Origin of the sequence: Parasphingopyxis sp. CP4 (assembly GCF_013378055.1) — a bacterium.
Classification (GTDB): Bacteria; Pseudomonadota; Alphaproteobacteria; order Sphingomonadales; family Sphingomonadaceae; genus Parasphingopyxis.
This window is the reverse complement of the sequence record NZ_CP051130.1, coordinates 454,814-564,703: the sequence shown is the minus strand read 5'-3', so window position 1 is coordinate 564,703 and position 109,890 is coordinate 454,814. Positions and strand designations below refer to the sequence as shown.

At 58.9% G+C, this 109,890-nt stretch carries 119 protein-coding genes and 1 tRNA gene (1 of these 120 running past the window's edge); 63 read left to right on the top strand and 57 right to left on the bottom strand.

All coding sequences use genetic code 11. The features are described 5' to 3' along the window. Window positions 1-173: 173 nt before the first annotated feature. Complete coding sequence (locus HFP51_RS02810; protein ID WP_176874270.1) at window positions 174-437, bottom strand: hypothetical protein; 264 nt, start codon at window positions 435-437, stop codon at window positions 174-176. Between the two features lie 165 nt (window positions 438-602). Then, window positions 603-950 carry a hypothetical protein gene (locus HFP51_RS02805; RefSeq protein ID WP_176874269.1) on the bottom strand — a complete coding sequence of 116 codons (348 nt, stop codon included), beginning with the start codon at window positions 948-950 and terminating at the stop codon, window positions 603-605. Window positions 951-1,172: 222 nt separating this feature from the next. Between HFP51_RS02805 and serS the strand changes: the two genes are divergently transcribed. The 4 genes from serS to HFP51_RS02785 all read left to right on the top strand — a co-directional run bounded on the left by serS (window position 1,173) and on the right by HFP51_RS02785 (window position 5,387). Further along, window positions 1,173-2,456, top strand: a complete 1,284-nt coding sequence (gene serS / locus HFP51_RS02800; protein ID WP_176874268.1) for a serine--tRNA ligase — start codon at window positions 1,173-1,175, stop codon at window positions 2,454-2,456. Further along, the gene (surE, locus tag HFP51_RS02795) at window positions 2,456-3,220 is read left to right on the top strand and encodes a 5'/3'-nucleotidase SurE (protein ID WP_176874267.1); all 765 of its coding nucleotides are present in this window, start codon (window positions 2,456-2,458) and stop codon (window positions 3,218-3,220) included. Before serS ends, surE begins: the two co-directional genes overlap by 1 nt. Before the next feature lie 77 nt (window positions 3,221-3,297). Beyond that, complete coding sequence (locus HFP51_RS02790) at window positions 3,298-4,347, top strand: M23 family metallopeptidase (RefSeq protein ID WP_255454799.1); 1,050 nt, start codon at window positions 3,298-3,300, stop codon at window positions 4,345-4,347. After that, a complete protein-coding gene (locus HFP51_RS02785; RefSeq protein ID WP_176874266.1) occupies window positions 4,347-5,387 on the top strand; it encodes a TrkA family potassium uptake protein in 1,041 nt (346 codons plus the stop codon). Before HFP51_RS02790 ends, HFP51_RS02785 begins: the two co-directional genes overlap by 1 nt. 6 nt (window positions 5,388-5,393) lie before the next feature. Here the strand turns inward: HFP51_RS02785 and HFP51_RS02780 are convergent, their stop codons facing one another. Further along, on the bottom strand, window positions 5,394-5,798 hold the full coding sequence (locus HFP51_RS02780; RefSeq protein WP_176874265.1) for a DUF1761 domain-containing protein: 405 nt from the start codon (window positions 5,796-5,798) through the stop codon (window positions 5,394-5,396). 136 nt (window positions 5,799-5,934) lie between these two features. On the opposite strand from HFP51_RS02780, the gene rimO reads away from it, so the two are divergent. Then, window positions 5,935-7,272 carry a 30S ribosomal protein S12 methylthiotransferase RimO gene (gene rimO / locus HFP51_RS02775; RefSeq protein ID WP_176874264.1) on the top strand — a complete coding sequence of 446 codons (1,338 nt, stop codon included), beginning with the start codon at window positions 5,935-5,937 and terminating at the stop codon, window positions 7,270-7,272. On the opposite strand, the gene HFP51_RS02770 is transcribed toward rimO, so the two are convergent. Next, a complete protein-coding gene (locus HFP51_RS02770) occupies window positions 7,269-7,850 on the bottom strand; it encodes a hypothetical protein (protein WP_176874263.1) in 582 nt (193 codons plus the stop codon). The two genes, rimO and HFP51_RS02770, sit on opposite strands and share 4 nt — an antisense overlap. A gap of 66 nt (window positions 7,851-7,916) precedes the next feature. Between HFP51_RS02770 and HFP51_RS02765 the strand changes: the two genes are divergently transcribed. From HFP51_RS02765 to HFP51_RS02745, 5 genes are all read left to right on the top strand, one after another. Further along, a complete protein-coding gene (locus HFP51_RS02765; protein ID WP_176874262.1) occupies window positions 7,917-9,314 on the top strand; it encodes a M17 family metallopeptidase in 1,398 nt (465 codons plus the stop codon). 133 nt (window positions 9,315-9,447) lie between these two features. Continuing rightward, entirely contained in the window at window positions 9,448-9,783 is a 336-nt protein-coding gene (locus HFP51_RS02760) for a helix-turn-helix domain-containing protein (protein WP_176874261.1), read from the top strand. A 163-nt stretch (window positions 9,784-9,946) separates the two neighbouring features. Then, entirely contained in the window at window positions 9,947-10,654 is a 708-nt protein-coding gene (locus HFP51_RS02755; RefSeq protein ID WP_176874260.1) for a C40 family peptidase, read from the top strand. Next, window positions 10,651-11,592, top strand: coding sequence for an N-acetyl-gamma-glutamyl-phosphate reductase (gene argC, locus HFP51_RS02750; RefSeq protein ID WP_176874259.1), 942 nt, complete (start codon window positions 10,651-10,653; stop codon window positions 11,590-11,592). Before HFP51_RS02755 ends, argC begins: the two co-directional genes overlap by 4 nt. A gap of 81 nt (window positions 11,593-11,673) precedes the next feature. Beyond that, window positions 11,674-12,114, top strand: coding sequence for a hypothetical protein (locus HFP51_RS02745; protein WP_176874258.1), 441 nt, complete (start codon window positions 11,674-11,676; stop codon window positions 12,112-12,114). Here HFP51_RS02745 and mltG read toward each other — a convergent pair. The 6 genes from mltG to fabD form a co-directional block, all read right to left on the bottom strand. Beyond that, window positions 12,111-13,082: an endolytic transglycosylase MltG gene (mltG, locus tag HFP51_RS02740; RefSeq protein ID WP_176874257.1), complete on the bottom strand. Its 972-nt coding sequence runs from the start codon at window positions 13,080-13,082 to the stop codon at window positions 12,111-12,113. The two genes, HFP51_RS02745 and mltG, sit on opposite strands and share 4 nt — an antisense overlap. Before the next feature lie 6 nt (window positions 13,083-13,088). Continuing rightward, a complete protein-coding gene (gene fabF, locus HFP51_RS02735) occupies window positions 13,089-14,345 on the bottom strand; it encodes a beta-ketoacyl-ACP synthase II (protein WP_176874256.1) in 1,257 nt (418 codons plus the stop codon). 136 nt (window positions 14,346-14,481) lie between these two features. Then, window positions 14,482-14,718 carry an acyl carrier protein gene (locus HFP51_RS02730; RefSeq protein WP_176874255.1) on the bottom strand — a complete coding sequence of 79 codons (237 nt, stop codon included), beginning with the start codon at window positions 14,716-14,718 and terminating at the stop codon, window positions 14,482-14,484. An 81-nt stretch (window positions 14,719-14,799) separates the two neighbouring features. Continuing rightward, on the bottom strand, window positions 14,800-15,537 hold the full coding sequence (fabG, locus tag HFP51_RS02725) for a 3-oxoacyl-ACP reductase FabG (RefSeq protein WP_176874254.1): 738 nt from the start codon (window positions 15,535-15,537) through the stop codon (window positions 14,800-14,802). A gap of 8 nt (window positions 15,538-15,545) precedes the next feature. Then, window positions 15,546-15,827, bottom strand: a complete 282-nt coding sequence (locus HFP51_RS02720) for a hypothetical protein (RefSeq protein WP_176874253.1) — start codon at window positions 15,825-15,827, stop codon at window positions 15,546-15,548. Continuing rightward, window positions 15,824-16,759 (bottom strand): ACP S-malonyltransferase, encoded by a 936-nt coding sequence (gene fabD / locus HFP51_RS02715; protein WP_176874252.1) that lies wholly within the window; start codon window positions 16,757-16,759, stop codon window positions 15,824-15,826. Before fabD ends, HFP51_RS02720 begins: the two co-directional genes overlap by 4 nt. A 94-nt stretch (window positions 16,760-16,853) precedes the next feature. Between fabD and HFP51_RS02710 the strand changes: the two genes are divergently transcribed. The 5 genes from HFP51_RS02710 to HFP51_RS02690 all read left to right on the top strand — a co-directional run bounded on the left by HFP51_RS02710 (window position 16,854) and on the right by HFP51_RS02690 (window position 21,612). Then, window positions 16,854-18,251, top strand: coding sequence for a phosphotransferase family protein (locus HFP51_RS02710; RefSeq protein WP_176874251.1), 1,398 nt, complete (start codon window positions 16,854-16,856; stop codon window positions 18,249-18,251). Continuing rightward, the gene (locus tag HFP51_RS02705; protein WP_176876504.1) at window positions 18,251-19,513 is read left to right on the top strand and encodes an acyl-CoA dehydrogenase family protein; all 1,263 of its coding nucleotides are present in this window, start codon (window positions 18,251-18,253) and stop codon (window positions 19,511-19,513) included. Before HFP51_RS02710 ends, HFP51_RS02705 begins: the two co-directional genes overlap by 1 nt. Window positions 19,514-19,592: 79 nt before the next feature. Further along, window positions 19,593-20,435, top strand: coding sequence for a class I SAM-dependent methyltransferase (locus HFP51_RS02700; RefSeq protein ID WP_176874250.1), 843 nt, complete (start codon window positions 19,593-19,595; stop codon window positions 20,433-20,435). Between the two features lie 91 nt (window positions 20,436-20,526). Further along, window positions 20,527-20,901: a VOC family protein gene (locus tag HFP51_RS02695; RefSeq protein WP_176874249.1), complete on the top strand. Its 375-nt coding sequence runs from the start codon at window positions 20,527-20,529 to the stop codon at window positions 20,899-20,901. A 15-nt stretch (window positions 20,902-20,916) separates the two neighbouring features. Beyond that, the gene (locus HFP51_RS02690) at window positions 20,917-21,612 is read left to right on the top strand and encodes a YafY family protein (protein ID WP_176874248.1); all 696 of its coding nucleotides are present in this window, start codon (window positions 20,917-20,919) and stop codon (window positions 21,610-21,612) included. A 6-nt stretch (window positions 21,613-21,618) separates the two neighbouring features. Here HFP51_RS02690 and HFP51_RS02685 read toward each other — a convergent pair whose 3' ends face one another. Together HFP51_RS02685 and HFP51_RS02680 are read right to left on the bottom strand one after the other, a co-directional pair. Beyond that, complete coding sequence (locus HFP51_RS02685; protein ID WP_176874247.1) at window positions 21,619-23,070, bottom strand: tryptophan 7-halogenase; 1,452 nt, start codon at window positions 23,068-23,070, stop codon at window positions 21,619-21,621. After that, window positions 23,067-24,599, bottom strand: a complete 1,533-nt coding sequence (locus HFP51_RS02680; protein ID WP_176874246.1) for a tryptophan halogenase family protein — start codon at window positions 24,597-24,599, stop codon at window positions 23,067-23,069. The genes HFP51_RS02685 and HFP51_RS02680 overlap by 4 nt, the downstream gene beginning before the upstream one ends. Before the next feature lie 238 nt (window positions 24,600-24,837). Here HFP51_RS02680 and HFP51_RS02675 point away from each other — a divergent pair, with 238 nt between their 5' ends. The 5 genes from HFP51_RS02675 to HFP51_RS02655 all read left to right on the top strand — a co-directional run bounded on the left by HFP51_RS02675 (window position 24,838) and on the right by HFP51_RS02655 (window position 29,874). Continuing rightward, a complete protein-coding gene (locus HFP51_RS02675; RefSeq protein WP_176874245.1) occupies window positions 24,838-25,491 on the top strand; it encodes a hypothetical protein in 654 nt (217 codons plus the stop codon). A 95-nt stretch (window positions 25,492-25,586) separates the two neighbouring features. Next, a complete protein-coding gene (locus HFP51_RS02670) occupies window positions 25,587-26,804 on the top strand; it encodes a glycine C-acetyltransferase (RefSeq protein ID WP_176874244.1) in 1,218 nt (405 codons plus the stop codon). Further along, window positions 26,801-27,835 (top strand): L-threonine 3-dehydrogenase, encoded by a 1,035-nt coding sequence (tdh, locus tag HFP51_RS02665; RefSeq protein WP_176874243.1) that lies wholly within the window; start codon window positions 26,801-26,803, stop codon window positions 27,833-27,835. The genes HFP51_RS02670 and tdh overlap by 4 nt, the downstream gene beginning before the upstream one ends. An 11-nt stretch (window positions 27,836-27,846) precedes the next feature. Beyond that, the gene (locus HFP51_RS02660) at window positions 27,847-29,004 is read left to right on the top strand and encodes a cupin domain-containing protein (protein WP_176874242.1); all 1,158 of its coding nucleotides are present in this window, start codon (window positions 27,847-27,849) and stop codon (window positions 29,002-29,004) included. 87 nt (window positions 29,005-29,091) lie between these two features. Next, complete coding sequence (locus HFP51_RS02655; protein WP_255454792.1) at window positions 29,092-29,874, top strand: DUF2189 domain-containing protein; 783 nt, start codon at window positions 29,092-29,094, stop codon at window positions 29,872-29,874. Window positions 29,875-29,895: 21 nt separating this feature from the next. Here HFP51_RS02655 and HFP51_RS02650 read toward each other — a convergent pair whose 3' ends face one another. The 4 genes from HFP51_RS02650 to HFP51_RS02635 all read right to left on the bottom strand — a co-directional run bounded on the left by HFP51_RS02650 (window position 29,896) and on the right by HFP51_RS02635 (window position 34,070). Beyond that, the gene (locus HFP51_RS02650) at window positions 29,896-31,071 is read right to left on the bottom strand and encodes an NAD(P)/FAD-dependent oxidoreductase (protein ID WP_176874241.1); all 1,176 of its coding nucleotides are present in this window, start codon (window positions 31,069-31,071) and stop codon (window positions 29,896-29,898) included. Between the two features lie 3 nt (window positions 31,072-31,074). Continuing rightward, window positions 31,075-31,629, bottom strand: coding sequence for a pseudouridine synthase (locus tag HFP51_RS02645; RefSeq protein WP_176874240.1), 555 nt, complete (start codon window positions 31,627-31,629; stop codon window positions 31,075-31,077). A gap of 17 nt (window positions 31,630-31,646) precedes the next feature. Then, window positions 31,647-33,164, bottom strand: coding sequence for a serine hydrolase (locus tag HFP51_RS02640; protein WP_176874239.1), 1,518 nt, complete (start codon window positions 33,162-33,164; stop codon window positions 31,647-31,649). A 63-nt stretch (window positions 33,165-33,227) separates the two neighbouring features. Further along, complete coding sequence (locus HFP51_RS02635; protein ID WP_176874238.1) at window positions 33,228-34,070, bottom strand: class II aldolase/adducin family protein; 843 nt, start codon at window positions 34,068-34,070, stop codon at window positions 33,228-33,230. A gap of 115 nt (window positions 34,071-34,185) precedes the next feature. Here HFP51_RS02635 and HFP51_RS02630 point away from each other — a divergent pair, with 115 nt between their 5' ends. The 5 genes from HFP51_RS02630 (at window position 34,186) to HFP51_RS02610 (ending at window position 37,531) form a co-directional block, all read left to right on the top strand. Next, window positions 34,186-35,106, top strand: coding sequence for a glutathione S-transferase family protein (locus HFP51_RS02630; protein WP_176874237.1), 921 nt, complete (start codon window positions 34,186-34,188; stop codon window positions 35,104-35,106). A gap of 79 nt (window positions 35,107-35,185) precedes the next feature. Continuing rightward, window positions 35,186-35,605, top strand: a complete 420-nt coding sequence (locus tag HFP51_RS02625) for a hypothetical protein (RefSeq protein WP_176874236.1) — start codon at window positions 35,186-35,188, stop codon at window positions 35,603-35,605. 73 nt (window positions 35,606-35,678) lie between these two features. Continuing rightward, window positions 35,679-36,827, top strand: a complete 1,149-nt coding sequence (locus tag HFP51_RS02620) for a toll/interleukin-1 receptor domain-containing protein (RefSeq protein ID WP_176874235.1) — start codon at window positions 35,679-35,681, stop codon at window positions 36,825-36,827. A 51-nt stretch (window positions 36,828-36,878) separates the two neighbouring features. Then, window positions 36,879-37,064, top strand: coding sequence for a hypothetical protein (locus HFP51_RS02615; protein WP_176874234.1), 186 nt, complete (start codon window positions 36,879-36,881; stop codon window positions 37,062-37,064). Continuing rightward, window positions 37,061-37,531, top strand: a complete 471-nt coding sequence (locus tag HFP51_RS02610) for a hypothetical protein (RefSeq protein ID WP_176874233.1) — start codon at window positions 37,061-37,063, stop codon at window positions 37,529-37,531. Before HFP51_RS02615 ends, HFP51_RS02610 begins: the two co-directional genes overlap by 4 nt. 73 nt (window positions 37,532-37,604) lie before the next feature. On the opposite strand, the gene HFP51_RS02605 is transcribed toward HFP51_RS02610, so the two are convergent. Beyond that, window positions 37,605-38,414: a hypothetical protein gene (locus HFP51_RS02605; protein ID WP_176874232.1), complete on the bottom strand. Its 810-nt coding sequence runs from the start codon at window positions 38,412-38,414 to the stop codon at window positions 37,605-37,607. A 356-nt stretch (window positions 38,415-38,770) separates the two neighbouring features. Here HFP51_RS02605 and rpsF point away from each other — a divergent pair, with 356 nt between their 5' ends. The 5 genes from rpsF (at window position 38,771) to HFP51_RS02580 (ending at window position 41,954) form a co-directional block, all read left to right on the top strand. Then, window positions 38,771-39,136 (top strand): 30S ribosomal protein S6, encoded by a 366-nt coding sequence (rpsF, locus tag HFP51_RS02600; protein ID WP_176874231.1) that lies wholly within the window; start codon window positions 38,771-38,773, stop codon window positions 39,134-39,136. A 25-nt stretch (window positions 39,137-39,161) separates the two neighbouring features. After that, on the top strand, window positions 39,162-39,386 hold the full coding sequence (gene rpsR / locus HFP51_RS02595; RefSeq protein WP_176874230.1) for a 30S ribosomal protein S18: 225 nt from the start codon (window positions 39,162-39,164) through the stop codon (window positions 39,384-39,386). A gap of 10 nt (window positions 39,387-39,396) precedes the next feature. Next, window positions 39,397-40,137 carry a 50S ribosomal protein L9 gene (gene rplI, locus HFP51_RS02590; RefSeq protein WP_176874229.1) on the top strand — a complete coding sequence of 247 codons (741 nt, stop codon included), beginning with the start codon at window positions 39,397-39,399 and terminating at the stop codon, window positions 40,135-40,137. Between the two features lie 90 nt (window positions 40,138-40,227). Beyond that, on the top strand, window positions 40,228-41,289 hold the full coding sequence (locus tag HFP51_RS02585; protein ID WP_176874228.1) for a hypothetical protein: 1,062 nt from the start codon (window positions 40,228-40,230) through the stop codon (window positions 41,287-41,289). A gap of 2 nt (window positions 41,290-41,291) precedes the next feature. Further along, entirely contained in the window at window positions 41,292-41,954 is a 663-nt protein-coding gene (locus HFP51_RS02580) for a Fe2+-dependent dioxygenase (RefSeq protein ID WP_176874227.1), read from the top strand. Between the two features lie 16 nt (window positions 41,955-41,970). Here HFP51_RS02580 and HFP51_RS02575 read toward each other — a convergent pair whose 3' ends face one another. Continuing rightward, on the bottom strand, window positions 41,971-42,498 hold the full coding sequence (locus HFP51_RS02575; protein WP_176874226.1) for a hypothetical protein: 528 nt from the start codon (window positions 42,496-42,498) through the stop codon (window positions 41,971-41,973). A gap of 17 nt (window positions 42,499-42,515) precedes the next feature. Beyond that, a complete protein-coding gene (gene folE, locus HFP51_RS02570) occupies window positions 42,516-43,145 on the bottom strand; it encodes a GTP cyclohydrolase I FolE (RefSeq protein ID WP_176874225.1) in 630 nt (209 codons plus the stop codon). Between the two features lie 103 nt (window positions 43,146-43,248). On the opposite strand from folE, the gene HFP51_RS02565 reads away from it, so the two are divergent. From HFP51_RS02565 to HFP51_RS02550, 4 genes are all read left to right on the top strand, one after another. Next, entirely contained in the window at window positions 43,249-44,097 is an 849-nt protein-coding gene (locus tag HFP51_RS02565) for a TauD/TfdA family dioxygenase (RefSeq protein WP_176874224.1), read from the top strand. Window positions 44,098-44,503: 406 nt separating this feature from the next. Beyond that, a complete protein-coding gene (locus HFP51_RS02560) occupies window positions 44,504-45,904 on the top strand; it encodes a tetratricopeptide repeat protein (protein WP_176874223.1) in 1,401 nt (466 codons plus the stop codon). A gap of 192 nt (window positions 45,905-46,096) precedes the next feature. Further along, a complete protein-coding gene (locus tag HFP51_RS02555) occupies window positions 46,097-46,582 on the top strand; it encodes a DUF2165 family protein (RefSeq protein WP_176874222.1) in 486 nt (161 codons plus the stop codon). Between the two features lie 113 nt (window positions 46,583-46,695). After that, entirely contained in the window at window positions 46,696-47,928 is a 1,233-nt protein-coding gene (locus tag HFP51_RS02550) for an alpha/beta hydrolase (RefSeq protein ID WP_176874221.1), read from the top strand. A gap of 36 nt (window positions 47,929-47,964) precedes the next feature. On the opposite strand, the gene HFP51_RS02545 is transcribed toward HFP51_RS02550, so the two are convergent. From HFP51_RS02545 to HFP51_RS02525, 5 genes are all read right to left on the bottom strand, one after another. After that, window positions 47,965-48,041: transfer RNA gene (locus HFP51_RS02545), tRNA-Arg, on the bottom strand. A 35-nt stretch (window positions 48,042-48,076) separates the two neighbouring features. Beyond that, window positions 48,077-48,556, bottom strand: a complete 480-nt coding sequence (locus HFP51_RS02540; protein WP_176874220.1) for a DUF1178 family protein — start codon at window positions 48,554-48,556, stop codon at window positions 48,077-48,079. Then, on the bottom strand, window positions 48,553-49,383 hold the full coding sequence (locus HFP51_RS02535) for a carbon-nitrogen hydrolase family protein (RefSeq protein ID WP_176874219.1): 831 nt from the start codon (window positions 49,381-49,383) through the stop codon (window positions 48,553-48,555). Before HFP51_RS02535 ends, HFP51_RS02540 begins: the two co-directional genes overlap by 4 nt. A gap of 9 nt (window positions 49,384-49,392) precedes the next feature. After that, window positions 49,393-49,650, bottom strand: a complete 258-nt coding sequence (gene grxC, locus HFP51_RS02530) for a glutaredoxin 3 (RefSeq protein WP_176876502.1) — start codon at window positions 49,648-49,650, stop codon at window positions 49,393-49,395. 31 nt (window positions 49,651-49,681) lie between these two features. After that, complete coding sequence (locus HFP51_RS02525; RefSeq protein WP_176874218.1) at window positions 49,682-50,431, bottom strand: ComF family protein; 750 nt, start codon at window positions 50,429-50,431, stop codon at window positions 49,682-49,684. Here HFP51_RS02525 and HFP51_RS02520 point away from each other — a divergent pair. After that, the gene (locus HFP51_RS02520; protein WP_176874217.1) at window positions 50,423-51,334 is read left to right on the top strand and encodes a class I SAM-dependent methyltransferase; all 912 of its coding nucleotides are present in this window, start codon (window positions 50,423-50,425) and stop codon (window positions 51,332-51,334) included. The genes HFP51_RS02525 and HFP51_RS02520 overlap by 9 nt on opposite strands. On the opposite strand, the gene HFP51_RS02515 is transcribed toward HFP51_RS02520, so the two are convergent. Continuing rightward, window positions 51,331-51,735, bottom strand: a complete 405-nt coding sequence (locus HFP51_RS02515; RefSeq protein ID WP_176874216.1) for a (deoxy)nucleoside triphosphate pyrophosphohydrolase — start codon at window positions 51,733-51,735, stop codon at window positions 51,331-51,333. The two genes, HFP51_RS02520 and HFP51_RS02515, sit on opposite strands and share 4 nt — an antisense overlap. A 74-nt stretch (window positions 51,736-51,809) precedes the next feature. Here HFP51_RS02515 and HFP51_RS02510 point away from each other — a divergent pair, with 74 nt between their 5' ends. After that, window positions 51,810-51,980: a Flp family type IVb pilin gene (locus HFP51_RS02510; protein ID WP_176874215.1), complete on the top strand. Its 171-nt coding sequence runs from the start codon at window positions 51,810-51,812 to the stop codon at window positions 51,978-51,980. Between the two features lie 165 nt (window positions 51,981-52,145). After that, window positions 52,146-52,307, top strand: a complete 162-nt coding sequence (locus tag HFP51_RS02505) for a Flp family type IVb pilin (protein WP_176874214.1) — start codon at window positions 52,146-52,148, stop codon at window positions 52,305-52,307. Between the two features lie 78 nt (window positions 52,308-52,385). Here the strand turns inward: HFP51_RS02505 and HFP51_RS02500 are convergent, their stop codons facing one another. The 5 genes from HFP51_RS02500 to HFP51_RS02480 all read right to left on the bottom strand — a co-directional run bounded on the left by HFP51_RS02500 (window position 52,386) and on the right by HFP51_RS02480 (window position 57,760). Beyond that, window positions 52,386-53,852, bottom strand: coding sequence for a M48 family metalloprotease (locus HFP51_RS02500; protein WP_176874213.1), 1,467 nt, complete (start codon window positions 53,850-53,852; stop codon window positions 52,386-52,388). Between the two features lie 80 nt (window positions 53,853-53,932). Next, a complete protein-coding gene (locus tag HFP51_RS02495) occupies window positions 53,933-54,877 on the bottom strand; it encodes an acetyl-CoA carboxylase carboxyltransferase subunit alpha (protein WP_176874212.1) in 945 nt (314 codons plus the stop codon). A gap of 10 nt (window positions 54,878-54,887) precedes the next feature. Next, window positions 54,888-55,742 carry a tyrosine-type recombinase/integrase gene (locus tag HFP51_RS02490; RefSeq protein ID WP_176876501.1) on the bottom strand — a complete coding sequence of 285 codons (855 nt, stop codon included), beginning with the start codon at window positions 55,740-55,742 and terminating at the stop codon, window positions 54,888-54,890. Window positions 55,743-55,812: 70 nt separating this feature from the next. Continuing rightward, window positions 55,813-57,642 (bottom strand): hypothetical protein, encoded by a 1,830-nt coding sequence (locus HFP51_RS02485; protein ID WP_176874211.1) that lies wholly within the window; start codon window positions 57,640-57,642, stop codon window positions 55,813-55,815. Further along, window positions 57,623-57,760, bottom strand: coding sequence for a hypothetical protein (locus tag HFP51_RS02480; protein WP_176874210.1), 138 nt, complete (start codon window positions 57,758-57,760; stop codon window positions 57,623-57,625). Before HFP51_RS02480 ends, HFP51_RS02485 begins: the two co-directional genes overlap by 20 nt. Before the next feature lie 117 nt (window positions 57,761-57,877). On the opposite strand from HFP51_RS02480, the gene HFP51_RS02475 reads away from it, so the two are divergent. Beyond that, the gene (locus tag HFP51_RS02475; RefSeq protein ID WP_176874209.1) at window positions 57,878-58,402 is read left to right on the top strand and encodes a shikimate kinase; all 525 of its coding nucleotides are present in this window, start codon (window positions 57,878-57,880) and stop codon (window positions 58,400-58,402) included. Next, a complete protein-coding gene (aroB, locus tag HFP51_RS02470) occupies window positions 58,399-59,499 on the top strand; it encodes a 3-dehydroquinate synthase (RefSeq protein WP_176874208.1) in 1,101 nt (366 codons plus the stop codon). The genes HFP51_RS02475 and aroB overlap by 4 nt, the downstream gene beginning before the upstream one ends. On the opposite strand, the gene HFP51_RS02465 is transcribed toward aroB, so the two are convergent. From HFP51_RS02465 to murC, 5 genes are read right to left on the bottom strand one after another with little or no spacing between them, the layout of a single operon-like run. Beyond that, the gene (locus HFP51_RS02465; RefSeq protein WP_176874207.1) at window positions 59,496-61,307 is read right to left on the bottom strand and encodes a monovalent cation:proton antiporter-2 (CPA2) family protein; all 1,812 of its coding nucleotides are present in this window, start codon (window positions 61,305-61,307) and stop codon (window positions 59,496-59,498) included. The genes aroB and HFP51_RS02465 overlap by 4 nt on opposite strands. Then, a complete protein-coding gene (locus HFP51_RS02460) occupies window positions 61,307-61,738 on the bottom strand; it encodes an iron-sulfur cluster assembly scaffold protein (protein WP_176874206.1) in 432 nt (143 codons plus the stop codon). Before HFP51_RS02460 ends, HFP51_RS02465 begins: the two co-directional genes overlap by 1 nt. A 49-nt stretch (window positions 61,739-61,787) precedes the next feature. Further along, window positions 61,788-62,318, bottom strand: coding sequence for a CvpA family protein (locus HFP51_RS02455; RefSeq protein ID WP_176874205.1), 531 nt, complete (start codon window positions 62,316-62,318; stop codon window positions 61,788-61,790). A gap of 9 nt (window positions 62,319-62,327) precedes the next feature. Beyond that, window positions 62,328-63,701: a DNA repair protein RadA gene (gene radA / locus HFP51_RS02450; protein WP_176874204.1), complete on the bottom strand. Its 1,374-nt coding sequence runs from the start codon at window positions 63,699-63,701 to the stop codon at window positions 62,328-62,330. Between the two features lie 42 nt (window positions 63,702-63,743). Beyond that, window positions 63,744-65,144, bottom strand: a complete 1,401-nt coding sequence (gene murC / locus HFP51_RS02445; protein ID WP_176874203.1) for a UDP-N-acetylmuramate--L-alanine ligase — start codon at window positions 65,142-65,144, stop codon at window positions 63,744-63,746. Window positions 65,145-65,195: 51 nt separating this feature from the next. Here murC and HFP51_RS02440 point away from each other — a divergent pair, with 51 nt between their 5' ends. Together HFP51_RS02440 and HFP51_RS02435 are read left to right on the top strand one after the other, a co-directional pair. Continuing rightward, the gene (locus HFP51_RS02440) at window positions 65,196-66,032 is read left to right on the top strand and encodes an LD-carboxypeptidase (protein WP_176874202.1); all 837 of its coding nucleotides are present in this window, start codon (window positions 65,196-65,198) and stop codon (window positions 66,030-66,032) included. Window positions 66,033-66,141: 109 nt separating this feature from the next. After that, complete coding sequence (locus HFP51_RS02435; protein ID WP_176876500.1) at window positions 66,142-68,445, top strand: patatin-like protein; 2,304 nt, start codon at window positions 66,142-66,144, stop codon at window positions 68,443-68,445. Between the two features lie 8 nt (window positions 68,446-68,453). Here the strand turns inward: HFP51_RS02435 and HFP51_RS02430 are convergent, their stop codons facing one another. Further along, a complete protein-coding gene (locus tag HFP51_RS02430) occupies window positions 68,454-69,329 on the bottom strand; it encodes a GNAT family N-acetyltransferase (protein ID WP_176874201.1) in 876 nt (291 codons plus the stop codon). Further along, window positions 69,326-70,279, bottom strand: coding sequence for a polysaccharide deacetylase (locus HFP51_RS02425; RefSeq protein ID WP_176874200.1), 954 nt, complete (start codon window positions 70,277-70,279; stop codon window positions 69,326-69,328). The genes HFP51_RS02430 and HFP51_RS02425 overlap by 4 nt, the downstream gene beginning before the upstream one ends. Window positions 70,280-70,410: 131 nt before the next feature. Here HFP51_RS02425 and HFP51_RS02420 point away from each other — a divergent pair, with 131 nt between their 5' ends. Genes HFP51_RS02420 through HFP51_RS02410 form a run of 3 tightly spaced genes read left to right on the top strand, consistent with a single transcriptional unit; the run spans window position 70,411 to window position 73,673 of the window. Further along, complete coding sequence (locus HFP51_RS02420) at window positions 70,411-71,511, top strand: GNAT family N-acetyltransferase (protein WP_176874199.1); 1,101 nt, start codon at window positions 70,411-70,413, stop codon at window positions 71,509-71,511. 35 nt (window positions 71,512-71,546) lie between these two features. Next, window positions 71,547-72,569 (top strand): GNAT family N-acetyltransferase, encoded by a 1,023-nt coding sequence (locus HFP51_RS02415; protein WP_176874198.1) that lies wholly within the window; start codon window positions 71,547-71,549, stop codon window positions 72,567-72,569. Then, window positions 72,570-73,673 (top strand): hypothetical protein, encoded by a 1,104-nt coding sequence (locus HFP51_RS02410; RefSeq protein WP_176874197.1) that lies wholly within the window; start codon window positions 72,570-72,572, stop codon window positions 73,671-73,673. It begins immediately after the preceding gene. Here HFP51_RS02410 and uvrC read toward each other — a convergent pair whose 3' ends face one another. The 7 genes from uvrC to HFP51_RS02375 all read right to left on the bottom strand — a co-directional run bounded on the left by uvrC (window position 73,674) and on the right by HFP51_RS02375 (window position 78,619). Beyond that, on the bottom strand, window positions 73,674-75,611 hold the full coding sequence (uvrC, locus tag HFP51_RS02405) for an excinuclease ABC subunit UvrC (RefSeq protein WP_255454781.1): 1,938 nt from the start codon (window positions 75,609-75,611) through the stop codon (window positions 73,674-73,676). A 55-nt stretch (window positions 75,612-75,666) separates the two neighbouring features. Then, complete coding sequence (locus HFP51_RS02400; RefSeq protein WP_176874196.1) at window positions 75,667-76,050, bottom strand: GFA family protein; 384 nt, start codon at window positions 76,048-76,050, stop codon at window positions 75,667-75,669. 43 nt (window positions 76,051-76,093) lie between these two features. Beyond that, window positions 76,094-76,684 (bottom strand): F0F1 ATP synthase subunit B, encoded by a 591-nt coding sequence (locus HFP51_RS02395; RefSeq protein WP_176874195.1) that lies wholly within the window; start codon window positions 76,682-76,684, stop codon window positions 76,094-76,096. Then, window positions 76,677-77,171 (bottom strand): ATPase, encoded by a 495-nt coding sequence (locus tag HFP51_RS02390; RefSeq protein ID WP_176874194.1) that lies wholly within the window; start codon window positions 77,169-77,171, stop codon window positions 76,677-76,679. Before HFP51_RS02390 ends, HFP51_RS02395 begins: the two co-directional genes overlap by 8 nt. A 47-nt stretch (window positions 77,172-77,218) precedes the next feature. Beyond that, window positions 77,219-77,443 (bottom strand): F0F1 ATP synthase subunit C, encoded by a 225-nt coding sequence (locus HFP51_RS02385; protein ID WP_176874193.1) that lies wholly within the window; start codon window positions 77,441-77,443, stop codon window positions 77,219-77,221. A gap of 44 nt (window positions 77,444-77,487) precedes the next feature. Beyond that, window positions 77,488-78,234, bottom strand: a complete 747-nt coding sequence (locus HFP51_RS02380) for a F0F1 ATP synthase subunit A (RefSeq protein WP_176876498.1) — start codon at window positions 78,232-78,234, stop codon at window positions 77,488-77,490. A gap of 67 nt (window positions 78,235-78,301) precedes the next feature. Beyond that, window positions 78,302-78,619 carry an AtpZ/AtpI family protein gene (locus HFP51_RS02375; protein WP_176874192.1) on the bottom strand — a complete coding sequence of 106 codons (318 nt, stop codon included), beginning with the start codon at window positions 78,617-78,619 and terminating at the stop codon, window positions 78,302-78,304. A gap of 179 nt (window positions 78,620-78,798) precedes the next feature. Between HFP51_RS02375 and HFP51_RS02370 the strand changes: the two genes are divergently transcribed. After that, window positions 78,799-79,521: a hypothetical protein gene (locus HFP51_RS02370; protein ID WP_176874191.1), complete on the top strand. Its 723-nt coding sequence runs from the start codon at window positions 78,799-78,801 to the stop codon at window positions 79,519-79,521. A gap of 9 nt (window positions 79,522-79,530) precedes the next feature. Further along, complete coding sequence (locus tag HFP51_RS02365; RefSeq protein ID WP_176874190.1) at window positions 79,531-80,286, top strand: class I SAM-dependent methyltransferase; 756 nt, start codon at window positions 79,531-79,533, stop codon at window positions 80,284-80,286. Between the two features lie 6 nt (window positions 80,287-80,292). Here HFP51_RS02365 and HFP51_RS02360 read toward each other — a convergent pair whose 3' ends face one another. The 3 genes from HFP51_RS02360 to HFP51_RS02350 are packed head-to-tail and all read right to left on the bottom strand — an operon-like array spanning window position 80,293 to window position 84,064. Beyond that, on the bottom strand, window positions 80,293-80,676 hold the full coding sequence (locus tag HFP51_RS02360; RefSeq protein WP_176874189.1) for a YdbL family protein: 384 nt from the start codon (window positions 80,674-80,676) through the stop codon (window positions 80,293-80,295). Continuing rightward, window positions 80,673-80,861, bottom strand: coding sequence for a YnbE family lipoprotein (locus HFP51_RS02355; protein ID WP_176874188.1), 189 nt, complete (start codon window positions 80,859-80,861; stop codon window positions 80,673-80,675). The genes HFP51_RS02360 and HFP51_RS02355 overlap by 4 nt, the downstream gene beginning before the upstream one ends. A gap of 47 nt (window positions 80,862-80,908) precedes the next feature. Then, on the bottom strand, window positions 80,909-84,064 hold the full coding sequence (locus HFP51_RS02350; RefSeq protein ID WP_176874187.1) for a YdbH domain-containing protein: 3,156 nt from the start codon (window positions 84,062-84,064) through the stop codon (window positions 80,909-80,911). 53 nt (window positions 84,065-84,117) lie between these two features. Here HFP51_RS02350 and radC point away from each other — a divergent pair, with 53 nt between their 5' ends. Together radC and HFP51_RS02340 are read left to right on the top strand one after the other, a co-directional pair. After that, entirely contained in the window at window positions 84,118-84,801 is a 684-nt protein-coding gene (gene radC, locus HFP51_RS02345; protein ID WP_176874186.1) for a DNA repair protein RadC, read from the top strand. 1 nt (window position 84,802) lies between these two features. Further along, window positions 84,803-85,801, top strand: a complete 999-nt coding sequence (locus tag HFP51_RS02340) for an NADPH:quinone oxidoreductase family protein (protein ID WP_370462930.1) — start codon at window positions 84,803-84,805, stop codon at window positions 85,799-85,801. Here HFP51_RS02340 and ppk2 read toward each other — a convergent pair whose 3' ends face one another. Next, window positions 85,802-86,800 (bottom strand): polyphosphate kinase 2, encoded by a 999-nt coding sequence (ppk2, locus tag HFP51_RS02335; protein WP_176874185.1) that lies wholly within the window; start codon window positions 86,798-86,800, stop codon window positions 85,802-85,804. Window positions 86,801-87,076: 276 nt separating this feature from the next. Here ppk2 and purB point away from each other — a divergent pair, with 276 nt between their 5' ends. Beyond that, window positions 87,077-88,390 (top strand): adenylosuccinate lyase, encoded by a 1,314-nt coding sequence (gene purB, locus HFP51_RS02330; protein WP_176874184.1) that lies wholly within the window; start codon window positions 87,077-87,079, stop codon window positions 88,388-88,390. Between the two features lie 32 nt (window positions 88,391-88,422). Further along, window positions 88,423-88,833 (top strand): hypothetical protein, encoded by a 411-nt coding sequence (locus HFP51_RS02325; RefSeq protein WP_176874183.1) that lies wholly within the window; start codon window positions 88,423-88,425, stop codon window positions 88,831-88,833. Window positions 88,834-89,106: 273 nt separating this feature from the next. Here HFP51_RS02325 and HFP51_RS02320 read toward each other — a convergent pair whose 3' ends face one another. Genes HFP51_RS02320 through dnaK form a run of 4 tightly spaced genes read right to left on the bottom strand, consistent with a single transcriptional unit; the run spans window position 89,107 to window position 94,448 of the window. After that, a complete protein-coding gene (locus HFP51_RS02320; RefSeq protein WP_176874182.1) occupies window positions 89,107-90,045 on the bottom strand; it encodes an MBL fold metallo-hydrolase in 939 nt (312 codons plus the stop codon). 11 nt (window positions 90,046-90,056) lie between these two features. Next, on the bottom strand, window positions 90,057-91,334 hold the full coding sequence (locus HFP51_RS02315; protein ID WP_176874181.1) for a putative 2OG-Fe(II) oxygenase: 1,278 nt from the start codon (window positions 91,332-91,334) through the stop codon (window positions 90,057-90,059). A 9-nt stretch (window positions 91,335-91,343) separates the two neighbouring features. Next, window positions 91,344-92,474 carry a molecular chaperone DnaJ gene (gene dnaJ / locus HFP51_RS02310; RefSeq protein WP_176874180.1) on the bottom strand — a complete coding sequence of 377 codons (1,131 nt, stop codon included), beginning with the start codon at window positions 92,472-92,474 and terminating at the stop codon, window positions 91,344-91,346. 57 nt (window positions 92,475-92,531) lie between these two features. Beyond that, on the bottom strand, window positions 92,532-94,448 hold the full coding sequence (dnaK, locus tag HFP51_RS02305) for a molecular chaperone DnaK (protein ID WP_176874179.1): 1,917 nt from the start codon (window positions 94,446-94,448) through the stop codon (window positions 92,532-92,534). 155 nt (window positions 94,449-94,603) lie between these two features. On the opposite strand from dnaK, the gene HFP51_RS02300 reads away from it, so the two are divergent. The 5 genes from HFP51_RS02300 (at window position 94,604) to HFP51_RS02280 (ending at window position 98,245) form a co-directional block, all read left to right on the top strand. After that, a complete protein-coding gene (locus tag HFP51_RS02300; RefSeq protein ID WP_255454777.1) occupies window positions 94,604-95,101 on the top strand; it encodes a copper chaperone PCu(A)C in 498 nt (165 codons plus the stop codon). Window positions 95,102-95,245: 144 nt separating this feature from the next. Next, window positions 95,246-96,151, top strand: a complete 906-nt coding sequence (locus HFP51_RS14645; protein ID WP_218135319.1) for a hypothetical protein — start codon at window positions 95,246-95,248, stop codon at window positions 96,149-96,151. 70 nt (window positions 96,152-96,221) lie between these two features. After that, complete coding sequence (locus tag HFP51_RS02290) at window positions 96,222-96,686, top strand: vgr related protein (RefSeq protein ID WP_176874178.1); 465 nt, start codon at window positions 96,222-96,224, stop codon at window positions 96,684-96,686. Between the two features lie 73 nt (window positions 96,687-96,759). Beyond that, window positions 96,760-97,758, top strand: a complete 999-nt coding sequence (locus HFP51_RS02285; protein WP_176874177.1) for a hypothetical protein — start codon at window positions 96,760-96,762, stop codon at window positions 97,756-97,758. A 1-nt stretch (window position 97,759) separates the two neighbouring features. Continuing rightward, a complete protein-coding gene (locus HFP51_RS02280; protein ID WP_176874176.1) occupies window positions 97,760-98,245 on the top strand; it encodes a GNAT family N-acetyltransferase in 486 nt (161 codons plus the stop codon). Here HFP51_RS02280 and grpE read toward each other — a convergent pair. Continuing rightward, window positions 98,242-98,838 carry a nucleotide exchange factor GrpE gene (grpE, locus tag HFP51_RS02275; RefSeq protein ID WP_176874175.1) on the bottom strand — a complete coding sequence of 199 codons (597 nt, stop codon included), beginning with the start codon at window positions 98,836-98,838 and terminating at the stop codon, window positions 98,242-98,244. The genes HFP51_RS02280 and grpE overlap by 4 nt on opposite strands. A 10-nt stretch (window positions 98,839-98,848) precedes the next feature. Continuing rightward, a complete protein-coding gene (hrcA, locus tag HFP51_RS02270; RefSeq protein ID WP_176874174.1) occupies window positions 98,849-99,892 on the bottom strand; it encodes a heat-inducible transcriptional repressor HrcA in 1,044 nt (347 codons plus the stop codon). A gap of 147 nt (window positions 99,893-100,039) precedes the next feature. Between hrcA and HFP51_RS02265 the strand changes: the two genes are divergently transcribed. From HFP51_RS02265 to hemW, 5 genes are all read left to right on the top strand, one after another. Beyond that, window positions 100,040-100,456, top strand: a complete 417-nt coding sequence (locus HFP51_RS02265) for a BlaI/MecI/CopY family transcriptional regulator (protein ID WP_176874173.1) — start codon at window positions 100,040-100,042, stop codon at window positions 100,454-100,456. After that, window positions 100,446-102,416: a M56 family metallopeptidase gene (locus tag HFP51_RS02260; RefSeq protein ID WP_176874172.1), complete on the top strand. Its 1,971-nt coding sequence runs from the start codon at window positions 100,446-100,448 to the stop codon at window positions 102,414-102,416. The genes HFP51_RS02265 and HFP51_RS02260 overlap by 11 nt, the downstream gene beginning before the upstream one ends. 95 nt (window positions 102,417-102,511) lie before the next feature. Next, the gene (gene rph / locus HFP51_RS02255) at window positions 102,512-103,225 is read left to right on the top strand and encodes a ribonuclease PH (RefSeq protein ID WP_176874171.1); all 714 of its coding nucleotides are present in this window, start codon (window positions 102,512-102,514) and stop codon (window positions 103,223-103,225) included. Then, window positions 103,222-103,824 (top strand): RdgB/HAM1 family non-canonical purine NTP pyrophosphatase, encoded by a 603-nt coding sequence (gene rdgB / locus HFP51_RS02250; RefSeq protein WP_176874170.1) that lies wholly within the window; start codon window positions 103,222-103,224, stop codon window positions 103,822-103,824. Before rph ends, rdgB begins: the two co-directional genes overlap by 4 nt. Before the next feature lie 10 nt (window positions 103,825-103,834). After that, on the top strand, window positions 103,835-104,962 hold the full coding sequence (gene hemW / locus HFP51_RS02245; protein ID WP_370462929.1) for a radical SAM family heme chaperone HemW: 1,128 nt from the start codon (window positions 103,835-103,837) through the stop codon (window positions 104,960-104,962). A gap of 258 nt (window positions 104,963-105,220) precedes the next feature. Here the strand turns inward: hemW and HFP51_RS02240 are convergent, their stop codons facing one another. Then, a complete protein-coding gene (locus HFP51_RS02240; protein WP_176874168.1) occupies window positions 105,221-106,396 on the bottom strand; it encodes a penicillin-binding protein activator in 1,176 nt (391 codons plus the stop codon). Window positions 106,397-106,408: 12 nt separating this feature from the next. Between HFP51_RS02240 and rsmI the strand changes: the two genes are divergently transcribed. The 3 genes from rsmI (at window position 106,409) to gshB (ending at window position 108,605) form a co-directional block, all read left to right on the top strand. After that, a complete protein-coding gene (gene rsmI / locus HFP51_RS02235; protein WP_176874167.1) occupies window positions 106,409-107,248 on the top strand; it encodes a 16S rRNA (cytidine(1402)-2'-O)-methyltransferase in 840 nt (279 codons plus the stop codon). Beyond that, a complete protein-coding gene (locus tag HFP51_RS02230) occupies window positions 107,245-107,595 on the top strand; it encodes a YraN family protein (RefSeq protein WP_176874166.1) in 351 nt (116 codons plus the stop codon). The genes rsmI and HFP51_RS02230 overlap by 4 nt, the downstream gene beginning before the upstream one ends. A gap of 65 nt (window positions 107,596-107,660) precedes the next feature. Continuing rightward, window positions 107,661-108,605: a glutathione synthase gene (gene gshB / locus HFP51_RS02225; RefSeq protein ID WP_176874165.1), complete on the top strand. Its 945-nt coding sequence runs from the start codon at window positions 107,661-107,663 to the stop codon at window positions 108,603-108,605. A 15-nt stretch (window positions 108,606-108,620) separates the two neighbouring features. Here gshB and HFP51_RS02220 read toward each other — a convergent pair whose 3' ends face one another. Together HFP51_RS02220 and HFP51_RS02215 are read right to left on the bottom strand one after the other, a co-directional pair. Beyond that, entirely contained in the window at window positions 108,621-109,562 is a 942-nt protein-coding gene (locus HFP51_RS02220; RefSeq protein ID WP_176874164.1) for a tyrosine recombinase XerC, read from the bottom strand. After that, a protein-coding gene (locus tag HFP51_RS02215) for a DUF484 family protein (RefSeq protein ID WP_176874163.1) crosses the window boundary here: on the bottom strand, window positions 109,547-109,890 show its 3' portion. It continues 217 nt past the right edge of the window; the window shows 344 of its 561 coding nt (coding positions 218-561); its start codon lies beyond the right edge, outside the window; its stop codon occupies window positions 109,547-109,549. The genes HFP51_RS02220 and HFP51_RS02215 overlap by 16 nt, the downstream gene beginning before the upstream one ends.

Below are 109,890 nucleotides of genomic sequence, written 5' to 3'. Positions count from 1 at the left end.
AGAATGGCTCTTGCAAAATTATGTGCCTGTACAGCCGGGGGGGCTATCGTAGGCGGTGGTGCGGTCCATGTGTCCGAAGCACCCGCCGGTGGTCCCGCTGAAGTGCGGGTTACTCAACCGCGCGTTGCAGCACGCACTATTGGAAACAGACCGCGTGTTCATCGGAAGACGCGTCAGGTTCGTCCTGTACGGCATACCTGTGCGCCCTCGCCGACCGTGGTTACTGTCACCAACCAGATCGCGACTCCGGCACCGATTATTCCGCCGGCACCCGTCCCAATCATCGGTGAGCTTCCGTCATTCGGTGGCGGTGGGGCTCCTGCCGTAATTGGCGGTGGCGGATTCTTTGGCGGCGGCGGCGGCTTCTTCGGCGGCTTCGCCGGTAGCAGCTCAACCGGCGGCGGCGGCTTCTTCGTCCGCGAAGGCGATATCGTCATCAAAAACGAGAATAACGGCTCAACCTCTTCAGGCGGTTCTTCGAGCTCATCGTCCAGTTCGTCGAGCTCAAGCTCGTCCAGTTCAAGCTCCAGCTCAGGATCTAGCTCTTCGAGCAGCAGCGGCGGTCGCAGCTCGAACGGTGGTCATCCCGGAAGCACCGGCGGCTATGGCAGCTCGGGTGGTTCAGGCGGTTCCGGTGGATCGGGTAGCTCCGGTAGCTCAGGTAGCTCAGGTAGCTCTGGCAGCTCTGGCAGCTCTGGCAGCTCTGGCGGCTCTGGCGGCTCTGGCGGCTCTGGCGGTTCGTCGAGCAGCTCATCCAGTGGTTCGTCAAGTTCCTCGAGCAGCTCGTCTAGCTCTGGCGGCACGTCATCGTCGACGTCTTCGGGGGCAACTGGCGGATCAAGTAGCTTCGGCAGCACTGGCTCGTCTGGCAGCAGCTCCAGTTCCAGTTCGAGCTCAAGTTCCAGTTCGAGCTCGAGTTCCTCGTCTTCCTCCTCGTCGAGTGGCGGCACCTCTTCGACCGGTGGAACCGAAGTGCCTGCTCCGGCAATGCCACTGTTATTTGGGGCCGGTGTGGTTGCTATTGCAGCACGTCGGCGCTGGAAGAAGAAGAAACAGACAGACTAGTTTCTTCTTCCTCCAGCGGGCAGTAAACGGCGCAGTTCCCCCCTTTGAACTGCGCCGTTTTTCAATGAGGGTTGCACGACTAGTGTGCGCCCGCCATAGCCCGCGACATGCATGACCTAAAACAGATACGCGACAATCCCGACGCCTTCGATGCTGCCATGGCGCGTCGCGGGCTCGACCCTGTTGCCGCCGATATTCTGTCGCTTGACGGACGAAACCGTGCATTGCTGACCGAGGTGCAGACGGGCCAGGCACGCCGCAATGAAGCGTCCAAGATGATCGGCCAGGCAAAAGCCCAGGGCGATGAAGACCAGGCGCAGGCCCTAATGGTCGAAGTCGGCGAACTCAAGAAACGCCTGCCCGCACTTGAAGATGAGCAAAGAGAGATTGCTGAGCAGATTGAACAGCAACTTTCCTCCCTGCCGAACATTCCAGCTGACGATGTTCCGGCGGGCAAGAGCGAAGACGATAATGTCGAACTCAGCCGCAACGGCACGCCGCCATCTTTCGATTTCGATATCAAGGATCATGCCGATCTTGGCCCGTCTCTTGGACTGGATTTCGAGACCGGGGCCAAGATTTCCGGTGCGCGATTTACGCTGGTCCGTGGCCCCGTCGCCAAACTGCACCGCGCGCTCGGCCAATTTGGCCTGGACGTGCTGACAAATGACTATGGTTTTGAAGAAGCCTATCCGCCGCTCTTGGTAAACGACGACACTATGTATGGCGCGGACAAGCTACCAAAATTTGCCGATGATCTGTTCCGCACGACCGATGGCCGCTGGCTCATCCCGACTGCAGAAGTCAGCCTCGCCAATATAGTCCGCGGAGACATTCTCGCCGAGTCCGAACTACCGCTCCGATTTGTCGCCCTCACCTCTTGTTTCCGGTCCGAGGCCGGTGCTGCAGGACGTGATACGCGCGGTTATGTCCGGCAGCACCAATTCGAAAAAGTCGAGATGGTATCGATCACGACGCCAGATGCTTCGGAAGACGAGCATAAGCGGATGACCGATTGCGCTGAGAATGTGCTCACGCGGCTCGACCTTCCGTTCCGGCGGATGGATCTTTCTACCGGCGACCTCGGTTTTGGCGCGACCCGGACCTTTGATCTCGAAGTTTGGTTGCCAGGCCAGGATACGTATCGCGAAGTTTCCAGCTGCTCGACTTGTGGGGATTTCCAGGCGCGCCGCATGAATGCGCGCTATCGCCCAGATGGCGAGACCAAGGGCACTCGCTTCGTGCATACGCTGAATGGCTCAGGGCTCGTCGTCGGCCGTATTCTCGTCGCGATCCTGGAAAATTATCAGCAAGCAGACGGATCTGTCATAATTCCAGAAGTCTTACGGCCCTATATGGGTGGTCTCGAACTGCTGGAGCCAGCCCACTGATGCGCATTCTCCTTACCAATGATGACGGTATCAACGCCCCCGGATTTGCGGTTCTAGAAGAAATTGCCGCAACACTCAGCGATGATATCTGGGTCGTCGCGCCCGCCGAAGAGCAATCGGGCGCCGGGCATTCCCTTACTCTGACTGCCCCGTTGCGGGTCCGCGAACATGGCGAACGGCGCTATTCGGTTACGGGCACGCCGACCGATGCTGTGATGATCGGGATCAATCGCGTGATGAAGGATCATCGGCCCGATTTGTTGCTATCCGGCGTCAATCGTGGGGCAAACCTGGCTGAAGACGTTACCTATTCGGGTACCGTATCGGCAGCCATGGAAGGCGCGCTTGCTGGCGTTCCATCTATCGCGTTGAGCCAGACTTACGCACCCGACGCGCGCGGCGATGATGTTCCCTTTCTCGCCGCCCGGGAATGGGGCGGCAAGGTATTGGAAAAACTGAAAGATTACCGCTTTCCGTCGCGCACGCTGATCAATGTCAACTTTCCGGCCCGAACACCGGATGCGGTGCGCGGGATTCGAACGGTCAGCCAGGGCATGCGCGATTATGGCCGATTGCAGATCATCGAGAACCACGATCCGCGCGGTTTTCCCTATTATTGGTTTGGCTTGGGGCCGATGGTTGGCACGGTGGAGCATTCGACGGACCTGGAAGCCATTGAAGACGGCTATATCGCCGTTTCGCCGCTCCATCTCGATATGACCCATCATGAGTCCCTGACGGCCCTTGGCGCCATATTCGACTGATCGATTGGCAAAAACTTGTTCCATTGCGAGGCCGTTTGAGCGCTGGAAAGCCGCAAAATTCATGGTAAGACCGCTTCATGAGCGCGCAAAGCCCATGGATGCTGCCGCCGGTTTTGGCGTTCACTCTACCCGCACTTATGCTTAGCGCCTGTATCCCATCGGCATCCGAGCGGAGAACCAGCGCGCCACCCCCTGCCGCAGCGCCGGTGCCGCCACCGACCCAATTGGCCACTTGGGATGCGCAGACCGTATCACCTGACGCTCGCACGGTATCTGCCACCCAATATGTTGTCCGATCGGGCGATACGCTCAGCGGCATCGCGCGCACCACGGGTGCCAGCGTATCCACAATCGCTCGCGCAAACGGAATCGAGCCGCCCTATCTGATCCGCCCAGGCCAACGCCTCGATATTCCGGCCGGCCGCTACCACGAAGTTCGTCGCGGCGAGACTGGGATCGGGATTGCGCGCAGTTACGGGGTAGACTGGTCCGATGTGGTAACGTTGAACCGATTGGAAGAACCCTACATTCTGCGCGCCGGGCAGCGCATACTTCTACCCGGCGCAAACCGGCCGAACGGCAATACGCGGCAGCTCCGAGCGGCAGCCTTTGACCTTGATATTGACGATATCGTGACCGGCGGCGAACCTGCCTTGGCGGAGAATGAAGCGCCGACTGCACCGGTACGCACCGCAAGTCGCGCCCTGCCCCCCGATGCTGCCGTTCGATCACCGGCAAATTTCGCTGGCCGATTTGGCTGGCCATTGACAGGCCCTATTCTCGCACCATTTGGGGCGGGCGGCGAAGGCGAGCGCAATGATGGCATCAATATTGCCGCGCCGCGGGGCACACCAGTGCTTGCAGCAGCGGACGGGGTTGTGCTCTACGCGGGTGACGAGATCCGGGTCCATGGGGGGCTCGTACTGCTGAATCATGGAAACGGGTGGATCACGGCCTATGCCAATATGGATGACCTCCAGGTTACGCGCGGGCAACGCGTTGAACGGGGCCAGTTTATTGCCCGCACGGGCACCTCTGGGCAGGTCGACCAGCCGCAGCTGCATTTCGAGATCCGTCGCAATCGCCAACCGGTCGACCCGGCCCAGCATCTGCCGGATCTGACCTGATGGTGCAGTTAAACCGTCCGCCCAATGTCGATAGAAACGGCGAACTCCGTCGCAAGAGTGGTTTTTCCCGCTGGGGTTCACTCTGGCTCAGAGGCGCGGTCGTCTTCTTTCTGGTCGGAGTGGCTGTCGCCGTACACTGGTTCGATCGGGCCGGATATGTCGACCACGCGGACGGCAACATCAACTTTGCCGACGCCGTCTATTTCACAATGGTGACGATAACGACCGTTGGTTATGGGGACATCACGCCGGTTACGGATCGAGCGCGATTGTTTGAAGCCATTCTTGTTACACCGATCCGTTTGTTCATCTGGCTGATTTTCCTCGGAACAGCCTATGATTTTCTGCTACAAAAGAGCTGGAGCCGTTGGCGCATGAGCATCATCCAGAAGAATCTTCACAACCATATCGTCGTTGCCGGTTTCGGCATCAGCGGTTCAGAAGCCGTGGACGAGCTGCTTGAACGCGGTATCGACCCATCCGAAATCGTCGTGATCGATCAGGATCATGCCAGGTTGGAAGCCGCTGAAAAGCGCGGATGTAACGTTATGGAAGGCGATGCATCGCGCGATAAAACGCTAAACCAGGTTCGTGTTTCGCGCGCGCGCTCGATGATCGTATCCGCCGGGCGAGACGATACATCGATCCTTGTTGTTCTGACCGCCCGCGCGCTGGCGCCCAAGCTTGCGATCAGCGTACTCGTTCGCGCTTCGGACAATGAACAACTCGCCCGCCAGGCCGGGGCCAGCAACGTCATCAACCCGGTCAGCTTTGCCGGCCTGCTGCTCGCTGGCTCATGCCATGGCCCGCATATTTCGGACTATATGGCTGATCTCGCCTCGGCGACCGGGCGTGTTGCGCTGCGCGAACGCATGGCAACCCACATGGAAGAAGGCCTTCCGCTTGGCGCTATCCAGACCGGCCTTGGCGTGCGCATTTATCGCAACGGCAAGCCTTATGGCTTCTGGGAAGAACAGGCCAAGCAGATCCTTGAAGGCGATCTGATCGTTGAGATTGTTGGCCAACCCGACAATGATTGACGCGCGCTAGAGCAGCGCGTGGACCGTTCCCATCGCGGCATAGAATAGAAGCCAATAGGCCGCATCGATAAAGAACAATGTCCGGCTCTTCTGCGAGAACAGATAATTTGTGCCAATCGCCGGAACCAAAAAGCCGGCAGCAACACCAACTGCAATCAGAATAGTCGTGCTCAGCCCGGCATCAGGGAAATACGTTAGCAGGTGCGCCAGGGTGATCGACGCGATCAGGCTGAACAGGAACGCCGTTCCGTAAATCATGATCATGTTGCCGGATTGAACGTCTTCTTCGGTCAGTCCGACAGCTCCCATCCATTTCTTGCCCATCACTGGGCCATACCAGATTCCGCCGACGACAAAGCCCGCCGCAGCGGCAACGATGATCGCGATCCAGTTTGCTGCATAGAATTCCATTGCTACCCTCCCGTTTCTCTTATGGCGCTAACCTAGCACGAGACAGGCCTTTTGATCGACCATGCGATCCCCACCGCGTCTGTGGCGGACAATTGGGATGACAATCCGCCCCGAAATCCCTATGTCGCGGCGCATCATGGCAACACGCATCCCCTCCCCGCCCAAGGTCGGCATGGTCTCGCTCGGCTGTCCCAAGGCCTTGGTCGATAGCGAGCGTATCCTGACCAAGCTGCGATCCGACGGCTATGGCCTGTCGCCCGACTATGACGATGCGGACGTCGTACTGGTCAACACGTGCGGTTTCCTCGACAGCGCCAAGGAAGAAAGCCTTGAAGCGATTGGTGAGGCCATTGCCGAAAATGGCCGCGTGATCGTCACCGGATGCATGGGGAACGAGGCGGACGTCATCCGCGACCGTTTCCCTGATGTGCTCGCCGTATCGGGCCCCCAGCAATATGAAGAGGTGGTCGGTGCCGTACATGAGGCCGCGCCGATGCCGCCGTCGCCTTATGTCGATCTGGTTCCCGAAACGGGGCTCAAGCTTACGCCGCGCCACTATAGCTATGTGAAGATCTCAGAAGGCTGCAATCATCGCTGCGCCTTCTGCATCATTCCCTCGATCCGCGGCGATCTTGTCAGTCGGCGCCCCGATGCTGTGCTGCGCGAAGCAGAAAAACTGGTTGCAGCTGGGACCAAAGAACTGCTGATCATCAGCCAGGACACGTCCGCCTATGGCGTCGATATCCGCAAGGAAGAGCGGCAATGGAAAGGCCGCACGATCCAGCCCCATATGACGGATCTTGCGCGCGAACTGGGCCAGTTGGGCGCCTGGGTCCGACTCCATTATGTCTACCCCTATCCGCATGTCGATCAGGTCATCCCGTTAATGGCTGATGGTTTGATCACACCCTATCTCGATATTCCCTTCCAGCATGCCAGCCCGCGTATCCTGAAAGCCATGCGCCGCCCGGCGAACGAGGCGAAGGTGCTTGAGCGCGTTGCTGCGTGGCGCGAAATCTGTCCCGACCTCACAATCCGATCGACCTTCATCACCGGGTTCCCTGGCGAGACCGATGAAGATTTCGAATATCTGCTCGAATGGCTCGACGAAGCGCAGTTGGACCGGGTCGGCGCATTCCGCTTTGAACCGGTCGAAGGCGCGCGTGCCAATGCCCTGCCCGATCCGGTGCCTGATGAAGTGACTGAAGAGCGCTACAAGCGCCTGATGGAAAAATGCGCCGAGATTTCAGCAGCAAAACTCCAGGCCAAGATCGGATCAACGCAGAAGGTCATTATTGACCTTGTTGACGAAGATGGCGGGGCGACGGGTCGCTCTCAGGCAGACGCCCCAGAAATCGACGGTGAGGTCCATCTGCGCGACACCCAAGGGCTAGAACCCGGCGACATCATTTCAGCCGTGATCGAAGATGCCGATGCGCATGACCTGTTTGGCGTACCGGTTGGCAATCCCTAACTGATTCCTGCACGGCCCTGATCCTTCCGGCGTGACCGGCGGACCAGCCAGACAATCAGCACGACAATGCCGACGAGGATCAGCAGTAATGTGATCCCAACCCACATGAAGACCGCACCGACATTCTCCATGACCTCGAGATCTGCCGGCGGTTCGTTCGATCCTTCAACACTCCACTGGGTGATCATCGCATCACCGCCCTCCTGAAAGGTTGTGAATCGCGTGGTGGTCCAATGCGTGTCGTCGGTAGTGACCAGTGTGAAAACCTTCTCCGTGCGCGCACCATCGCCCAGGCCGTCGCTATTCATGCTGTAGGAGGTAATGTTCGTCTCGCCGGGCTGCTCGGGAAACAGATTTGCAGCGCCTTCAAAATCGGCTTGGCTATTCTTCCAAAGATCCGGAGTGACAACGGCTTCAAGTCCGTCGCTATTGCCGCTACGGATATCCGCAACGAATTGCTGGGCCATCGCGCGATCCTCTTCCGAGGTCATTGTCTCGATCATTCCCTGCATCGAGCAAGCCGCCAGAAATAGCGCGAACAGAATCGCGATACTGTTTTTGATGTGTAGTGCCGACATGGCTTCCCCCCCAACGTCCCCAAGTCACCTTGGCCTTTTTGCCGTCTTATGGCTAAGGCACGGATTATGACCGATTATGAACCAATGCTCCAGCCCGACAAGGGCCAATCCGCCCAGTTGCTCCATCTCGTCGATACCGACGGTTTTGACGAATGGTACAAAGCCCTTCCCGACCGAGATCGGCAATCCGTAAAAGCGCAGGGTTTCAAGGGGAAAGACGGCCAACTCGCCATTATCACCGGTGAATCTGCCGATGACTGGATGGCCGCTATTGGCGTCTCAGACGCGGAAACCCTGGATAGCTGGTGCCTTGCAAAAGCGGCTGAAAAATTACCGAGCGGCACCTATCGGCTGGATAAAGGCGATCCGGACCAGGCCGCCTTTGGCTGGCTATGCGCCCAATATCGGTTCGAGCGCTACAAGCAGGAACTGGCTGAATCCAGCGGCCCAAAGGTCCTGCTGACGTCCAAACCGGCAACGATTGAAGAGACAATTGCACTGGCCGAGGCCACCGATCTTGTCCGCACGCTGGTCAATATTCCTGCGGGTGATTTGGGGCCGGCCGAGCTTGAAAACGCGGCTACCGAGGCAGCGACGGAGTTTGGCGCCGATCTCACCGTCACCACAGGGGCCGAGTTGGTCGACGGATATCCGATGGTCGACGCCGTGGGGCGCGCCGCATCGGATGACCGTGCACCGCGACTTATCGAACTCGAATGGGGCGACCCCAAACATCCGCGGATCGCTATCGTCGGTAAAGGCGTGTGCTTTGATTCCGGCGGCTTGGATATCAAGAGCGCCGCCGGGATGCGCTGGATGAAGAAGGATATGGGCGGCGCCGCCCATGCGCTGGCGCTGGCCCGGCTCGTTATGAGCCAAGCATTACCGGTCCGCCTGCATCTGCTGATTCCGGCCGTTGAAAACTCGATTGCCGGTAACGCGTTCCGACCAGGCGACATTATTCCCAGTCGCAAGGGGCTGAGCGTTGAGATTGGCAATACCGATGCCGAGGGTCGTTTGATCTTGGGCGATGCGCTCACCAAAGCCTGCGAAGACGAGCCGGAACTGCTGATTGATTTTGCGACGCTTACCGGCGCCGCGCGCGTTGCCCTTGGACCGGATCTCCCCGCCCTGTTCACCGACGACGAGGCGCTCGCTGCCGAGATTTCTACCGTGGGAATGGAGATTGACGATCCGGTTTGGCGGCTGCCGCTCTGGGACGGCTATGACGAATGGATGAAATCGCCAATTGCAGACCTGAGCAACACATCATCAGTAGCGATGGCTGGCGCCTCGACCGCTGCGCTGTTCCTGCGCCGTTTCGTCTCTGGCGATACTGCATGGACGCATCTCGATACATTTGCGTGGCGCAACACGCCCAAGCCTGGCCGCCCCAAGGGTGGTGAGGCACTTGGTCTGCGTGCGCACTGGCAGGTTTTGAAGAACCGCTATTCGGGCAACTAGCGTTGCATTCCCTTTTGGCCATCTAGCAAATCGCCCGACCACGCTCTTTGATCTCGGGCAACCAACCCGCGTCCGACGCGTTGTATCGTTGAAAAACGCCAGCGAATTGGCGTCGAGCAAAGGAGTATCGGCCATGCCAAGCGATGCGCTTGGACATTGGAGGACAGCAATTGTCGATTATGTACGGTCCGGCGAACCTGACCTCACCAATCGGCAAATGGCAATTCTTATGCTCGTTTATGCGTCTTCGGAGCCACATACCGTTCGCGGAATCGCCCAAAAACTGGGGGTTTCGAAGCCTGTGGTTACACGCGCCTTGAATACTCTCTCCGCCCTCGGCTATCTGCGGCGTGAACGTGATGAAAGCGACAGACGCAACATCTTCATCGCGCAAACTTCAGATGGGGCGCGTTTCCTTGAACGGTTCGAAAAAATCATCGGCCCAAACCGGCCAATCGGGAAGTCCTGACGAGGAGTCGCAGCCATCGACAAGGGCTAGCTTTACGCTAGGCACAACCGCGACGGATCTTGATCCGCGCGTCCACGCGATCCGCGGTGACATAGCCGATATCGCTCTCGCAGATCGGATCGCCCTCCCCCATTATGTTGCGCCCGTCATGCGCCAGGTTTGCGTGAGCGTAGCCGATTTGCGCTGCGATCCCGGTGATGAGGCGGAACTTGGATCGCAGCTGCTGTTCGGAGAGCGGTTTGCATGGCTTGATACCGTTGAGGACTGGGCCTGGGGCTATTGTGTACACGATCATTTTGTCGGCTTTGTCCGCAAAGGCGCGCTGACAGCCGTCACCGAACCCACGCACATTGTTTCGACAGTCTCAGCTCCGGTTGCGAACGGCAGCGCCGAAATGCTCCACATGGGAAGCGCGGTGACCGGCGACGTCGCTGGCGATACCCTGCATCTGGCCGATGGAGCCGTCGCGCTTTCGGATGTTCATCCGCTGGGCAGTATTGTTGAAGACCCGGTTGCGATCGCCGAGATGTTCATCGGCGCACCTTATCTGCTTGGCGGGCGCAGTATTGCCGGAATCGATTGTTCGGGATTGGTACAGATTGCCCTCGCCATGGCGGGCCATGCGGTTCAGCGCGACAGCGATATGCAGCAGAACTCCATCGGCGAACCCTTATCGGCTGACGCCGGCCTGGAACGCGGCGATCTTATCTTCTTTCCTGATCATGTCGGCATGATGGTAAACTCGACTGATATCATTCACGCAACGGGCCATGCGGGTTCGGTCGTCACCGAACCGCTCGTCGAAGTGACGGGACGAATAGCAACAGAGCATGACGCACCGGTGCTTGCGCGCCGCAGGATCGCGCGATGACCGTTTCCGTCTTCATCGACGGTGGCCATGGGACGACAGGATTGCAGATCCGCGAACGTCTGGCTGACCGCTCCGAAATTTCGCTTCTGCTACTCGATGACGCACAGCGCAAAGATGCAGCGGCACGGCGTGATGCCTTACACAGCGCCGATATCGCGATCCTGTGCCTGCCGGATGACGCTGCCCGCGAAGCCGTTGCTCTGCTCGAAGGAAGCAATACCCGCGTCATCGACGCCTCCACAGCGCATCGGACCGCGCTTGACTGGACGTTCGGCTTTCCCGAATGGGAGCCCGGTCATGGCGATACAATCGCCACCAGCCACTATGTCGCCAATCCCGGATGCTATGCGCAGACCTTTATTGCCCTCACGCACCCGTTAATCCAGGCCGGGATTCTTGATCGGGACGCGAATGTGACGGTCAATGCTACATCCGGCTATTCGGGCGGTGGCAAGGCGATGATTGCGGAGTTTGAAGGCGATGAACCGGCTACGGCCTTCCGCAACTATGCGCTTACGCTCGCCCATAAGCACCTGCCCGAGATGCAACGGCATAGCGGACTGGCGTCCCAACCGCTTTTCTCGCCCTCTGTTGCCAATATTTATAGCGGCATGCTTGTCGAAATACCGCTGCCCCCCGCTGCATTGCGCGCCGGCACGACAGAAGACGAAATCCGCTCCGTCTTGACCGAGCATTATGCGGTCGGACAGTCGATCTCCGTTTTGAATGCGTCTGAAACAGCGGCGCTGGACGTGGTGACAATAGAGCGCTGCGCCGGGACTGACCGCATGGAAATCATCGTATTCGCCAATCCCCAAGCTGGATACTTTCGCCTCTGTGCCGTGCTCGACAATCTCGGCAAAGGCGCTGCCGGGGCTGCCGTCCAGAATCTCAACCTCATGGCGGGACTGGGTGAGTTTTCCGGCCTCAGGACTTAATCACCGCCTTATCCCCAATTTCATTCACAAATCGCCGAAAATCAGCTACGACTTGGGCATCACTTGGGGATGAGGGTCGCTGTGAATAAGGTATTGCGCAGAAATCCACCGGGCTCGTTCTGGGTCATATCGGTGCTGTTGCTGGTCTGGAACGGCATGGGCGTTGCCGCCTATCTCAGTCAGGCCTTCTCGAGTTACGAGTCCCTTGCAGCCAGCTATCCAGCTGAAGAAGTTGCGATCATGCAATCAATGCCGGCCTGGGCCACGGCAGGCTTCGCGGTGGCCGTTTTTGCCGGATTTCTAGGTGTTATTGCGCTCCTGGCCCGCAAGGGCATTGCCCGCTGGCTGTTCATCCTATCGCTGATCGGCGTAATCGCCCAGCACAGCTGGACGTTCGGAATGAGCGGCTTGGTCGACATTGTCGGCCCTGAACGGATGATCATGCCGCTCATCGTCGTCGTCATTTGCATCTTTCAGATCTGGTACGCCGGAACCGGCATCAAGCGGGGCTGGATCCGCTAGTCCATTTCGCCGCGCTGGCGACGCAGATCATACCAGCGCTCCACATTTTCGCGATGCTCCGAATAGGATTCGGCAAACACATGCCCGCCTGTCCCGTCTGCGACAAAGAATAGCGCGTCGGTTTCGGCTGGATTGAGCACGGCTTCAATCGCTTCGCGCCCGACATTGGCAATGGGACCACGCGGCAGGCCAGCCATCGCATAGGTGTTATAGTCGTTGCGTGCGTTGATCTCCGAACGCCGGATTCGACGTCCCAGAGCCCGGCCTTGGGTAATTGGATAAATGATGGTCGGATCGGCTTGGAGCCGCATGCCTGTGCGCAAGCGGTTCGAATATACGCCAGCGATCAGCGGTCGCTCTGATGGCTCTGCGGTTTCCTTTTCGACGATCGAAGCAAGGATGATCGCTTCTTCGGGCGTATCGACCGCGGTGTCGGAGCTGCGAGCGGCCCATAGCGCTGCCAGCTCCTCATCTAGCGCAAGCTGCATACGAGCCAGCACATCAGCCCGGCTTTCTCCGCGTTCATAGGCATAGCTGTCGGCAAGCACAGATCCTTCTTCAGGCACCGGGATTTCACCTGTCAGAAATTCGGTCGCCATCAGTCTTTCATGCACCAATACCGCCGGCATGCCTTCCGGGATGGTGACGAACCGTTGAACCGCTGCTTCTTCCTGCAAGATACGCAGCGCTTCAGACTGGCTTACACCGGCCGGCATTTCATATTCGCCAGCGCGGATCGGCGCGCTGCTGCCCAAAAACCGCGCGAAGACCAGGAACCGACTCTGCGATTCGATGACCCCAGCCTCTTCAAGGGTCAGCGCGGCATCGGTCAGTGTCGCGCCGCCTTCGATCGTAACGGCAACCGGCTCTTCCATTGGCCCGACGCCGCCCCAGCTGCGCAATGCGGCTATGAGCGCGGCTGCCAGCAGTATCGCGACGATAAGAGCAAGGCAGCCGATTTTGCGCATGACTGGTTAGACCGCCTTCATCACCAAGCTGGCATTGGTCCCGCCAAAGCCGAAGCTGTTGTTAAGCACGGCTTTAACCTCGCGCTGACGTGCTTCGTGCGGAACAAGGTCCATGCCTGCGGTGCTATCTTCGGGATTATCGAGGTTCAGCGTCGGCGGAACGAGCTGATCGCGCAGAGCCAGGATGCAGAAGATGGATTCCACAGCGCCGGCACCACCGAGCAAATGGCCGATGGCGGATTTGGTTGAGCTCATGGAAAGCGAATTGGCCGCATCGCCAAACAAGCGCTTCACCGAATCCAATTCGATAAGATCGGCCATGGTCGAAGTGCCATGGGCGTTGATATAGTCGATATCGTCGACCGATAGGCCTGATTTTTTCAGTGCCATTTCCATCGAACGATACGCGCCCACACCATCAGGATGCGGCGCCGTCACATGATAGGCATCGCCCGACAGGCCATAACCTACCACTTCAGCGTAGATGGTCGCGCCGCGCGCTTTGGCATGCTCATATTCTTCGAGCACGACGACGCCGGCGCCTTCGCCCATCACAAAGCCGCTCCGATCCTTGTCATAAGGACGGCTGGCCTTCTCCGGCTCGTCGTTGCGGTTGGTGCACAGCGCCTTGGCCTGAGCAAAGCCGGCAATGCCGATTGGGCAGATGGCGGCTTCCGCACCACCCGCCAGCATCACATCGGCATCATCCAGTGCGATCATGCGCGCGGCGTCTCCGATGGAATGGGCACCGGTTGAACATGCCGTCACAACTGCATGGTTGGGGCCCATCAGGCCATATTTGATGCTCACCTGACCCGAGATAAGGTTGATGAGGCGCCCATGGACAAAGTGCGGGCTGACGCGGCCCGGGCCACGACGATCCAGAACAAGCGACTCGCTCTCAATTCCCGGCAAGCCGCCAATGCCCGATCCGATTGAGCAACCAGCACGCAGTTTTTCTTCGTCCGACATTTCGGTGAGACCGGCATCTTCGAGCGCCTGTCCAGCCGCATCGATGCCATAGACAATGAAAGGATCGACCTGGCGCTGGACCTTGTGATCGACGCGCAACGCCGGATCGAAACCATATTCATGGTCAGCAGGTTTCACTTCGCAGGCAATAGTACATTTCTGATCCGACGTATCGAACCGTTCGATCTGGCCCGCGCCCGATTTTGCTGCAGTCAAATTCTTCCAGCTGGTTTCCACGTCGCCGCCCAATGGCGTGACAAGACCCAGTCCGGTGACAACTACACGGCGCATCTCAGTGCCTCCCTTTCATACGGCTCTCCAGCCGCCATCATTAACGACAAAACGGCCCCCCGGGTATCGGACCGGGGAGCCGTTTTAATCCATTTGGCTCGGTCGTACGACCGGGCTCCCTTATCGCATGCAGCGATCAGGCGTTCTGCTTGTCGATATATGCAATTGCGTCCTTAACGGTCGCAATGTCTTCGGCAGCATCGTCGGGAATTTCGACGCCAAACTCTTCTTCGAATGCCATTACCAGCTCGACGATATCGAGGCTGTCAGCGCCCAGATCATCGATAAAGGCTGCATCTTCGGTGACCTTGTCGGCTTCGACCCCAAGATGCTCGGTGACGATCTTTTTCACCCGATCGGCAGTATCGCTCATGGAATATCCTTTGCTTAAATGATTCCCAGTTTTCCTAAAGGGCAGCGCTATCGCGCGCAAGCCCGTTCATCCTCTGGAAAGCTATAACATCGCCATTCCACCGTTCACATGCAAGGTTTCGCCCGTAATATAGGCGGCTTCATCCGATGCGAGATATGTGACGGCAGCGGCGATATCTGCGCCTTCACCAAGTTTTCCGGCGGGAATCCGGGTCATTAGCGCCTCTTTTTGCGCGTCGGGCAGCTCATCGGTCATTGCCGAGCGAATAAATCCGGGCGCCACGCAATTTACAGTAATACCGCGGCTCGCAACTTCCTGGGCCAATGCCTTGGACATTCCGACAAGACCGGCTTTCGAAGCCGCATAATTGGCCTGTCCGGGGTTACCCGTGGCGCCAACTACCGACGTTATCGAGATAATTCGACCACCACGTGCCTTCATCATTGGTCGCATTGATGCGCGGGCGAGCCGAAATGCCGCTTCCAGATTGACCCGGATAACCTGATCCCATTCCTCATCTTTCATCCGCATCGCGAGATTATCGCGCGTAACACCGGCATTGTTGACGAGAATATCGAGCTTTCCGAGCGCTTCGACGGCCGCCGGGATCAGAGCATCCACGGCCTCGCCATCGGAGAGATTGCACGGGAGGACCACCGGATCGCCGCCAATATCGGCTGCAACCGCCTGAAGCGCCTCTTCCCGGGTTCCAGAAAGCGCAACTTTGGCTCCCTGGTCAGCCAATGCCTTGGCAATCGCGGATCCGATGCCACCCGATGCGCCAGTGACCAGCGCGGTTTTTCCTGAAAGATCGAACATGCTTATTCCTATTTAGTGAAAACCGAGGACAGAATTGAGCCATCGTCAAGGGAAATTTCTTTCAGATAGCAATCCCATGTATTGCCATATAGTCGGCCACTTTTACCGTGAATGGCGACATAATGCTCGTCCTCCGACGGTTGAGCTGGTGATTGCCAAAGAAGTGATCCGTTTGCGTCGTAGCAATGAAGATTGCTCTCATCCCGCGGCGTTGAATGGTAGTCTTTCAGCACCAAGCGCCGCCCATCTGGCAACGCATACTCACCGATATTATCCAAATTCCAGATCATAGAGTCGCCAGCACAGCCTCGATGTCATCCATCTTCACGATGCTCTTTTGAGCCGCGTCCTGCGCGATCCGTTTGACCATCGGCGCGACAACCTTTCCGCCAAATTCAATAAACTCCGACACGCCTTCGCTCGCCATCTCGGCAATGCTCTCGCGCCAGCGGACCATCGCCGTAACCTGTTCGACGAGCAATCCGCGGATCGCTTCATGTTCGCCGACCGGCATCGCAGTGACATTGGCATAGAGCATCGCAGACAGCGGATGGATCTCAACGCCAGCCAGCGCCTCTTCCATTGCATCCGCCGCAGGCGTCATGAGCGGGCAATGAAACGGCGCGGAAACTGCGAGCGGCATGGCGCGCCGTGCACCGCGCTCCTTACCGAGCGCGCAAGCGCGGTCGACCGCACCTGTGTGACCGGAGATCACAATCTGGCCCGGTGCATTATCATTCGCCACGACGCAGACTTCGCCTTCAGCCGCCTCTTCGCAAATCTCGGTCGCCGGATCGAAATCGAGGCCAAGGAACACGGCCATCGCCCCCTCACCCACCGGAACGGCCGCCTGCATCGCCTGTCCGCGCCGCTTGAGGAGCCGTGCCGTGGTTGCAAGATCAAAACCGCCAGCTGCGCATAGAGCGGTATATTCGCCCAGGCTGTGACCCGCGACAAAGTCCGCCTTGTCAGCGAGCGTGATGCCGCCTTCTTTTTCCAGCACCCGCAACGTCGCGATGGCATTGGCCATGATTGCCGGCTGCGCATTTTCGGTAAGCGTCAGCTCGTCTTCCGGTCCTTCGCGCATCAACCCGCTGAGATTCTGGCCGAGCGCATCGTCAATTTCTTCGAAAACTTCGCGTGCGACCGGACTCGCATCGGCAAGTGCAGCACCCATGCCGACGGCCTGGCTGCCCTGCCCTGGAAAGATAAAAGCGCGCATCTGTTCGTCCCCATTTTGCTTGCCGCCCGACTAGGGAGCGCGGCATCGCTATGCAAGCGTTGAAGGCCAGATCAGTTGCCGCTAACGTCAACCTATGTCCGACCCGGCCTTTGAATCTCTACTTGTCCAGTTCTGCAATCGCCAGTTCGGAGAGACCGCCGAAATCAGCGGATTGAAGCGCCTAACCGGTGGCGCAAACATGGAAAGCTGGGGCTTCGATTATGGCGATCGGGAACTTGTCCTGCGCCGGGCACCGGGTAGCGGTGAACGCAGCGAAGAACTCGCCCGGATCTCCATGGAAAGCGAAGCGCGATTGATCGCACTGGCTTGCGAGGCCGGTATCACCGCGCCGCCCATGCTCGGTATTCTCACGCCTGAGGACAAGCTTGGCCAAGGCTATCTGATGGCCCGCATTACCGGAGAGACGCTCCCGCACAAGATTCTCGGCAATCCTGATTTTGCGCGGGCTGAAACCGCCCTCACCCAACAGTGCGCCACGGAGCTTGCGAAAATCCACGCGATGCCGCTCGACACGCTACCGGATGATATCCCACGCGAAGATGCGGCGATGTTGCTTGAGGGGCTTGGCCAGCGGTATCGCGATTATGGCGCGCGGATACCGGTATTTGACTATGCATTGCGCTGGCTGGCCGATCATCTGCCTGATCCGGCCGAACCGCGATTGCTCCATGGTGATTTTCGCATGGGCAATTTGATGATTGATGGCGACGGAATAGCCGCCATTCTCGACTGGGAACTCGCGCATATTGGCGATCCGGCCCAAGACCTGGCCTATATCTGCACGCCGAGCTGGCGTTTCACGCGCCATGATCGCGCGGTTGGTGGGTTTGGCAATGTCGACGCATTTCTTGCTGCCTATGCAAGTGCGAGCAACACTGCCGTGGATCGCGATCGGTTCGACTATTGGCTTGTCTATTCAACGCTCTGGTGGGGCATTTGCTGCCTCGGCATGACGCAGATCTGGCGCTCGGGAACCGATCGCACACTCGAGCGCGTCGTCATTGGACGGCGCGTGAGCGAAGTCGAAGTCGATCTGTTGCTGCTCTTCGATACGATCCTCGATGGAATGGCGGACCAGACCATCGATTGGCAGGTGCCGGAACTTCCAGACCATGACGGCGAAACGCATAATGGCGAGCTGCTCGAAGCATTGATCAGTTGGGACAGTGACGATGTGATTCCGGAGGCCAAAGGCCGTGACCTGTTTCAGGCGCGGGTGGCCAAAAATGCGATGGGGATGCTCAAAAGGGACGCCGAGCTAGGTCCGGTTTTCGCGACCCAACAACACGCGCGCCTAGCTGGCCTTGGCCAGACTGAAGACAGTTTGGGCGATGGCCTGGCCGATGGCAGCCTCTCGCCTGACGATCCCAAACTGCTTGCCCATCTCAGACTGACGGCCCTTGAGCGGCTGTCGATTGACCAACCCAAATATCCCGGCCTTGCCGCGGCCCTCACCAAATGGAGCCCATGATGACATTCGTAATCCCACAAGAGATTGAAGATTATCTCGCAGAGCTCGACGATTTCATCGAGGCCGAAATTAAGCCGCTCGAGCAGCAGGACGACAATATCCGCTTCTTCGATCATCGCCGCGAATTTGCACGGACGGATTGGGACAATGACGGCCTGCCGAGCGAGGAATGGGAAGATTTGCTCCGCGAGATGCGCCGTCGCGCCGATGCCGCGGGTCATTTTCGTTTTGCTCTACCCGAGGAATTTGGCGGCAAGAATGGCTCCCATCTCGCCATGGCTCGAATTCGCGAGCACCTCGCGGAAAAAGGCCTTGGGCTGCATAATGACCTCCAGAATGAAAGCTCGATCGTCGGCAATCTCGTCCAACCACTCATGGTCCGTGATTTCGCTACAGACGCACAGCGCGAGGAGTTCATTCCCGCAATGCTCGCGGGCAAGATGCGGTGGACATTTGGGCTGACCGAAGAAGACCACGGTTCGGACGCTACCTGGATGGATACGCGTGCGGTTCGCAAAGAGCGGGATGGCAAACCCGGCTGGCTGATCAACGGTAACAAGATGTGGACCACCGGCAGCCATGTCGCGACCCATTGCATGTGTTTCGCCCGGCATTCCGGAAATGACGGCGATGCCCGCGGCATCGGCTGTTTCATCGTCCCCTATGACGCGCCCGGTGTCGAAATCGGCGAATATCTGTGGACGTTCAACATGCCGACGGATCACCCCAAGGTGAAGTTCACCGATGTTTGGATTCCCGAAGATGCGGTGCTTGGCGATCTCGAGATGGGGCTCGCCTGTGCGCAGCATTTCGTCCACGAAAACCGCATCCGCCAAGCCGCATCTTCGCTGGGTGCGGCCCAATATTGCATCAACGAAGCGGTGAAATATGCGCAGGAGCGCAAACCGTTCGGCAAACCCTTGTCAGCGAACCAGGCGATCCAGTTTCCGCTCGTCGAACTTCACACCGAAGCGGCCATGCTGCGCCAGCTGATTTACAGCGTCTCGGCAGCGATGGATACGATGCCAAAGGTCGAGATCGCCAAACGGCTCTCCGACAAGGTCAGCATGTGCAACTATCGCGCGAACCGTTTGGTGTGCCAGGCTGCCGACCAGGCGATGCAGGTGCATGGCGGGATCGGTTATTCCCGGCACAAGCCGTTCGAACATATCTATCGGCACCATCGCCGCTATCGGATTACCGAAGGTGCTGAAGAGATCCAGATGCGCAAGATTGGCGGACATTTGTTCGGTTACATCTAAGCGCAGACGAACAATCGAAGTTCGTGCCGGTGCATGCTAAGGCCCTTGTCCGTCTGCCACGAATAGGGGGAATTGTGCCATGACGCTGATCAGTGATTTTGTTGCCGGACGCACACCGCCGCAACTCTACGAAACATATCTGTCTCCCGGCCTGTTCGAACCCTGGGGCGATGTGTTGCTCGCGGGCCTGCCGCCTTCGGGCGACTGCTTAGATATCGGGTGCGGCACGGGAGTGGTCAGTCGCAAGCTGGCGGCCGACGGCAATGTCAGCCGGATCGCGGCCATCGATGTCGCAGACCCGATGATAGCCCATGCAAAACAAGTGACGGCCGCCAAGGGTCTCGACACGCGCATTTCCTTTGACGTCGCAAGCGCGCTCGATCTGCCCTTTGCTAGTGACGCATTTGATCGCGCATATTGTCAGCAGGCGATCCAGTTCTTCCCCGACAGGATCAAGGCCATGTGCGAGGTGAAACGCGTTCTGAAACCCGGTGGACAATTCGCAGCCGCCGTTTGGACAGCAGCAGCAGACGGCAATCCGGTCTTCGGTGCGTTCGAGGAGATAGTCGGACGAACATTTGGTTCAGATCTGCTTCCCTTCGGTCCCTTCGCATTTGGCGATGAAACCGCGCTGCGATCCGTGATCGAAGAGGGCGGACTGAAAATCCATTCGCTCGAACGCCGGGAGATGGAATGCACTCTGCCGGACGTGGAATCATTCGTGCTTTTCGATCTACTGTTTCTTGGTCGACCCGATACGGACGGTGTCTTGCAGCCGGTGGTTGCACCCGATGACCCGGATGGTGATGGTCCCGTGGCGCAGCTGATTCTCGAAATGAAATCGGCTTTGGCGGATTATGTCCAACCCGATGGGACGCTCCGTGCTCCAACGACAGCGCATATGGTCATCGCGGAAGCCTAATTTCGGTTCCTGACAACACTCCTGACACAAGGCTGTCAGTAGGGGTGTGCGACAAGCTCCTTGGTCCCAACACCCACCAAGGAGAACAGCAATGACTGAAGCCGCCATGAATCGCCTCGTATGGGCAGAAATCCCCGTCACCGACCTCGATCGCGCCTGCGGATTCTATGAAAAGATCCTGGGCGAATCGGTAAAACAGGATGATACGGGCCCCAACCCGATGGCCATGCTTCCCTATTCCGGCCAGCTTGGCGCCGCTGCAGGCCATCTCTATCCAGGTAAACCTGCCAGCAACGGCGAAGGTCCGACCGTTCATCTCGCCGTACCGTTCGAGCTGGACGATGCGATGGCGCGGGTCGGAGAAGCCGGCGGACAGATTGTCTCGGATGTCATCTCCATCCCGGCCGGTTCGTTTTTCTACGCGATCGATACCGAGGGTAATTCTCTCGGCATCTTCAAGATCTAGCGCTAGTCTAACCCGATGCGACGCGCCGACCGCCTCTTTCAAATCGTGCAATATCTGCGCGGCGGTCGGCTCGTCACTGCCGCGATGCTGGCCGAATGGCTCGAAGTGTCCGAACGGACAATCTATCGCGACATTGCCGACCTCCAAACCAATGGCGTGCCAATCGATGGCGAAGCCGGGGTTGGTTATGTCATGCGCGGCGGGTTCGATATCCCTCCCCTGATGTTCACTCATGATGAGATCGTCGCGCTGGTTGCCGGTGCCCAAGTCGTCCGCTCCTGGGGCGGTATCGCCATGGCACGGGCCGCCGAAGAAGCGCTGATGAAGATCGAGGCCGTGCTGCCGGAAGAGGATCGCGCGCGCGTCACCGATACCAAGATATTCGCCCCCTATATGGGTATCAGTGATCGTGTGCGCGCTCTGATCGACGATTGCGAAGCGGCTGTTGAAGCCCGCACCGTGCTGACATTCGACTATCGCGACGAAGCCGGCGAAGCGACAAGCCGCGATGTCCAGCCGCTCGGCCTATGGTTCTGGGGCAAGGTATGGACATTGATGGCGTGGTGCGAGCTGCGCGAAGATTTTCGGATGTTCCGTCTCGATCGTATGGCCAATGTTGAGCCCGCTGGCCGATTGTACAAACCCTCGCCCGAACGATCACTGGCGGAATGTTTGCGACAAATCGAAGCGAAATACGGACCGCAGCGCTGACGGATGCTAGCTGGCGTCCGGCATTGAAGCGATCGTCCGATTGAAGCCGTCGACGAGGTTTCGGAGCACCGGTACGATCTGTTTCATATCGAACATATCGGCCAGCGGATCGTAGCGCTCGGGGACGATACCAAACTCGATCATCGTCTCAATCCAGGTCTGTTCGTCGAAAATCTCATTATCGAATGTGACCAAGCGCCCGCGGCTGCGGAACTGGTCCAGACGGGTTTGTAGAGTATCCGGCAGCGCGCATTCTCGCATCGCCGACCAAAGTGGGTCGCTGCGCTGGTTAAGTGCGAATGGCAGGATTGCGAAATCGCGCAGTTGGGAGAATAGACTTGCATGTTTCCGATTAAATTCAGTGGCTTCAATCGCCATATCTCGGGTCGCCGGTATGCAACGCACAAGCTGCATCGCCTGTTCCTGCATCAACATTATGTCAGCGGAGAATAACGGCCCGAGATTTGCAGATGCGGTGCCGATACGCGCCAAGTTTCCACTCCACGGCCGCTCCAGCGCATCGAAAGTGAAAGATTCTGGGGTCATATTGGCACCCGCAATTCGGTGCACGGCCGTCTCGTCCATCACATCTGCGGAATAGAGCAACGCGACATCGATCTCATTTGCCAATGCTGTCTCGATCACCACTCCACCGGCCAGGGCGCGCGTACGAACATGGCGTATCTCACCCGGCGGAACACGCGTGGTTCCAATGCGATCAAAGGGTAGCAACGCCTCTGGCATCTCAAGCTGACCGGCAGCAGCGTCCAGTGATAATGCCGACAATGTTCCGTCCGTATCAATGAAAAGATCTGCCTCAATCTCCTGGCCGTCGTCCAGAATGACCTTGCGGGTTTCCGCACCATCTTCGGACTGCAGGATCCGCGCCGGCCGCCCCTCCAGTCGGTTTGCGCTTTCGCCGGACGCGAGATTGCTGAGATAGGCGGCATATCCATCCGCATCGATCTGTACCGTCGGCCCCAACAGGCTGAGCGGCGAACTGGGATCGTCGGAAGCCAGCGAAAGCTTTCCTTCCATCGCGGCGCGCGCCGCAAAGCGGAATGGTTGGATCAGGTAAGCGAGCTTTTCGGGCTCATTATTCATCATCGCCGCGCGCAGCATGATCTGATGCACCGCGACACCATTGATCTTGGGTAAAGTACCCGACGCCGCAACAAAATTGCGGCTCCCCTCGCCCTGCCAATCGACAAGATCGTGACCGAGCCCGAACCGGCCGCCACAATGCTCAACCAGCGCGTGCGCATTGATACCAAGCTGATCGTGAAATCGGCTGGCAACCTTCATCGAAAGGGCTGGAAACCGCCCGCCACTGCTGACATCTTCGACAACCGTTAGCGCGATCCGGTCCGGAAGATTTTGCGCGAGCATTGCTGCGACTGGCCAAACGGACTGCCGGGTGCCGAAAACCGCAATCGAGGACAGGGCTGAAGACGTCATGTTGCCCTCTCCCCGTCGAAGGCAGCCCCATAGTCCCGAATAAAATCGAGATGCAGGCTGGTAGCGGAGACTCGATCAGCAATCGCCGTGCGCATCCGGCTCAATTCCGAATCGAGGTCGTCGCTGGCCATCTGCTCTGTGCGCGGATCGTAGCTTTCTGGCTCGATATTCTGGCCAATGAACACCGACAGCCAGCTTTGCTGCTGAAACAATCCGCTTTCATATTCGGGAACTATCGCGCGCGTCCGAAATGCATCGATCTTGTAGCGCAGGCTATCTGGCCACTGCATCTCGCGCATGTCCCGCCATAGCTCCCCATCGTCACGTTGGTTCGCGACATAGTGCAGCATCAGAAAGTCCCGGACTCGCTCGAACTCGAGATCCATCAAGCGGTTATATTCGTTACGGTCGCTATCGGCGCAGTCCCGATCCGGAAACAGCGCGATCAGGTTCAATATGCCGCTTTGGATTAAATCGATGCTGGTCGATTCCAGCGGTTCGAGGAAACCGCCCGACAAGCCGATGGCGATGCAATTCTTGTTCCACAACCGGCGCCGCTTGCCGGTCAGGAAGAAGAGCTGCTTGGGATCGGCAAGGGGTTCGCCTTCCAGATTCTGCATCAACGTATCGACGGCGTCCTGGTCGCTCACATAGCGGTTGCAATAGACATGGCCGTTGCCGATCCGATGCTGGAGCGGAATGCGCCACTGCCAGCCGCCGGTTCGCGCCGTCGCGCGCGTATAGGGCCCAACGGTATCGGTTATGGCGCAGGGCACCGCATAAGCGCGATTGCAAGGCAGATATGCGCTCCAATCCTCATAGCCGGTTTCCAGTTCCTGCTCGATCAGCAGGCCGCGAAACCCCGAACAATCGACAAACACATCGCCGGCAATCTCCTCACCTGATTCCAAGCTTACCGATTCAATGAAACCGCTCTGACCATCGGTGGTAACGGAAACGACTTTCCCTTCGATCCGTTTCACGCCACGTTTCTGGGCAAAATCGGCAAGAAATGCGCCATACTGGCTCGCATCGAACTGGAACGCATAGGAGTAGCGATCCAGCTGGGAAGAGGGATTTTCATCCGGCAGCGCAAACCGATCATTCTGCGCAGCGACAATCGGGAAGCAATAATCGCCAAAGGACCCCGGATCCCCTGATGTCCGTGCGCGCAGCCAGTAATGATAGAAATCCGCGGGCCCTATGGCCGCACCATAGGCACCGAAGGGATGAATATAACGATCACCCTTTGTGCCCCAATCGCAAAATTCGATGCCAAGCTTTATGGTCGCATTGGTCCGCGCCATCATCTCGGCTTCATCGATACCGACCAAGCGGTTGAAATCGCGAATTTGCGGCAGTGTCGCTTCGCCGACGCCAACCGTCCCGATCTCGGCTGACTCGACCAGAATGATCGACAGACCAGCGCGCCCAAGAGTCTGGGAAAGCGCAGCAGCGGCCATCCAGCCAGCCGTGCCACCGCCGATGATCACGACAGTTCGGATCCTGGTGTCGCCAAGCGCAGTCATGCGGTCGTCCCGGAATCCATCAGATTGAAACGCTGTGCTTGAAAATCGCGAATTGTAAAAACCCCTCTGATTTATTGTCAGAAATAGGCTCGAATGCATCGGGAGCACAATGCGTTTTTCGAAGCTCTTGCAGGTCCCACAATCGGGATCGCAGAAAAGCTTGCATCACCGCGCGTAACCTTCCAGCCTTTTCCACCGAAGAGAATGGTATCGCACATTAGTGACAAGGGGCATTTCCATGGATACGACCACTCGCCGCGCCGGCACGCTCATCGCGGCCGCGCTCATTATCACCATCATCAGCCAGATATTCTACATGGCAACGCTGGGCGGCCCGCAGGCGTCCGATCCCGCCGTGGGCGTGACCAATGCCGATGTCGTCGCCTATTTCACGGATCGTTGGGCTGAGGTGGCGACGGTTTGGACGATCGAACTTGCCGCTTTCATGGTTATGTCCATCGCAGCGCTGATCTTGCTCGTCCGCACCAGTTTCGCACCGGCGGCATGGGCGGCTTTGTTCGCGGCGGGCATGTTCAACGTGATTCAGGTTGGCATCGGCCTTTCGATGTTCCGCCCAGCCGCACTCGCTGGTGAAGAGCTCGGGCCGGTTTTCCTGACCGTCGTCAGCGGCGCTTTCGTTTTTTACTTCCTCGCCAAGGTGCTGATCGGCATGGCTGGTATCGGCCTTGGTCTGATGCTGTTCTCCGGCTCCAGTGGCACAGGCAAAGCCGTGGGCGCTCTGAGCATTGTGGCTGGTGCGGTTGCGGCAGCGCTTAATATTTATGCCATCCCGCAGGGGCTTGCCCAAGTCTTCCTCGCCGGGGCTTCAGGCACGATCGCTGCGCTCACCACGGCGCTCGCGGTGTGGATGCTGACGCGACGGGAGAGCTAACGTGCAATCCCGCGATTAATCGCCGATAAACTCGCTTGCCAGCGCAAAGCCCTGTAAAGGATGCGCAGAAGAATTGGCGAAGAGGAATCACGACAATGTCTGCGGGATTTTACGGACGCGTTGACGAGACGCTCCGCGATATCGATGATCAGGGACTGACCAAGCCTGAGCGTATTCTGACGTCGCGGCAAAATGCCGAGATTGAGGTGCGCGAGGGCGAGGCCGTCTCTTCTGTCCTCAATTTCTGCGCGAACAATTATCTTGGCCTTGCGGACCATGCGGAGCTGAAGGCAGCGGCAAGTGCCGCGATGGAAACGCATGGCTTCGGCATGGCGTCCGTACGCTTTATCTGCGGGACACAGGACCTGCATCGCCAGCTCGAACAGCGAATTGCCGGCTTTTTCGGCTATGACGATGCGGTGACCTTCGCTGCCTGTTTTGATGCCAATGCAGCGGTCTTCGAACCGCTCCTCGGCAAGGACGATGCGATCATATCCGACAGCCTCAACCATGCCTCGATCATCGATGGCGTGCGCCTGTGCAAGGCCGCGCGCTATCGCTTCGCCAATAATGACATGGCCGATCTCAAAGCCCAGCTGGGACAAACCCGGGCGGATGGGGCGCAAACAATCCTGGTGGTGACGGACGGCGTCTTCTCCATGGATGGAACAATCGCCAATCTGCAGGGAATTTGTGATCTGTGCGACGAGTATGACGCACTGACGATGATCGACGATTGCCATGCGAGCGGGTTTCTCGGTGCGAATGGCCGCGGCACAGCCGAATATTGCAGCGTCGAAGGCCGGATCGACATTCTCACCGGCACCCTTGGCAAAGCCCTTGGCGGCGGCATGGGTGGCTTTATCTGCGCGCGCCAGAATGTGATCGATCTGCTGAAACAACGCGCCCGGCCCTATCTGTTTTCAAACGCGATCGCCCCACCCCTCGTCGCCGCATCAATCAAGGTCTTCGATCTTGTTGAGCAAGGAGACGATCTGCGGGCCAAGCTCATTCGCAATTCCGAGCGGTTCCGCGCTGGCATGGAGAAAGCAGGCTTCACCCTGCTGCCCGGCGAACATCCGATCATCCCGGTGATGCTCGGCGATGCTAAGCTGGCTCAGCAAATGGCGGCCGATCTGCTGGAAGAAGGAATCTATGTGATCGGCTTTTCCTTCCCGGTGGTTCCGCGCGGCCAAGCGCGGATCCGCACGCAGATGTCTGCGGCGCACAGCGATGCGCAAATCGACCAGGCGATTGACGCCTTTACGCGAGTTGGTGCCAAGCTTGGCGTTATTGAGGGAGCGACGGCATGAGATCGCTCGTTAAAGCAAAGAAGGAACCGGGCCTTTGGATGGAAGACAGCCCGATGCCGTCCGCCGGCCACAATGATGTCCTGATCAGGGTCAAGAAAACCGCCATCTGCGGCACCGATATGCACATCTATAATTGGGACGACTGGGCCCAGCGGACCATCCCTGTACCCATGGTCGTCGGCCATGAATTCATGGGCGAGATCGTCGAGCTTGGTTCTGAAGTCACCGGCTTTACCGTCGGCGATCGCGTCTCGGCGGAAGGCCATATCACCTGCGGCCATTGCCGGAACTGCCGCGCAGGCAACCGACATCTGTGTCGCAACACCGAAGGGATCGGCGTCAATCGCACCGGTGCATTCGCCGAATATATCTCGGTACCCGCATTCAACGTCTACAAGCTGCCGGACGAGATCCCCGACGATATCGCATCGCTCTACGATCCCTTTGGCAATGCTGTGCACACCGCGCTGGCCCAAGACATGGTCGGCGAAGATGTATTGATCACGGGCGCGGGACCGATCGGTGCGATGGCGGCGGCAATCGCGAAACATGTCGGCGCACAAAATGTCGTCGTCACGGATGTGAATGACTATCGGCTTGATCTGGCGAAAAAGCTCGGCGCGACGCGGACGGTCAATGTCGCCAACGAAGATCTGCGCGACGTGATGCAATCGCTCAACATGACCGAAGGCTTTGATGTTGGATTGGAAATGTCGGGCGCGCCGTCCGGCTTTACGCAGATGCTCGACGTGATGAACCATGGCGGACGCGTTGCATTGCTCGGCCTGTTGCCCGATGGCACAGGCATCAATTGGGATCATGTTATCTTCAAGGGCTTGGAAATCCGCGGCATTTACGGCCGGCGGATGTTCGAGACCTGGTACAAGATGAGCGCGATGATCAAGAGCGGATTGAACATCGATCCGATCATCACACACCGCCTGCCAGCCGAAGAATTCAACACCGGTTTCGAGACGATCAATTCCGGGCAATCGGGGAAAGTCATCCTGGATTGGAGCGCGCAAAGCTAGCGCTACCGACCATGCAATTTCGCGACTTCGACCCCGGTGCTTTCTTGTCCGATTATTGGCAGAAAAAGCCATTGTTGATCCGCAATCCCTGGGACGCCTGGGTCAATCCGGTCGACCCCGATACAATCGCCGGGCTCGCCTGCGAGGATGAAGTGGAAGCGCGGCTGATCACGCAGAACGGCACCAGCTGGGCAGCGGAACATGGCCCCTTCCCCGAAAGCCGCTTCGCCAATCTTTCACCCAACCGATGGTCACTGCTCGTCCAGGCGGTCGACCATTTCGTGCCTGAAGTAGCCGGACTGATGGCGCCCTTTCGCTTTATTCCCAACTGGCGGATCGACGATGTCATGGTCAGCATTGCCGCGGACCAGGGCGGTGTCGGCCCGCATTTCGATCAATATGATGTCTTTCTGATCCAGGGCCATGGGCGCAGGAAATGGCAAATTGGCGGACGATGCGATGAAGCAAGCACGCTGCGTCCGCATGACGATTTACGCCTGCTCGAGGATTTTGCCGCTGAGGAGGAATGGATTCTCGAGCCCGGCGACATCCTCTATATTCCGCCGGGTATCGCGCACAATGGCATTGCGGTTGGCGATAACTGCATGACCTATTCGATCGGTTTCCGCGCGCCGTCCCGCAGCGAACTGATCGCCCATTGGGCGGACTCTATTCTCGACGAACTCGACGATGACGATCGCTATGCCGATCCCGATCTTCGCGAGCAGGAAAATCCCGGAGAGATTGATCCCGCAGCGATTGATCGCCTGCATGCGATGGTGACGGAACGACTAGCCGATCGCGCAGCCTTTACGCGCTGGTTCGGCGAGTTCAGCAGCGCATCCAAATATCCAGAGATTGATTGGCGGTCCGACGCGCCGATCCGCGAAGACGAAGTCCGCAGCAGCTTGGCTGCAGGGCTTCCCCTCCAGCGCAATTCAGCCAGCCGCTTTACCTTTGTCCGGGAAGAAAAGGATGCCATCCGATTGTTCGTCGACGGCGTTGGTTTCGGGTGCCACGGTACGACCGCAGACATTGCGATGCGTCTGTGTGCGGTCGATATCTTGCAGCTCGAACCGGGTTCGGACAATATTTCCGATACGGTGGAGTTGATCACACAATTGATCAATCAAGGCAGCCTGTCCTTCAATCCAGACCCCTCCGAATAAAGCGCATAGAAAACTTGATGCAGCGCAAAGACAGCCAGGCCGTCGACTGATAGTCTCGGAGCAATGCTTTCACTGGGAGGGGATTGCATGGCAAAAATCGAAGAAGCGCCGGTCGCACCGGCTATGGTCGCCAAAGACCTGACATTGGCCGATCTTCGTTCCGCTCTAGCCGCCGGTTGGCAGGATTTCCGGGCCTATCCGCTATATGGGCTGTTTTTCGCGTCCATCTATGTTGTGGCCGGCTTGTTTCTCTATTTTGCCCTGTTCACACGTGGTGAGATAGGTTGGCTGGTACCCGCAGCGGCTGGTTTTCCGATCGTCGCACCATTTATTGCGGTCGGGCTCTATGAAGTCAGTCGACGGCGCGAAGCCGGCTTACCGATGAGCTGGCGGACGATCCTCGGTTCGCTGCGCGGACGCGGTGACGATCAAATCATCAGCATGGGTGTGATCGTTTTTGTTGCCTTCGCCTTCTGGTTGATGATTGCCCATGGCATCTTCGCGATATTCCTCTCGACCTCAGGGTCGGGTTCAGAATCACTCGAGTTTCTGCAGACCCAATCCGGGATCATGATGTTGATTGTCGGAACCATCGTCGGTGCATTGCTGGCTATCGCCTTCTACGCCATCACCGTGATCAGCCTACCGGTCCTGGTTGATCGCGATGTCGATTTCATCACCGCGATCATCCTCAGCTTGGCGGTCGTGCGCTCCAACACGCTCGTGATGCTCGCCTGGGCGGCTATCATAGCGGTGACATTGTTTATCGCGATGATCCCGGCCTTTCTCGGCCTGCTGATCGTCTCACCGGTACTTGCCCATGGCACCTGGCACCTGTTCCGTCGATCGGTCAGCAACGCGCCGCAATAGGCTCGGGCGTCACGTGCGCGATCAAAGAACCTGCGCAGCGGCCCAGCCGCTCGCCCAGGCCCATTGGAAATTATAGCCGCCGAGCCAGCCGGTAACATCGACCGCCTCGCCGATGGCGTAGAGGCCGGGGACAGTCTTGGTTTCCATGGTCTTGGACGACAACTCAGCAGTGCTAATCCCACCGATCGTGACTTCAGCCTTGGCGAAGCCTTCGGTGCCGTTGGGACGGAATCGCCAATCGGCGAGCTTCTCTTCTGCTTGCGTGAGCCGCTTGTCGGGCACATTGCCGAGATCGCCATTGATGGTGAGGCGATCCGCCAGAGTGGTCGCCAGTCGGTCAGGCAATCCATCCTTGAGCAAGCTGCGCAACACACTGCTCGGCGTTTCGCGTTTGGCATCCAACAACCAACCACGCTCGCGATCCGGCAGGAAGTCGATACCGACGTCCTGACCATGCCGCCAATAAGAAGAAATCTGCAGAATCGCTGGGCCTGAAAGGCCACGATGGGTGAAGAGTGCCGCCTCGCGGAACGCGGTCTTGCCGCAGCGCGCGTGCACATCTGCGGCGACGCCCGACAGGTCCCGGAACAAGACGTCATCACCGCCTAGCGTCAGCGGAACAAGAGCTGGCCGCGGCTCGACAATTTTCAAGCCGAACTGCCGAGCAAGATCATAGGCAAAACCGGTCGCGCCCATTTTCGGGATCGAAGGCCCGCCGGTCGCGATCACGAGCGCCGGCGCCTCGGCAGTCAGCGCATCGGTCTTCACATGGAAGCGGCCATCTGTGTGGCGCACATCGCTGATGTCCTGCTCACAGACCAGCTCGACACCGCCCTTTGCGCCTTCGTCGAGCAGCATATCGACAATCTGCCGCGCTGAGCCGTCGCAAAACAGCTGCCCCAGAGTCTTTTCATGCCAGGCAATGCCGTGCGCACCGACAAGATCGATAAAGTCCTGTGCGCTGTATCGACTGAGCGCGGATTTGGCGAAATGCGGATTGGCCGAGAGATAGCGATCAGGCGCGACATCGAGATTGGTGAAATTGCACCGCCCTCCCCCCGAAATCAGGATCTTCTTGCCGGGCGCTTCGGCCCGCTCAACGAGCAGTACCCGCCGCCCGCGTTGCCCGGCCAGCGCGGCGCAAAAGAGACCAGCAGCACCCGCGCCCAAAATGATCGCATCATAGGTATTGGCCATCGGCTAACTGCCCCTATTGGCATCACGCCAGACGCCAGAGTCCAGTCCATCCAGCGTCCAATCCCCCACTTGCCAGCGGACAAGCCTGAGGGTTGGAAAACCGACCGCAGCCGTCATCCGCCGGACTTGACGATTGCGCCCTTCGCGGATCGTCAGCCTGATCCAGCTATCCGGCACGGTCTTGCGCACCCGGATCGGCGGGTCGCGGGGCCATAGATCGGGCGCGTCAATCTGCTCCACCTCGGCCGGGCGTGTCATGCCATCCTTGAGCGTCACGCCGCTGCGCAGCCGCTCAAGGCTCTGATCATCAGGCACACCTTCAACATGCGCGAGATAGGTTTTGGGTGTCTTGTGTTTCGGGTCGGCAATCCGCGCCTGTAGCTTCCCATCATCGGTGAGTAACAACAGACCCTCACTGTCCCGGTCGAGCCGGCCCGCCGGATAGACGCCCGGAACATCGATAAAATCCGATAGGGTCGCGCGCTTGGTCTCGGTTCCCCGATCGGTGAACTGTGAAAGCACCCCAAAGGGTTTGTTGAAGAGGATCAATCGCGCCATGGCGGCGCTCTGGCATCCTATTCGGTCGGTGTCACTCGCAAACGCAGACCCTGGATCGCTGGTGGATTGGTCGGCGACAGCAATATCCGGCCCTGCATCGTGCCGCGCTCGCAGGTCCAGCGGAACTCGCCGTGCAGCGCTCCGAGTGCAGTGAGCGGGCCGTCAGTAGCACAGCTGCCACTTTGCTCTGCCAAGCTCGTCAATTCCAATGCCCAGTTTTCTGCCGAGCGATCGAGCAGGAAGTTCATCGCCAGCATTTCGCGTCCAGGCTCAATACTGCTCGCTTCGAACATCGCGCCAGCAATCGCATAGGTCGATGCCAGCGCGTCAGTGACGGGAATTTCCCGTCCCGAGACGAGGTCTGCAGCCGCCAGCTCAAGCCCGGCGGATCGGACGGCGCCGCGTGGTGCGGCATAGGTTCGATTAGCAAAGGCGAAAATGGCAAACCCGGAATCCGGCAGCAGCATCAGATCAGAACCAAAACCGGGATAGCCTCCCGAATGGCTCATCATCCGACCGAAATCACAATCCTCACCGACGCTGAACCCCATCGCGTAGGTGTATGGCACCTTGCAGGGATCATCCGACTCTTGGCGCGGGACAGTGAAGGAGCGCGGGAAATTCAAGCCATGTGCAAGCTCGCGAACGGAGGACCGACGCACCGGACCGAGCTCGGGTCCGTCCCGCGCCGGCCAGGCCGAAAGCAGGAAAGATACCCAGCGGGCATAGTCATTCATGCTGGTCTGTATGCCGCCCATTGCGCCAAACACCCCGTGCGGTTGCACTGCCGCCGGCGAGAAGGCCTCATTCTCCCAGCGATAGCCCAATGCCCGCTGCGCGAGCGGGGCATCGGTTACCTCAAACCCGGTTGAATCCATACCGAGCGGGAGCATGATCTCATTGCGGATATATTGGTCATAGGGCTGGCCAGACACATTGGTGATAATCCGCCCGAGCAATGCATAGCCGAAGTTGGAATATTCAAACGCAGTCTGCGGTGCGCGTGAGAAGGGTACCCCCTCCTCCAGCATTTCCGTGAAGGCTTCTTCGGACAAGGATTGCTGCCGATCGCCCCAGGGGTTGTCCGTCACCAAGCCGCCGACATGGCTGAGCAGATCGCGCACCCGAATGCGGGGAGAATCCGTTGTCGGATACTGCCAGTTCGCCAGCTCAGGCACATAAGTTTCGGCCAGCGCATCGAGGGATATCAGACCATCGTCGCGGAGCTTCAGGATTGCGAGCGCTGTGAACGCCTTGCTCATCGATGCGATGCGGAACAGGCTGTCGCGATTGACCGGAGTTTCCGTTTCGAGGTCCTGAACGCCTGACAGGCCGACATGGACCAGCCGCCCATCGCGCACCACGCCCCATACCAGACCCGGCACATGGGCCCGCTCTTGATAGGCCAGGAAATGCCCGTCAATCGCTTCGGCAACCGGTGCAGGTAGCGCCATATCGCCTGCCGGTTCCTGGGCGGCTACACCCTGCGCGCAAGCGAGCAGTATTGCCGCACAGGCAATGCGAAAGGGTTTCATGCGATCTTCCTCGATAGGAGGGTCGGCTTTGCGGTGCGCCAATCTTAGCGCACCGTGTTAGCCCTAATAGTCGAAGCCCGGATTGATACGGTTCAGCCTGCGGATCAGGCCCGGCCAGACGAGATTGTCGCCCAGTCCCTTGGTAAAGGCCGGCGCGGCTTGCTGAAACACGCGGTGGCCCATTTCTTCGCTCTCTTCATGGAGATGCTCGGCACCGCCAATCGACTGAGCAAGAATCTGCGTCTTGCAGCTATTTTCCAGCAGATACATTCTGAGGAATGCCAATGCGCAATTCTGTCCGATCGTCAGCGTGCCATGGTTGCGCAGGATCAGCAGGTTCTTCTCGCCAATATCCGCGACCAGCCGCTCACGCTCGTCAAGGTCGAGCGCGATGCCTTCATAGTCATGATAGGCAAGGTCATCATGGATCTGCATCGAGAATTGCGTGTAGCGGCGTAGGCCCTCCTTCTGTACCGAAACGGCAATGCCATAGGGCGTGTGCACATGGATCACGCAGCCGGCATCCTCGCGCGCACTATGCACGGCGCTATGGATGGTGAATCCGGCGGGATTTGCGAAATAGGGTGTCTCCTGCTTCGCATTGCCATCGAGATCGGTCTTGATCAGTGACGAGGCCGTCATTTCATCGAACATCACGCCATAGGGATTGATCAGGAAGCGTTCTTCGCCGTCCTCATCCGGCAGGCGGACAGAGATGTGGGTGAACACCAGATCCGTCCAACCGTAGATTGCGCACAAACGATAGGTTGCTGCCAATTCGCAGCGCAGCTTCCACTCGATATCCGATACCTTGCCCTCGAGCCGGTCGATCTTTGTGGGATCGGCAATCGCAAATCCCTGTTCGACTTCCAAAACGCCCATCGATTCCTTCACTGCCGTCGCCATCTGGCTTCTCCTTCCTGATTTAGGCTACCTTACCGTCGAATGCCCCTGAATGTCATCAAGCGTTTCAGCCACAGCAGAGGCAGCGCGAATTGGCCGATCATTGATGGAGAGATGCATGGCGCTGATACACACACCGGCCAGTCCAATTCCGGAACAACTTGAAGGCGTGCATCTTTTTCATTTCGACGGTGCACCGTGCGCGCAGCGTGTCAGATTCGCGCTCGGTGAAAAGGGCTTGGCGCGCGGCCGTGAAGTGGTGTTCGATTCCGTTACGCCGGACGACGTGACCGGCGAGGACGGAAAATGGGTCAGCCGTCGGGTGTCTCTGGTCAAGAAGGAACATATGACCGACGCCTATGCGGCCATCCATCCGGATATGGTGGTCCCCGCGCTTGTCCATGATGGCCGGCTTTACTTGGAATCGATGGATATCATTACCTATCTCGACGAAGCCTTTGGCGGCGACCCAATGGTGCCGGCTGATCCTGAGCTGCGCACGGCCACCATGGCCCGGGTCGAGCAGGCCAAGAAGCTGCACTTGTCGCTGCGCTATGTGACATTCCATTGGGGATTGGGACGATTGGCAATGCTGAAGCCCAAGGAGCGAAACTCGCTTTCTGATCTTGCCGCCAATGGGCAGGATGGCGAAAATCTCGTGTCGTTCTACAGCGCGTTCAGCACGCGTTCGATCCCGGATGCGGTGAACCAGGATCATCTCACCAAGCTCTACGCAGCATTTTGCGAGCTCGATGTAGAACTGGCAGACGGGCGCACCTTCCTGATGGGCGACACGCTGACAATTGCCGACCCCTTCTGGGCGATGAAAGTCTTGCGGCTCAAGGAAACCGGCTATCCCTTTCCCAGCTATCATCCCGCGCTCAATAGCTGGTTCGAACGTATTCGCGCGCGCCCGGCGTTCCAGAATGAAGTGATGGGCCGCAACCGGATGAACAACCGCTTCTTCACCGCGAAATCGGCTGTCGACAATTTGCTCGGCCGTGGGCTGAAACGGGCACTCGCCGACATCGCCGCCTGAAGTAATCCCATTACCTCCAAGGTAATTGTTTCGCCTCTCTGCCCATGCTTGATGCCGCACAACAGACGCGGAGGAACGCATGACACAGGAATTCCACAAATTCTGGCTCAAGATCACGGCCATCGTAATCGCTTCATTTGCCCCGATCTTCTTTCTCGGCACGATGGACGCAACACTCGAACCGGCCCGTTGGAGCCTCGACCTTCTGAGCTGGCCGCTTGACGGTGCGCAGACCTATGAGTCTAGCGACACGCGGTTTCTTTCGGCGCTCACCGGCGGGTTCCTGCTCGGCTGGGGCGTGATGATCTGGATATTGTCGGGATCCGTCTATGATGCCGCGCCCGAAGGCGTCCGCAAAGCGGTCCTGGCCGGCGCCATTTCCTGGTTCCTGCTCGACAGCGCGGGATCGATTACCTCGGGAAATGCATCCAACGCCGCGTTCAATGTGATCATCCTGTTGATCGCAGTTGGGCCGCTATGGAGGCCAGCGCGCGGATAGGATATCTCCGCTCACTTTTAGCCGTTTCCGGTAAGCACTTCGCAATATGCGTGCACAATGGCATAACGCGGCTGTGGCAAGAATTTTCATTTCCTATGCGAGCCAGGACCTTGATCTGGCGCGCGATATCCAGGCCAGACTGCGGCAGCATGGGCATGACGTATTTTTTGACCGTGAAGGCCTGAAACCGTCTGACGGCTATGACCGTATTATCGCAGAACGGATCGGCAAGTCGGACGCGATGGTGTTTCTCTGTTCTAAGGCTTCGCTAGCCGAAGGTCGCTACACACGCACTGAATTGAAACTGGCAGAACAGATATGGCCGGATCCTGCTGGGCGGATATTGCCGATACTTTTGGGTGATGCCGATCCCGGAGACCTTCCCTCCTATATCAAAGGCATCAGCGCCTATCAGCCCGAGGGAGATACGGTTTCCGAGGTCATCCACATGGTCGAAAAGATGACCGAAGGCCGATCGCGACAACGACTGTTGAAATTGGCCGGTTGGGCCGCAATCGGATTGGGAGTCGTGGCCGTGATAGCCATTGCCGCGCAGGCATTGATGCGCCCGACAGACTCTGTTGACGGGCGTGCGGTGCTAACCGCGGAGTTGCAGGTGATGCCGTGCAGCTGGCTCGGGATCGGACAATTTGTCGAAAGCGAGCGCCGTATTGAGGCTGAAATTTTCGGTGCATCCGATCTGCATCCGCGTTCCGTTGGCAATCGTCTCGTCTCAGAATTGCGCGCGCAGGGCGTTGAAACAGTTGAGATCGAAACCCGCCGCATTGAGACCATCGAAGATGCGCAATGCCCGTTGATCGACAATCTGGTTCGGCACCGGCGCCAGGGTTTGAGCCGCTTCGAAGCGCAAAAATACCAGGCCGGTGGGACCGAATATTTCCGCCTTTTGTTCGAGCCAAGCGATATGCCCGAGCACATCTTCCTGTTTTCTGTCGAACCCAATGGATCGATCCAACCGATCTATGACCAGACTGCCATGGCTGAACAGCAAGTCGGCGCCGGTGGCGGTGACACGCGCCAGGCGGTCTATTTTACGGCAAGCCATGAAGGTTGGGGCGGGTTTATCATTATGCAGTCCGCCACTCCGATCGATCCCGACGGGTTTCTGGAACGTGCGGGCGGGGATCGCGATGCCTTTGACGACGCCGCCCGGGCGGACCAGTGGCAGTTCGAGCTGGCCTGGCTAAATACCGAAGGTTGAGCGCCAATCACCGCATGTGATATCCTGATTGGCAACAAGGGGGGATTGAGCATGAAACGTATCGCGACAACAGTAGCGGCATTTACGCTGATATCAGCATGCGCAGAGGCAGGGTCCGAAGACGCCTATGAAGAGGCTGATACGGCGGCCGAAGAGCTCCAGCAACCGTCGCAGCATTTCGAACCTGCCGAACCGCCAAACGATGCCGAAATGGCAGCAGAAACCGACGCCGAATGAGTATGAAACTTGATCGCCGATCCTTTCTGGTCCGTGTGCTCGGATCATCAGCGGCGCTCGCCCTATCAAGCCGGGCGATCGCTCATCAATCCCATTTTGAACCTGCACCGCCGCCGACCACCGACAGCGATTCCGGCGAATTCGCTGATCCGACAGGAAATGGGCGCGGGCGTGCACGAACGGGCGTAACGCGGCGCTACGAGATTACTAACAGTGCTAGCGGCGGTTCAGGTGGGATAACGGACGCAGATACTGGACCGTCAGCCGACCCTGCAGGAACCGGCCGCGGCGCACCGCGAACATTTCGCAACGGCATTACCGATGGCGATAGCAGCGCTAATGGAAGCATCATCGACGAGCCCGAGTTCGGCCGAACCAATCCCCTCGCCGAGCGACAAAGCGGCATCACCGATAGTGATCTCGGGGCCAGCGCTGATCCCGCGGGAAACGGACGCGGCAATGACTAGCCGCCATTAGTCCGCGTCGGGGTGAACAGTTTAACCGCTGAGTTACACAAAGGGCGTGGCTTCAGGGGCCGGGTCAGCCTTGGAGGACGTAGCGACTCTCGCCTGGCGCGCGGCACATTGTGCGCGTTGCGCGTGCTTCCTCGCCGCCAATTATGATGACGTCGGTAATATCGAGGCAGGTTGCGCCCGAAGGTTCGGAATTCCTCGCGGTTACGGTTGAGGAACCCGACACGTCTTCGCGCACAGGGCTGACCCATTCGGCCGTCGCGCCGACCTCGTCCTGCGCGATGGCCTGTTCGCTCGCGTCTGCTGCGGCTTGCCGTTCTTCAGGCTCGAGCCGACACGCAAAGCTGATCAACGCACCGGTTATGTTGGTGCCCGTATCAATCCGCCGCACCCGGTTTATCAATCGGCCAATCAGGCCCTCAAGATAGATTGTGTCACCTTCATCGCCGCATCGCTGCATGCCATCAGCCATGTCACGCTCACCGCTAAGCGCGCTCGGCTGATACCCCTCGCACTCCGCATAGCGGCAAAAGCGCTCACCCAGATATTCGCGATCATCCCGATAGCGGCCCTCGGCAGCCTGATAGAGTGCATCATCACCCTCGCCAGAGCCGGCTTCGTCGCCCAACTGAGCGGCGAAGGGCATAACAATTTCAGCATAATATCCATCGATCCGTTCGATGCATTGGGTAATTTCTTCGGCGCGGGATCGCGCCAGATTGCGCTCGCGATAATCGTACCGACAATCAGGATAATCCTGGCCGTCAATCACGGGAGTGTTCGGCAACTCCATTGGCTCTGGGCCCTGCGCGACGGCAGCGGAATAGACTGCACAAGCTGCTACCGCCGATACCAATCCATGCCATGTCCCTATCATCGCTATTCCCCCTCATCGCGAGCGGCAATCCTATGTGAGACTGACCGCTGCAAGGCAAGCCGCACGAAGAGATGGGCCCTCTCGGCGATATGCACGCCTAAGGCTGCACCGTCTGACTGCAATGGATGCCATTAGAACACGGTTTTGCGAAGATTCCGCAGCGACCAGTGTCAACCAGTGTAATGTCAGCCACCACTGTTCGCGGATGCAGCATATCGCTTGCCAAACAGGGTCAAAGCCCCTAAATGGCCCGCTTCCAGAGTGAAACGCATGCGTTTTGCGCTGGTGTTTGAAGAAAGCCGGAGGGACGTTCGCATGGTGCGGCGTCAACGATCGGCAAGAAAGGTAAGAGAAGCATGGCTCTTTATGAGCATGTCTTCCTCGCGCGTCAGGACCTGGCACAAGCCCAGGTTGATACGCTGGCCGAGGAAGCCACGAAGATCATCGAATCCAATGAAGGCAAGGTTACGCGCACGGAGACCTGGGGTCTCAAATCGCTCGCCTATCCGATCCAGAAGAACCGCAAGGCACATTTCGTAATGCTGCATGTCGACGGTCCTGGTTCGGTTGTCGCTGAACTGGAACGCCAGACCCGCATCAATGAAGACGTCATTCGCTACATGACGATCCGCGTCGACGAGCATGAAGAAGGCCCGTCGATCATGATGCGCAAGAATGAACGTGATTCGAAGCGTCGCGGTCGCGACGACGACGATCGCTAGACCGGCGACAGAGGAGATATAGATTATGGCACGCCCATTTTTCCGCCGCCGCAAGAGCTGCCCCTTTTCGGGCAATGATGCGCCGGTCATCGATTATAAGGACGTTAAACTGCTTCAGGGTTTTCTCTCTGAGCGCGGCAAGATCGTTCCTTCCCGTATCACTGCCGTTTCGGCAAAGAAGCAGCGCGAACTGGCCAAGGCGATCAAACGCTCTCGGCATATCGGCTTGCTTCCGTACATCGTGAAGTAGGAGCAGTATCATGGATATCATTCTGCTCGAACGCGTTGGCAATCTCGGGACCATTGGCGATGTCGTAACCGTGAAAGACGGTTATGCGCGCAATTTCCTGCTGCCGAACAAAAAGGCCCTGCGCGCCAACAAGGCGAACAAGGAAGTCTTCGAAGCCAATCGCGAACGTCTTGAAAAAGAAAATGAAGAGCGCCGCGCGGCAGCTGCGACCGAAGGTGAGAAGCTTGATGGCATGACCATCGAACTGATCCGCCAGGCCTCGCAGACCGGCCAGCTTTACGGTTCGGTTTCAGTTCGTGACATTGTCAGCGAACTGGAAGCCAAGGGCGAACCGGTTACCAAAAAGCAGGTCGTTCTCGAACGTCCGATCAAGGCCATCGGCATGTATGAAGTTCGGATCGAACTTCACGCCGAAGTCGATGCGACGATCAAGGTCAATGTTGCTCGCTCGCCTGAAGAGGCGGAACGTCAGGCTGACGGCGTCGACGTCATCGCTGAAATGTTTGAGCAGGAGCAGGCTGAAATCGCCGCTGCCGATCTCAGCGAAGATGATGCTGACGAAAGCGAAGCCCCCGAAGCCGCAGCTGAAGGTGACGAAGCCGAAGGCGAAGCCACCGAAGGCGGCGACGACGAGGCGGCTGACACCGAAGACGCCGCTGAAGAAGAAACGTCGGAAGACGCTGCTTCAGACGAGGCCGCTCCGGAAGAAGAAGCCGCTTCGGACGAAGACGAAGACGACAAAACTGCATAACTATTGCGGTTACACAGATAAGAGCGGGCTCGGCACTATCCCCTTCAGGGGTGGCGCCGGGCCCGCTTCCTTTTTAGGGAGGGTCAGCTCATGACGAACGCGCCTCCCCTCTCCCCAATGGCCCAGGCTTTTGCCAAGGGGCCCGGTTGGTTTCCGCAACAGATGGATGCTGCCACCGATCGCGTATTGCTGGTCCGCATGACCGAAGAGAGTTATCGCGAGGCAAGCTTTCTCGATCAACGCATGCTGAGCCAGCAGAGCCAGCCGCAATGGGCGGACTGGGCTGAGCTGGAAACAGCAGACCAAACCAGTCGGAGCGATGCCGACTTCATCTTCCATATCGGCCATGTCGGATCGACATTGATATCGCGATTGCTGGGTGAGCTGGATGGCGTGTTTGCGTTGCGCGAGCCCCAAATCCTGCGCAACTTCGCTGATCTTGCGACCGATCGTAACGCGCCGCATGCCATCTGGTCTCCTGTGCAATTCGATCAGCGCCTCGAGACTGTCATCCGTTGGCTGTCACGCGGTTTTACGCCGCAAGATCGCGCACAGATCAAGGCATCGAGCTTTGTCAGCGAGATAGCGGCACCGATAATCGGCGATCAGCGAAAGGCCCTGCTTCTCAGTGTCTCGCCAAAACGCTATCTCGCAACCATCCTCGCCGGTGAGAATTCGCGCCAGGAATTGGCAATGCTAGCGCCAACGCGATTGAAAAGGCTGCACCAGCGCCTTGGCGGCGAAGATTGGAACCTCTGGGAACTCGACGAACCGGTTCGAGCCGCGATGAGTTGGCTGTGTGAAATTCTCGCCCTTGAAGACGCACGAAAAATCGCACCGGACGATCATATTCTATGGGTCGACTTCGACGCATTCCTGGCCGAGCCCAGCGAACAGCTGACCGATATCGCGCGCTTCTTCGGTTACCCGCACGATGCGGACACAATCGCAGGCCTGACAAGCGGACCGCTCATGACCCGCTACTCCAAGGCGCCAGACCATGATTACAGCCCGGACCTGAGGGAGAAGCTGCTTGCCGAAGCGCACGGCACTCACCAAGATGGCATCGACAAGGCTTTGACTTGGCTCAATGACACTGCCAGCCGCTACCCCAAAGTGGCAGAGGCGCTGGCAAACCATTCGGGGACGTAACGATGTTCAAGATGATCTATGGCCTGTTGAACGGACAGGATATCAAGGAGCTGCGCGAGATCATCGACAGCGCAACCTTTGTCGATGGTAAGATCAGCAACCCGCATTCGCTGGTAAAGAATAACCTGCATCTCAACGACACCGAAGCCTATGAACGGTCATCGACCATCATGTCGAACGCGCTGGTCCGTAGCGAAGAGTTTCGTAACTTCGCCTTTCCCCGCAAGATCGCACCACCGCTCGTAACCCGGTATGAGACCGGCATGCATTACGGTCTGCATCCTGACATGGCCTTTATGCAATCGGTCGACGGTCCGGTACGCTCGGATATCAGCTGCACGATCTTTCTTGCCGATCCCAACAGTTATGAGGGTGGCCATCTCCACATAAAGCAAGCCGACGGACATATGCGGTTTAAAGGCGAACTCGGTTCGGCGATTGTCTACCCATCGACCACGCTCCACGAGGTGGAGAAGGTTGAGAAAGGCGAGCGCGTCGTCGGAATCACTTTCATCGAGAGCCAGGTCGCCGACCCGGCCAAGCGCGAGCTGCTTTCGGAACTCAACGAGGTCGCGGCACTTGAGGGTGCCAATATGTCGGACGAGAATTTTACCCGAATCCAGACGGTCCAGCAGAATCTCTTCCGCCGTTGGGGCGAATGTTAGAAATCAGTTGCCGCGCCTAGGCGCCGCACTGCCATTCGCCGCGGATTTCCGCCTCGCCCTCTTGGCCATCTTCGCGAATCGTAACGACAGCGGATCGGACGAGCTGGGTTTCAATCTGTTCGCCCTCGCCTTCTTCCGGCGTTACGACAATGGTTATGACACCGGCAGTGAAGCTGCCGCCCTCGCCTAGCGTGTCGAAATCGCCGTCAAATTCAAAATGTCGCAATGTGCCATAAGGTTGGCTGATTGCATCGCCCTCGACTGCGACCAGCAGTGCCTTGCCATCGGCTACCACGCTGCATCCGGCCCCAGGCTCGAGCTCGGCTTCGATATCGGTAAAGGAAAGCGGTGCGAGCACAGGCGCCTCGACCTCAACCGGTTCGTCGACCGGAGTCAGACGTTGCGGCGCCTCGGCCACCTCGTCCGACATGCCATTGGTCGTCACTTCGGTCTCGCCCAGTTGGCTCTCGCCGCAAGCTGAAAGCACCAAGGCTCCAGCTGCCACGATCCATCCCGAACTGGCTCTGCGCATTAGATTGTTCATGGCGTTGAGTCTTAGCCTCAATATCCCATCAGCGACAGAACTTCCTTACGGCTCCGTTCGTCATCGAGGAAGCAACCAAGCAATCGTGATGTTGTCATCTTGACGCCCGGCGTCCGGACGCCGCGCGCTGTCATGCAACTATGGCTCGCATTGATCACGACGGCCACGCCATGCGGTTGAAGGTGATCCCAGATGCATTGTGCGATCTCGGCTGTCATCCGCTCCTGCACCTGGAGCCGACGGGCAAAACCGTTCATCACCCGGGCGAGTTTCGAAATGCCGACGACACGCTCGCGCGGCATATAGGCAATTGATGCCGACCCGATGATCGGCGCCATATGATGTTCGCAATGGGACTGGAACGGGATGTCCTTCAACAGGACCAGTTCGTCATAGCCACCGACTTCTTCAAAGGTCCGCTCCAGGTGAACTGCAGGATCTTCTTCATAGCCCTGGCAATATTCCTTCCAGGCCCTTGCGACGCGCTTCGGCGTGTCGACCAGCCCTTCGCGGCTCGGATCGTCGCCGGCCCAGCGAATCAGGGTTTCGATCGCCTCTTGCACCTCATCGGGCACCGGAATCTTGGCCTGTGGCGCGATGATGTCATCGTCCAAGGCGGGGTCCATGGCAGGGTCATAGTCGCTCATATTCAGCCTTTTTCGCAGAAATTGCGTCTTGATACTACAGCTAGGTACTCTTGACGTCCTCGTAAAGCTGGCCAAACGTACAGGACCAGAGGAGGATCCGAGCATGAGCAGCATCACCGTCACCCCTTGCAAGGGCCCCGGCGCCGAAATCGGCAATGTCGATATATCGCAGCCGATCAGCGACGAGGATTTCGCCGTCATCCGCCAGGCCTTTGCCGATCATGGTCTGATCTTCCTGCGCGACCAGACGATTACCCCCGAACAGCATATCGAATTCGCCGAACGCTGGGGCGATATCAACGTCAATCGCTTCTTCACACCGGTCGACGGCTATCCGCAGATTGCCGAAGTGCGCAAGGAGCCCGACCAGGCCACCAATATCGGCGGTGGCTGGCACACCGATCACAGCTATGACGCCGAACCCGCCATGGGCTCGATCCTCGTCGCGCGCGAACTCCCGCCCAAGGGTGGCGATACAATGTTCGCCGATATGGCGGCCGCCTATGAAGCGCTGGACGATGAAACCAAGCAGTTGCTCGACGGGCTCGAAGCGGTCCATTCGAGCAAGCACATCTTTGGCGGCCAATCGGCCTATAAAGAAGGCAGCGACGTCAATGAGCGGCTCCACAATGCCGATGCAGCCGATGCGCTCGACGATGTTGTCCATCCCGTCATCATCACCCACCCGCTGAGCGGCAAGAAAATCCTCTACGTCAACGCGGCTTTCACGATCGGCATGAAAGGCATGTCGCAGGAAGACAGCGCTGCCCTTCTGATGCGGCTCTACATGCATGCCCAGCAGGATCAATTCGTGACGCGCTTCGAATGGAAGCCCGGCTCGATCGCCTTTTGGGACAACCGCGCCACCTGGCACTATGCGCTCAACGACTATCAGGGCGAACGCCGCGTCATGCACCGCATCACCCTGGAAGGCTGCGCCCTGGCGGCGTAGATCGGCAAATTCCCGCCCCAGACAGCTGGCTAGGCCCCGCATTTAGTTGACACTAGTTGACACAGGCCGCCGGTAACCGGGCAATTATGTGTCCAATAGGACGCAGTTTTCCTACGCCCGCGGCAACGCAGTGTTCAAAACAACATGGCTTGTCCGAATAGTATCACAGTCCATTATGTGTAGGACAGCATGGGTTTTCGATCGGGCCGAAGGATGGCTCAAAGACCGCTTCTGGCCGAAAGCGGACATTCGAGAAATTGACTACGGCGCTATTGACTCACCAGAGACCTGCTGGATCTGGCGCCCCTAATCACAAGAGGTTCCCAACATAGGAGACCTATGCGAAGGTTGGTCGGCGAAAGACCGGGGAGAGATCATAATCGCTCAAGAAAACTTGCTTCAACGGATGAGCCGGCTGGCAAATCTGTTCACCTTTGTCGTCTTGCTCTTTTTCGCCTTGATGTGGGCAGTACCAGCTGGAGCTCAACAGAATTTGGAGGACAGAGCAGAAGAACTTTTTGACGCCGGCCAATATGCAGAGGCCGAAGAGCTGGCCAGGCAGCAGTTTGAGGAAAGTGAACGCACCCTGGGGCCTGAGCATCAGGAGACACTTTCATGGCTTACGCATATGGCATCTGCACAAATCGCCATGGGGCGCTACGCAGAGGCGGAAGTACTTATCCGAAGAGCGCTCGAAGCCCAAGAACGAACCCTTGGCCCCGAACATAGCGACACATTGGAGACCGTCGCAAATCTGGCTGCTTTGCGTTTTCATCAGGGCCGCGATGCCGAAGCGGAACCGCTTATTCGGCGGGCGCTGAACGGTTTTGAGCGTGTCTTGGGTCCGGATCATAGTTTCACGCTGGCTATGGTGAATAATGTAGCCACGCTTTACTTCCAAAGGGGCCAGTTGAGGGAAGCCGAACCACATTATCTGCGAGCGCTCCAAACTGCTGAACGCACCTTGGGTCCCGGGCATCCCGGGACACTGACAACGATGAACAATCTGGCGACTCTATATTGGGAGCAAGGCCGCTTCGAAGAGGCCTTATCCCTTTTTACGCAAGCTTTTGACACCAGTGAGCGTGAATTGGGTTTGGTGCATCCCGTAACGCTTGACGTAGCGAGCAGTGTTGCGCGGATGTTGTATGCGGCAGACCTTCTCACCGAGGCACAAGAACTTCTCCAAATGATCGTTGAATTCCGGGCAATGGCATTGGGCGCCGAGCATCCCGATACGCTCGTCTCAATCGGTAACCTAGCCGTACTTTACCACGATCAAGGTCGGAACGCAGAGGCCGAACAACTCTATCGAAGGGCACTGGAAGCCCAAGAACGCACGGTTGGAGCAAGCCATCCCAATACAGTTCTAAACCGAAACAATCTTGCGGGGTTGTTGGTCGCAGAGGGTAGAAATCAGGAAGCCGAACAACTAGCGCGCCGTTCTATGCAAGTTGCAGAAACAGAGCTTGGATCCGATGCTCCGGAGGCCTTGGCCGCTAAAACCAACTTGGCTGTCGCGCTTCAAGAACAGGGTCGTTATTCGGAGGCGGAGGACCTCTATCGCGAGGTCGTAGAACACACTGATCGCACACAAGGCGGGCAGGATGAAAATGGTCTAGCCGCACGCGAAAACCTAGCAACAGTTCAGCAGCTAGCGCGAGCTGAGATTGCAGGTACATCCCAAGAATCAGCTGGCAGGACCTGCATGATTGTGACCGACATTGTTATCAGGGGCGGTGAGGAAGTACGAATGCCATCGCGAATGTGCAGGACTCCTCCTGCTGCGCGCTGGAGCCGCGCCTGAGGGCATAGGGATTCAGTCTAGCCGCTTTTATACTGATTCTAGCTGTGTCCGGTTTGGGCGCAAAGCGGATATCCGAAGACCGGTTTGGTCACCTTGTCCACTGCCGCAGCGCACGCCTCCCCGCGCCTATCAAATTGCCCGCAAGGCCTGGAAATGCTAGCCTTTGGACGGGGACATTTGGGGGGCGCTACAATGATACGGATCATAAAATCACTATTGGTGTTGTTTATTGGGCTGCACGCCCTGTTCTACGTACTTCAAAACATTGCCAATCTGTCGACTGCCCATGAATCTCTCGTCTATGTCCTGAGCGGCACGGATCATGCAGTGTATCGCGAGACATTCTTCTTCAAACTATCCGACCCGATGATCGGCTGGGTCGCGCTGACAATGGTGCTGATCGGCGAATTTGCCGTCGCATTTTTTGGTATCAAGGGCGGTTGGGATCTGTTCAAGGCCCGCACCGCTCCAGCCGAAGAGTTTCACGCAGCCAAGCGCGCCGGCGTCATTGCAGCGGCGCTCGCCTTGCTGGTCTGGTTCGGCTTTTTCATGACCTTCGGCGCGGCGTTTTTCCAGATGTGGCAAACCCAGCTTGGCACGGGATCGATGGAAGGCGCGTACATGTACGCGATGGCATCGGCAATCACGATGCTGTTCGTGTGCCTAACCGACGACTGACGCCCGCGGCGCTCATATCGCGCTATTTGCCGAAAACCATCGTTGGTTAAGCGATGAACGATTGAGGCGAGCGCCGGTCAGATTATCTCCGTCAGTCCTTGATAGGAGGTCCCATGCGAATTGCCTGCGCTATCTTAGGCGTTGCTGCCGCCGCTCTGGCTGCACCCGCCGCAGCCCAAGACTTGACCCCGCTCGATTGGAATCGCGCTGCGTCGCCAGTTCAATCCACTGATCGCGAGGAAGAATTGGCAGTGGAATCACTCGTGATTGGCGAAAGTCGCGAAATTACGGTCCGTTTACCGGCAAGTTATTCAGAGACGCAGGATCGGTACCCCGTATTTTACGTCACCGATGCCGATTGGAATTATCGGATCGTCGCCGACTATGTTGACTATCTCAGCTATTGGGGGCGGATCCCGGAAACCATCGTCGTCGGCATTCGTAATGTCGATCGCAACCGTGACTTTGTCCCGCGGCCCTCTGCGAGTTTTCCCAATTCGGGAGAAGCTGATGCATTTCGCGATTTTCTAACCGACGAACTGAAGCCGATGATCGATGGCCGATATCGAACCTCGGGCTTCAATACCCTGTTCGGCCATTCCTTTGGCGGCGTGATCACAGCCTATGTGATGATGACCCGGCCCGATGCATTCGAAAGCTATATCGCGCTCAGCACCAGCACATGGGTCTCTGGCCGGTTCCTGTTTGAAGAAGCCGAGCGCTTTTTCGCTGCGCCTGAATATCCTGAACTCTTCTACTATATGGCCGTCGCGGAAGCCGATGGCGGCGCCACTGTTCCCGATGGCAATGCCTTTGCGGAGATGTTCGAGGCGCGGGCACCCGACAGCATTGAATGGCACTATTCGGTGGTCCCGCGCACCAATCATTTTAGCGTTGTCATGCCCGCTTTCGCCGACGCCATTGAGCGGCTCTATCCAGCCTGGGGATTTGATACCGCTCTCCAGGAACGGATCGAGACTGACGGCGCGACCGCAATCAATAGCTGGTTTGCCGAACGCGAGGCTGAGCTTGGGCCGCGCTTCTACCCGCAAGCGATGGAGCTCGGCTTGCTCGGAATCCGCTTGGCTGCGGCGGGCGAGGCCGATGCTGCACGCGCGCTCTTCGCTCGGGTGCACAGGGAACATCCCGATAATGCCGAAACCGCATTCATGAACGCACTGGCAGAAAATGCTTTGGGCGACCGCGCGGCCGCCATTCACTGGACAGCGGAGGCCTATCGGGTTGGACGCGCAACAGGCGATGTCATGCCGCACCGGCTGACCACCTATCGCAACTTCGGTGAACGATGGACGCAAGCCGCTGAGCAAGAGGCTGAGGCGGAGTAGGGATTGGTGGTCAGCAGTCGCCGCTGCGGCGATGAATGGTGCGCCCGACAGGATTTGAACCTGTGGCCCCCAGATTAGGAATCTGGTGCTCTATCCAACTGAGCTACGGGCGCTCCAACTGGCTCGTTAGGCGCGGCCTGCCGGGCGGTCAATTCTCGCTTTTTGGCGAGCGGATGGGAAGTGGCAGCGGGGCGACGGGCACGCCGTCCTCAAGCAATGCCTTGGCATCTTCCACCGAAGTTTGCCCATGGATCGGGCGATCGTCGATCTCGCCATCATGCATGGCCCGCGCTTCGTTCGCGAAATCATCGCCGACATAGTCTGAATTTTCGAGCGCCTTGGCCTGCTCCTTGGCGAGCGTTTCCAGCATCGCTTTCATCTGAGCGGGATCCGGATTGCTATTGGATACCGCCAGCGCTGTATCTGAAGAAGCCGCGCTCCCCTCAGCCACTTGGTTGCCCTTGGCGCCAACCGCCGGAGCCATCACTGCCTTGCTGATATCACCGGACCCGCAGATCGGGCAGTTCACAAGGCCCTTCTCGCGCTGTTCCTCGTAATCGCTGGATGAACCGAACCAGGCCTCGAAGACATGGGCACCCGCCCCGCATTGGAGATCGAAGACAATCATCCCGCTGTCTCCGGCGCGGCGAATGGCCGACGATGGCGGATCACGGGAATGCGTTTGCGGACCTCATCGAGCCGCGCTGGATCAATGTCCGCAAAGCCAACGCCAAGCGTGTCGCCCATATCGAGCAGGACTTCGCCCCAGGGATCGACAACCAGGCTATGACCAAAGGTATCGCGCCCGTCCGCATGATGGCCGCACTGGGCCGCTGCGATTACAAAGGCTGCCGATTCAATCGCCCGAGCCCGCATCAGCACATGCCAATGCGCCTTTCCCGTCGGCACGGTAAAAGCCGCCGGAATAGTGATCAGCGTCGCGCCGGCGTCACTGAGTGCGCGGTACAAATCCGCAAAGCGCAGATCATAACAGACTGACATACCGAGCGGACCGAGAGGCGTTTCGGCGATCACCGCCTGCTCACCGGCATCGTAGGTGGAACTTTCGCGCCAGCTTTCGCCGGTATCAAGATCGACATCGAACAGATGGATCTTGTCATAGCGCGCGCGGATCTCACCCTTGTCGTCAATAACAAAGCCGCGATTGACGAGCCGGTCTGGGTCTCCCTCGGCGCGCAGGGCGAGCGATCCAATATGCACCCAAATCCCGTGCTCGGCGGCGGCTGTGCGTACGGCCGCCAATACGCTGTCTTCGCCCTCGGTCGTCAGATGGGCAGCGGCACGCTTGCGTTTCTGATCAAGCAGCCCGCTCATTTCCGGAGTGAAGACCATGGTCGCGCCACCGGCTTTTGCTTCGGCAACCGCATCGACCATCGTCGCGGCATTTTCAGCCGGGTCGATCCCGCTATTCATCTGGAGAAGTGCAATACGCATGACTGCGGATCAGGCCGAGAGCAGCGAATCCAGCTCGCCTGCCCTCTCAAGTGCGGCAAGTTCGTCCGATCCACCGACATGCCGGCCATCGATAAAGATTTGCGGTACCGTAAGTCCGCCATTGCTGCGTTCGAGCATCTCGTCCCGCTTCGGAGCATCCATGGTGATGTCGAATTCCTCGAATGCGACACCCTTGGATTCGAGCAGGTTTTTTGCGCGCGCGCAGTAGCCGCACAGGAATTTGGTGTAGATTTCTACCTTGGCCATATCACCCATGTGTGAAGCAGAGCCGCCGTCGTCAATAGTCATCCGCATCGTCGTGACAGACACGCGCCCAGCAACGAACATGGATTTCGCGGGCGCCGGCGCGTTTCAGCACCTTTGCGCAGGCACGAACGGTCGCGCCGCTGGTATAGACGTCATCGACCAGGACGAGCCGCTGGCCGGCGATCTGCGCGCGTTGCTCGGGGTTGATGGAAAAAGCGCCGCGCACGGTTTTGGCGCGTTCGCGAGCCCCCATCGCGCGTAAATAGGGTGTGGCGCGAGTTCGGCGCAGTGCGGAGAGCGAGAGCCGTTCCGGCGCCGCCGGGGCGAGCGCCCGCGCAATCAAGGCGGCCTGATTATAACCTCGACGCCAAAGCCGCCAGCGATGAAGCGGTACCGGCACGATCAGGGCATCATCACAATCACGCATATGGCGATGAAGATTCGCGGCGATCGTCCGGGCAGCGCCAACCCGCCCGCCATATTTGAGACGCAGCGCCACAATTCGCGCAACATCCCCATAGCGTACCGCCGCGCGCATGGAATCGAAGGCTGGTGGGTCATTCATACAGGCACCGCACAGCGCCTGCGCATCAGGTAGCGAGACAAGCGGATCGCCGCATTGGGTGCATCCCTGATCGAGATGATCGAGCGCCATCCAGCAATCCAGGCAGAAGCGATCATCGCCATCGACGATCTCGCCACAGGCCGGACAGCGCGGCGGAAGCGCGAAATCGAACCCATTCCGGGAAATAGATCCAAGGATTGCAGTAAGATGTGCCATCCCGTCTTGTCCCGCACCGCGCCACCGGGCACAAGCCCGGCCATGGAATCACCGCTTCCCACCCAGGACAAACCGTTCAACCGGTCGCTGCGCCGCATGCGTCGCGATCGCGCGCTTGGGCGCTGGGCCGATCATGCTTTCCTGCAAGATCATATGGCCGAAGAGCTGATCGAGCGCCTGAGCGGCGTGCAACGCGATTTCCAACGGGCGTTAGTCCTTGGATATCCGGGCGAAACCATGATGGCTGCCCTGCAGTCAAAGGGCATTGCCTATGTCGTTGCCGATGCAGGATTTCAGGCCGCGAGAATCGCGGCCGGGGTTCAATGTGACGAAGATCGCCTGCCCTTCGCTGACGAAAGCTTTGATCTCGTACTGGCGGTCGGCACGCTCGACACGGTGAACGACTTACCCGGCGCGTTGGTGCTGATTCGCCGGTGCTTGCGTCCCGATGGCCTGTTTCTGGGCGCCTGTATTGGGTCGGGGAGCCTGGTGGCGTTACGCGAAGCGATGCTTTCCGCAGATCTGGCCCTGGGCGGCGTTGCGCCGCGGATACATCCGCAGATCGATATTCGCGCAGCGGGCGATTTGCTTGGGCGCGCGGGATTTGCGCTTCAGGTGGCTGACGGAGAGACGCTTACCGTCCGATATCCGGGCCTCAATCGACTGATCGGCGATCTGCGCGGATCGGCCAATGCGAGCCTGTTACAGTCGCCGTCCCTCTCGCGCACCGGTCTGGCGGCCGCGCATGCAGCTTTTGAGGCGCGGCGTGAAGACGGGAAAACATCCGAAACCTTCGAGATCATGTATCTTACCGGTTGGTCGCCCTCGCCGGATCAGCCGAAACCCGCTGCGCGCGGGAGCGGCACGACATCGCTGGCCGATGCGCTCAAACCCAGCGACTAAATCAGCGAATCAAGCAATCCGATCAACGGTCGGTCTGCAGGCGGCATATCGAGGCTGAACATTTCCCGCGGAAACACCCATTTGATCTCCGGCGCTTCCAGCGGGCGAGCGATTCCGCCCCACTTCCGGCAGACATAAAGCAACAACAGCAAATGCTTATCGCCGAGCGCCTCGCTCGCGAAGCACGCCGGAGCGAGGCAGGATTCATGGGTTTCGATGCCAAGCTCCTCCTGTAACTCGCGAATAAGCGCACTTTCCGGGGTTTCGCCGGGCTCACATTTGCCACCGGGAAACTCCCAGAGGCCCGCCATGGACCGGCCTTCAGGGCGTTTCTGGACAAGAATACGGCCGTCATGATCGACAAGGGCGGCCGCGGAAACGGTTAAAATCTGGGGGTTCATTCGACAAATTATCACTTTGTTAATGCGGAGATGCGAGATTCGCCCTGGGTATGGAAAATCTGGGGTATGGTGCCATGAAAAACGGGCTTAGGAAAATTGTGCGCGATGAACGCGGTGCGACGGTAATCGAATATGGTTTGATTGTCTCACTCGTCGTTCTTGCAATGGTGGGTGCGCTGGGAACAGTGGCCGGAACAACCACCAATATGTGGAATGACGTTTCCAACGAAGTCACTCAAGATTAATGATTTTTTTGCACGCCAAATCATTTCTAATGGTTAACGCGTCAAAAATTATTGGTTTTAAGTCTTTGGAAAGACCTCCGCTCTAAAACTCAAATCGTCGGTTCGAACTCGTTGGGCTGGCGGGGTATTTGGAAACCTGAACTTGGAACTCAAAGGAGACCAGTAATGAAAAATTTTCGTAAAATGCTGAAAGACAGCAAGGGCGCGACCGCTATTGAATATGGCCTGATCGCTGCTCTGATCGCCGTTGCCGCTATCACGGCAATGAGCACGCTCGGTAACAACCTGAGCAACACGTTTAACGACGTTTCGAACGAAATGGACTAAGTCCAAATCGTTTACTGAGATTGCGGGCGGCGAAGCAATTCGCCGCCCGTTTTCTTTTGTCCAAAGCAAATTTGGAATTTAGCGCCCGAAGACCACCAGCTTTACCCGCTGTCCGGCGCGCAGCGAATCCCCTGATCCCAGTGCATTGAGCACCCGAAACCGGGCTTCCTGGTTACTTTGATAGGCCATCCGCGACGCAAGTCCGCTAATTGTATCGCCGCGCCTTACCGTCACGACATCGATAACCCGTGGACGGATTGCCGCTGCTTCCGAACTGGATAGCCGCGCCACCGATCGAATCATCGAATTAAACGGCCCAATCCCCTGCCCGGCGCGGGTTACGGTCATGAAATGATATTTGCGGTTCGATCCGAAATCATAGGCTGTGACGGTCACATCTACCTGGTTCGATCCGCTGGCCACCCGCGCACTGGCTTGCGCCACCGGAATGCCGTTGATCCGCGACGATGTGACATTGCCATAATTGATCTGGCGCTGATTTCCGCCAAGTTCGCGAAACACCCGCGCGACATGATCGCTCAGCGAACCCGAATGCTGGCCGCCGCCAAACTGAGCCTGGCCGTTTTGCCCCGTTACAACGACCGCGCTCGTCCCATTTTGCATCGTGTATCCCTGCGGGACCGTAAATTGCAGGCGAAGGTCCGGATGGCGGAACGTATTGCCGTCGATTACGCCCTGGGCCGGATCGTCATCATACAGCATGCCGTCAATCGCGTTGAGAAACACCTCGCGATTATTGGTGCCGCCGCCGGCGACCGCGCCAGTTGCCGACGCCGTATTGCGCGCCCGGGAAACACGAGCGCCTGGATCGGGATGCGTACTGGCCCATTCCGGCAGCGACCGCGCTTCGCGCCCGGCGATCCGCGCATTGAGCGATGTCTGTGCAGCCAGCGAAGAGAGCATGCCCGCAGCTGCAAACGGATCATATCCGGCGCGGGTGAGATAGGTGATGCCCAGTTCATCCGCTTCATATTCCTGGCTCCGCGAATAGCGCAGCGTGTAGAGCTGTGCCGCCTGGCCGGCGAGATTGGCGAGATCACCACTCCCGGTGAGCAAACCCAAGCCCACTGCCAATATCTGGGTGATGGTCGATGTACTTTGGCGCCGCGATGAATGGCGGGCCGCGACATGCCCGACCTCATGACCCATCACCGAAGCAAGCTCCGCCTCATTGTTCATCAGGCCGACCAGATTGCGCGTGATATACACATAGCCGCCGGGCAGCGCGAAAGCGTTATTTACCGGCGAATTCAAAAGGGTAACTGTGAAATCATTCTGTGCATTGGAGAGTCCGGATTCGACCGCAATGCGCCGTCCGATCTGCACGACATATGCTGATTGTCGCCCGGAATAGGCATCGCCAAATTGCTGGAGCAATTGCGCATGCGCCTGTGCCCCCTGCTGCCGCTCCTGTTGGCTAATGGCTTCGCCGGCCGCCGGTCCCGATCCGGGAAGCGGTAACCCCGCGCAACTGCCTGTCACCACAGCAGCCGATAGTAGAAGCGCTATTCTCAATTTTGCCATCTATCCCTCCATCCGATCCTGTCTAGCAGGACAACCAAGATATGGGTCAGATCGTTCCCCCCAAGTGGAGAATGCGATGGCTATTTCCCCATATCCAAGAATTTGGCGCGGCGTTTCTGCCGCAATTTGTCGCCCGATACGCCAGCCAGGCGATCCAGCTCTTCGCCAATCGCCTTGCCCAGAGTCTCTATCGCCGCATCGCGTTGACGATGGGCTCCGCCCACAGGCTCGGCAATCACCCGATCGACGACGCCCAGCTTCTTGAGTTCACCGGCACTGATCCGCATCGCTTCTGCGGCGTCAGCCGCCTTGTCAGCCGTGCGCCACAAAATCGAGGCACAGCCTTCGGGCGAAATGACCGAGTAAATGGCGTTTTCAAACATCAACACGCTATTGGCGCTCGACAAGGCGATCGCACCGCCCGAGCCGCCTTCGCCGACAATCGCGGCAACAATTGGCACGCGGAGCTGCAAACAGGCTTGAGTTGAACGGGCAATCGCCTCTGCCTGGGCGCGTTCTTCCGCCTGAATTCCCGGAAATGCACCCGGTGTATCCACCAGAGTGACAACCGGCAGGCCAAATCGATCAGCGAGTTTCATCAACCGGATTGCTTTGCGATAGCCTTCGGGCTTCGCCATCCCGAAATTATGCTTCAGCCGGTTTTCGGTATTGTCGCCCTTCTCATGTCCCATGACGAGAACACGACGACCGCCGATACGACCGAGACCGCCGACAATGGCAAGATCATCAGAAAACCCACGATCGCCGGCCAGTGGGATAAAGTCTTCAACAAAACCAGCCACATAATCCTTGAAATGTGGGCGATCCGGATGGCGCGCAACCTGCGTCTTTTGCCATGGCGTCAACGAGGCATAGGTATCACGCAACATTTTTTGAGACTTGGTTTCAAGCCGCTTCACTTCGCTGTTGATATCCAGCGAACCGGAGTCCGCTGTATCGCGCAATTCTGCGATCCGCGCCTGCAGATCCGCAATGGGTTTTTCGAAATCTAGGAAATGCTGCATATTCGCGCGGTTAAGCCTCCGAGCCGGGCGCGTCAACGAGTGGATGACGTGCATTAACGAGCGCGACCAGCCGCGCACTATCGACATGGGTATAGATTTGGGTCGTCGCAATGTCGGCATGACCCAACAAAGTCTGCAATGTCCTGAGGTCTGCACCGCCTTCCAGCAGATGGGTTGCAAAGGCATGGCGCAATATATGCGGGCTAACGCGATCGGGTGGGATGCCGGAATTTGCTGCCAGTTCCTTGACCAGCTGGTACAGCCGAATCCGGCTCAAATGGCTCTTGCCTGACGGAAACAGCCAGCGTGCATCCTCGGGTACATGCTCGCGCCATTTGTCGACCGCGTCCAATGCCCGGTCAGATATCGGCACCAGCCGTTCACGGCCGCCTTTGCCCGTAAGGATTAGAAATGGCGAGCCGCGTCGTACAGATGCGCGCGGCAGCGACACCAGCTCGGTCGCGCGCATGCCCGACCCATAGAGGAGCTCAATCAACGCAGCCATGCGAAAGGCGAGCGGCTTTTGCGTCGCGACGCCGCGCTCCAGCGTATCGAAGATGCGGCCAATATCGGCATGGCTCAGGCTTTTCGGCAACGGCCGAGCGGAACCCGGACGCGGCAATGCCTCAGACGGGTCATCCGAACGCAATCCCTCATCCGCGAGGAAGCCGAAAAATCGTCGGAGCGCTGCGGATTTTCGGGCAACTGTGGAGCGCGCGAGCTGCGCCCAGCCATCGCCGAGCCGCTCAAGATCTGCCCGTTTGGCCGTGGCGAGTTTGCCTTCCAGTACGCCGGACGACCCTCGCAGGTCCGTCTCATAAGCATTGAGTGTATTGCGGGCCGCGCCAGCTTCAGCGGCCATCATTTCCAGAAAACGGGCAATAAGTTGCGCGTCGTCGCCAGCCGGTTGGGCGCTGCGCTCACCGGCCACCGGCTCAACCGCGCGTTATCGCTTCGGCAGCGATCATCCGGGCTTCGGGTTCGCGCCCCGCCAAGCGATAGGCACGCACGATATGATAGAGGTGGCGCGGCGGAATTCCGGCCCAGCCATCCGATTGCATGCCGACTGCCGATATCAGTGCAACCAGCCCAACCCGCTGCGCGCGCGCAACCAGATCGAGTTGGCGGGTCCAGATGTCTTCGCGCGTCAGGCCAAGGCCAAAGGCTCGGTCGACAGCGCTGATTTCATTAGCAGAAAGGCGATCGAGACCGGCAAGTGCGGCCGCCAATAGGCGCGCGCGATGTTCGCCGGAGGATCCGGCCGCGCTCGCATAGTCCTCGACCCGCTCAAGGCTCGTTTCAACCACCGGTTGCGGAGCGCCCACCGCAAGCAACGCCCACGCGTCGCCATCCGCATCCTCATCGAGAACCGTGGCCCATTGTGCGGCCTGAACGTCCAACCCCGCTGTCATCATCGATGCAATCAGAGATCCAGCATCGGAAACATGGTCAGCGCTCGGCTGGATCCGAACAGCAGCTCGGGCGGTCAATATCAGTCCGGCATATCGACCGTCCCGGCCATCATCTTCCGTCCACAAAGTTTGCATCGCTGCGATCCGATCAGCGGGATCTGGTTCGACATAGGCGGAGCGCAGGATATCCGTCGTCGAACCCGGGATCGCTGCCGGATCGAGATCAGCCAGCAGCGCGCTGTACATTGTGACCAGCGCCTGATTGGACAGCACACCCATGGCCGCTGCTACCCGCGCGGGTGCAATGCGATCGGCCAGATCGATCGTCGGAGTACGGGCGCGCCAACCGGCAACCTGCCGACCGGCCGCCTGGTATAGCTCTTCCGGAATCTCGACGCCGGTTGCATTGGCGAGACCAAATCGCCAGGCGTTGAGTTGCTCAACCCCCTCCCAGTCGATCGCGATGGCCTGAGAGCTGCCGCCAGCATTCACAGCACGATCGCCGAGCCGAATGTCAAAGCCATTCGTCAACTGGGCACCGCGTAACCCCGCCATCTGCGACGTCGCTCGCGCGCTTTCGCCGCCGAGCCCCGCACAGATTGCATCAGCCATGATCCAGGCTGGTGATTCTGCGCTGCGACGGGCGCCGGAAACCAATGGGCAAAAACCTGCCAGATCGGTTGCCGCAAGGTTGGTCTGCATCGCGACCGCATAGAGTTTCGGCGTATGACGATCGCTATCAACGCGCTGCGCCAGCATGCGAGCGCCATCCACTTCGCCCATGCGCAGCAACAGCCAGGCGCGCTCCGCAACCCAATCGGGCGCAACTACATTGTTCGGCGTCGGCACACGGCTCATGAGCGCGCGGCGCAGGCTGATATGCATCCAGCGCGACGCGACCGGCGCATCAAGGCGGCGCATCAGGGTCGAAAGATAGCGGCCATCGGCCCCGGCAAAGGCATCTTCGCCATAGCCACCGAGCGCGGGCGTAAGAGGTCCGACTTGGGTAAGCGAGCGGCGCGCCTGAGCCGGCAGCTCATATTCCGGAGGGATATCTTCATATTCGAGATCGAGCTCGCTCATGTCGAACTCGTCGATATCCCCTTCCCCATCAAGCGCCACGCTGCGATCGGACGGTGCGACCGGCGCGGACGGTGCGGGTCCAGTCGGTGCGGAGGGTGTTGGTGCCGCAGGTGGCGGTGGAGGGGGCGGCGGCGGTGCTGGCACAGGATCGCCAAATCCTTCCGGTAGCAGGGATTCCGGTCCCTCCTGGCCAAATGCCGGGACGACCAGTGCATATGCACTCGCCCCGATTCCCAATGCTATCAGTGAGCTAGTTTTCCAGCGCTTCATCGGCCACCGGTTCTTCGATAAGCTGTGGTTCTACGTCTGTATCGACGGTAGAAAGATAATAGATGAAGATTGCTAATCCAATCAAAAATATCAGGAAAAGCAGCAGCGACCGCGACATATTCGAAACTTACCCTATTATGATTTGTTCTTTTGGCAACGCGCTTTTGCGGCGACCGAACGGACTGTTTATACCCCTAAATCCATGACGCCTAGCCCATCCCCAAATTCCGCCGCGATGGCGATAAAATCTCATATCGACAAACCGATAGTGCTTGTCGGCCTGATGGGGGTTGGAAAATCGACCATCGGGCGACGTCTGGCAAACCGCCTCGATCTGCCCTTTGTTGATTCGGATGACGAGATTGAAGCGGCTGCCGGCATGAAGGTTGGCGAGCTGTTCGAAACCTATGGCGAGGAATATTTCCGCGATGGCGAGCGACGGGTAATCTCCCGCCTGATTGACGGGTCTCCGCGGGTGATAGCGACCGGTGGCGGGGCGTTCGTCAATGATGAGACGCGCGCGCTGATCCTTCGCGCTGCGCTGGCGATCTGGCTCAATGCCGATATCGACGTTCTCGCCGAGCGGGTATCCCGACGCGATACCCGTCCGCTTGTCCGCGACAATGATCCAAAGGTCGTGCTTTCCGAGCTAGCCGCCAAGCGCAATCAATATTATGCGCAAGCACCAATCCATGTGCAAAGTGGAGACGGCGCACATGACGAAACCGTCGAGCGCATATTGGAGGCCCTCGCCAAATGACCATCATTCCCGTGGCGCTCGGCAGCCGCAGCTACGATATCCAAATCGCGGACGGACTGCTTGATCGAGCCATGGATGTGCTCGCGCCCTATATCGCGCGAGACCGGGCGATTGTCGTCACAGACGAAACGGTCGCGACACGCCAACTGGGCCGGCTGCAAGTTTCTGCACAGGCAGCTGGTGTCGAACTTCACACCATTGTCCTGCCAGCTGGCGAAGGCACGAAGAACTGGCACCAGCTTGAGAAGCTGACCGATCAGCTGCTCTCACTCGGCGTTGAACGGGGCGACCATATCATTGCATTGGGCGGAGGCGTGATCGGCGATCTCACGGGATTTGCGGCCGCGGTCCTCAAACGCGGATGCGGTTTTGTCCAGATACCAACGACCCTGCTGGCTCAGGTCGACAGTTCGGTTGGCGGCAAGACAGCAATCAACAGCAAGGCTGGCAAAAATCTGATCGGCGCCTTTCACCAGCCGGGCTTTGTCCTGATCGATCCGTCAGTTCTCGACAGCCTTCCGACGCGCGAGCTGGGCGCTGGCTATGCCGAAGTCGTCAAATATGGGCTGATCGATGATGCTGAATTTTTCAAATGGTGCGAAGCCAATGGCAGTGACCTGCTTGCCGGTGACCGGTCTGCACAGATTGCCGCAATCGGCCACAGCGTTGCGGCGAAGGCGCGCATTGTCGCCGAAGACGAGACAGAGCGCAGCGGCCGCCGGGCGCTGCTCAACCTGGGCCATACCTTCGGCCATGCGCTGGAAGCAGAAACCGGCTTTTCGGATACCCTGCTCCATGGGGAGGCCGTTGCCGCCGGCATATCGCTCGCCTTTGCCTATTCCGCGCGGCGCGGCCTGTGTGACGCAGCGGACGCGGAGCGTGTGGCAGCGCATTTTGAAACCACCGGCTTGCCGAACGGCCTCTCAGCGGCGGGCGTCAGCGCTAGTGGCGATACCCTTGTCGGCCATATGCAGCATGACAAGAAAATGGAGGGCGGCACCCTTCCCTTCCTGCTCGCACGCGGCATCGGCCAGACCTATCTGGCGCGTGACGTCGATCTTTCAGATATTGCTGCCTTTCTGGACGAGGCGGCCTAGCGCGGCTCGCTGCCATCGAAATCGAGTGATTCTGCGGTTCCGAAGCTCATCTCGGCCCCGGCGCGCAAGTCACCCTCCTCGCGCTGCATATCCAGCCGATCGCAGTCGCGCTTGCGATATTCCTCTTCCACCCGGTCGATAAGCGTTTCATCGAGATCGATCCGCGCCATCGCCTGCCGCGCCATGGAAATCGCCGATTCCAATAGCTCGCGAAAGGTACCGTCGAGCTGATCGGCATCGAGGTTGAGCACATGCCGGCGATCAAATGTGCGAGCGAAGATCAGTGCCTTGGGAAACGCCATCCGGATGGCCTCAAGCCGCTCATTGTTGAGCGCCGTGCCATCATTACAGAACAGTATCGCCCGCGCTTCATCCGCCCCGGCCTCGCGGAGCAAATCGACCCGCAGGCCGTCGCCATAATAGACTTTGCGCCCAAATTCGCCCGACAGGTCGATCTGGTCGGGCTTGGAATCGATCAGCGTCACCGGGATATTCGCGCCTGTCAGCATTTGCGACACCGTCTGTCCGAAGCGGCCATGGCCAACGATGATCGCACCCGGTGTCGGCGCGCCGCTTGGCCCATCCATATCCTCGCGCGCTGATGCTTTCACACCGCCAAATCGTTTTGCGAGCGCCATCAGGAACGGCGTGGTTGCCATAGACAGTGTAACGACGGCACCAAACAGGCTGGTCGCGCTATCGGCTACCAACAGGGCCCGTTCCGCTTCGGCAAACAGCACAAAGGCAAATTCACCGCCCTGACTGAGCAGCAAGCCCATGACGAAGGCGGAGCGTGTCGTGACGCCGAATGCCCGGGCAAGCGCGAAGATGATCGCCACCTTGGTTGCCACCAGGGCGACCGCCATGCCGATCACAAAGAGTGGCTGGGCCAGCACGACGCCCACATCGAGCATCATGCCGACCGCCAGGAAAAATAGCCCGAGCAGGATTGAACGAAACGGATCGACATCCGCCTCCAGCTCATGCCGATAGGGCGAGTCAGCGAGCATCACCCCGGCGACAAAGGCACCCAGGGCCATCGAGAGGCCCAGTGAATCCATCAGCGCGGCCGCTGCGAACACCGTGAACAGTCCGGTCACAATAAAGAGCTCGCGCTCGGCAAAACGACCAACCAAGCCCAGCAGCGGATTGAGAACATAGCGCCCAGCCAGCACCAGTCCGACGATCGCCAAGACCGCATAGATAGCGAGCAGCCATCCCGGCGGGGCACCCGGAACGGCCGGTGCACGCGACAGCACCGCTACGATAGTGAGCAACGGAACGATTGAAAGGTCCTGGAACAGCAGCACCGAGAAGGTCCGTTCACCGAGCGGTGTGTTCAACCGGCCTTCGGATTGGAGCAACGGTAACACCTGCGCGGTCGATGACAGCGCGAGCGACATGCCAACCGCAAACGCTGCGGCCAAAGTGAAGCTGGTTCCGGCAAGAACGAGCCCGGTGATGGCGATCGCGCAGACTATCACCTGCAGCATCCCAAGCCCGAAAATATCCCGTCTCAGGCGCCATAGTCGTGCCGGCGCGAGTTCAAGCCCGACAAGGAACAGCAGCAGGACAATCCCGATTTCGGCAACCGCCAATATGGATTCGCCGCTGTCTATCAAAGCCAATCCAAAGGGCCCGACTGCAACACCGGCGAGCAGATAGCCGAGCACCGCACCCAGGCCGAGCCGGCGGAACAGCAAGACGAAACCGAGTGCAGCGCCCAACAGGATAAAGCCATCGAGCAACAGTTCGCCGGTTAATCCATGGGCACCGCCATGCGCTTCTGCAGCGGCTTCGTCCGCCATCAGGCGCCGATCCGCGCTTGCGTCACAGCCATTGCGATCGCTTCGAACGGCAATCGAATAGAAGCGTGGCGCGCACTATGCGGGATTGCCGCGCGAAAGATTTCAAGACCTGGCCAATCGCCCGGATCATCGCTCTGCCCTGCCAGAAACAGGGTCAGTGCGTCGCGCGCTGTCGCCAGTTCTTGCGCGCTCTTGCCGATCGCGTGCTGGCCCATCAAGGCTGCGGACGCCTGGCCAAGCGCGCAAGCGCGCACCTCTTGACCCAATGCCGTTACCCGACCGGCATCATCCGTTTCCACATCCACGACTATGCGGCTGCCGCACACCGGTGATCGGCGCTCGATCGACGCATCGGGGTCCGCCAGTCGATCCAGATGCGGAATCTGGGTTGCCAGTCGCAAGATATCAGCAGTGTAGAGCGGAGCGGCCATGCGCCCTGATTTAGTTGCTTCCGGGATAAATGCCAGCGGTGCAGTGGTGCTATTCAGCTTCGGCTTGGGAATCCGGATCAGTCCCACCCTCGCGGCGCAGCTCAACAAAGTCGACAATCGCCCGGCCGCTGGCATTGAGCAGCGGGAAGGTTCGGCTGTCCTGCATCCAGTCCGGGCGCTCTGCATGGCTGCCATAGGCGATATCCGTGGCGAGATTGGCGAGCAGGAAAACAAGCGTCACTGCAATCAATCCCTTGATCGCGCCAAAACCAACACCGAGGATACGGTCGAACGGGCCAATAAAGGATTCGCGAACACCGATGCCGAGCTTGCGGCCGATATAGCGGCTGCCGAAGAACACGCCGCCAAACACCAGCCCGAATGCCAGCACGGCGGATGATCCGCCAATGCCTGCCAATGGTTCCAACAGCCCGACCACATCGGAGTAGAAAAGCCTGAGCGCGATCACGCCGAACAGCCAGGAAAGCAAAGTCATCACTTCAAAGGTGAAACCGCGCATAAAGCCGCGGATCGCGCCGCCGCCGACGAGAATCAGGACTATCGCATCAAGGATGGTCATAGGACGCCGCTAGGCGCGGTCCAGCAAATGGTCAACCAAAGCGCGCAATGCTGAAAAGCCTTCCAGCGCCATTCCGCTTTCGCGGCTGTCGATCGATGCGGGCAGCAAGGCCTTACGAAAACCGAGCTTTGACGCCTCTCGGAGCCGCAATGCCGCATGCGATACGGTGCGCACTTCGCCAGACAGGGATATTTCGCCAAAGGCCACGCAATCCGCGGCAACTGGGCGTTCGGACAGGGCAGAAATCAATGCTGCTGCTACGGCCAGATCGGCGGCAGGATCGGCAACGCGATAGCCACCCGCGACATTCAGATAGACTTCGGATGTCGAGAAGCTCAGACCGCACCGCGCCTCTAGCACGGCCAAAATCATTGCCAGCCGACCAGAATCCCAACCGACCACCGCGCGACGTGGGGTTGCACCGCTCGCCAGTCGCACAACCAGCGCCTGGATCTCGACCAGCACGGGCCGGGTGCCTTCCAGCGCCGGAAATACGACGGCACCGGTGACATCCTCCTTACGACTCGTAAGGAACAGTGAAGATGGGTTGGCGACTTCTTCCAGGCCCTTTTCTACCATCGCAAAAACGCCGATTTCGTCGGTCCCGCCAAAGCGGTTCTTGATGGCGCGCAATATCCGATATTGATGGCTACGCTCGCCTTCGAAACTCAGCACCGTATCGACCATATGTTCGAGCACGCGAGGGCCCGCGATCGCGCCGTCTTTTGTCACATGGCCGACCAGCACGAGCGCCGTGCCGCGTTCCTTGGCGAAGCGGATCAGCTCCTGGGCCGAGGCGCGCACCTGGCTGACCGTTCCCGGCGCGCCTTCGATCAGGTCGCTATGCATGGTCTGGATGGAATCGATGATCAGCAATGCCGGTGGCTTGCCCGATCCCAGCGTCGTCAGGATATCGCGCACCGAGGTGGCTGCAGCGAGCTGCATTGGCGCATCGCCAAGCCCCAGCCGCCGTGCGCGCAACCGGATCTGATCCGCCGCCTCCTCGCCCGAAATATAGGTTACATCATGCCCGGCATCTGCGACGATCGCGCAGGCTTGCAGCAACAGCGTCGATTTGCCGATTCCCGGATCACCGCCAAGCAAGGTAGCCGAGCCTTCAACAAGCCCGCCACCTAATGCACGATCCAGCTCGGCAATCCCGGTTCCAATCCGGTCTGGCAAGGCGATATCGGCATTGAGACCCACCAGATCGACCGCAGTTCCGCCGGATTGCAGGTTATGCTTGGCTTGAAATGGCGTCACGACGCCACCGGCATCTTCCACCAGTGTGTTCCATTCCTTGCAGTCGGCACATTGCCCCTGCCACTTGGTGGCGACCGATCCGCAGGATTGACACAGATAACGTTTTTGGGCCTTTGCCATGGCCATCCCATAGCTGGAACAAAAGGGGAATACTAGTCCGGTTTAGCGCGCATCGACTTGCGCCAAAATGTCGGCCGCAAAGGTTGAGAGCGTATCATCGCGTGCACCCATCACGATAATCCGGTCACCGGGCTGAGCGAGTTCGACAATGCGCGCCCCGCAATCCTCCCGCGCGGCGATATGCTCAGCCTGGCGCGCGCCTTCGCAGACGCCAGCAACAATCGCTTCGCTGCCGATACTGCGATCCGTTGTTCCGCCAAAATAAACAGGATCACAAAGTATTAGGTGATCTTCCTTAGATATATTTTCAACAAAACATTCCACCAGCTCAGCGCCCATTTTCTTGAGCGGCCCATAGCCATGCGGCTGGAAGAAGATCAGCAAACGGCCAGGAAAGGCGTGCAGTGTCTTGAGTGTCGCGGCGATCTTGTCGGGATTATGCCCGAAATCGTCGATTACGCTGATGTTTCCCGCACTCCCGACCACCTCAAAGCGCCGCCTGAGACCCTGATAGCGGCCGATAGCGGCCACAGCATCGCTCAGAGCCAAGCCACAGGCCCGCGCCGCCGCGATAGCCATCAGCGCATTCTGTGCGTTGTGACGGCCCGGAACGGCCAGCTCTACCGTCGCCTGGCCCGTCCCTTCCTGCACATCAAACCGTATCGAGAGCGGTGCTTCGACAATATTGCTGCCACGTAGATCGGCGCTTTCCGCATCAAAACCCACGCTGGTCAGTTTTTCTGACGAAATCGCAGCGGCGAGCAGTGCGCTCTCCGCGTCATCAATGTTCACGATCGCATGGCCGGCCCGCTCCAGGAAACCGCCAAACAGCGCCCGCAGCTCTTCCATAGATTTGTGATCGAGCGAGATATTGTTGAGGATCGCGATATCCGGCGCATACAGCGCGATTGACCCATCGCTTTCATCGACCTCGCTGACAAAGGCATCGCCCTGCCCGACAAGCGCACTGGCAAAGGGCGTATCGTCCGACATGAAATTCTTCATGACCGCGCCATTCATGACTGTGGGATCGCGTCCGCAATCGCTGAGGATCCAGCCGATCATGCCGGTCACGGTGGATTTCCCACTGGTTCCGGCGATCCCGATACTGCGCGGCGCCGCGTTGAACAGGCTGGCCAGCAGCTCGGGCCGGCTCATGCGATCAAGGCCGAGTGCGTGTGACGCCATGACGTCAGGCACCGTATCCTCGACCGCCGCAGAGGCCACAAGTATTTGATTTGCATCGGTTAAACCGCTGCCGTCCTGGGGGAACAGCGCGATGCCTTGGGCCTCGAGCCAGGCGAACTTGTCACCGGTCCGTCCCTGGTCCAGTGCGCGGTCCGATCCGGCCACGGTAAAGCCCCGCCCGCGCAGGATGCTGGCGAGGGGCAGCATGCCGCTGCCGCCAATCCCGCAAAAGAAATAGGATTTGTCCTGTGTCATCTCGCCTCGCTATGGGGAGCGGCGTGGTTTTTCAATTTCAGAAAGGCGAGAATGGCAAAAAAACCTGTCCGGATCGGCATTGTCGCTGCCAGTTCTCCCTATACGCAGGAGATTGCGACCCGTGTTGAGCGGCTTGCGACTGCGCTTTTCCCGGAGAATCCGCCTGAACTGGTCGTCCATCCGAACAGTTTCCGCACCCATGGCCATTTTGCCGGCACCGACAGTGAGCGCGCTGCAGCCTTCCTCGAGATTGCCAATGACCCGGACATTGACGCGCTCTGGTTCGCCAGGGGTGGCTATGGCGCCTGCCGGATGGCTGATGCGGCGCTGGAAGGGCTGAAATCTGCGGCCCGTGACAAGATTTATCTGGGATATAGCGATGCCGGGGTGCTGCTCGCCGGGCTGTACAAGGCCGGATACAGCGTCGCCCATGGCCCGATGTGCCAAGATATTGTCCGCGATGGCGGAGAAGCGGCCATCGAACGGGCATTGCGGTGGCTGGTGGAGCGCGATTCTGCTGCGCTTGAGCCCTCGCTCGCCGATGGTCAGCCGGCGGCCGCATTCAACATGATCACCTTGAGCCAGATACTCGGCACATCGCTGCAGCCTGACTTAAGAGATCATGTACTGATGCTCGAAGAAATATCTGAATATATGTATAAAATTGACCGCACCATGCATCATATTACCGCCCATCCGGATATCCGGAAAGTGGCCGGGTTCCGGCTCGGTCGATGCGGTGATATCACGCCCAATGATACCGATTTCGGGATGACCGAAGAGGCGGTAGTGAGGGAATGGTGCGATCGGTCCGGGATCCGGTTTCTTGGCCGCGCTGACATCGGCCATGACGCAGCCAACCGCATCGTCCCGTTCGGCCCCCAATAGCCGCACCGAGCCGTCACTAAGCAGCGATCCGAAGCTCTAACCGGGGCAGCGCACAGCCAGTCATGCGCAAATGCTCGACAAAGCGGATAGCCCCTGCCAGCATCGCCATATGCGAGAGAAAGAGCTGCGCCTGGCCCTGGTTTGTTACGGCGGCATTAGCCTTGCAGTCTATATGCACGGGATCACCAAGGAGATCTGGCGCCTCGCCCGGGCCAGCCGCGCCTTTCACGACGACCTTGAACCGACGCACACCTCGCAGCGTGTATATCGCGACCTGCTCGATGCGATTGAGAACCGCAGCAGCATCAAATTGCGCGCGATGGTCGACATTGTCGCGGGAGCCAGCGCGGGCGGCATCAACGGCGTCTTCCTTGCCGAAGCCATCGCATCCGGTAAATCGCTCGACCCACTCACCGATCTGTGGCTCGAAAAAGCCGATGTCGATATCCTGCTCGCTCCGGATAAGCGGCCGATTTCGCGTTTTACCAAATTCTGGGCGGTGCCGATCGCATGGGCCGTGGCCCGGCGACGCGGCGGCCCGATCGAAACCAGTGTCGATCCAGCCGCGCAGGACGAAGTCAGCGCGAAACTCTCCCGCTTTGTCCGTGCCAAATGGTTCCAGCCGCCCTTTGGCGGCAAGGAGTTCACCAACCTGATTCTCGATGCGTTCGAGGCGATGGACAGCCTCCCCACATCCCAGCCGCTACTGCCGGACGGGCAGCCGCTCGATCTGTTCGTCACCGTCACGGATTTTCACGGCCATCCGCAGAAACTGAACCTCAACTCCCCCCCTGAGATTGTGGAAACCGAACACCGCCTCACCTTCCCCTTTTGCGATCGCGGCAATGGACCGCGCGATCTTGGCAGTATTCCCGGCCTGACCTTTGCCGCGCGCGCCACAGCCAGTTTTCCGGGGGCGTTCCCGCCATTCACCGTCGGTGAGCTTGATACGGTCCTGGAGGGGCGCGGGATCGAATGGCCGGATCGCACCACATTTCTCCAGCGCGTCCTTCCGCGCCAAAGCAGCGCCGGGACAGCCGAGACAACAGCCCTGATCGATGGCTCCGTCCTCGCCAATGCGCCGTTTGGCCCGGCGATCGAAGCCCTGCGCGATCGACCCGCCCATCGCGAAGTTGATCGGCGCTTCGTCTATATTGATCCAAAGCCGGGCATTCGCAGCATCGAGATCGGCGAAGGCAGCGAGGCAGTCCCCGGTTTCTTCCGGGCGATATTCGGAGCGCTGTCCGATATTCCCCGCGAACAGCCGATCCGCGACAATCTTGAGGCCATAGAAGGCCGGTCCCGGCGGATATTGCGGATGCGGCGGATCGTCGAAGCCATTCGGCCCGGCGTGGAAAATGCGATCGAGAATGATTTCGGCCGCACATTGTTCCTCAATAGGCCAACCCCAGCCCGGCTCGCAGCCTGGCGTGCGAAAGCCCAGAATTATGCAGTGAAGGAAGCGGGCTATGCCTATGCCTCCTATGGCCAGCTAAAACTCTCCGGCATTGCAGATGAGCTGGTCACCATGCTGCGCAGCCTTGCCAATGGCGACCCGACGACAGAGCGTGCCTTGCGGGCCGCTGTGTGGAGCGAGTTGGCCAAGCGCGGTCTCAATCGTGCGGATCCGGTCAGCAATGGGGTGGTGAGCGACGAAACAATCCTGTTCCTGCGCGAGCATGACATACAGTTCCGCATTCGCCGGCTGCGCTTCATGCTGCGCCGTCTCGTCGCGATGGAAGAAAATGGCGAGTGCGATCCTGAGCTGCTCAATCCGGCGCGGGATGCAATTTACGATACGCTGGGGGATTATCTCGATCGCGAGCGCCGCGAATATTTCGATGAGTCCGCGGTTGCAGTTGCCGAGAAGGCGCTGGCAGATCCGGGAGCCGCCCTCGACATGCTGGCTGCGCAGCGCGACCTGAAAATCGCTGATGATCGGGCAGAAGAGTTGCTCTCGGCGGCGCTGGCCGATTTACCCAAGGCGCAGAAGCGCACAATGCTGTTCGCCTATCTCGGCTTTCCCTTCTACGACATCGCAACATTACCCCTGCTCCAGGGCGAGGGTTTGGACGAGTTTGATCCCGTCAAAGTGGATCGCATCGCGCCCGAAGACGCCCAGTCGATCCGCCAGGGCGGCGCAGAGGAAACGCTCAAGGGCATTGAGTTCAACAGCTTCGGGGCCTTTTTCAGCCGCGCCTATCGAGAGAATGACTATCTTTGGGGACGACTGCATGGCGCCGAGCGATTGATCGATATTCTGGTCTCAACGACGCCGGAGGCCACGCGGCTTCCGGACACCGAGGTCGCAGCCTTCAAGACCCGCGCCTTCCGCGCAATATTGGACGAAGAACGGTCAAGACTGACCCATATCAGCCGGTTGTTTGAAGAATTGGATGCCGAAATCGGCTAACCGCTGCCCTAACCGCGCAAACGTTTCACCAGCTCGATCGTAGCGTCAAAGCCAGCCAGGGCCTTTACCAATAATCGATTGCTCAAAGTCGCCCGGAGGAGCAAGACATCTGCGCAATCCAGGTTGCCGGTGGCAAAACGCTGTTTTTGCGCGCCATCGCCCTCGGTAAAGTCGAACCGGCGGAAGCGGCCATTTTCCATCAGCTGCTTCAACACCTCGACCAGCAAAACAGTGCCGGGCGAATGGCTACTCCAATCGGGATCATAACCGAGATAGGCATAGACCACCGTATCGCCATCGGCGGGCGCATAGAGATAGCTGATGGGTGTATTGTCGGCGAATAGCAGCCAACCACGGACCTGATCGGCAGCCGCTGCGCGCTGCATATCGCGGACGAAGTCGACATCGTCGGGCAAGCCATAATCGAGCAGTTTCTCTTGATAGGTTTTTTCCGACAGTTGCCGCGCGAGCGCATGAAACTCAGTGATCTCGTCGGGCGTCGCATAAGCGCGGAAATCGAGTTCACCACCCGTCAATTTGGCGAATTTGCGACCTTTGCGCCGCAGCGTCGATCGGCTCTTGCTGGAGAAACCAGCCAGATAGTCGTCAAAGCTACCGCTGAGGTCCGCATAACGGCGCGCGTAGCGCTGGCGGACCAGGGCAATGCAATCGCTATTGTCGGCGACAATCGTATCGATCTGCTCTTCGGGCAGCGACGTAATCAGATATCCGTCCGCAAAGGGCGGCAAGCCCGGCAATGCGGCCCGATCACCGGACAGGGCCTCATCAAGCGACAATCCAACACGCACAAGATTGCGCCGGACCGAAAACATCGTCCGTGCACCGACGCGAAAACGCAATGGCTGCGGCATGGCCGTGCTCATGCGGCACGCCGTTCGATGAGATTTGCCCAGAATTGGCTGATCATGCGGCTTGCGACCAGAGGCATAGAAGCCGCTGCTGGCTCAAGATTAAGCCCACAAGGCACATGTTCTAACTGGCTGATATACATGGTTGGTTGGCGGTCAGCCCGCTCAGCGAGGAGCTTGCAGAGACCATCGAACCGGCTTTTCACGACCGCATTGGCTTGCCCGCCGCCGCGCGTGGCAAGCTCAAAACTATGCCCGACAATGGTGGTGACCGGATGGCCTTGTTGCGCCGCATGGTCGAGCGCCCAAGTCATCTCCGCGAGCGAAACGGCACAGATTTGGAGGTGACGGACACCACCATTGGCGATGCGGATTTGCGAAACTGGTATTTCCGTAACGCCCAGATAGCGGGTTGGAGCAATATGGTCAGGCGGCAGATCCAATCCACTCGGCCAAGGCGCTTCACAGCCATTATGGCTGGAATCGATGGAAATGCCGATTTCGGCGAGCGCGCGAAGGCTATCATCATTTACAGCGTAGCTGCCCGAACGGAAGGCACTGGGCTGCGGCGCACCGGCCGCGACCAGCAGGTCACGAGCCTCGGCGATCATTGCGCGCTGCGCCTCGAAATCAAGGTCCGTAAGCTCGAAAACCGTATCCGGCGCAATCGACCCGTCAGCTCTTGCCTTGTCCCACATTGGATGGAGATGAAGCTGCACTTCCTGATCGCCTTCAAGAATTGTCTCGACCATCCGTTTAACCGGATCGAGCCCGAACAATTTGGCCGGCATCGGGTCGACGAAGAAACAGGCCTTGAGTCCATGGCTTTTGAGCATTTCGAGTTGGTAGCTCAGGCCGACCTCTGCGGGCTCAATGCTGAGGGCGTAATTCTCCTCCCAACCGAGGCCAGCGACACGGTGCCGCCATGTGAGCTCGGTATCGATAGATAGAACTACCCCCCCCATGGGCTCGGTTTAGCGCACGCTCGATAACAATTCGTAAACCAATTGCTCCAAAACGGGGGCTTAAACGCGAAATTAAGCCTGTCTCGCTACCTGAAAACATGCACCAGTCTGTGGGGAGACGAGACATTTTCATGCAACGCGCCTTTGTGCCAACGATCGATACCGGTCATTGGACCATGCCGAGCGACACTGCGCTTGAGCAGCTCGTCATGAGCGCGGATCCCCTCCACAGCTTTTTGCGGCCATCCTGGTTTCGCGCGGCGCAGCGCGAAGTTCAGTTCACCGGATTTGAAAGCGATGGCCGCCTGATTGCTGCATTTCCGCTGATTGCGAGAAAAATGGGGCCCATCTCGGTCAAGCAAGTTGCCGGTCCCTATTGGCCGTTCCGCAGTATCCCGATCGTCTTGGACGCGTCCGGAGCAGAGATCGAAGCCATGGTGTCAGGCAGCGATGCGCGTAGCCATCTTGGCAAGGCATGGCGCCTTGGGCCGGTGCAAGACAATGATCCCGCATTTCGGGCTCTCGTCTCCGCCGCCGACAAGACGGGTTGGGCCGTCTTTCAGAGATCGATTGCGCACAGCTTTGATATCGACATCGCGGCTATGCAGGCGAAAGGCCCATGGCCGAGCAAGTCTGCAACGCGCCAAAGCCGCAATTACACCAACCGCCTGGCCCGGATTGGCGAGGTTCAAACCATCCATAGAACAGGCGCCGACTGGACCAAAGCGGATCGTGACGCGATGGCCGAGATCGAAGCGAACAGCTGGCTGGCCGAGCAAGGCGATAATGCCGATACCAAGTTTCTTGATCCGGTATCACGCCGGATGTGGGAAAAAATCGCCGAAGATCCGCAAATCGCACCGCATATGTTTTGCAGCATCATGCGGGTTGGCACTGTTCCGGCCGCCTTCACTTTCGGCCTCGAGATTGGCGCAATTCGCTATCAAATAGCCAATAATTTCAATGAGGCATTCAAGAATGCGAGCCCCGGCCGCATCTTGCTCACGATGAATTTTGCCGATGCGGCCGAGCGTGGTGTGCGGACCATCAACTGGGGCGCAGGCGATGCCGGCTACAAGGTCAGATATGGTGCAGAAGCCGGGCCACAGATTGTCGATCTGCTGTTTCTCGATCAACGCTGGATCGCCCCCTTTGTCAGCCCTCTCCTCGCATCTGGTGGCTGGAACAAGATCAGCGATGCAGAGCTCCAATCAAGGGAGTGGTCGCGCTGAATATCGTCTCCACCTTTGATCGCGAAATGACGCAAATGGTGTTAGCGCCCTTTGACGCGGCGGACATCAATGCCGTGGCAGCGGCAGCGGATCCGGCCCAGGCCCATCTGACAGCAGCCTGGTTTGGCGCCGCCGATCCTGACTATTCGGTCATCGGCGCGCGCCGAGACGATGGATCTCCACTGCTCGCCATCCCGTTTCAGACACGGTCGATGGGGCCTTTCACCGTCAATCAGGTGGCGGGTAGCTATTGGCCGTTCCGCAGTTTTCCGATTGCCGCTGACCTCAGGGACAACGAGCTTGCGGCATTTCTCGCCGATCCAGGATTTGCGCGCGCGGCTGGGCGCATATGGCGAATGGGCCCGATATATTCGGATGATCCCACGGCATCGCGCCTGATCGCTCTCGCACCGGCGCAGGGATGGCAGGTGATCCGCAAGCCGCTGGCGCAATGCTATGAATTGGATCTCGCAGCAATCCGTGCGGCCGGTCCTTGGCCAAAGGGATCGACGGCCCGCAAAAACCGCGCGCGCGAGCGCAAATTGGCGGGTGATGGAGCGGTCGAATACCGATTCTTCGATGGCACGAAGATCGACGATACTCTCATGGAGGCAATGGCTGCGATCGAGGCAAAGAGCTGGCTGGCCCAGCTTGATGGCGGCGGTGACACAAAATTTCTCGATCCAAAAATCCGGGAAATATGGTCAAGGATCGCGCGTGACCCGGGTCTCGCACCCAAGCTGTTCGGAAGCCTGATGACCGCGCAGGACAAACCGATCGCCTTCACTTTCGGCCTCGAGATCAAAGACCGACGCTATTATATCGCGAACAATTACGACGCGGACTATGCCAAGTTCGGGCCCGGTAAATTGCTGCTCTACAAGGATTTTGAACAGGCTACGGAACGCAATATCGGGACGATTAGCTGGGGCGCAGGCGATGCTGGCTACAAGACCGATATGGGCGCCGCACCCGGCCCGGATATCGTCGATCTGCTCTTTGTCCGCGGCCGCGCACTCGCGGCGCTCCTGCGACCAATCTTTCTGCGGAAAGCGTAAATGCCAAAATCCGCGACCATCTTTTCGGGAATACCCGCCCAGCTGCTGATTGCCACAATTGTGGTCGGGGTCGGCATGGCAGCGGTTTCCCTGCTCGAATACACCGCATTTGATTGGCACCCAGCCCGCGAAGAGCCCGCCGGATTCACACCTTATCATTTTGGTCGGATGGCGGTATCCGCGCTACTCGCGATTATCCTGGTCGCTGCCTGCGCCAAGCCGTGGTTGGCAGAACAGCTGCCCGCTCGGAAAAAACTCTGGCCGGCAGAAATGCGCAACGGAATTGTTGTTGCGGCAATCGCCGCTGCAGCGGTCGCGATATTGGCCTGGAACCCGAACCTGTTTCACTGGTTTGCCCGCGAGGATAATGTTCTGGAATGGCTGTCGGCGCTGTTCATTCTCATTGGTGCGCTCTTCTTTCTCTACGCGGCTGCACGCAGCAGCAGGCAGGGTGTCAGCGGACCGGGCAAATTCTTCAGCACATTGCTCATTCCGATCGGTTTTGCCGGGCTGTTCTTCTTGATTGGCATGGAAGAGATTTCCTGGGGCCAGCGCCTGCTCGGCTTCGAAACGCCGGAAAGTCTCGCCGAACGCAATTGGCAGCAGGAATTCAATTTCCACAATATCCATACCGATCTCTTCGAGCTCGCTTACTATCTCGGCACTGGCGCTTTCCTGATCATCCTGCCTCTCGCGGCCCCCCCGCTGCGAAGCTGGCCGGCATTTGATTTCTTCGCGGATTTCGTCCCCAATCGTTCAGTGGCGATGCTGACCGCGCCGGGCGTGATCTTCAGCTATGGCCATTGGAACCTCGTGCCGCTGCAATTCCTGACCTTCGCCACCCTGTTCGCGATGCTGATCTTCGCGGTAAGCGCGAAACGCGATGGGAGGACCGGCGAATATCGGCTGTTCGGTGCGGTCGCTGCGCTAATTGCGATCGGCCAGCTGATCGTACTTCTGTATGGTCCGCAGATGCTTGACGTTCCGGATGCGACCGAGTTTCGCGAGCTCTTCATCTCGATCGGGCTCTTCGCCTTTGCCGCCTATTATGCCTTTGATGTCGCTGCGCCGGACACCGGGAAGAGCAAAGCCAAGCCCGACTAATCAGCCATTGGCGTGGAAATGATCATAGATTGTCTGCGCCATCCCCTTGGAGACGCCGGGCACCCGGGCGAGATCGTCCAGGCCCGCAGACTTCACCGCCCGAGCCGTACCGAAATGCAGCAATAACGCCCGTTTGCGCGCCGGTCCGATGCCTGGCACCTGATCGAGCGGGCTTGTTCCCATCGCCTTGGCGCGCTTTTGGCGATGCGCACCAATGGCAAAGCGATGCGCTTCATCGCGCAGTCGCTGCAAATAGAAGAGCAAGGCCGAATTCCCCGGCAGCATTTCCTCCCGGCCATCGGGAAAGTGGAAATGCTCGCGCCCGGCATTGCGATCCGGCCCCTTGGAAATCCCGATCAACGCGACATCCGAAATGCCCATCTCTTCGAGCGTTTCAGACGCGGCACTCACCTGCCCCTTGCCGCCATCGATCAACACCAGATCGGGCCATTCGCCCTTGCGGCGCTCTGGATCTTCCTTTTCCGCGCGCGCAAAGCGCCGCTGAAATACTTCGCGCATCATCGCGAAATCATCGCCCGGCGCGGTATCGGGATTCTTGATGTTGAATTTGCGGTAATTGGATTTGCGATAGCCTTCGGGCCCGGCGACCACCATCGCACCGACCGCGTTGGTGCCCGAGACATGGCTGTTATCGTAGATTTCGATGCGATCGGGCAGGTCATCCAGCTCGAACAAGTCGGTCATCTCGCGCATCACCTTGGCCTGGCTCGACGATTCCGCGAGGCGCCGCTCAAGCGCCTCTCCGGCATTGCGCCGGGCCTGATCGAGCAGCTTGCGCTGGTCGCCGCGCTGCGGAATTTTGATCGTCACCTTGCGATTGGCGCGTTCGGCCAGTGCCTCCGCGAGCAGTGCAGTTTCCGGCATCTCCCGGTCGACAAGCACCAATTTCGGTGGCGGCACTTCTTCGTAGAATTGCATGAGGAAAGCCTGCAGCGCCTCTTCGTCAGGCACGCCTTTCACATGCGCCGGAAAGAAGCTGCGATGCCCCCAATTCTGGCCGCCACGAATGAAAAAGGCCTGGATTCCGACCGTTCCCGCCTTGCTGGCCAGCGCGAACACATCCGCATCGGAAACGCCCTGGGCTGTTATCGCCTGGCTGCCCTGGATAAAGGTCAGCGCCTTGAGGCGGTCGCGATAGACAGCGGCCATCTCGAAATCGAGATCTTCGGACGCCTTCTCCATCTGTGCACCGAGTTTCTGCTGCACAGTCGTGCTCTTGCCGGCCAGGAAGTTTTTCGCGTCCTCGACCAGCTCGCCATAATCCTCGTCGCTCACCCGACCGACACAGGGGGCAGAGCAGCGGCGGATTTGATAGAGCAGGCAGGGCCGGTCCCGATTGGCATAAAAGCTGTCGGTGCAGCTGCGCAAAAGGAACATCTTCTGCAGCGCGTTGATCGTGCGATTGACCGATCCGGCACTCGCAAAGGGCCCGAAATATTGGCCCTTGGCGCGCCGCGCGCCCCGATGCTTCATGATCCGCGGGAAATCATGATCCTCGCGCAGCAATATGAACGGGAAGCTCTTATCGTCGCGCAGCAGGACATTATAGGGCGGTCGATAGCGCTTGATCAGCTGCGCTTCGAGCAACAGCGCCTCGGCCTCGGTCTCGGTCGTGACAATCGTCATCGCCCGGGTCTGGGCCACCATTCGCTGGAGCCGCTTCGGCAGCTGCTGGATCTGGGTATAGTTGGGTACGCGGGATTTGAGGCTGGCCGCCTTGCCGACGTAAAGAACGTCGCTGCGCGCATCGAGCATCCGATAGACGCCCGGCCGCGCTGGCAGGGTCTTTACGACATCGCGGATCGCCTCGGCACCGGCCTCCAGATCGGGCGTATCGGCCCCCTTGACCGTATAGGTCGCCTTCGCTTCGTTGAAGCGTTCGGGTGCATTGGGAATATCAGGGCGATCGGCTTTCACGCCTGTGATTTAGGGCCTCCGGCGGCGCGCCGCAATTCCGGCGCAAACACTGCTGTCATTGCTGGTTTTGCGGCAGCCCGTCAGCGATCTCGTAATAATCGCCCTTGTCGGCAACAAAGATATGCATACCGAGCTGGGTCTGCGTCGGCGTATCGAACGCGCCCATGGCAACCGCCGTCCAGTCGCGCGAAGCCGGCGGATCCCAGAACAGGGTCGTGCCGCAGGTCTTGCAAAAGCCGCGACGGACTTTTTCTGACGATTGATACCATTGGACATGAGCTTCGCCGGCAATGGTGAGAGCCTCGCGCTTTATATCCGTCGATGCGAAAAAATGGCCGGAATGTTTGCGGCAGGCACCGCAATGGCAAGCGTCCGGTGGCGGCAAATCACCGTCAACCGTGAAGGTTACCGCGCCGCACAGGCAGGATCCTTTGTGCATTGTGAATCATCCTCTCCGTGTTTCGCACGGAGAGATAGCAGGCCTAGTTCAGCCGCGCATCCATGCCCGAGATCGTGCTGTCGATCAGCGACTTGTCCGCATCGGCGTCATGCTTTTGCTCGATCAGCTTGGCAGCGGCAGCAGCAGCCGCGCTGGCAGCCTTGGCGCGCACTTCGGCCACCGCACTGCGTTCCGCAGCAGCGATTTTTTCTTCGGCCAGCTTGCTGCGACGCTCAATCAACGTTTCCGCATCTGCTTCGGCCTGAGCGACGATGTTGCCAGCTTCTTCACGCGCCCGATCCAACAGCTCAGCAGCTTCGGTATCGGCATTGGCCGTCTTGGCTTCATATTCAGCCTTCAGCGCCTCGGCTTCGGAGCGCAGCTTGGCCGCTTCGTCGATCTCACCGCGGATTTCGGCAATCCGCTTATCCATCGCAGCGGCGATCGTACCGGGCACCTTGCGCCAGATCATGATCATGATGACCGTAATCATCGCGACCGCCACCCAACCATAGGTATCAAGACCCCAAGCCGTTTCGTGACCCGCTTCGTCATGGGCTTCAGTCGTGGCGACGGTCTCGGCCGTTTCCGGGCCGGTTTCTTCGTGGATCACTGGTTCGAGTTCGTCATCCATTGGCCATCGCCTCTTTCACCGCAGCCTCAGCTTCGCCTGATGTTACGGAACCGCCTGAAACCTTGCTGACGATATCCTGCGTCGCTTCGACAGCCACGCCTTCAATCTCGGCCAGCGCAGCGACCCGCGCTTCGGAGAGCGCGGTTTCCGCCGCACTCATCCGGGCCTGGATCGTTTCATTGGCTGCCGAGACACGCTTTTCGCGCTCGGCTGCCGCTGTCGCCTTGGCTTCCGACGTCACATCGCCGGCTGCAGAGCGCGCATCATTGAGCTGATTGCGATATTGCTCTTCGATTTCATCGGCCCGTTCATGGGCCTTGTCCGCTGCGGCGAGATCGTCCGAAACGCGCTGTGCACGCGCCTCGACCGTGCCCTGAATCTTGGGCACCATCGTCCGGGCAATGCCGAAATAGATGATGGCGAGAACACCGACCAGCCACACGATTTGTGACGCATAACTGACGGCAATCTGATCGAGCTGTGGCATGGCCTCAGCCTCCCTTGCCTATAGGCGGATAGCTATCCGGTTATCGATTAACCGAATAGCAGGATGAAGCCGATAACGGCGGCGATCAGACCGAGCAGCTCGGTCACAGCAAAGCCAATGTACAGGCGGGCCTGTTCACCATCGGCGGCTTCCGGATTGCGCAGTGCGCCCTGGAGGAACGAACCCCAGATATAACCCACACCCGCAGCAGCGGCGCCTGCGCCAATTGCAGCGAGACCAGCACCGATTAAACGTGCAGCTTCGACTTCCATTGAAAAAACTCCCTTGTGAAAATTACGTAATTGAAAAAAACGAACTAGTGCAAATTCTCTGCGTCATTGATGTAAAGCGCAGACAATAGCGCAAACACATAGGCCTGGATCGCGCAGATCAGCAGCTCAAGCGCGCTGACAAACAGCATCAGCAAGAAGCTCGGGATACTCACCAACAAGGCAACTTCAGGACCAGCATTGATCCCGGAGATTACGAAGCTTGCAAAAACCTTCAGCAGCACGTGGCCGGCGGTCATCGCGATAAACAGCCGCAGCGCGAGGCTGAACGGACGCACCATGAACGATACCAGCTCGATGAGGAACAGCAGCGGCACCATCGGGAGCGGCGTTCCATTGGGTACGAACAGGGTGAAGAATTTGAGCTTATGCTTCCAGAAACCCACCGCCAGCACGATCGAGAAGCTCATCACGGCCATCACGCCGGTCACAAGGATATGGCTGGTTACGGTGAAAGGATGCGCGCCGGTAAAGCCGATCGGCACAAGGCCGAGCAGGTTGGCGAACAGGATGAAGATGAAGATCGTGAAGATATAGGGCACATATTTCTTGCCCGCCGGGCCGATATTCGTGACCAGCATATTATCGATAAAGCCCGTCACGCTTTCGACGGCAAGCTGCCACCGACCGGGAATGAGCGAACGCTTCATTCCACCCCACATGAAGATCCAGATCACCGCAAGCGTGAACAGCATCCAAAGCGAGCTGTTCGTAAACGCTATTTCTCCCTGATCAAGAACGCCGGCAATCGGCTCGATCTTGAACTGGGACATCGGATCAATGCCGCCGCCTTCAGCTTCAGCCACAGTAAAATCCCGTTTCTTCCTGAGCAAAGCGCCCCTAATCGGAGCGCTTACTCGTCAACAAATATACATTCCGAACTGCGACGATGAACCCAAGGAACATCATCGACAGCATGAGCCATGGGTAGGTACCGAGCAGCCAGTCAAAAAACCAACCGACAATCGCACCGCCAACAGGACCGCCGACCAATTCGCTCACCGCGCGGTTGGCGTAATTTGCGCCGCTACCCCGCCGATTGCGCTTGGCCACTTTACGGGCCTCTGTGCGTTTTGCCGCTTCCAGTCGCTCTTCAAGCGCCTGAAGCCGCGCATCTTCCGCGACAGAGGATTCCTGCCCAGTGTCTTTCTCCGCCATGCTTGCTCCTATAGGCCTAAAAGCCGGACGCGCGCATGGAGGCGATCGACCCCGCCAAGGCACGGCCCGTTTAGTGAGCGGCCCTATCCAAGTCAACCGCAGATGATGCACTGCGGCATAGCATTTGGGGATTGTTTTCAGCCCTAGGAAAACGCGGCTATTCGCGCCATTATGCCGGTATGAAAAATGCACTTCCCTTCCTCGCCGCAGCACTCTTGCTGAGTACTGTACCTTCCGCCGCTCAGGCACCGGTCGAACAGGCCGAATCCGAACCGCAAAACGGCTTCTCCTACAGCTATCCCGAAGAGCGGCTGGAGGCGCTGCCGCAACTCGCAGAGCAGATGGCGGTCTTTGCCGACTCCGCGGAACGCGATTTTGCGACATTGGTAGCGGAATCAGAAGACGCCATGCCGGATAGCCCGGCCCTCGCCAATCTGACTCATAGCGAGGATTGGGGGATTGCCGGCGAAACCGAAACGCTGCTGAGCCTTGCCGGGACAATCTACGAATATGCAGGCGGTGCGCATGGGAACACGGAATTTGCCAGCCTGTTATGGGATGTCCGCAATGACCGGATGATCACTCTCACCCAGCTGTTCACTGATCGCTATTCCGGACTCGCCGAAATCGACGGGGCCTATTGCGCCAATTTACAGGCAATGCAGCGGGAGCACGGATTGCAGGACGGTGAATGGGGCGATTGCCCGCTGCTCCACGACATGACGGTCGTGCCGGTAGCCGTTCGCGATGGCGCGCCATTTACAACAATCCGTGTGCTGGTTCCGCCCTATGCGGCGGGTCCCTTTTCGCTGGGCCCGTTCGAGGTGGATGTGCCGGTCAGTGACAGCTTGATCGCGCTGGTCAAACCGGAGTTTCGCAGCAGCTTTGCCAGCGGCAGCTAGGTCGACACCGTGGACGATCTCGCATTGATGGTTGACCTGCATGGCGATGGCGAGCGCCAGAGCCCGGGCGATGATGCCGTCACGCGCCGCGCGATTGCACTGGCCGGACTGCCGGGCCGCAAAAATCTCTCCATCGCCGATATCGGCTGCGGAACCGGGGCATCGACGATGGTGCTCGCGCGCACGCTTGATGCGGAGATCGCGGCAATCGACTTCGTTCCGGAGTTTCTGGAAACGCTGGAGGACAATGCGCATCGCGAAAATCTCGGACAGAAGATCGCGACCCACCCGCTGGCAATGGATGCGCTGCCGTTCGACGATCAGTCGCTCGACGCGATCTGGTCCGAAGGGGCGATCTACAATATCGGTTTTGAGAATGGCGTTCGCTATTGGCGCCGTTTTCTCAAACCGGATGGGATACTGGCGGTATCCGAACTCACCTGGCTCACCGCGACGCGACCCGATGCGCTGACAGAATATTGGGAGCGCCATTATCCCGAAGTCGATACGGCGTCGGCCAAGATCGCAATCCTGGAAGCCAGTGGCTATTCACCGCTCGGTTATTTCCCGCTGCCCAGCTATTGCTGGCTCGCCAATTTTTACCGGCCGATCGAAGGACGGCTCGGCGCATTTCTCGAACGCCACGACAATTCAGACGCCGCGCAGGCGATAGTCGCAGAGCATCGCGAAGAAATTGCCTTCTACAAACGCTATTCCGATTATTTCAGCTATGGATTCTATATTGCCCGCCGGAGCGACGGCTAGCGAGCGCTAGCAGTAGGACGGCGTTGCGATCGGCGCGGAACCACGGGTCCGCCACGCGCCATCGCGCAGCTGATAGACTTGTCCCGGATTAACGCTCGACAGGCGATTGCACGCGGTTTCCTCGGCAACCTGTTGACGGGTCGTACCGCGCTGCTGTGCGAGATCGGCAAAGGCTGAGCGGCGTCCCAGATTGATCGCATCAACTTGCGCGCGCAGCTCGCCAGACGGGGTCTGGGCAAAGCCAAGATAGCCGGTGGCCGTCTCGCCAACGATGCCGGCATTGATTGCCTGGCGCACTTCGCTGCCTTGGGCGGGTGCCATGGTCGCCATTCCGCCAAAAGCGGCAGTCGCGGCGAGGATGGCTATAATGCTCTTGTTACGCTTGGTCATTCTGGAAACAGCTCCGGATTGTTTTCGATCAGATTTTCGACATCTTCTTGCAGATTGACGTCGACAGTCTGTGCAACATTAATGTTCAATTCGATCACAATGGGCTCTTCAGGGGCTGAAACCTGCACACAACCACTTGTTAAAGCAGCCAAAAGTGCTGCGGCGGCGAGATGCGTGCGTTTCATCCTTCTGTCGGTCGCATTGTGCTCCCTAATCGTCAATATCGCAGTCTTCATGGCATAATGTCGCTTTCGGGAGGCTGAACACCTCGTTCGGCTCTGGTTCGGTTTATTCGCGCACGGATCGCCTGCTGGACGAGGAAGCCGGGATCGTCGAGCAGGCGGAATGAGTAGAGCATCTGGTTGAACGGCGCGTTCATCGTGATGTTGAAACGCAGCGGCAGTTCAGCGAGTTCATTGGTGAATCCGGCGACCAGGAAGCTCTGATCCTCGCGTGCCAGATTGGGCGATACGCCGGTGAAGCTCACATTGGTGACCATCTCGCCATCGATCGCACCATTAAACTCAATCGCCAGCTCGGAGTAGCGGATCAGCTCAAGCGCATTGAACGCAAGCGATCCGAAGACGCCAACATTCACATCGCTGATCTCACCAATATAGGAGAAGGTTCCACCATCGCCTTGCGACACCAACCGCCCGTCGACAATCCGTCCGCCATCCCGATCGAACACCATCGGCAGCTTGCCATCGAACTGGCCGGTCGCGACGATATTTTCAAAATTACGCGCTTCGAGGAACTGGAACGCATCGACATCTTCGACCCGGAAAACGAGCCGCCGTGCCCGATCCACCCGGAAATCAAGGATTGTGGGTTCGAGGATCAGATGACCACCGGCAAAGGGCCAGCGCGCGCCTTCTACTTGCACCCGGTTGCTGTCGAGAAACTGGTAGGTCACGACCCCATCCGTGGCGATCACGCCCGGGTTTATCTCGCGGACCGTGGCGGTTTGCCCGGGCTCGGTGTTCATTCCCAGCAGGTCGGTAAACCGCAATTCTGTCGAGATTCCCTGCACCGGGCCGAACGGCGCCGCCAGATCGACATCTGTGAGCTGATACACCCCGTCGCTGGTTACACCCTCGGCATCCCATCGAATGGTTCCGGTGCCGCTCACCAACCCCTCGACCTCGGCCACGATCCCGAGCACAAGGTCGGTGAGATCGGTCGGCTGGATATGTTCATCAAATGCCAGCCGATATGTATCGAGGACTGCCTCGCCGCGACCGAGCTGGAGATCGTGAAACAGATCGACATCGGCGATGAAAACTTTCGATTCCGGCTCGCGCAGCCTGCCGGTCATCCGGATGAGATTATCCTCCATACGCAAGGCCAGTTCGCGAACCTGCAAGGGTTCGAACAGCTGATCCTCGGCATCATTGATCAGGCCACCCACGCCATCGACCTGCAGGATACCGCCGGTAAACCGCCAGTCGCCGCCACTGTCGGTCAATCGGATTGGGACATCGACTATCGCTCCGGTCGCCCCGGAATAGACACCGTCCACACCGCCCGTCACAAAATCTGCTGACATCGCGGCGATATCGAGCACCGACTGACTGCCGTCTGGCCCCAGCCGAACAGCCAGATCCGAAATCGCAAAGGATGGTCGCCGCAACGGCATCCGGAAACTGCGCGCGCTAATAGTCAGCGGCGTCTCTCCAAGCCGTCCGTTAAGACGTGGCCGGATCAGCTGGCCGCCACCCGATAAGCCGGTACCTGGCGAGTAGCGCACCAGTGCGCCACCCTCGATCGGGCAGAATGGCAATGTCGTGGGTCCAACCCGCATACCGGCTACCGTCAGGCGGTCCCAGCGAACCGGAACACATCCTTCACCGATCGCCAGCCGCCCGCCCTGACCAATGGTGCCACCGATCGGGATACGCAGCCGCTCGACCCGCCCATCGGCCAGCGGACCGGTCATTTCCACCTGGGTGACCAATTGCGTTACGCCATTGGGCGCAGCCGTAAAGCGCACCGGTGCAACCGCCAGGATCGCATTGCCTGTTCGCACCGGCTCGATCTCGGCATAACCTTCAAGGGGAGCGCCCGCACGCTCCTGCTCAATTGTCAGATAGCTTTGCGGGAACCCGCCACCCGCCAGCCGCATCGCACCATCAAAACGGGCACGGCCTCCGGGCCAGCCAAATTGCACACCATTGCCGCGTTCAAGGGTCAGTTGCGCGCCGCTCGCACTGGTCCCGCTAATCTCGGCGAAGCGGACAGCCGCACTCCCCTCGCGATAGGCAGCCGTGAGCGCAAAACGGGCATCGAAATCCCGCCCAGCAGCTTGCACGGCCTGCGCGATGATCGCCCCAACCGGACCAAGCGGCGTCCCCTCTGCCATGCGAAGTTGGCCGGAAAGATCGCTGATCAGCCCGTCACCCGCCTGCGCATCGCCAAGGTCGACATCGCCGTCAAAGGCAATCGATCGGCCGCCATCGCGAATGCGGTAATGGCCGATAACCGCGGCACTCTGCGCGCGCACATTTGCGGTTTGCGCATCTGCAGCCTGCGCCCGCACAGTTCCGGTCGTCTGGCCACCAGCGGTGCCGTCAAATGAGACTGCCAAACTAACGGCATCGCCTGCGCCACTCCAATGGGAGGCAGACGCCGCGTCTAGCGTTGCATCCCCGCCCCATCGATCCAGGCTCTCAGACAATATGGCCGAAATAGCCAGCTCCGGTGCGTCGATATCCAGGCCGTCGGCGCAATTGATCTGAGCAGCCCGCAATGGCCCATTGATTATCGGTCGCCGGTCGGTCACGCGGATTGCAAAGCTCGCCTGCATCGCGTCGGCTTGGCAATCCTCCCATGCCAAGCCAGGGCTCGTGCTCGCGAAATGGCCACGAAAACCATCGTCCAATGCCCCGGAACCGGCAACGGCCATGGCCACCGGCCCATAGGGTGTCCTCAGCTGCATCACGGCATCGCTGATATCCAACTGCAGTTCCGGCAGCACAAATGGCTCTTCGCTCGGCTCCGGCAATAACCGGCCGAGCTGACCCAGATCGACGGTGCCATCGACCAGGCGCCCATATAACCGAACGCCCTGCGCATCGATCCGGCGAACCTGCGGATAGCCGAACCCATAGCGCAGAAATATATCCGCGCGCTCGACGGTCAGGTCGGGATTTTCGGGATCGCCGATTACCAGATTTTCAACCCGCTGCCGGCCCGGTCCGAACTGCGTGATTTCATAGCTTCCCTCGGTCTCGGCATCAGCGAGATACGTGTCGATATAGCCGATCGCGATATTTTCGCGCTGGACCCACAGCAGCGCTAAGCCAATGACAATGAAGACCATTATTCCGCCCAACCAATAGCGCCGCCGTTGCCAGCGAGGTTTTTGATCGGGAACAGTTTCTTCCATTTTCTCCGATTAGCGCGATTGCGTGCGCGCCGCCATCCCGATAGCGTTGCACAATGGCAGATGCACCTATGGACGGCACGGGACACCGCGCCCGGTTGCGCAAACGATTGATCGAAGGCGGGCATGAAGCGCTGCTCGATCATGAGCTTGTGGAGTATCTGCTCACGCTCGCCATTCCGCGTCGGGATACCAAGCCGCTCGCGAAAAAACTGATCGCCGAATTTGGCGGTCTTGGCCCGCTATTATCCGCAGACGCCGCGGCGCTGGCGCGGGTCGACAAGTTGAGCGAAGGTGCCGTCGCTGCCTTGATGATCGCCAAGGCAACCGCGCTGCGACTGCTGGCTGATCCCCTGCAAGACCGGCCTGTACTGTCCAACTGGCAGGCGCTGGCCGACTATCTGCACGCCGATATGGCGCATGAACCGATTGAGCGCGTGCGCGTGCTGCATCTCGACGGCAAGAATGTGTTGATCCGTGATGAGCTCGTCACCGAAGGATCGATCGATCAGGCAGCCGTCTATGTCCGCGAGATCATCCGTCGCGCTATCGATCTACACGCCAGCGGCATGATTCTTGTTCATAACCATCCCTCGGGCGATCCCTCCCCCAGCAAGGCGGATATCCAGCTGACCCGGGAAGTCGCGGAAGCGGCGCGGCCGCTCGGTATCACTTTGCATGACCATCTGATTATCGGAACCCGCGGGCAGACCAGCCTGCGCAGCCAAGGACTTATCTGACATGACTCTTCCCACGACCATGCGCGCGCTGCGCGTATCCGATCTCGCACCGGACTTTGCCGGGTGCGCAGTCGAGGACGTGCCTGTACCGACGCCCGGACCCGGCGAGGTACTTCTTCATGTGCGCGCTGCAGCGCTCGGTTTTCCCGATCTGCTGATGACCGAAGGCAAATATCAGCATCGGCCGGATCTGCCATTCACACCGGGCACAGACATAACTGGCGAGATCGCGGCGCTCGGCGATGGTGTCGCAGGTTTCTCGGTTGGCGACGCGGTCGTCGCGCCCCTCAGTTCCGGTGGATTTGCGGAGTATGTTCTGTGTCCGGCCTCGATATTGCGGCGCAAACCCAAAAATCTGGACTACGACGCAGCATCGGCCTTCGGTGTTGCCTATCTCACGGCCTATGTCTCGCTGGTTCGCCGGGCAGAAATCCAGGTCGGCGAATGGTTGCTGGTCCACGGGGCGGCTGGCGGTGTGGGCTTGGCTGCGGTTGATCTCGGCAAGGCATTGGGCGCGCGCGTCATCGCAGCGTCGGCGTCTGACGAGAAACTCGCCATTATCGCCGATCATTATGCGCCGGATGCGACAGTCAATGTCTCAGACGGGTTTCGCGAACGGGTGAAAGAGCTGACGGATGGCGGCGCGGATGTGATCTATGATCCTGTCGGCGGCGACATCTTTGACGAAAGCACGCGCTGTATCGCCTTTGGCGGGCGGCTGTTGATCGTCGGCTTTACATCGGGCCGGATCGCGACGGTGCCGACAAATATTCCGCTGATCAAAGGCTTTTCGGTCGTCGGTGTGCGCGCCGGTGAATATGGCCGTCGCTATCCCGAGCGCGGTAGGGAAAATCTCGACGCAATCTGGGCATTGGCCGAGAGCGGGAAAGTAAAGCCGCACGTCCATGCTGCCCTACCGCTTGATCAGTGGCGCGAGGCCTTCGAGATGATGCGTAGCCGCGAAGTCGTCGGTCGCGTGATCATCGCTCCCAACGGCTAGCTAGTCCTCACCATTTCCCGACTTTCGCATGTCAGGATGTAGCGAGGTGCCAAGGATATGCTCGGCATTGTGCAACACATGCTGGGCCCGGCCGACGATCAACGGATCGGGCTTTTTCGCGATGGTCGGGTCCTTGTCAGGATAGTCGATGCTGTCGAGGAAATGCATCATGCAGTTGATGCGCGCGCGCTTTTTGTCGTTGGATTTGACGATCGTCCAGGGCGCATCGGCCGTGTCCGAATAGAAGAACATCGCTTCCTTTGCCTCGGTATAATCATCCCATTTGCTCAGGCTCGCCTGGTCGATCGGTGAGAGTTTCCAGCGTTTCAGCGGATCGGTCTGGCGAGAATCGAAGCGCGCATGCTGCTCATCCTGGGTAACCGAGAACCAATATTTGAAGAGCTTGATTCCGGATCGAACAAGCATGCGTTCAAGGTCCGGCACCTGGCGCATGAATTCGAGATATTCATTGGGTGAGCAAAAACCCATGACCCGCTCAACGCCGGCCCGATTATACCAGCTGCGGTCATAGAAAACCATTTCGCCAGCCGATGGCAGATGCTCGATATAGCGCTGGAAAAACCATTGGCCGCGCTGGCGATCATCCGGTTTGGGAAGAGCCACAACCTGGATTGATCGCGGATTGAGATGCTCGGTGAAGCGCTTGATCGTGCCGCCCTTGCCTGCCGCATCGCGCCCTTCGAACAGCAGTACAAACTTCTCGCCTGTATCCTGCGCCCAGAGCTGAACTTTCAGCAGTTCGGCCTGCAGCTGCGCTTTCTGGCGTTCATAGCTGCGCCGCGACATCTTTTTCTCATAGGGATATTCGCCGGTCTCAAAAGCCTCGCGAATGCGATCTGGTGTGGGTTTGGGAACGACCGTTTGCGGGCTTGGCGGCGCATCCGTCGCAGCGCCATTTGCCGGCTTGGCCTCAACCGCAGCCGGCGTCTTGCCGCTCTCCTCGTTCGCCCCAGCCTCTTCGAGAGATTTATCGACCATGATCTGCCCCTTCATTCACATGTCTTCTTGATGCTGAAGAATAGGGAATCGGAAAGCAAATCCATTGATGTAGGTCAAAATCAGGAAAATACTCTATTGCATTGTTATTACTCTATATTGTTGGATTTCTAGCCAGTCGAGCCGGCGTCGATTGCCCGGTTTTCCTGACGGAGCGCTGTGAGCCCGGACTATCCACACGAAAAACCAGCAATATTTGTCCCCCGCTCCACCCCCTGCTAAGCGGCGCGCTTCACTAGTCCGAAGGATTCTCCCGCAATGATCCCGCGCTACGCCCGGCCCGAAATGACCGCCATCTGGGAACCGGAGGCAAAGTTCCGCATCTGGTTTGAAATTGAAGCCCATGCGACCCAGGCGCTGGCCGATCTTGGCGTAGTTCCGGAATCGGCTGCGCAGGCGCTGTGGGACTGGTGGGCGACGGAGCCGGAAATTGATGTCGCCGCGATCGATGCGATTGAGGCCGTGACCAAGCATGACGTGATCGCCTTCCTCACCTGGGTAGCCGAAAATGTCGGCGAAGAAGCGCGCTTCATGCACCAGGGCATGACGAGCTCCGATGTCCTCGATACCTGTCTGGCGGTTCAGCTCGCCAAGGCGTCGGATATCCTGCTCGCCGATCTCGACGCGCTCCTTGAGGCGCTGAAGCGACGCGCCATGGAGCATAAGCTCACACCAACCATCGGGCGCAGCCATGGCATTCATGCAGAGCCGGTGACCTTTGGCCTCAAACTGGCTCAGGCCTATGCAGAATTCGATCGCTGCAAGACGCGGTTGAAATCAGCGCGCGCCGAAGTGGCAACCTGCGCAATATCCGGCGCTGTCGGGACCTTTGCCAATATCGATCCGCGGGTCGAAGCGCATGTGGCTGACAAGCTAGGCCTGTCGATCGAACCGATCTCTACGCAGGTGATCCCACGCGATCGTCACGCCATGTTCTTCTCTGTACTGGGCGTGATCGCTTCATCGGTTGAGCGACTTGCGGTTGAAGTCCGGCATCTCCAACGCACCGAGGTGCTGGAAGCCGAGGAATATTTCTCGCCGGGCCAAAAGGGCAGCTCGGCCATGCCGCACAAGCGCAATCCGATCCTCACCGAAAATCTCACAGGCCTGGCGCGCATGGTGCGGGGCTATGCAATACCCGCGATGGAGAATGTTGCGCTGTGGCACGAACGGGACATCAGCCACTCGTCGGTCGAACGCTATATTGGGCCGGACGCCACCATCACGCTGGATTTCGCCCTGGGTCGCCTGACCGGCGTCATCGACAAGCTGCTCGTCTATCCCGAGCGCATGCAGAAGAATTTGGACAAGATGGGCGGGCTCGTTCACTCGCAGCGCGTATTGCTCGCGCTTACCCAAGCTGCCGTATCACGCGAAGACGCGTATCGCCTGGTCCAGCGCAATGCGATGAAGGTGTGGGAATCCGATGGCCATCTATCGCTGCTTGAGCTGCTCAAGGCTGATGATGAAGTGACCGCAGCGCTTAGCGAAGCGGAGATCGAAGAGAAATTTGACCTCGGCTATCATCTTAAAAACATTGACACGATCTTCGAACGGGTTTTCGATAGCTAACAGCCAAAATACAGGCTGGTTTGGGGCAGAGCATGAAGTTATTTGATAGAGCGCAGCGTCGGCGACGTATGCTTGAGGGTTCCGAGGTTGTTGAGGAACGCATTCGCAAACGCCTTGAAGCCAAAGTCCATCAATTGGATGAGCGCGAGGCATTGCTGGCGGAACAGTTTGAGCGGCAGGAACAGCGAGCGACACAGCAAGCTGAACGGTCCCAAAACCTCGATGAGAAAGCCCGGAAACTCGAAGAGCGGGCGCAAAGCCTGGACGAGAAAGCCCAGAACCTTGAGGAAAAACGCCTAAGGTTGGAGGAGGCCCGCGAATATATCGATGAGAAACGGGCCAACCTCGAAGCAAGAGCGGCAAACCTGGCGGAGAAAGAAGAACGGATCGGGCGAATGGCGTTGGATCTTACCCGTGGCAGCGGGCCGACTGCAGAGGACTAATTCTCGCACCTGATCGTTGCAAAAACTGCAACCGTGCTATTGCTTTTGGCGATGGCGAACGAGCCGGCGGACCCCATTTCGTGTCTGAAACGACCCCCCGTTTCACATGCAATGGAAGGTAGAGATCATGGACATGTTCTCAAAATCGATCACCGCCCTTGCCGCAGCGCTGGCCCAGCTCCTGTTCATTGGAGTTATTTTCGGCGGCTAGGCTGCGCCATCGACGAGTTAGAAGTTCAGGCCGTCAGACCTCGCGTCTTGCGGCCTGTTCTTTTAGTGACTGTGACCGCCATCATCATGGTCGTGCGTATCTTCGCTGGCGCTCGGATCAGTAAGACTCGCATGGACGAAGCCGATAAATCGTTCACCGGAAATGAAACCGCCTTCCAGATCGTAGTCGGCGGTAATCCCCATCGCCTGGATTTCTTCCAGCGAGCGGCCCGCATCGATCGCGGTTTGCACCGCCGAAGAGATTGCAACGAGCATGTCGCGATAGCCAACCAAGTCCGCGCGCGTGCCCATCGGACCATGGCCGGCAATAATCTGGGTTTCGGCGTTGGTCATATCCACCACCATATTCGCGGCGCGGATCATGCCCTGGACGCTGCCGCCGCTATCGCGATCGATATACGGGAATGTACGACCGCTAAAATAGAGATCGCCCATATGAACAATATTGGCATTTTCCCACCAGATCACCGAGTCCCCATCGGTATGTGCGTCATGCACATGGATGGCGTGGACGGTATCGCCATTCAGATGCAGCTTTATGCCATCTTCATAGGTTACAACCGGCAATGCGGCCGGTGGGGCCGGTGGAACCACGCGGCGCCCGTCGGACCCTTGCGCCATCCGGATCCGGACATTTTCATGCGCCATGATCAGCGCGCCGGCTTCACCGAAATTCTCATTGCCGCCGCTATGATCCCCATGCCAGTGCGTATTGATCAGAAACCGCGTCGGTTCAGCGCCTAGATCACTGATTGCCGCCTGAATGCGGGCGGTGAGCGGAGCGAATTGATCGTCGATCAGCACGGTTCCGTCTTCGCCATAGGAGACGCCGATATTGCCGCCTCGACCGAAGATTACGGCAATGCCTGGTGCAAGCTGCTGACTGGTCACTTCGACATCAGCCATCTCATTGTCCTGCGCACAGGCTGGAGCTGAGATGAGGATGGACGCAGCTATGGCGACGGAGGAATATCTGGTCATAGGAAGTCCTTTCAGGACGGTGCGATATCAAAGGCGACGGACATCCTTTCCCCCGCGGGAAAGGCGCGTGTGCCGTGATAGAGATAGCTCGGAAACAGGACAAGGCGACCAGGCCTGGGCGCTATGGTTGCCAGTGGCTCAAGGTCGATCTTGAGATCTTCGGGAGGTCGCCCAAGTTCGATCCATCCTTCCTGTCGCTCCGGATCCAGCGCGTCGGGCACGGCCGCATAGAAAGCCGAACTCAAAACTCCCGCGGGATGCACATGGCTGACATGAAAACCGCCGCCCATGATCCGTATCGACCAGCCGGTTACGAATGTCGGCTTGGCATCACGATGGCGTAACAGCGGATGCGCGTCATCGCGCGCTGGAAGCGCTTTCCAGAACTCGGAAACAGCGACGGCAAGCCTGCCCCGCAAATTCTGTATCGGTCGCTCAATCCGCTTGAAGATATTGCCGCGGGTTTGCGTTCCGCTGCGTACACTTTGTCCGATCGGCGCAGACCCTGACGCGTGAAGATCTCGGAGCAGATCGGCCAGATCGGCCAGCTCTGTTTCTGACATTTCGAGATCTGCGGGTCCGAATAATGCACCATCGCCAACCAACCAGTCATGCCGAGGGTCTTCAGCAAGCCGCCAGGCTATTTCCGTCAGCGCCCAATTCGAAACATCGTCCGGGTGACGCGATCGGGCTTCATCCAGTTCGACGATTGCCGCGTCCAGATCACCCGTGCGCAGACGATGCCTCGCCAATTGTTGCGGTAGATCGGGCAATTCACGCGGCAGATCTTTGAACAAAGCTGACGCGCGACCAAGATCGCCCCCTGCCCCGGTGTGCATCGCCTCGATCAAGCGCAGCATCGGCATATCGAACCCGGTTTCGCGCGCCGTCTGTGCAGCATCGGCGGCGGCTAGCAATTTGCCAGACCCGGCCAATAACGAGATATAGTTTTTCCAAAGGCCCGCATGGCGCGGGAGTTTGTGTAACGCAGCTTCGATCTCACCGAGATAGCCCTCAGTATCGCCCATTTCCCAACGGAAACCCGCCAGCGCGACATGGCCATCCACCCAATCGGGGGCGCGGCCGAGAATATCTTCAAGGCGAGCCAATGGCTCGGACTCATGGCGAGACAGGCGCAACGCAGCCTCACTGATCAGCAGGCCACCATCATTGGGATTGTTTTTTAGAGCTGCCGAGACCAGCGCCAACGCGTCCGCGTCTCCGCGATGATAGGCTGAAATGGCGGCATTACGTTGGGCTTGCGCATCAGACGAGCCGGATTCCGCCACCTGCTCCGCCTATTCGCCAAACATGGTTTTCAGCTTGTCGAAAAAGCCCGCGCTTTCCGGACTCTCTTCGCCGGTTTCGGTCTCGCGAAACTCCTGGAGCAGCTCTTTCTGCCGGCTGTTCAGCTTGGTCGGTGTTTCGACGTCAAATTGCGCAACCAGATCACCGAAGCCACGCCCCTGAAGCACCGGCATTCCGGCACCGCGTTTCCGAAGTTGCTTGCCGGATTGCATGCCGGCGGGAATCTGGAAGCTGTGCACTTCGCCATCCAGGCCCGGCACGTCGATGGCACCGCCAAGCGCGGCTGTTGTGAACGATATCGGGCAGCGCGCGAACAAGGTTGTACCTTCGCGCTGGAAAATCTCGTGCCGGGTCAGGTGAACGAAAATATAGAGATCGCCGGCCGGGCCGCCACGCGATCCGGCTTCGCCCTCACCCGAGACGCGAATTCGTGTCCCATCGTCGACACCCGGTGGAATCTTCACCTCGATAGTCTTGGTCGTATCGACCCGACCTTCACCGCGACAATCTTCACACGGATCGGCGATCACTTGCCCCAAGCCATGGCAGCTTGGGCAGGTGCGCTCGACGAGGAACAGGCCCTGCTGTGCACGGACTTTGCCATGGCCTTGGCATGTCGAGCAGGTTTGCGCCGATGTACCGGCCTTCGCGCCCGAGCCATCACAGGTCTCGCACGACGCGGTGACATCGAGCATCAGCTCGGCGTCCTTGCCCTGAAATGCATCTTCCAGGGTTATCTCATAGTCATATCGCAGGTCTGCGCCGCGGCGAACATCCCGACCACGGCCACGGCCGCGACCGCCGCCCATGAAATCCTCGCCAAAGATATTCTCGAAGATATCGGAGAATGCGCCGAAACCATCCTGCTGCTGATGCCCGCCGCCACCGCCGCCATTTTGGAAGGCAGCATGGCCAAAGCGATCATAGGCCGCGCGCTTCTGCGGATCCTTCAAACACTCATACGCTTCGTTGATGGATTTGAACTTGGCTTCGCATTCTGCATCGCCCGGATTGCGATCCGGATGATATTGCATGGCGAGCTTACGATAGGCGGATTTTAACGTCGCACCATCGGCGCCCCGTTCCACCTGCAACAGTTCGTAATAATCGACTTCCGTCATGGCTGCCCCAGCGTGACGAAGCCGGGGGAGAAGCGCATCGCCTCTCCCCCGATCATCTTAGGATTTCTGGTCTTCGTCGACTTCGGAGAATTCAGCGTCGACGACATCTTCGTCTTCGCTCGATCCACCTGCATCAGCGGCTTCGCCTTCGGCCGCGCCACCTTCAGCCTGCTGGGCTTCGTAGATCTTCTGGCCCATCTGCATGGCAGCCTGTGCAAGTTCTTCCGACGTGGTCTTCATCGCCGCACTGTCATCTGCCTCAATCGCCGTTTTAGTTTCGGCAATCTTGGTTTCGATTTCAGTCTTGAGATCGTCATCGATCTTGTCGCCATGTTCGGACAGCTGCTGTTCGGTCGTGTGAACAAGGCTTTCGGCCTGGTTCTTGGACTCGGCGGCTTCGCGACGCTGTTTGTCTTCTTCGGCAAACTGCTCCGCTTCCTGAACCATCTGCTCGATATCGCTATCGTCGAGACCGCCAGAGGCCTGGATCTTGATCTGCTGTTCCTTGCCCGTGCCCTTATCCTTGGCAGACACGTTCACGATGCCATTGGCATCGATATCGAAGGTCACTTCGATCTGCGGAACGCCGCGCGGTGCCGGTGGGATGCCAACCAGATCGAACTGGCCGAGCATCTTGTTGTCCGACGCCATTTCGCGTTCGCCCTGGAACACACGGATCGTCACGGCATTCTGATTGTCGTCCGCTGTCGAATAGACCTGGGTCTTCTTCGTCGGGATCGTGGTGTTGCGATCGATCATGCGGGTGAACACGCCACCGAGCGTTTCGATACCGAGCGAGAGCGGGGTAACGTCGAGCAGGAGAACGTCTTTGACATCACCCTGCAGAACGCCGGCCTGAATGGCCGCGCCCATCGCTACAACCTCATCCGGGTTAACGCCGGTATGCGGTTCCTTGCCGAAAAACTCTTCGACGACGCTGCGAACCTTGGGCATGCGGGTCATGCCGCCGACCATGATCACTTCGTCGATATCGGCAGATTTTACAGCGCCATCTTCGAGTGCCTTTTTGCATGGCGAAAGCGTCCGCTTGATCAGATCGCCAACCAGCTGCTCAAGGTCCGACCGGGTAATCGTTTTCACGAGATGCTTGGGACCATTTTGATCAGCGGTGATGAACGGCAGGTTCACCTCGGTCGACTGAGCCGAGCTCAATTCGATCTTGGCTTTCTCCGCTGCTTCTTTGAGCCGCTGCAGGGCCAGCTTGTCTTCGCGAAGATCAATGCCTTCCGCTTTCTTGAACTCATCCGCCAGGAAGCCGACAACCTTGCTGTCGAAATCTTCGCCGCCGAGGAAAGTGTCGCCATTGGTCGACTTCACTTCGAAAACGCCGTCGCCAATCTCGAGAATCGAGATGTCGAACGTGCCGCCGCCCAGATCGTAGACAGCGATGGTTTTGCCGTCATTCTTCTCCAGGCCATAGGCGAGCGCAGCCGCGGTCGGCTCGTTGATGATCCGCAAAACTTCAAGGCCCGCAATCTTGCCCGCGTCTTTGGTCGCCTGGCGCTGGGCATCGTTGAAATAGGCCGGGACGGTGATAACCGCCTGCTCGACCGTTTCGCCGAGATAGCTCTCGGCGGTTTCCTTCATCTTCTGAAGAATGAATGCCGAGATCTGCGACGGGCTATAATCTTCGCCACCCGCTTTCACCCAGGCATCGCCATTGCCGCCTTTGACGATATTATAGGGAACCAGCTCCATATCCTTTTTCGTCATCGGATCGTCGAAGCGGCGGCCGATAAGGCGCTTCACTGCAAAAACCGTATTGTCTGGATTGGTGACGGCCTGGCGCTTTGCCGGCTGGCCGATAAGGCGCTCGCCATCCTTGGTGAAGGCGACCATGGACGCAGTCGTCCGTTCGCCTTCTGAATTCTCAATAACTTTGGGCTTGCCGCCTTCCATGACAGCAACGCACGAATTTGTCGTGCCCAGATCGATACCAATTACTTTAGCCATTTTATCCCTCGATAGTTCCCCGAAATACGGCGGAGCCGGTGGCTCCCCTTGATGAGTAAGCAAGAACCGCCGGCGCGGTGTTATAGGCGCGATATAGGTGGGGTTTTTCTTGCTGCAACCATTTGCCCCCCGTAAAGGAAAACGATTGTTCAGATATGGGATTTATCATGCGCTTACCGATTGTTGCCGCGCTGGCACCGCTTGCCCTTATTGCCTGCAGCACCGCCGAAGAGGCTGGGCCGGTTGAAACGGTCGAAAATGCCTGGGTCAGGCTGCCCGCGGTCGATGGTCGCCCGGCGGCAGCATATTTCACGCTAAACGGCGGAGAAGCGGGCGATACACTGCTTGCAATTGACAGCGAGCGGGTCGCCAATATCGAGCTGCACGAGACCATAATGGATGGCGATGCGATGCGCATGCGGCCGATCATGTCGGCCGATATGCCGGCTGGCGAAGTGGTGAGTTTTGAGCCTGGTGGGCGCCATGCGATGCTGTTCGGTATCGATCCCGAAGTCACGCCAGGAACATCACTTTCCCTTAATTTTCGGTTCGATAGCGGTCGTGACGTCACCGTTGAGGCGACCACCATTGCCGCCGGCGACTCCCCACCCTCGCAATCCGATTCATCAGTTGTGCATCACGAGATGAACTAGGCGCCTGGCTGACAGGTTTAGATTGTCCGCAAAATGGACGGAATCACCGTCTTTCAGTCTGGACGCTGAAGGCCGTCTGGTCCACTATGCCAGACGGACCTGGGTCGCTCCGTCTGCTGACACTTTTCTCGGGGGGTAATCACCATGAACGCAATTCGATCAATCGCCATTTGCGCGAGCGCAATCGGTATCGCCGCTGCGCCTGCCCATGCACAAAATGTCAATCTCGATCCGAGCTATGGCACCATCCAGCTCCAAGCCGGTTTCAGTGACGATCCGCGCCTCGTGGAGCTCTCCTCCGGCGGTCGCAACCTGGCGTCTGACACGGCCAATGGATGCCGCGGCTATGTCGCCAATGCACCCGATGTGCGCGTCATCTATTCGAGCGGCAGCCTGCCGCTGCTGTTCTCCGTCGCCTCGGACGCAGACACAACCTTGATGGTCAATGCGCCAGACGGTCGCTGGTATTGCGATGACGACAGCGCCAGCGGTCTCAACCCGTCAGTCCGGTTCAACAATCCGCTCTCTGGCCGCTATGAAGTTTGGGTCGGCACATTTGGCAGCGCAAGCCTGCGTTCGGCCATACTCGGTATCTCCGAACTTTATGATGATATCTCCAACCTGCCGAGCGGCAACAGCAGCGGCGGGCCCGATTTCTCGCTCGATCCGAACTACGGGACGGCCAACCTGCGCTCGGGGTTTACGCCCGACCCGCATCGGGTACGGCTACAATCCGGCGGTCCGATCGACGCATCGACCCTCGGCAGCCCGTGCCGCGGCTATATTGCCCGGGCGCCAGACTATCGGGTCAACTATTCCAGCGGACGCCTGCCGCTGAACATTTCCGTTGAATCAAGCGCGGATACGACGCTCGTGGTCAACGGACCGGACGGCAACTGGTATTGCGACGATGACAGCGGAAACGGGCTTAATCCGTCGATCCGTTTTGAGACGCCGCGATCCGGCCAATATGATATCTGGGTCGGCACCTATGGAAATTCGCGGCTCGAATCCGCGATCCTGGATGTGTCCGAACTGTACAGCAACTAATCGGATCGCAGGGGCAAGGCGCTGAAACAGTCCTTGCCCCTGCCCCCATATATAACCGAATAAGCGAGCGATGACCGCTACCGCCCGCCCTTTGACCGTTGCCGAGCGCAAGCTCGTTGCCAGCATCTTTGGCGATGCAATCGACTATGATGCGGTGAAACTTCACAAACGGAAATGGTATCCGTTGCAGCCGGTCAACACGCTCATGGCGCCGACCGGTGGCATCTGGTTTCACCCCAAGGGACCCTATTGGCGCGACGATTTTGGGACAGTACCGCTCAAGCTGCAGGCCTTGTTCCTGCACGAGATGACCCATGTCTGGCAGTATCAATCCGGGATATTCCTGCCGCTCCGTCGCCATCCCTTCTGTCGCTATCATTATTCGATCCGCCCGGGATGGCCGCTCAAACGCTATGGCATTGAACAACAGGCCGAAATTGTCCGGCATGTTTTCCTGCTGAGAAACGGGCAAACGGTACCCGGTGCCCCGCCGCTCGGAAGTTTCGAGGCAATCTTGCCCTTCAAACCATATTGAACGGATAACCCCGCCAGCTTCATTGCCGAGCACAGCATTGACCGCTAATGATTCCCGGGAACAGGGGGATGATATGGGATTTGGTCTGAAGAAACTGATGGGAGCAATATTTGCTGTTGCGGCGCTCACCGCAATACCAGTTGCCGGTCAGGCTCAGCGTCCGCCGCCGCCGCCGCTTCCAGACATTCCTCCCACACCGGTGATGAGCGGCGTCACCTACCCCGATTGCCTGTATCAATATCGCGAATATCGCGAACCGTTCGAAAAAGCTGCAGCCACAACGCGCTGCACCGAACAACTTGACGCCTATCACGGCACGGTGCTGGCAGAGTTTCGTGTTCGCATGATCGAACATCAGGAAGCTTTGACAGAGCTCTATGAATCCCAAGTCATGAATGACTTTGCCTATACGCAAGAACAGGCGGACGGATTTTATGCCGAGATTACGCAAGAACATGCCGATTCCAATCCGGACGGACGCCACATGGCGCGGCTCCGTGGCCTGGAAGCGCAATATGAAGAGGACCGTGAATATCTGCAGGAACGGTTCTGCCGCTATTCCGAAATGTGCGCAGATTATCAAAGCACGGCCGTAACCGCCGAACGCGATCGCGAAGATGGCACGGTACGGGCAACGAGACGGCGTGAATCCGATGGTGGAGGTTCATGTGATACCGAACGCGCCGGTGGCGGCATCTTGGGCGGCCTGCTGGGCGGAATAGTCGGCGAAGCCGCCGGTATAGGTGCGCTGGGAGGCTTTATTGCCGGTCAGTTTGCCGGGGTCCTGGTGGCAGAAATTGCCTGCCAATTGGAGCCTGAGGAACAGGAAGAGATGGCCACCGCCACCGAAACCGTGACCGAGCAGGAAGAAGTTGGCGCGACTGCAGAATGGGTCAGCCCTACCCGCGCCGACGTTTCCGGCTCTTCAACCGTCACCGCGCTTAACTCACAACCCAATGGCGCAACCTGCATGGACGTGACCGATGTCGTGATCATCAGCGGTGAAGAAACCCGGATATCGAAGCGCATGTGTCGCGGTCCAGGCGAGGCGCGATACACTTTGGCGGCTTGATATGGATGTGGTGATCCGGCGGTTCGAGGCGGGCGATGCGAAAGCATTTGCCGATTTGAACCTGATCTGGATTGAAGACGAATTCACGATAGAGCCATCGGATCGGGACCAGCTGGAACGCCCCGACGACACGATTCTTGCCAAGGGTGGTCAAATCATCATTGCGGAGATCGATGGCGAGGTATGCGGATGCGGCGCCGTGCTGCCTGCCCACCTCCAGCCGAGCGATGACAAGTTTTTCGTCGAGATCGTCAAAATGGCGGCGAAACCGGATCTACGCGGCAAGGGCATCGGTCGAAAAATCATGACGCGGCTGATCGAGGAAGCCCGATCAATGGGCGCTGACGGTATCTGGCTCGAGACGAGCGACAAGCTGGTCGCGGCGACCTATCTTTATCGCTCCTCTGGATTCCGAGACCTTGGCGAAGGCGAACTTTGGCCAACGCCCTACCAGCGCTGCAACTCGCAGATGATCATGGAGTTTTAGTCGGCCTTTTTGGCAACGCCGACCAAAGCCGGGCGCAACAGGCGATCCTTGATGACATAACCGCGCTGCATCTGCTGTACGATGGTGCCAGGTTCCGCGTCATCGGTCGGAATTTCGACCATTGCCTGATGCCGGTTTGGATCCAGCTCTTCGCCAATTGCTTCGACAGGCTCGATGCCGTGTTTGGCAAAGATCGTCACAATTTCGCGTCCGGTGGCTTCCAGGCCTGCGACCAGGCCTTTGAATTTCTCGTCTTCGCGCAGCTCATCGGGAATCGCATCCAGTGCGCGTTCGAGATTGTCGGCGACCGACAGGATATCGCGCGCAAAGCCCGTAGCAGCATAGGAGCTGGCATTTTGCTTTTCTTGTTCGAGACGCCGGCGCGTATTCTGCTCTTCGGCTTTCGCGTAAAGGACGGCCTGCTTCGCTTCAGCCAATTCTTCTTCGAGCTCGACCACGCGGTCCGCATCGGAGACAGTCTCATCGTCCTCCGCGCCATCGTCCAGCATATCTTCAGGAACGCCAGCCAGTTCAGCTTCGGCCGCTTCCGAAAGGGATTCCTTGTCCATATCGTCGGTCTTTTCGCCGTTCATAACTCTATTTTTAGCTCACTAATTTCGAGAGGGTTTTTGCCGTGAAATCCACCATGGGAACGACCCGGGCATAGTTCAAGCGCGTTGGGCCAATTACACCCACTACGCCAACCACCTGACCATCGCCATCATGATAGGGCGCGGCGATAACCGATGATCCGGAAAGCGCAAACAGCTTATTTTCCGATCCGATGAAGATTTTCGTCGCGCGGGCATCGCGCGCATGATCGAGCAGTTGGGCAATTTCTTCCTTGCCTTCCAGCTCACCAAGCAGCTGTTTGACCCGATCCAGATCCGCCGCCGCCGTTTCATCGAGCAGATTTGCCTGGCCCCGTACGATCATCACCGGGCGCGAAGCATTGTCGCGCGACCAGGTTGCCAGGCCCCGCGCAATCAGATCCTGCGCCGCATCGTCCAGTGCCGCCTTCCCCTGGCCAATTTCTTCCGTCAGCCGGGCCCGCGCCTCGTCCAGGGTCAATCCTGACAGGCGTTGGCTGACATAATTTGCTGCCTCAGCCAGTGTTGACGAGGGAATGGAGTGCGGCAGATCGACGATCCGGTTTTCGACGGTGCCATCATTGCCGACAAGCACTGCCAGCGCCTGGCTATCGGATAGCGGCACAAAGCCGAACTGATTGAGCACCGGTTCGCGTTTCGCCACATGGACGATCCCCGCACAAGCAGACAGTCCCGACAAGGCAGCGGTGGTGTTGGCCACCGCCTCTTCTACCGGCCCCTCCCCATCAATCTGGGTGGCGATGGCCTGTTGCTCGGCAACCGTCAGCCGACCCGCTTGCATCATGCCGTCGACAAACAGCCTGAGGCCCGTCTCGGTGGGCATGCGCCCGGCACTGGTATGGGGAGCAGCCAAGAGCTGCAGCTCTTCCAGATCCTGCATCACATTGCGGATCGAAGCCGGCGACAGATTCAATCCCGACATCTTGGAGATCGTGCGCGATCCAACGGGTTCGCCGCTTTCGAGATAATTCTCGACTACGGTACGAAACACATCGCGTGCACGCTCAGACATTTCGGTGACATTGGAATCCGCCATAGGCGGGATGTAGAAACTCCGAAGGGAAATCGCCAGTGCTGGCTTTTCATGTCGTTCGTCGCGCCAATATTGCAGTTGGTCGACAGACGAGTAACGACACTTGCCGTAAAACCGCGAATCCGGTACCGCTCCGCGCGAAACGGAACAATGACCGAACACGACCAGACTCCACCCCCGCCCTCCGAGGCCGAAGCGGAAATTCTCCAGATTGTATGGGAGAAGCAGCCGGTGTCTGTGCGCACGGTGCATGATCATATCCGCCAGCTGCGCGATGTTGGCTATACAACAGTGTTGAAGCAGCTGCAGCGGATGCTGGACAAGGGGCTGGTCGATCGGATCCCGGGCAAGGGCAAATCCTTCGATTATGTGGCGACCCAACCGGCATCAGAAACCCGGACAACCCTGTTAAACAGGCTGGTTCGGACGGTTTTTGGAAATTCGAAGACCGATCTCGTCATGCATGCGCTGGGGCGCGAAGACGTTTCGACAAGTGAGATAGAACAACTGAAGGCTTTCATCGCCGATTTGGAAGCTGAGCAGGGGGAAGATGAGGATGGCCGTTAACCCGAGCGTGTTGGTCGATAGCCTTGGCTGGGCGCTGCTGCACAGCCTGTGGCAGATTACCCTGGTTGCAGCGCTCGTTTACGGCCTGCTTCGGATCATTCCGCGGCACAGCGCACAATTACGATTCGTAACGGCTTTTGGCGGTCTTGCAGCTAGCTTGCTCTTCTTCATTGCGACCTGGATCATTTGTTATCGGACGATCGGTGCCGCCCAGACGGTCACGCTCGCGCATATTCCGCCGGCCCAGGGTTGGCAGGCGGTTGTCGAAACGCTTGGTCGCACAACCTGGCTGGTCAGCCTGGCCTGGGGCCTTGGCTTTACCTGGCTCGGCGTCCGCTATGTCCAGTCGCTGCGCGCGACATCGCGTCTGCGCCGCATTGGTACAGGTCCGGTGCCGACTGATTGGGAGCTGCGCTTCCGGCTTTGGGTCGAGCGGCTTGGTGCCGATCCCCGCGCGATCATCCTCCAATCTTCGCGGATCACCACGCCGCTGACAATCGGCGCATTGAAGCCGATCGTATTGGTGCCAACCGGTTTCTTCCTGCGCCTACCGATTGACCAGGCCGAAGCGATCCTCGTCCATGAGATCGCCCATATCTGCCGTCAGGATTATCTGCTCGGCCTTGTCCAGGCGATGATCTGCAACATCTTCTTCTTCCATCCGGCAATCGCCTTTCTCTCGCGCCAGATCGATATCGAGCGCGAATATGCCTGCGATGCACGGGTTGTGGCGGAGACCGGAAATTCAACGGCGCTCGCTCAAGGGCTGGGCAAAGTTGCGCTTGAAAGCGCGGACATGCTGCCGGGCTTTGCAATGGCCGCGGATGGCAAGCGTACGCCCTTGATGAACCGCATCACCCGGCTGCGCGAGCGTCCCTTCCGGCGCGAGAGCGGTTCGACGATGCCGGCTGCCGGCCTTACGCTCCTCCTCGCCGGCTGCCTGACAATTGCCGCCTCGGCCGATGCCTCCTTCTCCTCGACGAACTTTGAGGAAGACAAAGGCAAGAACCGCGAAAGCGCAAGCGATGCCGCCGCCGAACCAGAGGCTGAAGCGACCGTCGCTGCCCCGGTCGAGACCGCAGAAGCAACCAGCCGCCCTGCCCCGCGCGCTGTTCGCAACGCCGAGCGCTCCGAACCGAAATCGCGCGAAGACCGCTGGTCCGAGCATCGCTCCGAACGCAGCATGGAACGGCGCTCCGAACGCCGCACGCCGAGCAATCGCAACAATTGGACCTTCGATATCGAACCCGGCAGCTGGGCCTATGACTTCGAGCGGACCGATCGCAACGGCTCGAAGCGCGCCCGCCCTGCGCCGCGCCTCACCGCCGCGGCTGAACCTGCAGGCCTGTTGCGCAGCGCCGTTTTCGAAATCGACACGATTGAGCCGGTCAGCATCTCTGAGAATGAAGGGTGCGATGACAAGGGAGCGGATGCCGCTGCGATCGAATTTGACCGCGAACAGGAGCGCATAGAGCGCGAACAGGAACGCGCCGAGGCACGCTATGACCGGGAAGAAGTTCGGATCGAGCGCTCGCTTAACCGCGAACTGGCCAATCTCAACCGTCAGCACGCCAATGAAGAAAGCCGGATTGCGCGGGAAATCTCCACTCTCGAAGAGCGCATTCAACAGGTTGCGCAGAGCCTCGAGACACAATCGCCGGATGAACTTCAGCGGCTAACCACCCGCATGACATCGCTCGCGGTTCAGATGGAATCGCTGGTCATGCGCTATGCCGAACGCGCGGCGGTAATCGAACATCGCGCTGAAAGCCGGATCGAGCGACTGCGTCACCGCGAGTCCCCAGCGCCGCGCGCTCCACGCCCACCTATCGCGCATGAATCGCCGGAACCGCCGATCCCAACGATCACAATCAGTTTCCGGATTGAGCTGGACGAACCACAAGCGGATCTCGTCGCCGCCGTGCCGAACATCATTCTGGCCAGCGCCCCGACCAGCTAGGGCAACAACCAGCCACATTCTCGCCGCTACCATCTGGACGCGTGATGCCGCGCGCGATAGGGGCTGAGCGACACAATCCAAGAAGGACATATTCTATGCGCCCCTCCGGCCGCGCCCCCGATCAAATGCGGGCTATCACAATTGAACCCGGTTTTACCAAACATGCGGAAGGATCGTGCCTAATCAGCTTTGGCGAAACGCGCGTGCTGTGCACCGCCAGTGTCGAAGATCGGGTGCCGCCCTGGATGCGTGGCAAGGGCAGCGGATGGGTCACCGGCGAATATGGCATGCTCCCCCGCGCCACCCATACGCGCGGCAATCGCGAAGCCGCCCGCGGCAAGCAATCGGGTCGTACCCAGGAAATCCAGCGGCTGATCGGCCGCTCGCTCCGTGCCGTTACCGATCTCGAAAAACTCGGCGAACGCCAGATCACCGTCGATTGCGATGTCATCCAGGCCGATGGCGGCACGCGCACGGCGTCAATCTCGGGCGGCTGGGTCGCCCTGCGCCTGGCGATCAATTCGCTAATTAAAGATGGCCGATTGGACACCGATCCGATGACCCAGAAGATCGCGGCGATCTCCTGCGGCATCTATAATGGCGAACCGGTTCTCGATCTCGATTATGCCGAAGACAGCAATGCTGGAGCAGACGCCAATTTCGTGCTGACCGGTGACGGCAATATCGCCGAAGCACAATGCACGGCCGAAGGCGAAACCTATAACGAAGAAGAATTGTTGCGTCTCTTGCGCCTCGCCAAGATTGGCTGCGACGAAATTTTCGCCGCCCAGGACGCTGTCATCTCGTGAGCCGGAAGCTGGAGCCTGGCAAGCTCGTCATTGCGAGCCATAATCCGGGAAAGGTGCGCGAAATTGCGGACCTGCTCAGGCCCCATGGCATGGACGTTGTCAGCGCCAGCGAACTCGATCTGCCGGAACCCGAAGAAACCGAGGACAGCTTCGCGGGCAATGCCGAGCTGAAAGCACGGGCTGCGGCGGAAGCGGCCAAGCTCCCTGCCCTGTCCGATGATAGCGGCCTATGTGTCCATTCGCTTGGCGATCACCCGGGCGTCTATTCTGCGCGCTGGGCCGGACCGGACAAGAATTTCGGAGCTGCGATGGGCAAGATTGAGGAAATGCTTCAAGAACTTGGCCCGAAAACGCCGCGCAATGCGTTTTTTATCTGCGCATTGTCACTCGCCTGGCCGGATGGTCATATCGAGACGTTTGAAGGCCGGGTCGATGGCACCATGGTATGGCCACCGCGCGGCGAAAATGGCTTTGGCTATGATCCGGTATTCATGCCAGTGGGCCATGACATCACCTTTGGTGAGATGGAGCCCAATATCAAACATGCGATGAGCCATCGGGCGCATGCCTTTGGCAAGTTGATCAAGGCGATCTTCTAAATCGATGGACATGCTGGCCCTGTATATCCACTGGCCGTTCTGCGTCTCCAAATGCCCTTACTGCGATTTCAACAGCCATGTCCGCGATACGGTCGACCAGCCCGCCTGGCGCGATGCTTTGCTGGCGGACATGGCCTATGAGGCAGCGCAGACCAGGGATCGCCAGCTGACATCGATCTTCTTTGGCGGCGGAACGCCCTCTCTCATGCCACCGGAAACTGTGGCGGTCCTGATAGAAGCGGCTGAGCAGCATTGGGGTTTTGCGGACGATATCGAGATTTCGCTGGAGGCCAATCCCTCCTCGGTCGAAGCGGCCCGCTTTGCTGATCTCGGCCGCGCTGGTGTCAATCGCGTTTCGCTTGGCCTGCAATCGCTCGATGATGACGCGCTGCAGTTTCTGGGTCGCGCGCATGACGTTGCCGAAGGGTTGGCCGCGCTCGAAACAGCGCAATCGGTGTTTGCCCGAACGAGCTTTGATCTCATTTATGCACTGCCGGACCAGGACGAGACGGCTTGGCGTGCTGAGCTTAACCGCGCTCTGAGCTTCGGCACCGATCATCTCTCGCTCTATCAGCTGACAATCGAGCCGGGCACGCAATTTGCGACCCTGGCGCGCCGTGGTGAGCTTGGCGAAACGACACCAGACGATGGTGCGCACCTTTACGAGCTCACCCAGCAGATCACCGCCGAAGCCGGATTACCAGCCTATGAAATTTCAAACCATGCGCGGCCCGGCCATGAGAGCCGCCACAATCTCACCTATTGGCGCTATCAACCCTATGCGGGCATCGGCCCCGGCGCGCACGGCCGACGCGGCCACCATGCGACCGTGCGCCATAAAAAACCGGAAAACTGGCTCTCTGCTGTCACCCGTAACGGACATGGCCTGCAGTCCGAAGATCATCTCGCCGCCGGTGACGAAGATGCTGAACGCCTGATGATGGGCCTCCGGCTAACCGAAGGCGTCGCGCGCGATGCGTTTTCACCCCACAGTATCGACGAGGACGCTGTGGCTCGCCTCATCGGGCATGACCTCCTGGAAACGCGCGATGATCGCATTGTTGCGACATTGTCCGGACGACTGGTGTTGAACAGCCTGCTCGCCGAGATACTTACAAGCGATACGATAAGTGCCTAAGTCTGATCGATAAACGCCGAACTCCGTCATTCCCGCGTAGGCGGGAATCGGTATCTGCACACGTCGAACCCAGCCGTCGGAGATTTCCGCCTGCGCGGGAATGACAGGAATGCAATATAGCAAAGTGCCGGGACACAAAGCGTTACATTGTGCTCCGGTGCAGGCCGGAGCCTAGGCCTGTCATCTCAGCATGAATACGGAGCCCGGTGGACTGGGCTCCGGCCTGCACCGGAGCACGGGAATGCAATATCCCTAGCCTCAAAAACCGCTGGGTGCCGGCGATACCACGGTGAAGCCGCTGGACCGGATCTGCTGCACTTCGAGTGCCCGTTCTGCGACTCCATCGCTGTTGAATCGGAACGCACCGTCAACGCCCGAGAAACCACCCGTATCGCGCAACTCGCTAACCGGGAACGGGCGATCAAGCGACCATTCGCGGGCGATGCGCACAACCAGCAATGCCGCGTCATAGCCAAGGCTCGACAGACGATAGGGATCCGAACTGAAGCGCGAGCGATAACGGCTGGTCAGCGTGTTGAACATGCGATCGGATACGCTGGCAAAGAGCGCGCCTTGCATTGCCGGATCGCGTGCCAGGTCGGGCTGATTGTTCCACAATTCCGTGCCAAGTATCTGGACATCCGTGGCACCGCGATCGCGCAACATCTGGGCGGCCTGGCGCGCTGTTGTTCCGCTGTCAGCGATCAGGATCGCATCAAACTCGCCTTCACCGTTTATCTGCGTAACCGCCAGCTGCAGCGAACGGCGGGAGCGCGCATAGGTCCGTGTCGCAACCAAGCGGCCGCTATTATCACGCACTGCCTGGGCAAAAGCCGCAGAGGCACGCTGACCATAGAGTCCCTCCGGGATCAGTGCGGCAAATCGCCGGGCGCCTTGATCGCTGGCATAGCGGGTAACCCGACGAATTGATTGCGCCGGCGTAAAGCCCATCAGATAGGTGCCGTTCCCTGCGACATTGGTATCGTTCGAAAAGGCGATCACGGGAACACCCGCATTGCGGGCAACGGGTGCGGTTACGCGCACATTGTCAGCGAGAAGCGGGCCAAGGATCAATCGGCTCCCATCGGCGAGCGCCCGGTTGGCCGCGCTGCTCGCGCCTCCGGCAGCAGCGGTATCATAGGTCGTAATGCGAACGCCTTCGCCGCCACTATCAAGGATTGCCATATTTGCCGCATTGGCGATCGATTGCCCGACGCCGCCATTATTGCCGGAGGTCGGAACCAGCAGGGCGACGCGGCGCAGGCCGTCGTCAGGAATTCCCGTTGTAATATCGGGTTGGGTCGGTGGCGGGAGATCAGGCCGATCACCGCCGGGCAGGATCGCCTCACAGCCCGCAAGAGCCATCGCCATGAAGACGATACCAAACCGCAAAAATATCGACTGCCGTTGCCCCGGGTGCCGCTGTGATGCCATGACGAGAATCCTATGAACGATACGCTACTTCCCGGTCTTTATATCGTCGCCACCCCGATCGGCAACTTGCAAGATGTCTCGCGGCGGCAGGAAGCCACGCTGCGTCAAGCCGATGTGATTGCTGCCGAAGATAGCCGGGTCACGGCAAAACTGCTGAACCATCTCGGCATCAAGAAACAGATTACGGCCTACCATGACCATGTCAGCGAGACGGTTGCCGAAAATTTAGTCGATATGCTGGGTGAAAAAGCAATCGCGCTCGTGTCCGATGCGGGGACGCCGCTAATTTCTGATCCGGGCTATAAGCTGGTGCGCAAGGCCCGTGCTGCCGGGCATCTCGTCACCACCATCCCCGGCCCGTGCGCGATGGTGGCGGCGCTGACACTGGCCGGTTTGCCGACAGATCGCTTCTTCTTTGCCGGCTTCCTGCCCGCCAAGGCCAAAGCGAGAGCCGATACAATTGCCGAAATCGCCGAACTTCGCGCGACTCTGATGTTCTACGAATCCGGCCCGCGCCTCGCAAAATCGCTCCGCGCATTGGCAGAGGAACTGGGCGATCGCGAAGCGGCCGTTGCCCGCGAAATTACCAAGGCCTTTGAAGAAACGGTGACGGGAACGCTGCCCGAGCTGGCGGAACGCTATGCCGATGCGCCACCCAAAGGGGAAATCGTCATCATTGTCGGCCCGCCGGGAGATCGTCCGGCAGCGTCAGACGCAGATATCGATGCAGCGCTCCGTGAGGCTCTCGAAACGCTGCCACCGGGCAAGGCGGCCCGTCAGGTCGCCAAGACACTCCGCATGTCCAGTGACGGCCTTTACGAGCGGGCAATGGCGCTCAAAGACGAGGCATGAGCCGAGCGAGCGCGGAACGCCGGGGTCGATTGGGGGAAATCCGCGCTGCCTGGTATCTGCGGGTGCGCGGCTATCGAATCCTCGATCGCCGGGTCCGCACGCCGCGCGGCGAGATTGATCTGGTGGCAAAGCGGAGCGGATTGATCGTCTTTGTCGAGGTGAAAACCCGCGCGACACAGGCCGAGCTTGATCTTGCCATTGACGAATATCGGCTAGCGCGCGTGGCGGCGGCAGCCGAAATATTGGCGCCCGAATATGCTCGAAAAGGCGAGGATATCCGCATCGATGTGATACTGATCGCGCCGGGCCACAAAGTACGCCATATCGAGAATGCTTGGATGGGATAAAGCAGGACTGTGGTTGATTGCGCGCACCGCAGCGCTATTGCCTGCAGGCGAACCAGGAGACAGCCATGCCGCTCAACGTTGCGATCCAGATGGACCCGATGGAAAAGGTCAACATCGCTGGAGATTCCAGCTTCGCGATCATGCTCGCCGGGCAAGAACGTGGCCACAAGATCTGGCACTATGATGTGCGCGAGCTCAGCTACCATGCCGATGGCCGGCTAACGACACGCGCCCGGCCGGTCACTGTACAACGCGTCGAGGGCGATCATTTCAGCTTTGGCGATGTCGAAACGATCGACCTGCGCGGCGATATCGATGTCGTCTTGATGCGGCAGGACCCGCCGTTCGATCTTTCCTATATTACAGCCACGCACTTGCTCGAGCGGATCCAGCCCGACACGCTGGTCGTCAATGATCCGGCTGCCGTGCGCAATGCGCCGGAAAAACTGTTCGTGCTGGATTTTGCCGAATTCATGCCGCCGACGATGATCACGCGCAGCCTGGAAGATACGCGAGCGTTCCAGGAAGAGCATGGCGAGATTGTCGTCAAACCGCTTTACGGCAATGCCGGCTCGGCCGTCTTCTTCGTCGGCAAGCACGATCGGAACCTTGCTGCGCTGACCGAATTGTTCGGCGATGTCTGGGTCGAGCCCTATATGGTCCAGGCCTTCCTTCCCGATGTCAGCGCCGGCGACAAGCGGATCATCCTGGTCGATGGCGAACCCACCGGCGGCGTGAACCGACTGCCCAAAAAGGGCGAGATTCGGTCGAATTTCGCGGTTGGCGGATCGGGTGCAGCGTCCGAATTGACGGCGCGCGAGCTGGAAATCTGCGAAGCACTGGGGCCGGAACTGAAAAAGCGCGGGCTGCTTTTTGTGGGCATCGACGTGATCGGCGGCTATCTCACCGAAATCAACGTCACATCTCCAACAGGAATCGTGTCGATCGATACTTTCAATGGAACCAATACCGGCGCGAAAATCTGGGATGCAATCGAGACGAAACTCTAGCGTTTTCCACGCGATCTAGGACTCCTCCTGCGCCCGCGGATGGGCATTGCGATAGACGTCCAGCAAATGCGCAGCATCAACGGACGTATAGATTTGCGTAGAACTCAAACTCGCATGGCCAAGCAATTCCTGAAGCGAGCGAAGGTCTGCTCCGCGCGCCAGCAGATGCGTCGCAAAGCTGTGCCGCAGCGCATGCGGTGTCGTCCTTCCTGAAAGCCCAAGCCGCGCTCGCGCGCCGCGGACGGCCCGGCGGACTATGTCACTGCCCAGCGCTCCGCCCCGTGCACCGCGAAACAGCGGATCCTCAGTTTCGATTGGATAGGGGCAAAGCCGGACATAATCCTCGATTGCCTCGCGAACCTTGTCGAGCAGCGGAACAATCCGGGTTTTGTCTCTTTTACCCGTGACCGACAGCGTTTCACCGAGCGGCAAAATTGCACCCGTGAGACCCAGCGCCTCTCCGGCGCGCAAGCCAGCGCCGTAAAGCAACAGCAAAACCGCCCAGTCGCGCGCGGCAATCCAGGGCTCATCCGCTTGCGCGGCCACATCCTCGGCCAAAGCCAGAGCTTCGTCAGGCGCTACCGGCCGCGGAACACCCGGTTTGAGTTTCGGACCTTTGACGCGTGGCAGATTGGCCTGTTCGCCGGCGCGCTCCGCCGCAAATGTCAGGAATCCGCGCAATGACGAAAGCTCGCGAGCCGTCGAACGATTGGCTAGTCCCTCACCTCGGCGGTACGCCAGAAAGGCCCGCAATTCTGCCGCATCCATGTCGCGCAAAACTGTCCCGGTTACCGGCTCTCCGCGATGGTCACCCAGAAAGGCAATGAGGCGATGGGCCGCGGCCAGATAGGCGCGTATCGTGTGGGGAGAGCGACGTCGGTCGCGTTTGAGATGCGCGGCCCATTGCTCGGCCAGCGCGGTAGCCGGATGGGCATCTGGGGTCAGGGCAGCAGCCACCGGCCCAATAGTCGCGCTAGGCTATCACCCAGGAAACCGAGCAGTTCGGCGCCGTGGTGCGTTTCAATATTCTGGCCTTCGCGTTGCCCGAGTGCCAAGATTCCAGACGGCAACGGTGCGTCATTCTCCAGCCGAATCAACGCTTCAGCGCGCATAAATTCGGCGGCCGGCCCAAATAGCGGATGACCGCTTTCGCAATCGCGTAGAACCACGCCGGAAACGGTATTTGCGGCTTTCTCGATCAGTCGCCGTTCGACAAATTGCATGCCCGAATTGTCGGCGCGCAGGCCCGTCTCACCGACATACAGCGCCAGGCTGACGGCATCGA

What these genes read in the sequence shown, in the direction of transcription:
- HFP51_RS02400 (WP_176874196.1), bottom strand. Translation starts at nt 76,050, where the DNA reads ATGCACAAAGGATCCTGCCTGTGCGGCGCGGTAACCTTCACGGTTGAC.
- HFP51_RS02770 (WP_176874263.1), bottom strand. Translation starts at nt 7,850, where the DNA reads ATGTCGGCACTACACATCAAAAACAGTATCGCGATTCTGTTCGCGCTA.
- HFP51_RS02780 (WP_176874265.1), bottom strand. Translation starts at nt 5,798, where the DNA reads ATGGAATTCTATGCAGCAAACTGGATCGCGATCATCGTTGCCGCTGCG.
- HFP51_RS02370 (WP_176874191.1), top strand. Translation starts at nt 78,799, where the DNA reads ATGAAAAATGCACTTCCCTTCCTCGCCGCAGCACTCTTGCTGAGTACT.
- HFP51_RS02640 (WP_176874239.1), bottom strand. Translation starts at nt 33,164, where the DNA reads ATGAAACCCTTTCGCATTGCCTGTGCGGCAATACTGCTCGCTTGCGCG.
- HFP51_RS02415 (WP_176874198.1), top strand. Translation starts at nt 71,547, where the DNA reads ATGGTGTTAGCGCCCTTTGACGCGGCGGACATCAATGCCGTGGCAGCG.
- HFP51_RS02475 (WP_176874209.1), top strand. Translation starts at nt 57,878, where the DNA reads ATGGCGATAAAATCTCATATCGACAAACCGATAGTGCTTGTCGGCCTG.
- rplI (WP_176874229.1), top strand. Translation starts at nt 39,397, where the DNA reads ATGGATATCATTCTGCTCGAACGCGTTGGCAATCTCGGGACCATTGGC.
- HFP51_RS02675 (WP_176874245.1), top strand. Translation starts at nt 24,838, where the DNA reads ATGGATACGACCACTCGCCGCGCCGGCACGCTCATCGCGGCCGCGCTC.
- purB (WP_176874184.1), top strand. Translation starts at nt 87,077, where the DNA reads ATGATCCCGCGCTACGCCCGGCCCGAAATGACCGCCATCTGGGAACCG.
- HFP51_RS02695 (WP_176874249.1), top strand. Translation starts at nt 20,527, where the DNA reads ATGACTGAAGCCGCCATGAATCGCCTCGTATGGGCAGAAATCCCCGTC.
- HFP51_RS02485 (WP_176874211.1), bottom strand. Translation starts at nt 57,642, where the DNA reads ATGAAGCGCTGGAAAACTAGCTCACTGATAGCATTGGGAATCGGGGCG.
- HFP51_RS02520 (WP_176874217.1), top strand. Translation starts at nt 50,423, where the DNA reads ATGTGCCATCCCGTCTTGTCCCGCACCGCGCCACCGGGCACAAGCCCG.
- HFP51_RS02605 (WP_176874232.1), bottom strand. Translation starts at nt 38,414, where the DNA reads ATGATAGGGACATGGCATGGATTGGTATCGGCGGTAGCAGCTTGTGCA.
- HFP51_RS02585 (WP_176874228.1), top strand. Translation starts at nt 40,228, where the DNA reads ATGACGAACGCGCCTCCCCTCTCCCCAATGGCCCAGGCTTTTGCCAAG.
- HFP51_RS02610 (WP_176874233.1), top strand. Translation starts at nt 37,061, where the DNA reads ATGAGTATGAAACTTGATCGCCGATCCTTTCTGGTCCGTGTGCTCGGA.
- HFP51_RS02480 (WP_176874210.1), bottom strand. Translation starts at nt 57,760, where the DNA reads ATGTCGCGGTCGCTGCTGCTTTTCCTGATATTTTTGATTGGATTAGCA.
- HFP51_RS02505 (WP_176874214.1), top strand. Translation starts at nt 52,146, where the DNA reads ATGAAAAATTTTCGTAAAATGCTGAAAGACAGCAAGGGCGCGACCGCT.
- HFP51_RS02490 (WP_176876501.1), bottom strand. Translation starts at nt 55,742, where the DNA reads ATGATGGCCGCTGAAGCTGGCGCGGCCCGCAATACACTCAATGCTTAT.
- HFP51_RS02260 (WP_176874172.1), top strand. Translation starts at nt 100,446, where the DNA reads ATGGCCGTTAACCCGAGCGTGTTGGTCGATAGCCTTGGCTGGGCGCTG.
- rsmI (WP_176874167.1), top strand. Translation starts at nt 106,409, where the DNA reads ATGAACGATACGCTACTTCCCGGTCTTTATATCGTCGCCACCCCGATC.
- HFP51_RS02650 (WP_176874241.1), bottom strand. Translation starts at nt 31,071, where the DNA reads ATGGCCAATACCTATGATGCGATCATTTTGGGCGCGGGTGCTGCTGGT.
- HFP51_RS02300 (WP_255454777.1), top strand. Translation starts at nt 94,604, where the DNA reads ATGGGATTTATCATGCGCTTACCGATTGTTGCCGCGCTGGCACCGCTT.
- HFP51_RS02625 (WP_176874236.1), top strand. Translation starts at nt 35,186, where the DNA reads ATGACACAGGAATTCCACAAATTCTGGCTCAAGATCACGGCCATCGTA.
- radC (WP_176874186.1), top strand. Translation starts at nt 84,118, where the DNA reads ATGGCAGATGCACCTATGGACGGCACGGGACACCGCGCCCGGTTGCGC.
- HFP51_RS02495 (WP_176874212.1), bottom strand. Translation starts at nt 54,877, where the DNA reads ATGCAGCATTTCCTAGATTTCGAAAAACCCATTGCGGATCTGCAGGCG.
- HFP51_RS02525 (WP_176874218.1), bottom strand. Translation starts at nt 50,431, where the DNA reads ATGGCACATCTTACTGCAATCCTTGGATCTATTTCCCGGAATGGGTTC.
- HFP51_RS02420 (WP_176874199.1), top strand. Translation starts at nt 70,411, where the DNA reads ATGCAACGCGCCTTTGTGCCAACGATCGATACCGGTCATTGGACCATG.
- HFP51_RS02360 (WP_176874189.1), bottom strand. Translation starts at nt 80,676, where the DNA reads ATGACCAAGCGTAACAAGAGCATTATAGCCATCCTCGCCGCGACTGCC.
- HFP51_RS02265 (WP_176874173.1), top strand. Translation starts at nt 100,040, where the DNA reads ATGACCGAACACGACCAGACTCCACCCCCGCCCTCCGAGGCCGAAGCG.
- HFP51_RS02355 (WP_176874188.1), bottom strand. Translation starts at nt 80,861, where the DNA reads ATGAAACGCACGCATCTCGCCGCCGCAGCACTTTTGGCTGCTTTAACA.
- HFP51_RS02340 (WP_370462930.1), top strand. Translation starts at nt 84,803, where the DNA reads ATGACTCTTCCCACGACCATGCGCGCGCTGCGCGTATCCGATCTCGCA.
- HFP51_RS02565 (WP_176874224.1), top strand. Translation starts at nt 43,249, where the DNA reads ATGAGCAGCATCACCGTCACCCCTTGCAAGGGCCCCGGCGCCGAAATC.
- ppk2 (WP_176874185.1), bottom strand. Translation starts at nt 86,800, where the DNA reads ATGGTCGATAAATCTCTCGAAGAGGCTGGGGCGAACGAGGAGAGCGGC.
- HFP51_RS02380 (WP_176876498.1), bottom strand. Translation starts at nt 78,234, where the DNA reads ATGTCCCAGTTCAAGATCGAGCCGATTGCCGGCGTTCTTGATCAGGGA.
- HFP51_RS02690 (WP_176874248.1), top strand. Translation starts at nt 20,917, where the DNA reads ATGCGACGCGCCGACCGCCTCTTTCAAATCGTGCAATATCTGCGCGGC.
- HFP51_RS02425 (WP_176874200.1), bottom strand. Translation starts at nt 70,279, where the DNA reads ATGGGGGGGGTAGTTCTATCTATCGATACCGAGCTCACATGGCGGCAC.
- surE (WP_176874267.1), top strand. Translation starts at nt 2,456, where the DNA reads ATGCGCATTCTCCTTACCAATGATGACGGTATCAACGCCCCCGGATTT.
- HFP51_RS02510 (WP_176874215.1), top strand. Translation starts at nt 51,810, where the DNA reads ATGAAAAACGGGCTTAGGAAAATTGTGCGCGATGAACGCGGTGCGACG.
- dnaK (WP_176874179.1), bottom strand. Translation starts at nt 94,448, where the DNA reads ATGGCTAAAGTAATTGGTATCGATCTGGGCACGACAAATTCGTGCGTT.
- rph (WP_176874171.1), top strand. Translation starts at nt 102,512, where the DNA reads ATGCGCCCCTCCGGCCGCGCCCCCGATCAAATGCGGGCTATCACAATT.
- grpE (WP_176874175.1), bottom strand. Translation starts at nt 98,838, where the DNA reads ATGAACGGCGAAAAGACCGACGATATGGACAAGGAATCCCTTTCGGAA.
- HFP51_RS02810 (WP_176874270.1), bottom strand. Translation starts at nt 437, where the DNA reads ATGACGATATCGCCTTCGCGGACGAAGAAGCCGCCGCCGCCGGTTGAG.
- aroB (WP_176874208.1), top strand. Translation starts at nt 58,399, where the DNA reads ATGACCATCATTCCCGTGGCGCTCGGCAGCCGCAGCTACGATATCCAA.
- HFP51_RS02705 (WP_176876504.1), top strand. Translation starts at nt 18,251, where the DNA reads ATGACATTCGTAATCCCACAAGAGATTGAAGATTATCTCGCAGAGCTC.
- HFP51_RS02655 (WP_255454792.1), top strand. Translation starts at nt 29,092, where the DNA reads ATGGCAAAAATCGAAGAAGCGCCGGTCGCACCGGCTATGGTCGCCAAA.
- HFP51_RS02290 (WP_176874178.1), top strand. Translation starts at nt 96,222, where the DNA reads ATGACCGCTACCGCCCGCCCTTTGACCGTTGCCGAGCGCAAGCTCGTT.
- HFP51_RS02240 (WP_176874168.1), bottom strand. Translation starts at nt 106,396, where the DNA reads ATGGCATCACAGCGGCACCCGGGGCAACGGCAGTCGATATTTTTGCGG.
- HFP51_RS02230 (WP_176874166.1), top strand. Translation starts at nt 107,245, where the DNA reads ATGAGCCGAGCGAGCGCGGAACGCCGGGGTCGATTGGGGGAAATCCGC.
- HFP51_RS02760 (WP_176874261.1), top strand. Translation starts at nt 9,448, where the DNA reads ATGCCAAGCGATGCGCTTGGACATTGGAGGACAGCAATTGTCGATTAT.
- HFP51_RS02720 (WP_176874253.1), bottom strand. Translation starts at nt 15,827, where the DNA reads ATGATCTGGAATTTGGATAATATCGGTGAGTATGCGTTGCCAGATGGG.
- fabF (WP_176874256.1), bottom strand. Translation starts at nt 14,345, where the DNA reads ATGCGCCGTGTAGTTGTCACCGGACTGGGTCTTGTCACGCCATTGGGC.
- HFP51_RS02685 (WP_176874247.1), bottom strand. Translation starts at nt 23,070, where the DNA reads ATGACGTCTTCAGCCCTGTCCTCGATTGCGGTTTTCGGCACCCGGCAG.
- HFP51_RS02320 (WP_176874182.1), bottom strand. Translation starts at nt 90,045, where the DNA reads ATGACCAGATATTCCTCCGTCGCCATAGCTGCGTCCATCCTCATCTCA.
- HFP51_RS02430 (WP_176874201.1), bottom strand. Translation starts at nt 69,329, where the DNA reads ATGAGCACGGCCATGCCGCAGCCATTGCGTTTTCGCGTCGGTGCACGG.
- hemW (WP_370462929.1), top strand. Translation starts at nt 103,835, where the DNA reads ATGCTGGCCCTGTATATCCACTGGCCGTTCTGCGTCTCCAAATGCCCT.
- HFP51_RS02440 (WP_176874202.1), top strand. Translation starts at nt 65,196, where the DNA reads ATGGCAAAAAAACCTGTCCGGATCGGCATTGTCGCTGCCAGTTCTCCC.
- HFP51_RS02395 (WP_176874195.1), bottom strand. Translation starts at nt 76,684, where the DNA reads ATGGATGACGAACTCGAACCAGTGATCCACGAAGAAACCGGCCCGGAA.
- HFP51_RS02730 (WP_176874255.1), bottom strand. Translation starts at nt 14,718, where the DNA reads ATGAGCGATACTGCCGATCGGGTGAAAAAGATCGTCACCGAGCATCTT.
- HFP51_RS02460 (WP_176874206.1), bottom strand. Translation starts at nt 61,738, where the DNA reads ATGGCCGCTCCGCTCTACACTGCTGATATCTTGCGACTGGCAACCCAG.
- murC (WP_176874203.1), bottom strand. Translation starts at nt 65,144, where the DNA reads ATGACACAGGACAAATCCTATTTCTTTTGCGGGATTGGCGGCAGCGGC.
- rpsR (WP_176874230.1), top strand. Translation starts at nt 39,162, where the DNA reads ATGGCACGCCCATTTTTCCGCCGCCGCAAGAGCTGCCCCTTTTCGGGC.
- HFP51_RS02540 (WP_176874220.1), bottom strand. Translation starts at nt 48,556, where the DNA reads ATGATTGTCTTCGATCTCCAATGCGGGGCGGGTGCCCATGTCTTCGAG.
- HFP51_RS02630 (WP_176874237.1), top strand. Translation starts at nt 34,186, where the DNA reads ATGGCGCTGATACACACACCGGCCAGTCCAATTCCGGAACAACTTGAA.
- HFP51_RS02410 (WP_176874197.1), top strand. Translation starts at nt 72,570, where the DNA reads ATGCCAAAATCCGCGACCATCTTTTCGGGAATACCCGCCCAGCTGCTG.
- HFP51_RS02580 (WP_176874227.1), top strand. Translation starts at nt 41,292, where the DNA reads ATGTTCAAGATGATCTATGGCCTGTTGAACGGACAGGATATCAAGGAG.
- HFP51_RS02680 (WP_176874246.1), bottom strand. Translation starts at nt 24,599, where the DNA reads ATGACTGCGCTTGGCGACACCAGGATCCGAACTGTCGTGATCATCGGC.
- rpsF (WP_176874231.1), top strand. Translation starts at nt 38,771, where the DNA reads ATGGCTCTTTATGAGCATGTCTTCCTCGCGCGTCAGGACCTGGCACAA.
- HFP51_RS02535 (WP_176874219.1), bottom strand. Translation starts at nt 49,383, where the DNA reads ATGCGTATTGCACTTCTCCAGATGAATAGCGGGATCGACCCGGCTGAA.
- HFP51_RS02670 (WP_176874244.1), top strand. Translation starts at nt 25,587, where the DNA reads ATGTCTGCGGGATTTTACGGACGCGTTGACGAGACGCTCCGCGATATC.
- dnaJ (WP_176874180.1), bottom strand. Translation starts at nt 92,474, where the DNA reads ATGACGGAAGTCGATTATTACGAACTGTTGCAGGTGGAACGGGGCGCC.
- HFP51_RS02555 (WP_176874222.1), top strand. Translation starts at nt 46,097, where the DNA reads ATGATACGGATCATAAAATCACTATTGGTGTTGTTTATTGGGCTGCAC.
- argC (WP_176874259.1), top strand. Translation starts at nt 10,651, where the DNA reads ATGACCGTTTCCGTCTTCATCGACGGTGGCCATGGGACGACAGGATTG.
- mltG (WP_176874257.1), bottom strand. Translation starts at nt 13,082, where the DNA reads ATGCGCAAAATCGGCTGCCTTGCTCTTATCGTCGCGATACTGCTGGCA.
- HFP51_RS02435 (WP_176876500.1), top strand. Translation starts at nt 66,142, where the DNA reads ATGCGAGAGAAAGAGCTGCGCCTGGCCCTGGTTTGTTACGGCGGCATT.
- fabG (WP_176874254.1), bottom strand. Translation starts at nt 15,537, where the DNA reads ATGTTCGATCTTTCAGGAAAAACCGCGCTGGTCACTGGCGCATCGGGT.
- HFP51_RS02575 (WP_176874226.1), bottom strand. Translation starts at nt 42,498, where the DNA reads ATGAACAATCTAATGCGCAGAGCCAGTTCGGGATGGATCGTGGCAGCT.
- HFP51_RS02710 (WP_176874251.1), top strand. Translation starts at nt 16,854, where the DNA reads ATGTCCGACCCGGCCTTTGAATCTCTACTTGTCCAGTTCTGCAATCGC.
- tdh (WP_176874243.1), top strand. Translation starts at nt 26,801, where the DNA reads ATGAGATCGCTCGTTAAAGCAAAGAAGGAACCGGGCCTTTGGATGGAA.
- fabD (WP_176874252.1), bottom strand. Translation starts at nt 16,759, where the DNA reads ATGCGCGCTTTTATCTTTCCAGGGCAGGGCAGCCAGGCCGTCGGCATG.
- HFP51_RS02350 (WP_176874187.1), bottom strand. Translation starts at nt 84,064, where the DNA reads ATGGAAGAAACTGTTCCCGATCAAAAACCTCGCTGGCAACGGCGGCGC.
- radA (WP_176874204.1), bottom strand. Translation starts at nt 63,701, where the DNA reads ATGGCAAAGGCCCAAAAACGTTATCTGTGTCAATCCTGCGGATCGGTC.
- HFP51_RS02390 (WP_176874194.1), bottom strand. Translation starts at nt 77,171, where the DNA reads ATGCCACAGCTCGATCAGATTGCCGTCAGTTATGCGTCACAAATCGTG.
- HFP51_RS02280 (WP_176874176.1), top strand. Translation starts at nt 97,760, where the DNA reads ATGGATGTGGTGATCCGGCGGTTCGAGGCGGGCGATGCGAAAGCATTT.
- serS (WP_176874268.1), top strand. Translation starts at nt 1,173, where the DNA reads ATGCATGACCTAAAACAGATACGCGACAATCCCGACGCCTTCGATGCT.
- folE (WP_176874225.1), bottom strand. Translation starts at nt 43,145, where the DNA reads ATGAGCGACTATGACCCTGCCATGGACCCCGCCTTGGACGATGACATC.
- grxC (WP_176876502.1), bottom strand. Translation starts at nt 49,650, where the DNA reads ATGGCCAAGGTAGAAATCTACACCAAATTCCTGTGCGGCTACTGCGCG.
- gshB (WP_176874165.1), top strand. Translation starts at nt 107,661, where the DNA reads ATGCCGCTCAACGTTGCGATCCAGATGGACCCGATGGAAAAGGTCAAC.
- HFP51_RS02660 (WP_176874242.1), top strand. Translation starts at nt 27,847, where the DNA reads ATGCAATTTCGCGACTTCGACCCCGGTGCTTTCTTGTCCGATTATTGG.
- HFP51_RS02645 (WP_176874240.1), bottom strand. Translation starts at nt 31,629, where the DNA reads ATGGCGCGATTGATCCTCTTCAACAAACCCTTTGGGGTGCTTTCACAG.
- HFP51_RS02285 (WP_176874177.1), top strand. Translation starts at nt 96,760, where the DNA reads ATGGGATTTGGTCTGAAGAAACTGATGGGAGCAATATTTGCTGTTGCG.
- HFP51_RS02375 (WP_176874192.1), bottom strand. Translation starts at nt 78,619, where the DNA reads ATGGCGGAGAAAGACACTGGGCAGGAATCCTCTGTCGCGGAAGATGCG.
- hrcA (WP_176874174.1), bottom strand. Translation starts at nt 99,892, where the DNA reads ATGGCGGATTCCAATGTCACCGAAATGTCTGAGCGTGCACGCGATGTG.
- HFP51_RS02560 (WP_176874223.1), top strand. Translation starts at nt 44,504, where the DNA reads ATGAGCCGGCTGGCAAATCTGTTCACCTTTGTCGTCTTGCTCTTTTTC.
- rimO (WP_176874264.1), top strand. Translation starts at nt 5,935, where the DNA reads ATGGCAACACGCATCCCCTCCCCGCCCAAGGTCGGCATGGTCTCGCTC.
- HFP51_RS02785 (WP_176874266.1), top strand. Translation starts at nt 4,347, where the DNA reads ATGGTGCAGTTAAACCGTCCGCCCAATGTCGATAGAAACGGCGAACTC.
- HFP51_RS02465 (WP_176874207.1), bottom strand. Translation starts at nt 61,307, where the DNA reads ATGGCGGACGAAGCCGCTGCAGAAGCGCATGGCGGTGCCCATGGATTA.
- HFP51_RS02500 (WP_176874213.1), bottom strand. Translation starts at nt 53,852, where the DNA reads ATGGCAAAATTGAGAATAGCGCTTCTACTATCGGCTGCTGTGGTGACA.
- HFP51_RS02790 (WP_255454799.1), top strand. Translation starts at nt 3,298, where the DNA reads ATGAGCGCGCAAAGCCCATGGATGCTGCCGCCGGTTTTGGCGTTCACT.
- HFP51_RS02515 (WP_176874216.1), bottom strand. Translation starts at nt 51,735, where the DNA reads ATGAACCCCCAGATTTTAACCGTTTCCGCGGCCGCCCTTGTCGATCAT.
- HFP51_RS02615 (WP_176874234.1), top strand. Translation starts at nt 36,879, where the DNA reads ATGAAACGTATCGCGACAACAGTAGCGGCATTTACGCTGATATCAGCA.
- HFP51_RS02765 (WP_176874262.1), top strand. Translation starts at nt 7,917, where the DNA reads ATGACCGATTATGAACCAATGCTCCAGCCCGACAAGGGCCAATCCGCC.
- HFP51_RS02550 (WP_176874221.1), top strand. Translation starts at nt 46,696, where the DNA reads ATGCGAATTGCCTGCGCTATCTTAGGCGTTGCTGCCGCCGCTCTGGCT.
- HFP51_RS02325 (WP_176874183.1), top strand. Translation starts at nt 88,423, where the DNA reads ATGAAGTTATTTGATAGAGCGCAGCGTCGGCGACGTATGCTTGAGGGT.
- HFP51_RS02700 (WP_176874250.1), top strand. Translation starts at nt 19,593, where the DNA reads ATGACGCTGATCAGTGATTTTGTTGCCGGACGCACACCGCCGCAACTC.
- HFP51_RS02385 (WP_176874193.1), bottom strand. Translation starts at nt 77,443, where the DNA reads ATGGAAGTCGAAGCTGCACGTTTAATCGGTGCTGGTCTCGCTGCAATT.
- HFP51_RS14645 (WP_218135319.1), top strand. Translation starts at nt 95,246, where the DNA reads ATGAACGCAATTCGATCAATCGCCATTTGCGCGAGCGCAATCGGTATC.
- HFP51_RS02455 (WP_176874205.1), bottom strand. Translation starts at nt 62,318, where the DNA reads ATGACCATCCTTGATGCGATAGTCCTGATTCTCGTCGGCGGCGGCGCG.
- HFP51_RS02635 (WP_176874238.1), bottom strand. Translation starts at nt 34,070, where the DNA reads ATGGCGACGGCAGTGAAGGAATCGATGGGCGTTTTGGAAGTCGAACAG.